Origin of the sequence: Halocatena pleomorpha (genome assembly GCF_003862495.1) — an archaeon.
In the GTDB taxonomy this organism is placed as follows: Archaea; Halobacteriota; Halobacteria; order Halobacteriales; family Haloarculaceae; genus Halocatena; species Halocatena pleomorpha.
In genome coordinates, this window is record NZ_RRCH01000019.1 from 1 (window position 1) to 81,772 (window position 81,772).

Annotated in this window: 77 protein-coding genes and 1 tRNA gene; 41 read left to right on the forward strand and 37 right to left on the reverse strand. The window is 57.3% G+C overall.

Going from position 1 to position 81,772, the window contains the following annotated elements; all coding sequences use genetic code 11:
* A partial coding sequence (locus EIK79_RS08770; RefSeq protein WP_148094139.1) for a ketopantoate reductase family protein occupies positions 1 to 840 on the forward strand: 840 nt, incomplete at its 5' end.
* A 5-nt stretch (positions 841 to 845) separates the two neighbouring features.
* On the opposite strand, the gene EIK79_RS08775 is transcribed toward EIK79_RS08770, so the two are convergent.
* Both EIK79_RS08775 and EIK79_RS08780 read right to left on the reverse strand, forming a co-directional pair.
* A complete protein-coding gene (locus tag EIK79_RS08775; RefSeq protein WP_124954748.1) occupies positions 846 to 1,202 on the reverse strand; it encodes a NifU family protein in 357 nt (118 codons plus the stop codon).
* A gap of 45 nt (positions 1,203 to 1,247) precedes the next feature.
* Positions 1,248 to 1,583 (reverse strand): DUF5783 family protein, encoded by a 336-nt coding sequence (locus tag EIK79_RS08780; RefSeq protein ID WP_124954749.1) that lies wholly within the window; start codon positions 1,581 to 1,583, stop codon positions 1,248 to 1,250.
* Positions 1,584 to 2,079: 496 nt separating this feature from the next.
* Between EIK79_RS08780 and rdfA the strand changes: the two genes are divergently transcribed.
* The 3 genes from rdfA (at position 2,080) to EIK79_RS08795 (ending at position 6,101) form a co-directional block, all read left to right on the forward strand.
* Positions 2,080 to 2,763: a rod-determining factor RdfA gene (gene rdfA, locus EIK79_RS08785; RefSeq protein WP_124954750.1), complete on the forward strand. Its 684-nt coding sequence runs from the start codon at positions 2,080 to 2,082 to the stop codon at positions 2,761 to 2,763.
* A gap of 99 nt (positions 2,764 to 2,862) precedes the next feature.
* Positions 2,863 to 4,818 (forward strand): archaea-specific SMC-related protein, encoded by a 1,956-nt coding sequence (locus EIK79_RS08790; protein WP_124954751.1) that lies wholly within the window; start codon positions 2,863 to 2,865, stop codon positions 4,816 to 4,818.
* Between the two features lie 164 nt (positions 4,819 to 4,982).
* Positions 4,983 to 6,101 carry a hypothetical protein gene (locus tag EIK79_RS08795; RefSeq protein WP_124954752.1) on the forward strand — a complete coding sequence of 373 codons (1,119 nt, stop codon included), beginning with the start codon at positions 4,983 to 4,985 and terminating at the stop codon, positions 6,099 to 6,101.
* A gap of 33 nt (positions 6,102 to 6,134) precedes the next feature.
* On the opposite strand, the gene EIK79_RS08800 is transcribed toward EIK79_RS08795, so the two are convergent.
* Positions 6,135 to 7,586 carry a sulfatase-like hydrolase/transferase gene (locus EIK79_RS08800; protein ID WP_124954753.1) on the reverse strand — a complete coding sequence of 484 codons (1,452 nt, stop codon included), beginning with the start codon at positions 7,584 to 7,586 and terminating at the stop codon, positions 6,135 to 6,137.
* A gap of 311 nt (positions 7,587 to 7,897) precedes the next feature.
* On the opposite strand from EIK79_RS08800, the gene EIK79_RS08805 reads away from it, so the two are divergent.
* Positions 7,898 to 9,613, forward strand: a complete 1,716-nt coding sequence (locus tag EIK79_RS08805) for an alkaline phosphatase D family protein (protein WP_124954754.1) — start codon at positions 7,898 to 7,900, stop codon at positions 9,611 to 9,613.
* Here the strand turns inward: EIK79_RS08805 and EIK79_RS08810 are convergent.
* The 5 genes from EIK79_RS08810 to hemL form a co-directional block, all read right to left on the reverse strand.
* Entirely contained in the window at positions 9,610 to 11,037 is a 1,428-nt protein-coding gene (locus tag EIK79_RS08810) for a DHHA1 domain-containing protein (protein WP_124954755.1), read from the reverse strand. The two genes, EIK79_RS08805 and EIK79_RS08810, sit on opposite strands and share 4 nt — an antisense overlap.
* 79 nt (positions 11,038 to 11,116) lie before the next feature.
* The gene (locus EIK79_RS08815) at positions 11,117 to 11,848 is read right to left on the reverse strand and encodes a uroporphyrinogen-III synthase (RefSeq protein WP_124954756.1); all 732 of its coding nucleotides are present in this window, start codon (positions 11,846 to 11,848) and stop codon (positions 11,117 to 11,119) included.
* Positions 11,845 to 12,666, reverse strand: a complete 822-nt coding sequence (gene cobA, locus EIK79_RS08820) for a uroporphyrinogen-III C-methyltransferase (protein ID WP_124954757.1) — start codon at positions 12,664 to 12,666, stop codon at positions 11,845 to 11,847. The genes EIK79_RS08815 and cobA overlap by 4 nt, the downstream gene beginning before the upstream one ends.
* On the reverse strand, positions 12,666 to 13,751 hold the full coding sequence (gene hemC, locus EIK79_RS08825; RefSeq protein WP_124954758.1) for a hydroxymethylbilane synthase: 1,086 nt from the start codon (positions 13,749 to 13,751) through the stop codon (positions 12,666 to 12,668). Before hemC ends, cobA begins: the two co-directional genes overlap by 1 nt.
* Positions 13,752 to 13,866: 115 nt before the next feature.
* Entirely contained in the window at positions 13,867 to 15,207 is a 1,341-nt protein-coding gene (gene hemL / locus EIK79_RS08830) for a glutamate-1-semialdehyde 2,1-aminomutase (protein ID WP_124954759.1), read from the reverse strand.
* A 501-nt stretch (positions 15,208 to 15,708) separates the two neighbouring features.
* On the opposite strand from hemL, the gene EIK79_RS08835 reads away from it, so the two are divergent.
* Complete coding sequence (locus EIK79_RS08835) at positions 15,709 to 15,984, forward strand: hypothetical protein (RefSeq protein WP_124954760.1); 276 nt, start codon at positions 15,709 to 15,711, stop codon at positions 15,982 to 15,984.
* A 22-nt stretch (positions 15,985 to 16,006) separates the two neighbouring features.
* Here EIK79_RS08835 and EIK79_RS08840 read toward each other — a convergent pair whose 3' ends face one another.
* From EIK79_RS08840 to EIK79_RS08860, 5 genes are all read right to left on the reverse strand, one after another.
* Positions 16,007 to 18,049 (reverse strand): DUF1102 domain-containing protein, encoded by a 2,043-nt coding sequence (locus EIK79_RS08840; RefSeq protein ID WP_124954761.1) that lies wholly within the window; start codon positions 18,047 to 18,049, stop codon positions 16,007 to 16,009.
* A 669-nt stretch (positions 18,050 to 18,718) separates the two neighbouring features.
* Positions 18,719 to 19,702, reverse strand: a complete 984-nt coding sequence (gene hemB / locus EIK79_RS08845; RefSeq protein ID WP_124954762.1) for a porphobilinogen synthase — start codon at positions 19,700 to 19,702, stop codon at positions 18,719 to 18,721.
* 63 nt (positions 19,703 to 19,765) lie between these two features.
* Entirely contained in the window at positions 19,766 to 20,710 is a 945-nt protein-coding gene (locus EIK79_RS08850) for a hydrolase (protein WP_124954763.1), read from the reverse strand.
* Between the two features lie 159 nt (positions 20,711 to 20,869).
* The gene (locus EIK79_RS08855) at positions 20,870 to 21,907 is read right to left on the reverse strand and encodes a lipid II:glycine glycyltransferase FemX (protein ID WP_124954764.1); all 1,038 of its coding nucleotides are present in this window, start codon (positions 21,905 to 21,907) and stop codon (positions 20,870 to 20,872) included.
* A gap of 348 nt (positions 21,908 to 22,255) precedes the next feature.
* Entirely contained in the window at positions 22,256 to 22,936 is a 681-nt protein-coding gene (locus EIK79_RS08860) for a class I SAM-dependent methyltransferase (RefSeq protein ID WP_124954765.1), read from the reverse strand.
* Between the two features lie 74 nt (positions 22,937 to 23,010).
* Between EIK79_RS08860 and EIK79_RS08865 the strand changes: the two genes are divergently transcribed.
* The 4 genes from EIK79_RS08865 (at position 23,011) to pyrE (ending at position 26,502) form a co-directional block, all read left to right on the forward strand.
* Complete coding sequence (locus tag EIK79_RS08865; RefSeq protein ID WP_124954766.1) at positions 23,011 to 23,430, forward strand: DUF2391 domain-containing protein; 420 nt, start codon at positions 23,011 to 23,013, stop codon at positions 23,428 to 23,430.
* A gap of 113 nt (positions 23,431 to 23,543) precedes the next feature.
* Positions 23,544 to 24,281, forward strand: a complete 738-nt coding sequence (locus tag EIK79_RS08870; protein ID WP_124954767.1) for a HEAT repeat domain-containing protein — start codon at positions 23,544 to 23,546, stop codon at positions 24,279 to 24,281.
* Positions 24,282 to 24,961: 680 nt separating this feature from the next.
* The gene (locus EIK79_RS08875; RefSeq protein ID WP_124954768.1) at positions 24,962 to 25,804 is read left to right on the forward strand and encodes a hypothetical protein; all 843 of its coding nucleotides are present in this window, start codon (positions 24,962 to 24,964) and stop codon (positions 25,802 to 25,804) included.
* Between the two features lie 170 nt (positions 25,805 to 25,974).
* Positions 25,975 to 26,502, forward strand: a complete 528-nt coding sequence (gene pyrE, locus EIK79_RS08880) for an orotate phosphoribosyltransferase (RefSeq protein ID WP_124954769.1) — start codon at positions 25,975 to 25,977, stop codon at positions 26,500 to 26,502.
* A gap of 2 nt (positions 26,503 to 26,504) precedes the next feature.
* Here the strand turns inward: pyrE and EIK79_RS08885 are convergent, their stop codons facing one another.
* From EIK79_RS08885 to EIK79_RS19250, 3 genes are all read right to left on the reverse strand, one after another.
* Positions 26,505 to 26,705: a FaeA/PapI family transcriptional regulator gene (locus EIK79_RS08885; RefSeq protein ID WP_124954770.1), complete on the reverse strand. Its 201-nt coding sequence runs from the start codon at positions 26,703 to 26,705 to the stop codon at positions 26,505 to 26,507.
* A 518-nt stretch (positions 26,706 to 27,223) separates the two neighbouring features.
* On the reverse strand, positions 27,224 to 29,074 hold the full coding sequence (locus EIK79_RS08890; RefSeq protein WP_124954771.1) for a DUF262 domain-containing protein: 1,851 nt from the start codon (positions 29,072 to 29,074) through the stop codon (positions 27,224 to 27,226).
* 126 nt (positions 29,075 to 29,200) lie between these two features.
* Positions 29,201 to 29,353, reverse strand: coding sequence for an AbrB/MazE/SpoVT family DNA-binding domain-containing protein (locus EIK79_RS19250; protein ID WP_124954820.1), 153 nt, complete (start codon positions 29,351 to 29,353; stop codon positions 29,201 to 29,203).
* A gap of 176 nt (positions 29,354 to 29,529) precedes the next feature.
* Here EIK79_RS19250 and EIK79_RS08900 point away from each other — a divergent pair, with 176 nt between their 5' ends.
* From EIK79_RS08900 to EIK79_RS08915, 4 genes are all read left to right on the forward strand, one after another.
* Positions 29,530 to 30,243, forward strand: coding sequence for a phosphoribosyltransferase family protein (locus tag EIK79_RS08900; protein ID WP_124954772.1), 714 nt, complete (start codon positions 29,530 to 29,532; stop codon positions 30,241 to 30,243).
* A gap of 87 nt (positions 30,244 to 30,330) precedes the next feature.
* Positions 30,331 to 31,803 (forward strand): NCS2 family permease, encoded by a 1,473-nt coding sequence (locus EIK79_RS08905; protein ID WP_124954773.1) that lies wholly within the window; start codon positions 30,331 to 30,333, stop codon positions 31,801 to 31,803.
* A gap of 66 nt (positions 31,804 to 31,869) precedes the next feature.
* Positions 31,870 to 32,124, forward strand: a complete 255-nt coding sequence (locus EIK79_RS08910; protein ID WP_124954774.1) for a glutathione S-transferase N-terminal domain-containing protein — start codon at positions 31,870 to 31,872, stop codon at positions 32,122 to 32,124.
* 313 nt (positions 32,125 to 32,437) lie between these two features.
* Complete coding sequence (locus EIK79_RS08915) at positions 32,438 to 33,289, forward strand: glycosyltransferase (RefSeq protein WP_124954775.1); 852 nt, start codon at positions 32,438 to 32,440, stop codon at positions 33,287 to 33,289.
* 34 nt (positions 33,290 to 33,323) lie between these two features.
* On the opposite strand, the gene EIK79_RS08920 is transcribed toward EIK79_RS08915, so the two are convergent.
* From EIK79_RS08920 to EIK79_RS08935, 4 genes are all read right to left on the reverse strand, one after another.
* A complete protein-coding gene (locus EIK79_RS08920) occupies positions 33,324 to 34,340 on the reverse strand; it encodes a histone deacetylase family protein (RefSeq protein ID WP_124954776.1) in 1,017 nt (338 codons plus the stop codon).
* Positions 34,337 to 34,609 carry a hypothetical protein gene (locus EIK79_RS08925; protein ID WP_124954777.1) on the reverse strand — a complete coding sequence of 91 codons (273 nt, stop codon included), beginning with the start codon at positions 34,607 to 34,609 and terminating at the stop codon, positions 34,337 to 34,339. Before EIK79_RS08925 ends, EIK79_RS08920 begins: the two co-directional genes overlap by 4 nt.
* Before the next feature lie 2 nt (positions 34,610 to 34,611).
* Complete coding sequence (locus EIK79_RS19115) at positions 34,612 to 35,046, reverse strand: histone (RefSeq protein ID WP_124954778.1); 435 nt, start codon at positions 35,044 to 35,046, stop codon at positions 34,612 to 34,614.
* Positions 35,047 to 35,148: 102 nt separating this feature from the next.
* Entirely contained in the window at positions 35,149 to 36,639 is a 1,491-nt protein-coding gene (locus tag EIK79_RS08935) for a single-stranded DNA binding protein (RefSeq protein ID WP_124954779.1), read from the reverse strand.
* Positions 36,640 to 36,805: 166 nt separating this feature from the next.
* Between EIK79_RS08935 and EIK79_RS08940 the strand changes: the two genes are divergently transcribed.
* From EIK79_RS08940 to ribB, 6 genes are all read left to right on the forward strand, one after another.
* Positions 36,806 to 36,878, forward strand: a tRNA-Arg gene (locus tag EIK79_RS08940).
* A 102-nt stretch (positions 36,879 to 36,980) separates the two neighbouring features.
* A complete protein-coding gene (locus tag EIK79_RS08945) occupies positions 36,981 to 39,065 on the forward strand; it encodes a PH domain-containing protein (RefSeq protein WP_185715572.1) in 2,085 nt (694 codons plus the stop codon).
* A gap of 54 nt (positions 39,066 to 39,119) precedes the next feature.
* Positions 39,120 to 39,962, forward strand: coding sequence for an ATP-grasp domain-containing protein (locus EIK79_RS08950; RefSeq protein WP_124954781.1), 843 nt, complete (start codon positions 39,120 to 39,122; stop codon positions 39,960 to 39,962).
* A gap of 74 nt (positions 39,963 to 40,036) precedes the next feature.
* Complete coding sequence (locus tag EIK79_RS08955) at positions 40,037 to 40,525, forward strand: RNA-binding protein (protein ID WP_124954782.1); 489 nt, start codon at positions 40,037 to 40,039, stop codon at positions 40,523 to 40,525.
* A 118-nt stretch (positions 40,526 to 40,643) separates the two neighbouring features.
* A complete protein-coding gene (locus tag EIK79_RS08960) occupies positions 40,644 to 41,342 on the forward strand; it encodes a DUF120 domain-containing protein (protein ID WP_124954783.1) in 699 nt (232 codons plus the stop codon).
* Complete coding sequence (gene ribB / locus EIK79_RS08965; RefSeq protein ID WP_124954784.1) at positions 41,329 to 41,997, forward strand: 3,4-dihydroxy-2-butanone-4-phosphate synthase; 669 nt, start codon at positions 41,329 to 41,331, stop codon at positions 41,995 to 41,997. Before EIK79_RS08960 ends, ribB begins: the two co-directional genes overlap by 14 nt.
* Before the next feature lie 15 nt (positions 41,998 to 42,012).
* Here ribB and EIK79_RS08970 read toward each other — a convergent pair whose 3' ends face one another.
* Genes EIK79_RS08970 through aroA form a run of 3 tightly spaced genes read right to left on the reverse strand, consistent with a single transcriptional unit; the run spans position 42,013 to position 45,204 of the window.
* Positions 42,013 to 43,260 (reverse strand): alkaline phosphatase family protein, encoded by a 1,248-nt coding sequence (locus EIK79_RS08970; protein WP_124954785.1) that lies wholly within the window; start codon positions 43,258 to 43,260, stop codon positions 42,013 to 42,015.
* A 48-nt stretch (positions 43,261 to 43,308) separates the two neighbouring features.
* Positions 43,309 to 43,902, reverse strand: coding sequence for a VOC family protein (locus EIK79_RS08975; RefSeq protein WP_124954786.1), 594 nt, complete (start codon positions 43,900 to 43,902; stop codon positions 43,309 to 43,311).
* A gap of 18 nt (positions 43,903 to 43,920) precedes the next feature.
* The gene (aroA, locus tag EIK79_RS08980; RefSeq protein ID WP_124954787.1) at positions 43,921 to 45,204 is read right to left on the reverse strand and encodes a 3-phosphoshikimate 1-carboxyvinyltransferase; all 1,284 of its coding nucleotides are present in this window, start codon (positions 45,202 to 45,204) and stop codon (positions 43,921 to 43,923) included.
* 217 nt (positions 45,205 to 45,421) lie between these two features.
* Between aroA and EIK79_RS08985 the strand changes: the two genes are divergently transcribed.
* The 3 genes from EIK79_RS08985 (at position 45,422) to EIK79_RS08995 (ending at position 47,444) form a co-directional block, all read left to right on the forward strand.
* Positions 45,422 to 45,631 (forward strand): hypothetical protein, encoded by a 210-nt coding sequence (locus tag EIK79_RS08985; protein WP_124954788.1) that lies wholly within the window; start codon positions 45,422 to 45,424, stop codon positions 45,629 to 45,631.
* 3 nt (positions 45,632 to 45,634) lie between these two features.
* The gene (locus EIK79_RS08990; RefSeq protein WP_124954789.1) at positions 45,635 to 46,513 is read left to right on the forward strand and encodes a DUF5794 domain-containing protein; all 879 of its coding nucleotides are present in this window, start codon (positions 45,635 to 45,637) and stop codon (positions 46,511 to 46,513) included.
* A gap of 220 nt (positions 46,514 to 46,733) precedes the next feature.
* Positions 46,734 to 47,444: a phenylalanine--tRNA ligase beta subunit-related protein gene (locus tag EIK79_RS08995; RefSeq protein WP_185715573.1), complete on the forward strand. Its 711-nt coding sequence runs from the start codon at positions 46,734 to 46,736 to the stop codon at positions 47,442 to 47,444.
* On the opposite strand, the gene EIK79_RS09000 is transcribed toward EIK79_RS08995, so the two are convergent.
* Positions 47,441 to 48,370 carry a helix-turn-helix domain-containing protein gene (locus EIK79_RS09000; protein ID WP_124954791.1) on the reverse strand — a complete coding sequence of 310 codons (930 nt, stop codon included), beginning with the start codon at positions 48,368 to 48,370 and terminating at the stop codon, positions 47,441 to 47,443. The genes EIK79_RS08995 and EIK79_RS09000 overlap by 4 nt on opposite strands.
* 671 nt (positions 48,371 to 49,041) lie before the next feature.
* On the opposite strand from EIK79_RS09000, the gene EIK79_RS09005 reads away from it, so the two are divergent.
* The 3 genes from EIK79_RS09005 (at position 49,042) to EIK79_RS09015 (ending at position 51,755) form a co-directional block, all read left to right on the forward strand.
* Complete coding sequence (locus EIK79_RS09005; protein ID WP_124954792.1) at positions 49,042 to 49,959, forward strand: transcription initiation factor IIB; 918 nt, start codon at positions 49,042 to 49,044, stop codon at positions 49,957 to 49,959.
* A gap of 109 nt (positions 49,960 to 50,068) precedes the next feature.
* The gene (locus EIK79_RS09010) at positions 50,069 to 50,401 is read left to right on the forward strand and encodes an uS10/mL48 family ribosomal protein (RefSeq protein ID WP_124954793.1); all 333 of its coding nucleotides are present in this window, start codon (positions 50,069 to 50,071) and stop codon (positions 50,399 to 50,401) included.
* Between the two features lie 28 nt (positions 50,402 to 50,429).
* Positions 50,430 to 51,755 (forward strand): amidohydrolase, encoded by a 1,326-nt coding sequence (locus tag EIK79_RS09015; protein ID WP_233738068.1) that lies wholly within the window; start codon positions 50,430 to 50,432, stop codon positions 51,753 to 51,755.
* 55 nt (positions 51,756 to 51,810) lie between these two features.
* Here EIK79_RS09015 and EIK79_RS09020 read toward each other — a convergent pair whose 3' ends face one another.
* Genes EIK79_RS09020 through EIK79_RS18750 form a run of 3 tightly spaced genes read right to left on the reverse strand, consistent with a single transcriptional unit; the run spans position 51,811 to position 54,771 of the window.
* Positions 51,811 to 52,764, reverse strand: a complete 954-nt coding sequence (locus EIK79_RS09020; RefSeq protein WP_124954794.1) for an electron transfer flavoprotein subunit alpha/FixB family protein — start codon at positions 52,762 to 52,764, stop codon at positions 51,811 to 51,813.
* A complete protein-coding gene (locus EIK79_RS09025) occupies positions 52,761 to 53,555 on the reverse strand; it encodes an electron transfer flavoprotein subunit beta/FixA family protein (RefSeq protein WP_124954795.1) in 795 nt (264 codons plus the stop codon). The genes EIK79_RS09020 and EIK79_RS09025 overlap by 4 nt, the downstream gene beginning before the upstream one ends.
* Before the next feature lie 49 nt (positions 53,556 to 53,604).
* A complete protein-coding gene (locus EIK79_RS18750) occupies positions 53,605 to 54,771 on the reverse strand; it encodes a helix-turn-helix transcriptional regulator (protein ID WP_185715574.1) in 1,167 nt (388 codons plus the stop codon).
* A gap of 193 nt (positions 54,772 to 54,964) precedes the next feature.
* On the opposite strand from EIK79_RS18750, the gene EIK79_RS09035 reads away from it, so the two are divergent.
* Together EIK79_RS09035 and EIK79_RS09040 are read left to right on the forward strand one after the other, a co-directional pair.
* Positions 54,965 to 56,203, forward strand: coding sequence for a DUF7096 domain-containing protein (locus EIK79_RS09035; RefSeq protein WP_124954796.1), 1,239 nt, complete (start codon positions 54,965 to 54,967; stop codon positions 56,201 to 56,203).
* Positions 56,204 to 56,289: 86 nt separating this feature from the next.
* The gene (locus EIK79_RS09040) at positions 56,290 to 56,748 is read left to right on the forward strand and encodes a type IV pilin (RefSeq protein WP_124954797.1); all 459 of its coding nucleotides are present in this window, start codon (positions 56,290 to 56,292) and stop codon (positions 56,746 to 56,748) included.
* Between the two features lie 3 nt (positions 56,749 to 56,751).
* Here the strand turns inward: EIK79_RS09040 and EIK79_RS09045 are convergent, their stop codons facing one another.
* On the reverse strand, positions 56,752 to 57,366 hold the full coding sequence (locus EIK79_RS09045) for a methyltransferase domain-containing protein (protein ID WP_124954798.1): 615 nt from the start codon (positions 57,364 to 57,366) through the stop codon (positions 56,752 to 56,754).
* Positions 57,367 to 57,522: 156 nt separating this feature from the next.
* Between EIK79_RS09045 and ahaH the strand changes: the two genes are divergently transcribed.
* The 6 genes from ahaH to EIK79_RS09075 all read left to right on the forward strand — a co-directional run bounded on the left by ahaH (position 57,523) and on the right by EIK79_RS09075 (position 62,582).
* Complete coding sequence (gene ahaH / locus EIK79_RS09050; protein WP_124954799.1) at positions 57,523 to 57,855, forward strand: ATP synthase archaeal subunit H; 333 nt, start codon at positions 57,523 to 57,525, stop codon at positions 57,853 to 57,855.
* On the forward strand, positions 57,842 to 60,064 hold the full coding sequence (locus EIK79_RS09055) for a V-type ATP synthase subunit I (RefSeq protein ID WP_124954800.1): 2,223 nt from the start codon (positions 57,842 to 57,844) through the stop codon (positions 60,062 to 60,064). The genes ahaH and EIK79_RS09055 overlap by 14 nt, the downstream gene beginning before the upstream one ends.
* A gap of 250 nt (positions 60,065 to 60,314) precedes the next feature.
* The gene (locus tag EIK79_RS09060) at positions 60,315 to 60,575 is read left to right on the forward strand and encodes a hypothetical protein (RefSeq protein WP_394337779.1); all 261 of its coding nucleotides are present in this window, start codon (positions 60,315 to 60,317) and stop codon (positions 60,573 to 60,575) included.
* A gap of 27 nt (positions 60,576 to 60,602) precedes the next feature.
* Complete coding sequence (locus EIK79_RS09065; protein ID WP_124954802.1) at positions 60,603 to 61,205, forward strand: V-type ATP synthase subunit E; 603 nt, start codon at positions 60,603 to 60,605, stop codon at positions 61,203 to 61,205.
* Positions 61,189 to 62,244 (forward strand): V-type ATP synthase subunit C, encoded by a 1,056-nt coding sequence (locus tag EIK79_RS09070; RefSeq protein ID WP_124954803.1) that lies wholly within the window; start codon positions 61,189 to 61,191, stop codon positions 62,242 to 62,244. The genes EIK79_RS09065 and EIK79_RS09070 overlap by 17 nt, the downstream gene beginning before the upstream one ends.
* A complete protein-coding gene (locus tag EIK79_RS09075; protein WP_124954804.1) occupies positions 62,241 to 62,582 on the forward strand; it encodes a V-type ATP synthase subunit F in 342 nt (113 codons plus the stop codon). Before EIK79_RS09070 ends, EIK79_RS09075 begins: the two co-directional genes overlap by 4 nt.
* Here the strand turns inward: EIK79_RS09075 and EIK79_RS18990 are convergent.
* On the reverse strand, positions 62,569 to 62,691 hold the full coding sequence (locus EIK79_RS18990) for a hypothetical protein (protein ID WP_267900531.1): 123 nt from the start codon (positions 62,689 to 62,691) through the stop codon (positions 62,569 to 62,571). The genes EIK79_RS09075 and EIK79_RS18990 overlap by 14 nt on opposite strands.
* Positions 62,692 to 62,737: 46 nt before the next feature.
* On the opposite strand from EIK79_RS18990, the gene EIK79_RS09080 reads away from it, so the two are divergent.
* From EIK79_RS09080 to EIK79_RS09090, 3 genes are all read left to right on the forward strand, one after another.
* A complete protein-coding gene (locus tag EIK79_RS09080) occupies positions 62,738 to 64,504 on the forward strand; it encodes an ATP synthase subunit A (RefSeq protein ID WP_124954805.1) in 1,767 nt (588 codons plus the stop codon).
* A gap of 1 nt (position 64,505) precedes the next feature.
* Positions 64,506 to 65,927, forward strand: a complete 1,422-nt coding sequence (locus EIK79_RS09085) for an ATP synthase subunit B (RefSeq protein WP_124954806.1) — start codon at positions 64,506 to 64,508, stop codon at positions 65,925 to 65,927.
* Between the two features lie 69 nt (positions 65,928 to 65,996).
* The gene (locus tag EIK79_RS09090) at positions 65,997 to 67,001 is read left to right on the forward strand and encodes a M48 family metalloprotease (protein WP_124954807.1); all 1,005 of its coding nucleotides are present in this window, start codon (positions 65,997 to 65,999) and stop codon (positions 66,999 to 67,001) included.
* Between the two features lie 35 nt (positions 67,002 to 67,036).
* On the opposite strand, the gene EIK79_RS09095 is transcribed toward EIK79_RS09090, so the two are convergent.
* From EIK79_RS09095 to eif1A, 5 genes are all read right to left on the reverse strand, one after another.
* Positions 67,037 to 67,498 carry a MaoC/PaaZ C-terminal domain-containing protein gene (locus tag EIK79_RS09095; protein ID WP_124954808.1) on the reverse strand — a complete coding sequence of 154 codons (462 nt, stop codon included), beginning with the start codon at positions 67,496 to 67,498 and terminating at the stop codon, positions 67,037 to 67,039.
* Positions 67,499 to 67,562: 64 nt separating this feature from the next.
* Positions 67,563 to 69,611, reverse strand: a complete 2,049-nt coding sequence (locus EIK79_RS09100; RefSeq protein WP_124954809.1) for a right-handed parallel beta-helix repeat-containing protein — start codon at positions 69,609 to 69,611, stop codon at positions 67,563 to 67,565.
* Between the two features lie 306 nt (positions 69,612 to 69,917).
* Positions 69,918 to 70,466 (reverse strand): KH domain-containing protein, encoded by a 549-nt coding sequence (locus EIK79_RS09105; RefSeq protein ID WP_124954810.1) that lies wholly within the window; start codon positions 70,464 to 70,466, stop codon positions 69,918 to 69,920.
* 226 nt (positions 70,467 to 70,692) lie between these two features.
* Positions 70,693 to 71,574: a serine/threonine-protein kinase Rio1 gene (gene rio1 / locus EIK79_RS09110; protein ID WP_124954811.1), complete on the reverse strand. Its 882-nt coding sequence runs from the start codon at positions 71,572 to 71,574 to the stop codon at positions 70,693 to 70,695.
* Between the two features lie 139 nt (positions 71,575 to 71,713).
* Positions 71,714 to 72,004, reverse strand: coding sequence for a translation initiation factor eIF-1A (eif1A, locus tag EIK79_RS09115; protein ID WP_124954812.1), 291 nt, complete (start codon positions 72,002 to 72,004; stop codon positions 71,714 to 71,716).
* 182 nt (positions 72,005 to 72,186) lie between these two features.
* Here eif1A and EIK79_RS09120 point away from each other — a divergent pair, with 182 nt between their 5' ends.
* Both EIK79_RS09120 and EIK79_RS09125 read left to right on the forward strand, forming a co-directional pair.
* The gene (locus tag EIK79_RS09120) at positions 72,187 to 73,254 is read left to right on the forward strand and encodes a zinc-dependent alcohol dehydrogenase family protein (RefSeq protein WP_124954813.1); all 1,068 of its coding nucleotides are present in this window, start codon (positions 72,187 to 72,189) and stop codon (positions 73,252 to 73,254) included.
* Positions 73,255 to 73,314: 60 nt separating this feature from the next.
* Entirely contained in the window at positions 73,315 to 73,503 is a 189-nt protein-coding gene (locus EIK79_RS09125) for a DUF7470 family protein (protein WP_124954814.1), read from the forward strand.
* Between the two features lie 3 nt (positions 73,504 to 73,506).
* On the opposite strand, the gene EIK79_RS09130 is transcribed toward EIK79_RS09125, so the two are convergent.
* The gene (locus EIK79_RS09130; protein WP_124954815.1) at positions 73,507 to 75,501 is read right to left on the reverse strand and encodes a DUF460 domain-containing protein; all 1,995 of its coding nucleotides are present in this window, start codon (positions 75,499 to 75,501) and stop codon (positions 73,507 to 73,509) included.
* Positions 75,502 to 75,821: 320 nt separating this feature from the next.
* Here EIK79_RS09130 and EIK79_RS09135 point away from each other — a divergent pair, with 320 nt between their 5' ends.
* Both EIK79_RS09135 and EIK79_RS09140 read left to right on the forward strand, forming a co-directional pair.
* Positions 75,822 to 77,576, forward strand: coding sequence for a hypothetical protein (locus tag EIK79_RS09135; protein ID WP_124954816.1), 1,755 nt, complete (start codon positions 75,822 to 75,824; stop codon positions 77,574 to 77,576).
* Between the two features lie 8 nt (positions 77,577 to 77,584).
* Positions 77,585 to 78,187, forward strand: a complete 603-nt coding sequence (locus EIK79_RS09140; RefSeq protein ID WP_124954817.1) for a hypothetical protein — start codon at positions 77,585 to 77,587, stop codon at positions 78,185 to 78,187.
* 118 nt (positions 78,188 to 78,305) lie between these two features.
* Here the strand turns inward: EIK79_RS09140 and EIK79_RS09145 are convergent, their stop codons facing one another.
* Entirely contained in the window at positions 78,306 to 80,780 is a 2,475-nt protein-coding gene (locus tag EIK79_RS09145; protein WP_124954818.1) for a heavy metal translocating P-type ATPase, read from the reverse strand.
* A gap of 7 nt (positions 80,781 to 80,787) precedes the next feature.
* Positions 80,788 to 81,627, reverse strand: a complete 840-nt coding sequence (locus EIK79_RS09150; protein WP_233738069.1) for a sulfite exporter TauE/SafE family protein — start codon at positions 81,625 to 81,627, stop codon at positions 80,788 to 80,790.
* Positions 81,628 to 81,772 lie beyond the last annotated feature (145 nt).

Below are 81,772 nucleotides of genomic sequence, written 5' to 3' on the forward strand. Positions count from 1 at the left end.
GGGGGGGTACTCGCCCAGAAGCACGACGTGACGCTAGTCGGCCGGGAGCCACACATGGCAGCGATACGCGACGGCGGCTTGGTCGTGGACGGGGAAATAGAAGCCACCGTAACACCGGAAGCTCGAACGAGCGTGCCTGCGAGCGCGGCCGTCGATCTCGCTATCGTTACCGTCAAATCGTTCGACACGACGACAGCAGCACGAGCACTCACAGCGTGTGAACCACGCGCCGTGTTGTCGCTCCAGAACGGACTCAGCAACGAATCGGTTCTGTCGGAACATCTCGACGGCGTTCTCGCCGGGACGTGTACGTACGGAGCAACGCGTGAACCCGGCCGTGTACGGTGTACTGGTGTGGGGAAGATCGTGCTCGGGGCACCCGCTGGCGGGCGGTCGGAGTGTGCTGAACGGGTTGTCGGTGCGTTCGAAGCGGTCGGACTCGTGGCGACCGCGGCTACTGACATGCCCCGACGGCTCTGGGAGAAACTCGCCGTCAATGCGGGGATCAACGCGACGACCGCGCTCGCGCGCGTCAAAAACGGGGCGTTGGATGACGGCCCAGCGGCCGAGATCGCCAAAGCAGCCGCGAAGGAGACGGTTCACGCCGCCCGGCAGGAAGGAGTCGACCTCGTCGAAACGGAGGCTGTCGACGCCGTTGGGCGCGTTGTTGACGCGACAGCCGATAACACGTCCTCGATGTTTCAGGACGTGCGCTCGGAGCGGCCGACAGAGATCGACGCTATCAATGGATACGTCGCGCAGTACGACGACACACCAGTGAACACGACACTCGCTGGACTACTCCGAGCGTGGGAACACGAACGAGATTTGCGACGGTGATCGGATTAGAACGGAGCCTGTGGGCCTTCGTCGCTGTCGTCCTCGCGGGTCATTTCACCAGGGAACGACGGTGAGGTCGAATGACCGCCACCACCGCCACCCATACCGGTTTCGGCGTTGACCGTCGTGATTTCTGGGATCTCCGAAACCATCCGGCTTTTGATCGCTTGGATCGTCATCGGGGAGATGCCACAGCCACTACACGCGCCACCGAGCGCGACGGTCACCTCACCCGCTTCGGCGTCGAGGTGCTGAATCGCTGCGCTTCCACCGTGCATCTGGATCTGCGGGAAGTTTCGGCGCAGGAAGTTTGTCACTTCCTCTCGGAGTTCGTCGTCCGACCGTTGTGTTTCCGTGCTCATGGAAGGCGATAGCGCCTGAACACGCTTAGGGCTTTCCACGCCGTTTCATTTTTCGTGTCGGTTTTCCGCTGTCTCAAGATCGAACACGGCCGCTAACTCCCGGCGGAGTTCCGTGACGTACCGATCGAGAACGCGGGTGAGTTTCTCGTCAGATACGACGACGCCGCTCACTCGCTCGGTCGGGTTCTCGGGTAGATCAATGGTGAATCCGTCGTCGTAGAACGGTTCAGACTCGTTGAGCACCTGCTGATCGATGGCGTGGATCAGCTGTGAGTCATACGCCTCGTTCATTGTCTCGAACGCGCGCTTGTACGCTTCCTGTAGCTCCGGAAAGTAATGGACGTACTTGTCCTCAAACCGCTCGGGATCGAATTCGGTCATGTATGATCATCGCTCGAAACCGGTAAAAATCGGGCGATCCGTTCGGATGAATCGTATGTTGATATACCGAACTGGACTCTACTGCTCCGGTCGTCGCCGCCGAGTCAAATCTGCAGGCAAGGAGCAATGGACCACCTCGATCCTCGAACCAGTCGGTCATCGATAGCGGTGTACGAACCGTCGATCAGCGAAAAAGTCCATCGGAACAGTGAGGTATGAATACAATCCTACATAAACGAAAAGATAGTACAATATTTTATGTCCACACCCATAGAGTTGTTGACACGTGGCGTGGCGTCGTCTCTTGATCGAGACGCACGGCGGACAGCCATCATAATGTTTTCGACAAGTTAGAGAAGAGTGAAGTATATTTCTCTGCCACAACCCCGAAACAGGAAGTCGGAGAGACACACAGTTCCGTGATCGAATATTCGCGATGGTGACTGACGCTAAGAAATGAACACTTATTCGTATTGAGGACGTTACGGTGACTAGAATGAACGATCAAGGGGATGGGACCGCGTCTGATGATAAAGAATCAGACCAGTCACATACCACCAGTAAAGTCGGCCGCGTTCTGGTCGAGTACGACCTGGACGGTCTCGGACAGACAATGGAGGCGCGATGGACGGGCGACAGCGAGGAGCGATACAGCCTCCGCGAGCTCGCAGACTGGTTGAACAAACACCTCCTCGAAGTAGCGATGACGAGAGCCGGTCGTCAACCGATTGATGGCGAGGTAGACAACGTGTATCGACTGCTCACGGGTGATGATGTCAGCAGTGGTGTCCGGACACAAGCTCGGAACGATCTGAAACGTGATGGAGTATCGATTGATAAACTCGAACGGGATTTCGTCTCCCACCAGGCAGTTCACACGTATCTCACGAAATACCGGGGCGCGCGCCACTCGGCACCGGCAACTGACGACAATGACCGGATCGAAAGCGTTACACAGGCGATTCAGCGCCTCTCCCACCGAACCCTTCGTGTTACCGAGGATAATCTCTCGACGCTCGAAAACACCGACCGCCTTGAGATTGGTGACTTCGATGTTCTCGTTGATGTGACTGTTACCTGCCAAGACTGTGGGACAAGATACGGCGTCGTAGAACTCCTTGAACGGGGTCACTGTGACTGTGTGTCAGCGGATGATAATACTGTTGAATCGCTCGATTGAGCTCGCCGTTACGAAATTACATCTGTAACCCCGAGACAGGCGTTCTCGTTATCTATGAGTCTGAGGAGTTAAATAGGTGGCTCCCTGAAAGATGCGTATATGGGAGCATCGCAGATTGGAACGGAAAAGATGCAACTCTCCGTAGAGAACATCGGCGGTATCGACAGTACGACCGTCGAGTTCACACCGGGAGTCACTGCACTCGCCGGTCGAAACGCAACTAATCGTACATCGTTGTTGCAAGCAATCATGGCTGCCTTCGGGAGTGATCGCGTCTCGTTGAAGGGTGACGCCACCGAAGGAGCGGTCGAGATGACGATCGGTGATGAAACGTACAATCGAACGTTAGAGCGCCACAACGGAACGATCATCACCGGTGGAAACCCGTATCTCGATGACACAGAGTTAGCGGATCTGTTCGCGTTTTTGTTGGAATCGAACGAAGCCAGACAAGCAGTCGCTCGGAGTGAGGATCTTCGAGAACTTATCATGCGGCCTGTGGACACCGAGGCGATTCAGGCCGAGATCAAGCAACTCGAAGCCGAGCAGCGCGAGATCGAAACCGAACTGTCCGACCTCGACACGCTCGCGGATCAGCTCGTCGAATTGGAAGATCGTCGAACGACGCTCACCCAGCAGATCTCGGAGAAACAGAACGCTCTCGAAGTGAAAGAGGAAGAGCTAGCGGAAGCCGACGCGGACGTTGAAGATAGCCGGGCAGACAAACGCGAGCTGGAGGCGGCACTCGATGAGCTTCACGACGCGCGGGCGTCCCTGGACGATACCCGGTTCGAACTGAGCACGCAGCGCGAAAGCCTCGAAGCTCTTCAAGAGGAACGATCGGAGCTTCAAACACAACTCGATGAACTTCCGGGAACGCCGGTCGGGGACATCGAGGAGATCGAAACGGAAATCGGACGGCTGCGTGATCGTCTACGATCGATCGATTCAACGGTCAACGAGCTACAGACGATCATCCAGTTCAACGAAGAGATGCTCGATGGGACGAGCCGGGAGATCGTTGATTCGCTTCGGGGTGAACGTGACACGGAGGCAGAGACCCTAACCGATCAGTTGGTTTCTGACACCGAGAACGTTGTCTGTTGGACATGTGGGAGCGAAGTCCCGAAATCAGAGATCGAGGAGACGCTCGATCAACTCCAACAGTTCCGTTCGGAACGGTTCGAAGAACGAAACTCGCTCCGAGCCGAGATCGACCAGCTACAGGAAGAGAAAAACACGCTCGAAGAGCACCAGCGCGAACGCGACCGGCTCGAACGACGGACCGAACAGATCGACTCCGAACTCGAACGCCGCGAGACCAGAATCGAAGAGTTGCAATCGGAGCGTGATGAACTGGAATCGGAGATCGAGCAGCTAGAGGACGACGTCGAAGATCTCCAAGAAGAGGATTACAGTGAGATCCTCGATCTCCATAAGGAGGCGAACCAACTCGAATTCGAGTTGGGCCGAATACAGAACCAGCGCGAATCCGTCGAATCCGAGATCGACGACATCGAAACGCGGGTCGAACAGCGCGATGAACTCAAACAGCGGCAGGAGACAGTACAGGACGAACTCGCTGATCTCCGAACGCGCATCCAGCAGATCGAAAAACAGGCGATCGAACAGTTCAACGACCACATGGAAACCGTGTTGGACCTGCTCGAATACGCCAACCTCGAACGCATCTGGATCGAACGCACTGAACACGAAGTCACTAGAGGACGGCGAACCGTCTCCGAGCGGACGTTTGATCTCCACGTCATCCGAAGCACCGATTCGGGAACCGCCTACGAAGACACCGTCGATCACCTCTCAGAAAGTGAGCGAGAGGTAACAGGGCTTGTGTTCGCCCTCGCAGGCTATCTCGTCCACGAAGTCCACGAGTCGGTCCCGATCATGCTGTTGGATTCGCTCGAAGCGATCGACTCCGATCGCATCGCCGCACTCATCGAGTACGTCGCTGACTACGCCGGGTTCCTCGTCGTTGCGCTGCTCCCCGAAGACGCGGCTGCTGTCGACGAGGAGTATCAGCGCGTGACCGAGATCTAACGAATGACGATAGAAGTAATCGTACATTTCTAAACGGTCGAGTGTCGTCATGACCGGTTCCTAACGTTTGGGGCGCGATCGAAGGGATCGGAAAAAGGACAGCTTATACGTCGTGGCGAAGGTGGCGTTGGTATGGTGACGGAGAACCTGTGGGGTCGTCGACCGTGAGCCGGACGCGACGGGAGATGCTCGCGGCAGCGGTGGGGATCACTGGCGGCGTGCTCTCCAGCGGCTGTCTTTCGATCGCGGGTGTCAAACAGTCGGAGCCACTGGGCTTCGCCGCTCGGAAAGGGCGAGTCAGACGAGCGGACGCGACCCACGTTGTCGAGTCCGTGGCCGATCTTCGGTCGGCGCTCTCGACGCCGGACGCGACGGTTTGGCTACCGAGCGGAACCGAGCTCCGTTTGGACGATTCGGTGTCGATGCCGATTTCGATCGCAGCGAACGTCACGCTCGCCAGCGACCGCGGGATCAACGGACCGGGGGCACGGATCACAGTGCCGACGACTGTATCGACCGTCTTTCGGTCACCCGGGACAGGAATTAGGGTGACAGGACTGCGGGTAGTCGGTCCCGAAACGGGATATTTCGATCCACGATCGAAGCCACAGCCGGCGTCGTCGTATTACGCGCGTGCGTTCGAATTCACTGGCGATGACATCGAGATCGACCACTGCGAGCTAGCGGGGTGGACACACGCCACTGTCAGCCTCGGCGCAGGGGACGCGCCGACCGGCTCACACGTCCACCACAACGCGATCCATCACAACCAGATGGAGACGCTCGGCTACGGACTCGACCTCCGCAACGGCACCCATCTGATCGAATGGAACTACTTCGATCACAACCGACATGCCGTGGCTGCGTTCGGACACCGTGAGAACGGGTACGAAGCCCGGTTCAACGTGGTCGGTCCTCACGCCGTCAGGCACACCTTCGACATGCACCGACTCAGCGAGAATCTCGATAACTACACCGGACTGTTGGCGGGGGAGTATTTGCGCGTTCACCACACGGTGTTCGAGACGACGAACGCGGCAGCGGTCGTACTCCGAGGGAGATCGAGCGCCGACTCGTGGGTCCGAAACAACTGGTTCGAAGCAGTACCGCTACTCGAACGCCACGGACGCGAGTCGATCGTTCAGCAGAGCCGGGGCGACAGGCGGTTTCAGGTGGAAAACAACGACTTCGGCCCACGAGCAACCGGCCGCGGGCGGGAGTGGCTCCGAGAACACGCGGCCGATCACAAAACGAAACCGTTCTCCGAACCGTTGACGGTGTAGCCGTCGCAGTGTCACTGCACAGCCCGACCCGAATCAGAGATAGCCCAGTTGCTGGAGTTGCTCCTGAACCGATTCGTCGAACGCGAGATCTTGTGCGTCGGCCGCGGCCTGCTGTTTGTACGCCAGTAGTTCCTCCTCGAACAGCGCCGTTGCTCGTTGAGTTGGCGCTGCGTCGTCAGCGAGCTGTCGCTGCCACGACGGACGATCCGGATCGAGTTCGTACTCACAACACTCCTCTAGCGAATTCCATTGGAGTTTCGTGTCCTCGTGATACACACACCGGATCATCCGGTTCCAGTGGGCGTACTCGTCGTCAGTGAATTCCCGGTCCCACGTCGGATTCGTTCCGAGGAGCCCGATCGTTTCGGCGGGGATCCACTCGGCCGTGCGGTCATCGTCGAAGGGATCGTCGTGAGCGAGATCGACAATGAGATCACCCAGTTCGAGATGAGAGAAGTACTCGGAGACGGTGTCGGGATAGCCAGCCGGTGGGTTAACGATCTCACAGGGCGTGTGCATGACACCCTCTGTCATGCTGCCCGTGTGATGAAAGAGCCCGTCATCGGCCTCGTATCCGAGGTTGTGACCGTGGTCGGAGACGATAACGAACGAGGTTTCACGGTCGGTAACGCGCTGGATGTCGTCGATCAGATCGGCCACCACCCGATCCAGATACTCGACGGCAGCGGCGTACAGCTGCCGGTAGTTGCGTGTGTACGCTTCTGTCGTCGATCCGTCCTTGTTCAACTCCCACTTGTCGAACTCGGTCGAACTCCAATCGTTTGGTACGGAGTGGAGGGACTGATCGAACTGGATCAGGTTCCGAAGCGGCGTGTGCGCGTCCATCAGATTCGCAAACAGAAACAACGGCGCTTCGTCCGCCTGAGCATGATTGCGTGCCGTGTGTGCGATGTTTTGCGCGCCGTCATCGACGACCTCCGGAACGGGGAGCTGTTTCACCGCCGGACCGATCTGCGACCAAACGCCGTTCGCGACACTTTTCAGCGGCCGATCGTGGCCGAAACAGGCTCGAAGAAAGTCGAGATACCGTTTGGTTGCGCTCGACTCGTCTGTTTTCGAGAGGTACTCCGTGACCGCCAGCCCCTCCGTGAATAGACTTTCGTGGATGTGTGACCCGATGGAGAAGTCCGAAAACGCATCGAAGTGAGAATCGAACCCGAACGCGCGGTTCATATAGGAGTTCGCGCTCAATCCGACCGTCCGGTACTCCGGCAGATCACCGAGGAACGTCTCCTCACGGGGGATCATTGAGAAGTCAAACGACGAATCGAAGCTTTCGGCGTGAACGCCGTGCGTGTGAGGTAGCTGTCCCGTGAAGATGCTCGTATGACTCGGCACGCTCCACGAGCTCGCGGCACGAGCCTGCTCGAAAGAGGTCCCCGACGCCGCACGGAGCCGGGTCGCATACTCGTCGAACACGTCCTTCCGAACCGTGTCGAGAACGATGAGTACAACGTTGCGCATACGAGTCACCCCACTACCCAATCCCGTCGAGACTGATCAGTTTGGGATTGCTTCTCTAGCACGTCAAACCTGTCCATGGAAGATGTGCAAGGGATGAGATTACTTAGTAGTAAGCGTACGGTCGATACCCGCGAGCGCCCATTCGTATCGTGCTATACGATGTATCAATCAATAAGTTGAGATTTAGATCAGTCGCGTATGAACGAGACAACAAACACAGATATTCCACCGTATCAATTCCTGCATAAACAGTTCCGTACTGAGATATCGTACCACACTATTTTTAGTTACCAAATACATAGTATAAATGAATGGATAGTCAGGATGATAGTGACGATCGTCGTATCGGACGCCGAACGTTTCTGCAAGGAACGACCTTGGTGGCCGCCGTCAGCGGGTTCGCGTCAGTGCTCAGCGATAGCGGGGTCGCAGTGCCTGTCGACACCGTACAACCCACGGATCGGTCGGTGTTCACGGCTGACACAGAACGCACAGACGCGGTGTTTCCCCAATCGGTAGCGAGTGGCGGGCCGACACCCGAGGGAGTGCTGCTGTGGACGCGGATCGCGCCCGAGGAGTATCAGGGTGGGCCGGTCGCCGTTGAGGTCGGATGGGACGACTCCTTTTCCGAGCCGGTCCATCGAGGCGTCGTGGAGTCGCCGGCGATCATGGCCGACCACGACCACACGATAACGGTTGATCTCGACGGCAAACTGTCGCCCGACACCGAGTACGCCTACCGGTTCATCTACAATGGAACGGCCAGTCGAACCGGGCGGTGTCAAACGCTGCCCGATCCCAACGCAACGATCGACAGCATGCGATTGGCAGTGTTGACGTGTCAGGATTACCAGAACGGATACTACGGGGCGTACAGCCACGTTGCCGAGGAGAACGTGGATTTCTTACTCCATCTCGGAGATTTCATCTACGAATCTGCCGACAACCAGTACAGAGCGCCGATAAGCGAGGAATACCCGGATCGGAATCTCGAACTGCCAAGTGGTCACGATCTCGCCCACACGCTTGCAGATTACCGGTATCTGTACAACACGTACCGCTCCGATCCGCACCTCCAGCGCGCACTCGAACGCCACACGCTGATCGCTGGGTGGGACGACCACGAGGTAGCGGACAACCGGTACTGGGATTACGACACCGACAGCCCTCGACTTCCGTCCCATCCTGAGGGTGATGATCCCGACGCAGCGACGCGGATCACCGCCGCAGCCATCAAAGCGTGGGTTGAGCAGTTCCCTGCCCGGATCGACTACGAACCGGCCGAGGTGGGAGCGCCGGGCGACCTTCACGAACGGTTCCGACTCCAGAGACGATTCAGGTTCGGTGATCTCACGACGCTTGTCCTCACTGATGAGCGACTGTTTCGTGATCCACCGCCAGCGTTTGCCAACGGGGACAAACCGGATCGAACGATGCTCGGAACCGACCAGCGACAGTGGTTTTTGGACGCGATCGACGACGCCGAGACGCAATGGACGGTGTGGGGAAATGAGGTGCTGACGATGCCCCTCGAAATGGGAACAGGAGCGATCGGTTCCTACCTCAACCGAGACGCGTGGGATGGGTACCGGGACGAATACCGGACGATCATGCGCCATCTCGCCCGGAATGGCACGTCGAATTTCATCACGCTGACTGGCGATCTCCACACTGCGATGGCCGGCTACCAACGAACGGGATACGACCCGTTCAGTGACGACGAGCGGGTTGGCGTCGAGTTCATGACGCCTGCTGTCACGAGTGTGAATCTGTCAGAAATCGTGCTTGGGATCGACGATATCGATCCGTTCGATGTGACGGAGCAGGCGGTTACCACTCTCAACCCCCACATCGAATTTTTCGACAGCAGCATTTGGGGCTATTCGATCGTGGAATTCACTGGAGACGCGTGTACGTACACGGTGTACAGCGTCGATAAGAGCGTCAAAGAATCACCTCGCAAACAACGACACGAAACGCTCCGCGTTCCGGCAGGAACGACCGAAATCGAGTCGGTTGAGCGCTAACTGTCGAGTTGGTCACTGACGATCCGATCGGCGTGTTTGATGAACGCCGCTTGCTGTCCGATGGGGATCGTCGCTCCGGCTGCGACATCGTGCCCACCGCCGTCACCGCCGACGGCGCTGCTAGCGCGTTGCATAACGACCGAGAGATCGAGTCCTCGGTCAACGAGCGCGTGGCTCCCGCGAGCGGACACTTTCGTCTCCGTCTCGCTTTTCTCGGCAAACGCGACGATCGGCCGGCCACGGTCGACGTTCTCGGCACCGAGCGCCATTCCCGCAACGATTCCCACAATGGTCTCGCGGATCCGCGTCCCGGCGTCGAACCATTGGATGTGAGTCTCAGTAGTGACCCCCTCCGTTTTCACCAACTGCAACCCCTCCGAGATGTTCCGGCGGTGGGTCTCTAACAGCGTGCGTGCCCGGTCAAGCGCTGCGTCACGGTTGCCGAGACAGACGGCAAGCCCGACATCAGCCCGATCGTATCGCGCCGTCGCGTTGAGTAGCGTTGAAAACTCACTGGCGTCGCGGAGTTCGGTGCCAGCGGGTTCGGCCACCAACGTGTACGTCGTGGCGACGAGATCCTCGATCGAGTCCGGTCCGACACCCCGCTTGAGTGCGCACTCGACGAGCGCACTCACCACGGTTTGGCGCTCCTCGCCCGACAGATCGACCCACGTTCGCCACTCACCGTCCTGTTTCAGGTCGATCGCTAATCCCGAGAGCAACTCGACGCTCCCGCGCTGATCGTTGGTGATACCAGGAATATACACCGCGTTCGAGTATTCGAGCAGTTTGGGCAGCGGTCGGGTCTGTCGGCCGTACAGCGCGAGATCGGACTGTTCCTCCAGCACCCCCGCCTCGATCCCCTCTGCAACGATCGCGCGGTTCGCCCCGGTGAGTTCGCCGTCAGTGTCCTGCATATCTCCAACCGCGCCGACGACCGCGAGCGCAGCGAGATCCCGGTTGTCGGTGTCGTTGGTTTCGAGTGCCCGCGCGAGCGTGTAGCTCGCGCCCGCACCCGAGAGTTCGCTCGCCCCGTCGATCCCCACTAACAGCGGGTTCAAATGGTACTCGGTCTCGGCGTCCGCCGGTTGGTGGTGGTCTGCGATCACCGGCGTGAATGTGTTCTTGTGCTCCGTAATGAGATCGAGCTGCCCGCTGCCGAAATCGGTGAATAACACCGTGTCGTGACCGGTTGCCGCGATCGCGGTGATCGCATCGGCGTCGAGTTGGTTTTCGAACGCCGTTTCGAAGGGGATTCCCGCCCGTTCGAGGGCACGCGCAGCGATCGCCGCGCTGGTGAGTCCATCAGCGTCGATGTGAGAAACGAGCAACACCTCCGAGGCGTCACGCAGCCGCGTTGCACACGCGAGCGCGCGGTCTTCGAGTTCCGGGACGGGTACGGGTAGATCGGCCGTGGTTGTCATACCACTGTCTCCCACGGTGTTCCCTGATAAAGCACTGCACGAGGATGCTCGTCCGGACGGAGTGCAGACGCGCGATGGCTCATACGCGTTCGCTCAGCCGGTCGACGACAGTTCTGGCAAGCGCTTCGAAGTCGGCACGGTCGGAAACGACATCGACATCGATTCCGGCGTTCTCGGCGGTCCGTTGGGTCGGCGGGCCGATCGCGCCGATGACCGCATCACCAAGTCCATCGATCGCCGTCTCTCGCAACCCCCGCTCGCTCGCAGCGTCGAGGAAGTGGTCGACGGTGAGCGATGAGGTGAACAACACGGCGTCGATCTCGCCGGTCGCAGCCAACTCGGTCGAGACGCCCGCTCGTGGCGGTCTGGTGAGCCGGTACAGTACCGTTTCATGGACGTACGCACCGGCGTCTTCGAGTCCGTCGGTGAGCACCGGGGAACCGTGATCGCTTCTGGCTACGTCGACGCGCGCGCCATCGACACGGTCCGAAAGCGCAGCGACCAGCCCAGACGACGTGAACTGATCGGGAATGATATCGACCGAGTAGCCGTATGCACGGAGGCTGTCGGCGGTGCTCGATCCGATTGCACAGACGGCCCCCGGCGGCGTCCAGCCGGCGTGGGCAGCGAGTTCGACCCCGGTTTTGCTCGTGAGCACCGTATAATCGGCGTCCGATCGCGGAATCGCGTCGGTCGGCTCGACAGCGAGCATCGGATCGGGAACCGGCTCGGTTCCCAGTTCCTCCAACAGCTCGACAGCCTGCGTCAGACGGGCGTCGTCCGGACGGAACACCCCTACTGAGACCGTCATCGATCATCACCGCTAGACTGTCGGTCGGTCGAATCGTTTCGCAGGAATTCACGCACCTGTTGTCGCGTGCCAGCGACTGTTCCGATGACTGTGATCGCTGGTGGTTCGATCCCGTCCTGATCACGCACGTCGACAGCGGTTTCGAGCGTACCACACGCGATCCGTTGGGTCGGCCACGTGGCACGCTCAACGAGTGCAATCGGCGTATCCGGGTCCATTCCCGCTTCGAGCAGCGCGTCGGTGTACTCCGGAAGCTTGCCAACGCCCATCAACACGACAATCGTTCCGTCGGTAGCAGCGAGCGCTTCCCAGTTGACCGCCGAATCGTCTTTGGTCGGGTCCTCGTGACCGGTCACGAACGAGACCGACGAGGCGTGATCGCGGTGGGTGAGCGGCACGCCAGCCACGCCCGGTCCAGCGACGGCGGAGCTGACACCCGGTACCACCTCGAACGGAACGCTGTGCGACGCGAGATACGTCGCTTCTTCACCGCCGCGTCCGAACACGAACGGATCGCCGCCTTTGAGCCGCACAACTGTCTTGCCCGCTCGGGCGAGTTCGACCATCCGCTGGTTCGTGTACGCTTGGGTGGTGCGATCGCCGCCAGCGCGCTTTCCGACATCTTCACACGCCTCCGCCGGGAGCTGATCGAGGATTTTCGGTCCGGGAAGCTTGTCGTGGAGGATCACGTCCGCTGATTCGACGAGGCGCCTGGCCTTGACGGTCATGAGATCGGGATCGCCCGGGCCGCTCCCGACGAGATACACCCGACCGACCGAGTCGTCCGGATCGGACTCTGTGGGGAGATCAGTGGTCATCATTCCTGTCGAGATGGAGACGGTGATGGTTCCTCTGTGGCCTGTTCGATGAGTTGTGCAGCACCGCACTCACGGAGATCGGCCGCAAACTCCCGTGCAGCCGACGGGTGGTTCTCAACCGGCAGATCTCGCGTTTCCGCGATCTCTTCGGTGCCGTCGCGGCTGAGAACACGAACCACGGTGTTGACGTACTCGCCCCGAAGCCGAGCGTACACGCCGATCGGAGCGACACAGCCACCACCGAGTTCCGCGAGAATCGACCGTTCGACAGTCGATGTGATCCGCGTTTGAGCGTGATCGAGTGTGTCGTGGATCGTCTCGGCGTTCTCTTCAAGGGCGGTGACAGCGATCACCCCTTGGGCTGGTGCCGGGACGAACTCCACTGGTGACAACTGCTGATAGTCGATATGGTGGGCAATACCGGATCGTTGGAGTCCGGCCTCCGCGAGTACGATCGCGTCGTACTCGGTGTCTACCTCGCGTTCGAGCGCGCGGCGCTCGATCGGTGACAACGACTCGAACCACTCCTGTGCGTCATCACCGTCATCACCACCGTTTTCGTTCTCGTCTGCGTCGAGTCGGTGCTCGTGTTCGCGCTGGAGCGCGGGAGCGAGCAGTTTTTCAACGCGCGTGTCGACGTTGCCGCGGAGCGGCGTCACCGTCAGATCGGGACGGTCAGCCAACAGTTGGGCCGTTCGCCGGAGGCTCGACGTGCCGACGACCGCTCCGGACGGAAGTTCCGAAAGCGTTCGGTTATTGGGCGTGAGAAGCACGTCGTTCGGCAGTGCACGCTCGGGCAGCCCAGCGACGACAAGCTCCTCGGGAACCTCCGTCGGCATGTCCTTCATCGAATGGACGGCGCCGTCGAGTTCACCGGCCATCACCTTTTCATCGAGGCTGCGGACGAACGCACCCGTTTGTCCCAGCCGATGAATCAGTTCGTCTCGGATCTGATCCCCCCTCGTCTCAACTTCGACGAGTTCGACCGACCGCCGACGGGTTTCGAGCGCGGATTTCACCGCATTCGCCTGCCGGCGCGCGAGCGACGACCCCCGCGTCGCTAACCGGACCGTGCGTGTGCTCATTGTATACCTACATTCCGATTCCGGGCGTGAAAAGGAGTTCTATCTTTAAACAGCGAGAGAATCCCGCCGTTCACGGCGGGGAGGATGTCACGCTGGATGATATTGGATTCAGTCGTCACTCGAAGAATGCTTTGTACGCTTCGAGGGTGTCTTCGATGTCCGCCTCGGTGTGTGCGTAGCTAACGAACTGGCTTTCGAACTGGTTCGGGGTGAGGAAGACGCCTTGCTCTTTCATCGCCGGCCAGAACAGCCGTTCCCACCGATCGGTCTCGCCACGGCGCACGTCCGCGCCGTTTTTAGGACACTCCGAGAAGCGGGGACACGCCCGATCCTGTTGGCAGCCGTCTACGCACTCTCCACCTTGAACCGGGGAGTCTGCCCGCGTGAAGACGGTTTTGAACATGCTGTCGGTACCGACGACGGTGTACTCCGGGGCGCGGTCGGCAAGGATGTCCCGGATGCCACCCCGGAGTTGTCGACCCAGCGCGTTCACGTGGTCGTACACGTCGTTTTCGGCCACGAATTCGAGGGTCGCTAGTCCTGCGGCCATCGTGACGGGGTGGCCCGAGAACGTGCCGGACTGGAACACGTCGCCAGACGGCGTGAACTGCTCGATGATCTCGGTGCGGCCGCCGATCGCGCCGACCGGGAATCCCCCGCCGACGATCTTGCCGAACGTCGTGATGTCGGGCAATACGCCGAGTTTTCCCTGTGCACACTGAAGCCCGCCTACACGAAAGCCGGTGATGACCTCATCGAAGATGAGCAACGCGCCGATCTCATCGCACAGTTCCCGCACCGTTTGGTGGTAGTCGTCGGTCGGTGCGACGATGCCGGTGTTGCCGAGCATCGGCTCCGTGATGACGGCTGCAACGTCGTCGCCGTGCTCTGAGAGCACTGCACGGAGTCGGTCCTCGTCGTTGAACGGAACGGGTAACGTGTGCTTGGTGAACGACTCGGGGATCCCCGGCGTCGAGGGGGTCGGATCCTCGGCGTCGCCCGCCACCAGCGTTGAGGGCTGTGCGCCGTGGTAGCCGCCCGAAATGACGACGATCTTGTCTCGGCCCGTGTAGCCCCGCGCCAACCGGATCGCTGACACGGTCGCCTCGGTCCCGCTGTTGACGAACCGAACCATCTCGACGCTGGGTACGTTCCGGGTGACGAATTCCGCCAACTCGATTTCGATCTCGGTCGGTGCGCCGTACATCGGACCCTCGCTCGCCGTCGACTGGATCGCTGCCTGCACGGGTTCGGGCAAGGAGTGGCCGAGCAACAACGGCCCATACCCCATCACGTAGTCAACGTACCGGTTGCCGTCCGCGTCGATAACGTGGGCACCGTCGCCGCGCTGGACGAAAAACGGGTAGGGCTGGATCGCACGCACTGAGGAGTTCACGCCTCCCGGAATCACCGAGAGGGCGCGGTCGTACAGCGTCCGAGAACGCTCGTGGTTCATAACCGGGCATTCGCCCGGTTTCCTCAAAGGTGTTACCACCCTGGTTCTACCAGGCGGGTAGTGGGAGATGTATGGATTCCCAGCCTCTGGAGGGTGGGAATACGCCAGTTCCGACTCGTGAAAGCCGCCACTTCAGGACACGACCGAGTAGTCCGTGAAACTGCTACAGCGTTCAGCCAGAACAGCAGCGATCGGTGGCTGCTCAGTTGGAACATCCTTATACATTCTCTCGGTTGACCTAGATCAGATAGTCGATTATGTATATATTCTTAGGAATGATACTATATATCATATATAATTCCTGTGTCATTAGTACATGTTATCGAATAATTACTCATTACCAGTAGTAATTCACAGTGTAGTCAGATTGACTTGCTTCGTTTTTGCTTGGGTTAGATGTCTTTACTAGATAGCTACCGAAACCACACACTATCAGTACATATTTTCCCGAGGTGCTGAGATACCATTACATTTACTTGTTCTGTTATTCTATATCAGACTATGTTCGAAGATTGGAAAGGGAAGATTATATTTGGGGTGGAATCTATAATTCTTGTATTGTTATTTGGGACTGTATTTAATTATATTCTACAGCCATTTTTAGCAAGTATTCATCCAATATTTACTCCTCAGCATGTTCCGATTGAAAATAGATCTTTCCGGGGGCCAGACACTCCTGCTGGAGCAGCAGGGTATCTACTAGCTGGAATATGCTTTTATATTTATTCTACTATAAAATATAAAATATATGACTACATTTCCAGTATTAGAAGATGATCTTATGCATCAGATATTTGTATTATACAATGCATTTTTGCGGTGGTTTGAACGAATGTTCACCTAATTCGATTGTGCGATTCGCTGCTCCATTCGATGCAGAAATATCTCTACATTTCCCGAACAAGAACGTTCTGTATTTCGTCTTTCTTAATTTTTTAATTGTCCGCCTAACTTCTTTTGGAGACCTACTTTTCTTGAGATAGCTAACGAACTTGAGACTGTATCCATTGTCTACGTAGTATCTGATATCATCAGTTGGAATCTCCTGTTTGCGGAGTTTCACAAGTTGCTCAGTGGTGGCTCCCGTTGCAACGGGATTTTGTGCCTTGTAGCCGTCGAGTGGGTTCCGGACGCTGCCCTCGATGGGTCGCTTGATACGGACGGGATACTTGCTGTTCGCGTTTTTGGAGATATGGATGATGTCATCGGCGGAGTAGCCCACATCCTTGAGTGTCTCGGCCTGTGAGACCGTGATTTTTGGGTGAGCCTCCTCACCGTGTTTGGCGAGGTAGGCGAGTTGATCGCCGGAGAACCCTCGACTCGTGAGCTTGTAGGCCACTTTGAGGTTAGCATTGGCTTTGGTGAGGGTATGGATATTCCCTTTTGAGACGCCGCTTTGGCTGAGTCCTTCGACCTTCCTAAGATCGACCCCTCGCTTAGCAAAGTCATCGATATCAGCGGTTATAAATCCATGTTTATTTACAAGCCGTTTTATTCGCTCTTCAGAGTATTTTGTTGTCAGTTCATTCAATCGGCTATCAGAGACACTATCGCTCCGTTTAAACCCTTCGTCGCCATTTTTGGCTGCTGTTCCGGCTTCGTCGCTGCCTTTTCCGAAGGCGCTCAGAACCAGGTGTTTGGCTTCAGTTGGAGCATTTTTGAGGAACGGTCCCGAGACGAGTTTAAACGCCTCATCGGCCGCTGTGGGGAACGCCTTTGCCCATTTTATAGGGGTCCGATAGAGATCCTTCGCATTTTCAAGTGCACCAAGCCCAGGAACGAGACCGACCGCTTCGATTATCATCCCCGCTGGATCGCCTTTCATCGCGGCTGAGACAAAGTCCCGTACGCCCGTTGCGACATCAAGTCCCGGAACGATCGTTCCGGTTATCCAGCCTCCGAGATACGATAGTGTTTCGGCCTGATCCATTGGAAACTTACTGCTGGGCATTGCGAGATCTCCCAACGCAACACCGAGGAAGAAATTCCAGGCCTGTTCTCCTGCCTGATAGATCGTCTGCAAGGGATGGGTCGCAGCATTGCGCAACTTCTGGTAGATATATCCCGGTGCTTTGTTTTTGAACCACTTGAGACTGCCAACAACGAAGTCCGTAATGGCCTCTCCAGCGTCATTGAGGGTCTCTTCGGGGTTATTAACGGCATGAGAAAGCCCATCCAAAAGTCCGCCCCCGTCGTCCTTGTCCGTACTCTTCTGTTTATCCGTTGTTTTTTTACTATGCTGTTGAGACTGTTGCGATTCAGTTGGCGGTGGGGAAGTCTGACCAGCATCACTATTCCCTCCGCCACTGTTCACAGGCGTTCCCGCGACATCGGTGCTGGCGTGCACCGTCATTCCGGGACGCAAAGAGCCGCCAGATTCGAGATTAGTGGTATCGACAACGATGCTGATACTGACTGGATCGCCGGGAGCAAGCCGCACCGCCTGCCCTTTCGTTTCCATCGCTCTCCCGGAAGTCCCGCGTGTGAACGAGACGGCGCCGCTGTCAGTGGCGAGCCAGACTGCCACCGGCTGGGTGCCCTGATTCGTGATCGTGAACACGTTGTTCACCGTCGTTTTCCCGCCAGGATTCACACCGCTGCCGGCCGCATCGGCCATCGAATTGAGCGACACCCGAAGCTTGCCGTTCTGGTAGGTGGCGTAAACACTGTTCTTGCTGTTCTGTGCTGGTTCAAGCGCGAGATAGCCTGACGCGTCACCGGCGACGTTGACGTTCGCCTGACGCGAGGACTGCAGCGAGGAGAATGCCCCCGTCGCGTAGATCGCGCTCGTGATCACCGCAATGGTGAGTACAATGATCGCGTACCGACGTAGTCGATGCATGGATGGATTGAGTGAGATGGGTGGTGTGTGGTGGTAGAGCCGCGTTCAGCCGGGGCAACGATCGGTGAAATGCTTACCGTTCTTCGCGCACGAAGAACCGCAACAGCCACACCGCAGGACCGTCCTGACCAACTGGTTGCAGCTCACCCGCTGTCTCTACCGACGGACTCGGGCCGAAGTTGGAGCGGTTAGGCGTGTCTTCGCCTTCGATTGTGTAGAGTCATCACGACGTCACTGGAACCGCCAGGAACGTCCGTCGTGCTGGTTGTCTCGGCGCCCAGACTCACAGCCGCGACCGCGATCATGCCAAATGATTCCGTATGAGTATACATGGGTTGTCTTGATTGGTAGTTGGAGTCTATATCTGATCCGTATCAGAGCGAGTTTCTATCCATTCCAACGTGATAGTAGTACTTTGTATTGGTGTGCTTGAAGATCTTCAAGCTCAGCTTGAAGCAGTTTTCATTTAGTTCATCACTGTTCAACAATAACTACGCACTAGCTAATTCCTATCTGATTGTGCGATACAGGGAGAATAGTGCTGACCAACTCAAACACTAGTTAAGTTGTCACCAAATTTAAAATACGATGAGAATGTGTTCGTTTGTCCACTGTAACCCAGATACGCCACCACAAGCACCCGCACAGTAAATCGTTTTGGCGTACTACTCAGAGTTGTTCAGCGATCGCTTCAGCGAAATAGGTGACGATCAGATCGGCACCGGCGCGTTTGATCGAGAGCAGCGACTCGTGTGCGACAGCGTCAAGATCGAGCCAGCCGTTCTCGGCAGCGGCGTGGAGCATGGCGTACTCGCCGCTGACGTTGTAGGCCGCCACGGGCTGGTCGAAGTTCTCGCGCACCGTGCTGACAATGTCAAGGTAAGAGAGCGCCGGCTTGATCATCAGCACGTCCGCACCCTGTTCAACGTCGCGGACGACTTCCCGAGTGGCCTCGCGCGCGTTGGCGGGATCCATCTGGTAATGGCGACGGTCGCCAAAGGCGGGTGCACCGTCGGCGGCGTCGCGGAACGGGCCGTAGAACGCGCTTTCGTATTTCGCCGCGTAGCTCATGATCGGCACGGATTCAAAGCCCGTCTCATCCAATGCCTCGCGGATCGCGCCAACCATGCCGTCGGTCATGCTGCTCGGGGCGACCATGTGAGCACCGGCCTCGGCGTGGGACACCGCGATCCGTGCGAGTCGGTCGAGCGTCGCGTCGTTATCAACTGTCAATTCAGGCGATTCACGGGCGTTCTCTTCGAGGATGCCACAGTGGCCGTGGTCGGTGTACTCACACATGCAGACATCAGTGATCACGGTGGCGTCGGTTTCACGGGTGATGTCCCGGACGGCGCGCTGAACGACGCCGTCTTCAGCCCACGCACGCGAGCCGTCGGCGTCTTTCGACGCCGGAATACCGAACAGGATGATCGTCTCGACGCCGGTGTCGAGCACCTCCTCGACGCGATCAACAGCCTGAGCGATGGGGACGCGCTCGTGGCCGGGCATCGACGGGATCGAAGCGCGCTCGTCCGTCGTCGCGTCGACGAAGACGGGCGCGATGAGATCGCTCGGAGAGAGAGAGGTCTCGCTGACGAGCTCTCGAATCCCGTCTCTGCGAAGACGGCGAGGACGACGCGGAAGTGAGTTCATACCAGGACCTTTTCGATCCAACTAAAAGCCAGTGTCGGCTTCGAACGATCATGGGCCTCGCGCTTAGGTGTAACCGAGGGCAGCAAGCCGTTCGTCGACCTGATCGTCGCTGACTGTCTGTGACACCGGCGGTTCGTACGCCGGATCGTACGTGTGCTCATCGGTTGCCGTCAATCTCATCCACGGAACACGTTTTAACACCGGCGCAGGGACCCACGGTGGATGACCGTAAATTCCCCACTCGCCCAGACAGTTCGCGTGATCAGCGGTGATGGCGACATCGGCGTCGAGATTGTCGAGCAACACGGCCACGTCTTCGAGAACGTATTCGAGGTTGTCTCGGTAGGCGCGCCAAATCTCCGTTCGTGAGACCACTCCGTCGCGGTAGAGATTCCAGACGTTCTTGCTACCGCCGGCGTCGACACCGATCTGATCGCTTTCGAACCCCTCTGACCAGTCCGCGTCGATAAACGGGCCGTGGGGTTGGAGATACCAGACGATCATTCGCTCGGCGTCGTCGGTTCGACGCCGCCAATGGTGGATTGCCGAATCAGTGACCGGGCGGGGCAACACCGTGCCCTCCGCGTCGGACCAGGAGTGTTTCCAAATCTCATCGAGTGCAGCCCAGTCCGCAGCGCGGACACAGTCGTCTCGGGTCCAGGCGTTGGCGGCGATCAGCATCGTTTCTGCCATCTCGTCGGCATACCGGGACTGGGTGTGGCGCTGTAGCCACTCGTAGGACGCACTAGCGGCGCTGTAGGTCGGAGTAACCGACGGAAGGCAGTCCCATTCCGGCGCGACCTCCGTCATGAGATCGTACCGACACGCATCGAGGATAACGAGCACTTCCCAATCGCGTTCCCAAACCGGGGTGCCGAAGTTCACCCGCTTGCCGAGCCGACGCCCGCCACCAACGAGAAACTCGATCGAAGAGCGCGTTGTCGCCCGGCGAATGCCGTGCTCGTTATACCGCTGTTTCGTGTTCCGAATCCAGTCGTTGAGGCTCATGACTACAAATGGCAGTTTGACATCCGCCGGTACCGCTCCTGTAGCTCACAGGGGTGTATTTATTTTACTACTACGTAAATAGCACACGTCGTATGAGTGTCTGAGCCGGACAGTGACACCGGCGAATTGATCAATAACCGACACTTCACAGTCCGGTCCTCACCGTGATGAGAGATGAGGGAGTCGATTCGAGAGCAGTCGACGTACGCCGACTGCAGCCTGCATCAAGCGCGTTCGGCGGGTGATCACGTGATACTGCTTCGGTGTGGGGTTGAACTTCGACTTATACCGGCAGAGACGGGGATTGTTGGCTCCTACCAGATCGTACCGAGTGATATTCCGATCTTTTGCGTCACACATGATTCGCCAATCGAGAATATCGTTGGCCGGAAGGGATCCATCGGTTTTCGCCCCGCCCTGCCACCGATAGATGGTGGTGTCGTGTTCAAGTGTGATCAGTCCACCAACGATGTCATCGGCCACTCGAACGGCGTACACCCGCATCATTCCGTCGGGCAACTGGTCGTACAGTTGCTGAACGAACCGAGGCGTGAGTGAATACGACTCGCCCTGTTCCGTGTGCCGGGTTCGAATTCGTTCGATGATCGGCTCAATGCCCGCTGTGCCGGCCTGACCGATCACAGGAGCGTCCCCGGTCACTGCGTCACCATCGCGGATCGTGCTTCGTGCGTCACGGCTGAAGCCCATCAGAATTTCCTCTTTGTCGGGACTGAGGTCCAGAACGTACGTATAGGAGGGAGAAACGTCGTACCCTCGCCAAATGAACGGCCGAGAATCATCGTACTGAACAACGGTTCGGATGTCGATATAATCCGGATCGACTTCGGTACTGATCCAATCTAGACACGATTCCACGAACCGTTTCTGACGGCGTTCTCTTTTCCTCTGTTTGAGCTTCTCGATGTTGAGAAACGCAGGACCGAGGGTGAACACTTCGAGTTCCGGCGGAGAAACCACCAGTCGAAACGGTCCCTTGGTCTGCTCAAACACCGGCAAGACGCCGATCGGCTCCTGACCCTTGAAGCCAACGAGAGTGTGAACCTGAGCGCCGACTTCTGTTGCCAGGAGATCGAGAACACCGTACCGGTGAAACGGCGTCGCTATCGGTGATTGATCAACATACCTGTTCCATTCATCCGCCCGATCATCCTCGAACACGTCGATCTCAATGGTCATAGTTCCGACTACCCGAAAACCCACGCAAACGATCGATCCATAAATCGATATCCCGGTGCCGGTGGCGGCAAGAACAGAATCCGTTTCGCCACCGCATTTGATACGTGATACGATGTTGACTCCTTATTTTTGAACTTCTGCAAATACAATTATTGTATTGATATTTAGAAAAGTCCGTGGCAAATACGGACGAATCAGTGTACGTTCTGCGTCTTTGACTCATCCCCGGCAGCTCTGCGTGCATATCTATTCATATCTGAACGCACCATATATTATAAAACCCTAGCTGTATATTGAATAAACTCCATGTATATCTATATATTACCAGACAGTCGTGGACACAGGGGATTATGGCACCACACCGACGGTGAGCAGCGTGCCGTACTCCCGATAGCGCTCGACCATTGCCTCGCGTGTGTCCCACTCTTCAGTCGGAAATTCACGTTCAGAAGGAATATCAATTTCTCTGTCGGGGATGGTGTCTTGTTCTGCGACGTGAAAGCCCGCGTCTCGAAACGCCGCACGGTACTCTTCACGGGACCACCGCGTCATCTCCACATCGATGAACTCCTGCCACTGGTGGGAGTGGACGTTCTCCTCATAGAAGTTCACCGCACAGTAGAAGGTGCCACCGGGTCGAAGGATACGCCGGATCTCCGAGAGGGTTCGGTGGGGATCGGCGGCGTAGTAGAACGCTTCCATTGACCATACGTGGTCAATGGAGTCGTCAGTGAAGGGGAGAGCGTTGAAATCGCCACCGACGTAGCCGATCGCCGGATCGTCGGTGTACGAACGGGCGTTGCCCACCATTTCGGGGGAGCCATCCAGGCCATAGGCGCGTGCCACCGCCCCCGTTTCGCGGAGTGCGCGCCCGGCGTAGCCACTGCCACAGCCGAGATCGAGCACCACGTCGCCCGACTCGACCGGCATCCGTGCGAGAGCGTGTTTCGCAGTGTGCCAGTGGCGTGCTTCCATCCCTTTATCGCGGCCATCCGCTGCCCACGCGTCGAATTCCTCTCGAACACCCATAGTACGAATTCGAACGCTGTGGACAAAACTCGTTCGACACAGGGTATTTCACCACAGGTGTGATATTGTCACTGATGCGCGCGCCTCGGTTCAAAGCCGCTGACACGGCCCAGCAGGTGATCGGTGGCTTCCTTCTGGCAGGTCCCTTCGTCGTTACTGAAGAGGTGTGGTCGCTCGCTCACGCAATGAGTTGGGTTCAGGGACTTCTCACCGCCGGGATCGTCGGGACGATCGGCTATCTAGCACTGTACGGCGCGGCGACAGAGCGCGATCCCGACCAGGAATCAGATGTCGGTGGCGTTCCGCTCCGATTCGTCTCGCTCATGTTCGTCTCCTTCGGCTCGGTATTGGTGCTTGCACTGCTGTTCGACGCTCCTGACGTGTTTCTCTCCGGTGTCCCGCCCGAACAGCGCGTGCCCACCACGGTAAAGGCGCTCTGCCTCGGTGCGATGTTCAGCGTCGTCGGCGCGGCAACTGCTGACACGGTGTTTTAAGAACATCGAAACTAATATAATCGTATCACTAGATAGGATGGTATGAATCATCCTGCAGTCGGTCGAGGGAACCTCCAAACAGGAACGACCTGCCGATCAGAGGTGAATCATGCATGAGTGATAGTGACAATCTTATTGAGATGATCGAGCGCGATCCAGGGCGGTTCGACGAACACGTCGGGGCGTTCAGGACAATCCTCGAATCGGATGAGACCGATACACGGCGCACGGCCACGCGCCTTATTGGAGACGTTGCGGAGGTGGATCCTGAGATTGGAACGCGTCACCCTGGTCTGCTCGAACTCGCGTTTGGGGACCCGGATAGCGTTGTGCGGGGATTGGCAGTTGGTATCGTCGCAGCCATTACAAAGACGACCCCAGAGATTGGTGCCGACTTTGTCCCTCAGCTTTCTGCTGTACTCACCGACGAGGAACTGACTGGAAGTTCACAAATGGATGGTATTCGTGCACTCGGGAAGATCGATAGGGAAACATCCACGTCAGTTTCCGAGGCCGACGAGGCGCTGGCAACCCTACTCCGTGATACGAATGGGCATGTTCGGGAGACAGTGGCAATAAATCTCGACGACACTGTCAAAGCCGCGCCTCGTGCGTTCCCCGCTATGCTCAAAGCGTTCGTTTCGGTACTTGATGATAGTGAACCAGAAGTTCGCTTACATGCCGCCGAGACGTTGACGATCGTCGCCCACGAAGACGTTGAGGCAATTGAAGATATCGATATGGTGCTGACCGGTCTCAAGGAATTGCGTTCCGATCAGGTCCTCCCAACTGAACGGGTCGAGAAGATGATCAATATCACCGAAGTCGGCGCAGGATACGCCGAGAAGTAACTACGATGGGTTTGCTTGATCGGATCCGGTCACGGTTCCGTACGAACGAGAAATCTCCCACCAACCAGTCAGCTACCCCTGATCGCCAACGACGAGAAGAGCAATTCGGTGATATGCCAGCAGAGATTGAGGAAATGTCTCCCGAGGACGTTGCTGATACCTTGGCACGAATGCGACAAGATGATCGAATTGCATTTATTCGAGAGGGATATATACCTCAAGAAAAATGGAAAGAAACGATGGCCATGATCGAAAATAGTCCCAAGCAACGGGATTTCTGGGGACTCGACGGTCAACAAACGGAATTCAAAGAAGGGGCAAAGGTGTGTAGCACTCATGGAGAAGGGGTGGAGACATGGACAGTAACGAGAGGCTCTCAAGAGACGACTGGCCGAACTAGGGGGTCCTCTTCAGCGTCGAAGACCGAAGTTGGCAGCAAAGTGAGTGGTAGTGGAGGGGTTGGTATCCCAGGGGTAGGAAATATTGATACAACCGGAGAAGTCTCAACTAAGCACGGCCGAACCCGGACTCAGACACATCAGAAGACAGCTCAGGCCACAGATACCACGAGTGGGACAAAAATGATCCATTCGTGTGAGGCCGAGCCAACCGACTGTACCCTCTCCAGACGAGCATTCATGAAAACTGGTGATTTCTATATTGGAAGAGACTACAATAAAATGGAGTCCGAGACACGTCTCATTGACGATTGGGAGATGGATGTTGAACGTACAGCAGAACAGGAGCAGCCTCAGAAAGGGATCGGTGAACTCAGAGAAGAGAGAGGAGCGATCGAAGAGCAAATCGAGGATCTTGGCGATCAAATTGAGATGTATGACAGCAGGATTGGGCAGAATAAAAAATTCATATCTCAATGTGAGAAGGCAATAGAGGAGAGCGAGGGTAATATCGATGAGGAAGATCTCGATAAGAGAGATAGACTATTAGAGAAATACGAAGAGCTACAGGAGAAAAAAGAAGAGATCCGAGCAAAGCAGAAACAGCTTCGAACGGAGAAAAGTGCTCTTCAAGCTCGTATTAAGAACCACGACGAGTACGAACAGGAAGCGACAGACGCATCCGAATCTGCGACACGGGACACTGCGGAGACCGCCACTGAGGACCGAACACAGGGGAGCGAAGATGGGGCGCTGTCCCAAGAGACCACTGCCGAGAACACAACCTCCGAGACGAACACACCTAGCCAGGGTACCGATCCCGACACACCGGCGGGCGACGGCAGTCCGTCCACCGACGGAAGTGACGACCGCGGTGGAGAGCAAGAGACCGATACAGTGGAGGAGTCCCCAACCATTGAACCGAACACCGCGCCCGCAGAGGCGACCGCTGAGGACGCGGCGGACGAGGCTACCCTGTCCGAGTCGGAATCTCCCAACGCGACAGACTCGACCAACGAGTCTGAAATGAACGACGAAGAGCAGTATGCCAACAAAGGCGAGTTGTATCTCGATCGCTACGATCCCGCAAACGGGCAGGCTGGCGGCTTTGACAAATCCAGATGAATACGAATCACCCAGATCCCAGCGCGCAACCCAGATATCGAAGAGATCGGTAGTACCGTCCATGAAGATCGGTAGTACCGTTCACGAGTGTGAGAATCTCACCCGAACCCCCCTGTTTCGACTGGAGCCCACTCGGTCAACTTAACACGTCACCAGTCTCACTCCCCTGTATGGCTGCCGAGAAATCGGAACTCATCACGGCGCTCAAAGCGGCCGACGCAGTACAGTTCGGAACGTTCGAGCTGTCACACGGCGGAACGAGCGATTACTACGTCGACAAATATCTCTTCGAGACCGAGCCGCGCTGTCTGAATCTCATCGCAAGCGGGTTCGCAGAGCGCATCGGAGACGAAAAACCGGCCGGAGTTGCACTCGGTGCGGTGCCACTCGTCGCAGCAACGGCGATGAAAGCCGAGTGTCCGTACGTCATCGTCCGGAAGAAAACCAAAGAGTACGGCACCGGCAACCGTATCGAGGGCCGCCTCACGGAGGGAGAGGAAGTCGTCGTCATCGAAGACATCGCCACCACGGGCCAAAGCGCACTCGACGCGGTCAAGGCGCTCAGAGACGCCGGAGCCGTCGTGAACCGCGTGCTCGTCGTCGTCGACCGCGAGGAAGGCGCGACCGATCGACTCGAAGCAGAGGGAATCGAGCTGGAGGCGCTCGTTACGGCGTCGGAGCTGTTGGACGAATCGTAACGCTACTCAAGAAACCAAATGTGACTCCCACGGATCATTTTCCGCTCTACATCGCCGTTTTCGTGTAGTTTTAGAAGTCTGATTCTCGCGTTCTCTCGGGTACAACCGACGTGACCGGCGACTTCCGGCGTACTCGCCGGTTCGTTCGCTCGAATAGCGTCGATGTATTCGTCGTCACCGAATTTCCGATTTCTCTCGGGCATACAGGTGAGAGATAGGCCAACAAAGTAGTCCTTTCTCCTCTGTGCAAAAGTATAAGTGATGATCATCCGATGAAGTACTCGGAACCGGCCGAATCATCGTGCCGGAATGTCGTTGGAAACCAGAGGGTGCCACAACACCCTCCGAAAGGTCGGTTCCATCGTAGCGACAGAACCATGGTAAATTCTGAACCAAGCGAACTTGAAGGTATCGGCGTGGAAGATGGTGTGGAACAGGCAATTCCACTGCATAGCTGGGCACAAACGGGTAAATGTCCCAAATGTGAGTGTACGTCTTCGCTGCTCATCGGTCCTGAAACGAAATCCGAAGACAGGCTCGTAGAAGTGGTAGACTGCGAAATCTGCAACGCAGTGATGCAAGAAATAGTCGGTCAGATCAACTGGAAGAACACATTCTAATCTCGAAGTAGTTCTCGTAACCATCTTCTCGTTTTGAAATCTGTATAGATGCTATGGGAGAACGTTCTACTAAAATGAATTAGTAGTCGAGAGATATCAGCCTACGAGCTATCGAACAACTCTTCTATTTTGTTAGACATCTCAATAATTTCAGAAACAATCAGTTCTTTGCGCTGGTTGAGAAAATCTTCGAACTGAGCAACAGTATACAGATCTTGATTATCATCTTGAGGAATATAGTGTCGGTTTAGTTGTGATTCATGTCGACTCTGAAGCCACTCATTGTATGGACGATCTGCTTTCTCAGCATTTTCTTCTGGCGTAAGCAATTGGAGATTGAGAATGCTATCTCGGAGTGAATCATACCGTTTTGCTTGGGTAACATTCATATCATAGTCTTCTATCAAATTCCTTTCAGTTAACTCACTTCTAGGAAAGATATGATCGATTTCGAATGTCTCGTGCTCACTAGCTGGATCAGGGAAGTACAGCAGTGAAAGAAATATTTTAGCATGTCTGTCACGATACTTGAGACTCTGAAGCATCTCTCGCGCTTCCTCCTCAAGGAATGTGATTGGTTTCCCCATTGCAAGTAATTCATGATGGAGGCTTTCAAGCGGAAACACACCGCGTGGCGCAGCCTCAATAGCATCTTGTGTAACTGTCATCACCTGATGTCCTGACTGTGTATAACTTCCCTTCAGGAGGGTAGTCGAAAGCCAGTAGAAAATCTTTGCTCTCGTTTTCCGACCTTGTTTAGATTCCCAGCTTAAGTTATAATTTTTATTTAAATAGAAGAAATAAACTATTGGGATAATTGCCACAGTTGAGGAGACAGAACGTCCATCTAATCCATAACTCTTGATTAAATCTAATGCCTTAAAAAATGACCCCTCAAATTCATCCTCTTCGAAGGTAGATTTCATCTCTTGTAGATTATCGGATGAAAATGCCTGCATATCGTATTTACTTCGCAAGCCAGTCGCTACAAGGAGACTACGCAAGACAAAATTGGTGGCAAAATTGAAATTAGAATTGGGATAATAGTTATTGAGTTTATCAACTAACGTAGTAACCTTTTTTCTAGCATCAGTTGGATTATTACTTTTTGACCACTCTGCTGTCGCTACGGACAGCATCATCTCTTCTTTACTTAATTGCGTCCCGCCATCATTCGCTCTAATAAAGATATCGAGTATATCATCATTATGTTTCGTTCCCAATTCATAATAGTTTATTATATTCCGTTCGTGGAAAGTTTGCCAAAGGTCGTTGAGGTTTCGTTGAATATTTGACCTCTCAATTCCATCAATTCCGACCATCTCAAGTTCATTCATGATTTCATCAGTTCTCTCATACGCATCATCTCGCGACTCGATATCTAGAATATCACCAACAAAAAACCAGTATTCAGTCTCTGAGTGAGAGGGCTTGGGTTCTTTGAATTCCAACATATATTTCAATCCGAATTCATTGTCCATGACTGTCGCATTATCAAACAACAAATTCATATACAGCTTTTTACGATCCCAAGAATCAGGCTTTTTCTTGCGTTGGTTATAGCCACGATCTGTAAGACTTCCCTTAAGTCCAATATAGAAAGACGAAAGTCGTTGTTGGCCATCAAGCACTAGTGTCAATTTATTAGGAAGACCTTCGCTGTACTCATCTCGAACTTTTGGATTGCGAAAGTTCCTATCGTCAAATTCAGCAGGATATACACCTTCAGTAATGTAATGTTTGATGAATTCATATTTGATACGTTCTTTTGCAACTTTACCCCTAACGTTCCAAAAGAGGAACGAACCAATCGGGTAGCCCCTAATAACTGAATCGAATAGCTGAATAATTTGATCTGTATTCCAGACAAATTCACGTTGAATACCAGGTAGGAAAAACTGATTATTAATGTCGGGAATAATATTCGCAATTTGCATCGATTGATAGGTCATAGCCTACATCGAGTTATGCCATTTATAAAAATTTTGTCCATTTCTCTATGAGCGTTATTGTTAGAGTATAATCATTTATGGCTCCGAAATCAATATTCATGGCACCGGCTGCTCGGTCCCAACAAATCATACTTTCAAGTCCGAATAACTATTCCCGTGAAACACGAGGCCGGAGTACGACAAAACACCCTCAACATCGATATCAACGTGGTCACCGGCCGTGAGATCCGATCGTTCGCGAACCGATTTCGGGATTGTGATCCGCCCTTTGCTCTCGATCTACTGGGTATCGAAACGGGTGTTCATACCACTACTCGATTCTACTACGGGAGAATCGGGCAAAATCGTCACGACGCCACGGAAACGACCCTTGCACTAATTTACTCACGTTCATGTACATATTCTGGTCAATATTGAATCGAAGTATCCATACCTATGCATTGGAGAATGAGGATATGAACAGGGCGGAGAAAGCGACCCTCCAGTTACGGGCGGTTGCAGTGTTGCGGACGCTCAAAGAGACGCGAACGTACGAGGAGTTGGCTGAAACGACCGGCTTTCCTGCGGGCGATTTGAACCGATACGTCAACGGCCACGTCCTGCCGGGCACAGAACGCGCCCAGCAGCTGCTGGCGGAGACCGGTCCCGAGGCGCTTGCCGACGAACTCGAACGACACATCGCGTTCGACGACGCGGGATACATCGACAACTCGGCGCTCGTGTTCGACCAAACGTTTCTCGACCTCACCGCGCCTGTGGCTGCAGAGGCGTTCGGATTCAACCAGCCGGATGTCGTGTTGACCGCCGCGACCGACGGGATCACGCTCGGAGCGGCGATAGCGCGGTACTTCGACGCCCGCATCGCCTACGCGAAAAAGACCAAAGAAACCGCTGTCGAGGAGTTCATCGAGGCACGCTCCCGACTCGCCAGCGGAATCGAACTCACGTACTACCTGCCCGAACACGCGCTCGAACCGAACCAACGGGTGCTTGTTGTCGACGATCTCATCCGGTCTGGAGAAACCCAAGAACTCCTGTTGGACATCGCATCGATCGCGGAAGCCTCTGTCGTCGGCGTGTTCACTCTCATCGCAGTCGGTGACGATGGGATCGACATCGCCCGCCAACGAACTGATGCACCCGTGGAATCGCTGCTGACACTCGAATAGCATATCTATACACGATCGTGTATACTTCTATCGGAACTCGATAGAAATACTTAATTACGCTGTTTCGATTATGCTCATTCGTGTAAGATGGCACCGATCGATGGGATCAGATCGCTCTTTGAATTCAAGGAGCACGACACCGATCTCCGGACCGAGATCCTTGCCGGGCTGACGACGTTTTTGACGATGTCGTACATCGTCGTGGTGAACCCCCAGATCATGGGACAGGCGATCGATATCGGTACTCGGAGCAACGCGCAGACCGTACAGATGCTCACGGTAGTGACGATCCTGTCGGCGGCGATTGCGACGTTTGTGATGGGGGTGTACGCTAACCGTCCGTTCGCGCTGGCACCGGGACTCGGGCTGAACGCGTTTTTCGCGTTCACAGTGGTCGGGACACTAGGCGTTCCGTGGCAGACGGCGCTGGCAGCGATCGTGGTAGAAGGCGTAATCTTCGGAGTGTTGACCCTGATCGGCGCGCGCAGATACGTGATCGAACTGTTTCCGAAACCGGTGAAACTCGCTGTCGGTGCCGGGATCGGGCTGTATCTCGCCATCATCGGGTTGCAGGCGATGCGGGTTACCGCCGGCGATGCAAGCACGTTCGTGTCGCTCAACCCCGTGTTTGCGACCGATCCAGTTGCGATCATCTCCGTCGTCGGACTGTTCGTGACGTTCGCGTTGCACGCCCGCGGGGTTCGCGGATCGATCATTCTCGGCGTGCTCGGGACAACAGTGATGAGTTACCTCGCGGCAGCACTGGGCTACAACGCCGTGCCCGCAGAAAACGCACCGCAAGGGACGACACTGAGCGGCGACGCGACGCTCGATCCCATCTCGGTGTCGACACTCTCGTCCGATCCCTTTTCAGCGGTCAACTACACCAGCGGTGGCTACGACATCACACCCCTGATCGGTGCGTTTGTCGACGGATTGGCAGACATCGATTCACTCGCGTTCGCGCTGATCGTGTTCACGTTCTTCTTCGTTGATTTCTTCGACACGGCAGGGACGCTAACAGGTGTCTCCCAAGCCGCCGGCTTCCTCGATGAGGACGGCAACGTCCCCGAGATCGACAAGCCGTTGTTGGCCGACGCGATCGGCACGACCGTGGGTGGCATCCTCGGCACGTCGACGGTGACGACGTACATCGAATCAGCGACCGGTGTCGATGAGGGTGGACGGACCGGTCTGACCGCGGTTGTCGTCGCTGGACTGTTTCTCGCGTCGCTGGCGATCGTTCCACTGGCGTCAGCGATCCCAATGCACGCCTCACACATCGCGCTCGTCGTCGTTGCGGTCCTCATGCTCCGGGGCATCGTGGATATCCAGTGGGATGACTTCACGCACGCTGTGCCGGCAGCGCTGACGCTGCTTGTGATGCCCTTTACGTTCTCCATTGCGTATGGTATCGCAGCAGGGATTATCGCCTACCCGGTGGTAAAGGCCGCCAGTGGTGAATGGGCCGATATCAGACCAGGACAGTTGGTACTACTCGTGTGTTTCGTCCTGTATTTCTACGTCCGTACCAGTGGGCTACTCACCCACTTACTGTAGCGGCAGCAACCACTATCACGGCGCATCGGCGGTGTTTTATTATCCGCCACGAACGTAGTCACACCGATGTCATCGATCGAGCTCTATGAACTAGAGGGGTGTCCGTTCTGTGCGACGGTCACGCAAAAACTGGAGGAGCTTGGACTCGATTACGAATCACACATGGTGTCACCGTCCCATGCAGAACGCGACGAAGTTAAGGAGGTGAGCGGCCAGACCGGCGTGCCCGTGCTCGTCGACCACGAGCATGACGTCGAAGGATTGCCGGAGTCGAGCGATATCGTCGCGTATCTCGAAGAAACGTACGGCGGAGAATCGTAGCTCAACGACGAGCGACGATATCGCTGCCTCTGGAAGAGCAACGTAGCACACGCCGACGAAACAACGAATCAGGGCGTTCACCCGCGGCTGTCCATGGAGGCGTGACGGGGTCGATGCTGCACCAAAACCATCAGTCGGATAGAGAACGTTCCTCGTTCGACGGCGATCAATAACCAGACGGTCCGTGTCGCTACGCCGAGACCCATCGATGTGAGAATACTATATCTTTATTGATATTAACGTATTAGTGCGCGGAGAGATTATAACACAAGTTTCATATTTAGCGATCCGTGATAGTTCTCGAAGAGTGCCGATGAGCCGATCATCAAACATAGATATTTCGCCATTTTCCGTTCTCTTACCGGTGTACGCTGGTGACGATCCCAACCATTTCGACACAGCGATCACAAGCATTGCAGAGCAGACGCTCGTTCCGGATGAGATTCTGGTTGTTCGGGACGGGCCAGTGCCTGATCCGCTCGAAGCCGTTATTCAAACGTGGCAAGACGGCTACGAGAAGACGTTCAGGGTTCATGAAATCGAAACCAATCAAGGACTAGGCAATGCTTTGCGAGAGGGAATGAGGGAGTGTTCCCACGAGTACGTCGCCAGAATGGATGCCGATGACGTTAGCGTCCCGGATAGATTTGAGAGTCAGATGAAATTTCTCCAAAACAATCCGGATATCGACGTTGTTGGGGGATATCTCGCTGAATTCGACACCGATCCCGACGAGACACACGCAAAACGGACAGTACCGTGTCGCCACGAAGAGATCGAACAGCGAGCCAAGTTTCGGAGTCCGATGAATCACGCAACGGTGCTGTTCCGCCGAGAATCGGTGATGGAAGCAGGAAACTATCGGGCTGTGACTCGGATGGAAGACTACGATTTATGGGTCCGGATGCTCATGAACGGTGCCCAGTTCTGGAACGTGCCGGAAGTTCTGTTGAAAATGCGAGCCGGCGATGAGCTGTACGACCGTCGAAAAGGCTATGAGTACGCTCGGCGGGAGTTCGAACAGCAGTATCGCTGGTATCGACGAGGGTTCATCAACATAGCCCAGTTCACGTTTAATGTCCTTACCCGCGTCGGAATCAGATTCGCACCAGATTCGATCAGAAAATACGTGTACACTCGTTTCAGGAACCAAGCCAGTAATTGAACAAGAGAGCGACCCACAGGCGTTTCGAAGACGCTCAGTCGTTCCAGTCGGCGGCGTCAAATAACTGCTCGCGTGCCGTGTCGACGACTGTCCGGCCGCTTTCGCTGACGGAGTTGTCCGACTCGACCGGTTCGCGCCCATCACACACGTCATTGATCATGCGGACGCCGTCCGAGATCGATTCGAGTCCGTACCCACCTTCGAGTACGAACGCGAGGGCTGCGTCAAGCCGATCCGAAAGCGACCGGCACCGGGCGGTGAGTGCACCGAACCCTTCGGTCGAAACACGCATCCGGGAGATCGGATCGCGTTCGTGAGCGTCAAAGCCCGCGCTCACGAGAAGGAGTTCCGGATCAAACCGTTCTAAGGCCGGCATGATGGCTTCTTTGAACGCGTACAAGTAGACGGCGTCGTCACTTCCCGGTGGCAGGGGAAGGTTGAGCGTTCGGCCCGTACCCTCGCCGGCACCGGTCTCTTCGACCGCGCCAGTACCAGGATACAGTCCTTCTTCGTGCAACGAGGCATAAAACACGTCGTCGCGTTCGTAGAAGATGTCGTTGGTGCCATTGCCGTGGTGAACGTCCCAGTCGATGATCGCAACCCGATCGACGCGCTCTACTGCCGTCTCGGTTGCGATTGCGGCGTTGTTGAAAAAGCAAAATCCCATCGCGTCGTCGGTGACGGCGTGGTGACCTGGTGGACGGCCGATCGAAAACGGTGTTTCACGCCCCGACGCCCCATCGAGCGCCGCATCGACAGCCCACACAGCACAACCAGCACTTGCAAGTGCGGCGTCCCATGTGTCCGAAACAGCGACTGTATCGGCGTCCCACTGCCCACCGCCGTCGGCACAGAATTCCCGCACTTGTTCGACGTAGTCGGAATCGTGGACCATGGTCACCGTTTCCGGTGACGCCGACGCGGGAGCAACGTACTCAACGCCGTGCTCGTGCGACAAGGCGCGACGGATCGCGCGAAGCCGATCCGGTGACTCGGGATGACGCGGTCCGGTGTCGTGGGCCAGACATTGCTCACGATAGCCAAACATCATGTGTATCTCGACCCAGTTCGTCTGTTCGTAGCGTTGCTGCGGTCGGTACGTCCCACAGACGGTCGAATCATGAAGGTTGTACTGTTCCCTTCGAGCTGTCCGGCGTGTGAGGAGGGCGCGGTCGGCGCGGTGTATAGCCGCGGGGAGCCACCAGTATGGATCACCGAGAGCCGGTCACGGTGGTCCGTCGTATCCTCTGCCTGCGGGTGAGCGAGTCGTGGGCTGAAACCCAACGAGGGAACGCCCACGACTGTGGTCGTGGGAAACATTACTAGAAGTGCTGTTCAACGTCGAAATACAGTTCGATGTCCTCGGATTTGATCGTTCGACGACCGGCGTGACGGGCGAACGCCGCCGCCGCCGCGGCGATCGCGGTCGCATACGATTCGAGGCGTGCTGCCAGCGCGACCCGGGCATCCATCGAAACGCGGTAGCGATCATCGATATCGAGGCGGGCGATACGATCGACAGGCGCGATCGGAAGTTCGACGGCGCTTCGATCGGCTGATTCGACGCCGAAATCCTCCGTCATCAACGTCTTCCGACCGTTTTCGGTCGCTTGTTCGGCAGCATCAGCCGCCAACGCTGCACCGTGTGTCTGGATACGGCGGGCCAGAACCTCGGCTGCGTCGGCACTCACCCTGAGATTCCCAGCGTTCCGACGGATAACAGCGTCTACCGGGGCAAACGGTAGCTCGACGCTCATAGCCACATAGGCGGTTGTCGCAGGCTTAAACGTTCCGCGTTGGCTGACAGGGAGATTCCGGCGCCGACAGCGCATCGATACCGCCACGGTCGGGGGAATACGTCACAGAACATTCTCAGCGTCGAGTGTGCCGTTACTGACCCGGCCGTGAACGGTGATCTCTTCTCCGAGGTGTACGTCGGCGTCAGTCGCAACCGACAGCGTCGTCTGGCCGTCATCGAGAATTACCGGGTCGCCCGTTTGGACAACAGTCCCGGTGAACTCTCGCCGTTCGGCACTCGTCTGGCTATCAGTACTACTGTCGGCGGTCTCGTCGGTGAACGCGACGAGGGAACCGCTTCCGCTTTCAGTTCGATCATCGGCCCCCGATGAAGCGGAGTCCGCTGCCACCGTCGTGTTCGCGTCGTCCACGGCGGACGTGTCGTCATCCAACACCGTGACCGTCGATCGCCACCCGGCTGAGGCCTCAATGGAATCTTTCCAGCCGTCTTCGATCTCGACGCCCGCGAACAACGCCTCATCGCCCGGCGCGATGTCGATGTCGGCCTTTTCACCCCAGAGCGCAACGCGGATATCGTCCGTCTGATCCTGAACACGGACGTTTCGGACCTGTCCTTCGCTCCCATCATCGCGCTCGAACGTCCGCTTCGAATCAGTCGACCGGATGACGCCAGCAATGTCGACCGTCTGTCCGACCGCAAGCGACCCGATCGATGTCGCGTCGAGAGCGTACTGAACCGCCGCGTCGATCAGCTCAATCGTACCGCCGTTTCCGACATGGAGTTCAAGCTGTCCATCGCGTTCGCTCACAGAGCCATCGATGATCTCGATCGACTCCCCTGCCGAGAGATCGTCGACGCTGTCGGCCTGTTCATCCCACAACGCGACGCGCACGTGACCCGTTTCATCACCGATCAGGAGGTTTGAGACGCGTCCATCGCTACCGTCGTCTCGGGTGAACGTACGCATCGGTTCCGTGGCAAGCACGCGTGCCGAAAGCGTCACATCGTACTGGTCCATCGAAAGCCCCTCGATGGTGGTTTCGGAATCGACGGTCACATCGATCTCGGTGTCGGGAGCCGGCTCGACGCGATTCGCGCTCACCTCGATCCCGGAGTAGCCATCCGTCGGTCGCCCTTTGACGCGAAGCACCTGCCCACAGTCGAGTTCCTCCACGGCTGCTATCGCGCGCTCATCCCATAACGAAACGCGAATCCGGCCGGTTTCGTCGGCAACCTCAACGTTCAGCACGTGACCATCCTCTCCGGTGTCGCCGCCGTCGTCGCTGTCGTCGCCGTCAGCACTGCCGCCGCTGTCAGCACTGCCGTCGCTGCCGTCGCTGTCGCGTTCGAACGTCCGGAGTTCACCAACGGAGGTCACCTTACCGACGAACGTCACCTCCGTCGGACCGGGATCGATTGCCGCGATCGAGTTCGGCTGGCCATCGGAAACTTCGTGCGTAACGATTTGGGCAGCGGTTTCCGTGTCGACGAGTCCGGCCATCTCCTCGGTCTTCTCCTCGACAGCTTCTTGAAATGTCTCCCGATCCACACTCGGATCTAACTCCTCGTAAAGATCCTCGATCTGGCTCATTACGCTGGATATGGTAACACGGCCGCTAAGCACTGTCGGTTAGACGATTCCGTCCACATACGCTGTGTGGCTCCTGTTTTCCATTTCAATGTTCGGACCGTACGGATCGTGTGTGACGGCTGCGAATCGCAACGGCTTTAGGGGAATGCGCGAAAAAGGAAGATGAGTCCTGATAGGGTAGTGGACTATCCTCTTGGCTTGCGGAGCCAGGGACCGGAGTTCAAATCTCCGTCAGGACGTGTTTCTTACGGCCACTAGTAGTGAGTATCTCCAAAGTAGATATCTTGTTGCTACGATACTGTCCATAGTGTTAAGTGGAAATGCGACTGTATTTCTATATAATGACCAGTAGGAAAGACATCACAAAATGCAGTGAAGCGGCAGCACACGAGTCCGTGACTGAACACCGGTTGACCGAGCGTAAGTTCGGCGTCCTTATGGGGTATCTGTACACCCAACCACTCATCGAGTACCTCACTGACGGCGAACAACCGCAGTTCATTCTCGATAACGGGGGGAGTTTCTCGTTTTCCGGTCCAGACATCCCATCGAAACCAGAAACGACAGCGGCCGGTACCGTAAAGCATCTCGTCACCGATCGGCGTTGGCTGGTCGTTGCGGGAAATAAGAACGGTGATGAGACGCTCAGTGTGCCACTGCAGGATATCACGGGGCTCTCCGTCGGGACTGACTTGTTGTCACACGACGTTTCATTCACGACTGAACGATTTCGACTGGATGCTCCGATCGCAAAAACGCACGAAAGCGACGTAATTCAAAGCCTACGAGACTGGCTTATTGCGAACACGGCAGCTACAGGGACTGGCTTACAGCGGTTCGTGTCCGATGAAGGACCTGCGACAGTAGCGCAACCAGATGTTAGCGAACGCATCGACAACGCTCTCCACGACTCAGTGACCGAACAACGACTGACCGAACTCGAGTTCGGGTTACTCGCAGGGAAGTTGTACACCAAACCCCTCATCGATTACCTCGGTGAGGACGAACAACCGCACTTCCTCTTTTCGCCGGGACTGTCAGATGGGACAATCGATCTCGTCGGATCGTCAGCTCCGACGCCCCCGAACCAAGCAGGGACGAACACAACGATGCATCTCATCACGGAGCGGCGCTGGCTGGTCGTCGCCGGAAACGAAAACGGCGATGAGACGCTCAGTGTGCCACTGCAGGATATCACTGGTCTCGCCGTACAAACGGAGCCGTGGACCAATACAGTCTCGTTCACGACCGATCGGTTTCGCTTTGAAGCACCGATCAAAATCGACGCGGAAGATCTCGACAGGCTGCATCGATGGTTGATCGTGAACACCGGCGTTGATGGGACCGGACTAAAACCAGTCGACCAGCCGGAAAAAGCCACTGCCGGAGCCGATCCGGACGGAATCACGGCTCTCATCGACGCCGCCACCCACAGCTCCGTGACTGAACCCCGATTGACCAAGCTAAAAACCGGACATCTCACACAGGATTTCTACACGAAGCCGCTCATCGACTATCTCCGAGAGGATGAACAACCGCACTTCATCCTTGATACAGACATGACCAATATCTCACTCGAAGGAGCCTACGCACCACGAGTGCCCGAACGCAACGCGACGGGGACAGTAAGACATCTCATCACGGAGCAGCGCTGGCTGGTCATCGCTGGAAACAAGAACGGGGATCAGACACTGACCGTCTCACTTTCTGCGATAAATGGGGTCGAACGAGAGGACAGAACGATCGAAGTGACGACCGATCAGTTCCTTCTCAAAGCTCCGATTGCGATCCATGCCGAAAACGAGCTGCGATCGATAGAACGGTTTCTTGTCGCGAACACAGCAGCCGATGGCACCGGACTAAAAGAGATCGAACACAGTCTTGAGGTCCACATGGACGCCGAGCCACAAGGATCGTGGGTGACGGAATCACGAATCACGAAGCTGGGAAACGTGTTAGAAGCGGGGGAGACCGTTCACTACATGTTTCGTGGTAGTTCACTCGATATCGAAGGCGACGGCCCCGAGGACGAATCCTCACTGACCGGCGTTTTCACGGCGATTACCGACAAGCGAATCGCTGTCAACGTCTCACAGTTTCTCGGTGACGACGAGCGTTATATTCCGTATTCCTCGATCATCTCGTGCAATCTCGATACAGGGATGACCGTGCGATATGTGACTATTGTTACCAGAGGACCCACGTATAGGATTGACGTGTCACAGCCCAGCGATAGCGAGCTACGCGAGGCACTCCAATTCGTCCAGAACAAAGCAACAGCAGCGAGAGACGCAGCCAACGAGACCAGTCGATCAGCTCAAGATCCAACCGAACAGCTCAAAAACATCAAGGAACTCCACGACGAGGGCGTGCTCACCGACGAGGAGTTCAATGAGAAAAAACGACAGTTGCTAGATCGGATCTGAGAACACTTATTCAGCGGACGGAGGATTTTCCTTGGCGCACCGATGGAATACGGTATGCTCCGCCTCGCGGTCACGACCAACGCCCAGACGTACGAACGCATCCGCGAGCCGCTCGCAGAGCGGGAAATCGCCGTCGATCACGTGCAGGCTGATGAACGGGTGCTAGATCCGAGTGCGCCGCCGTTCGAGTCGTTCGATGTCGGGCTCGTGTATCCGAGCCGTCTGCCAGAGGGCGGTGTCGTTGACGCTCTCCTCGGAGTGCCGTGGGTTAACGATCGGGAAGCGATGCTTCGATCCCGGCACAAGGCCGAAACCATCGCGCGCCTCCAACAAGCAGGGATACCGACGCCGAAGACGGTAGCGGTGTCGAATCCGGTCGACCGATCGACCCTAGCGTCGGTGTTCGATCGATTCGAGCCGCCGGTGGTGATAAAACCGAATTCAGCCACTCGCGGCGCAGGGGTCACGACGGCCGCCGATCTCGACGCGTTTCTCGGCATCGTCGACTACCTTGCTCTCCTCCACGAGCACCGCACCACGGCCGACAAATCCTTTCTCGTACAGGAGTATCTTCCCGAGGCTCGGGATTACCGAGCGATGGTCATCGACGGTGAGTACGCGGGAGCGGTCGAACGCCGCCATCCCGATCGGGACCGGTGGAAGCACAACGTCCATCAAGGCGCGCGAGCAGTGGGTGCCGAACTCCCCGAGGAGTACCGCGACATTGTGGAACGAACGGCGGACACACTCGACATTCCGTATCTCGGGGTGGATCTGCTCGTGAGCGACGGGCGCCCATACGTCACGGAAACCAACGCACGACCGACGGTCGATGAAACAGCAAAATACGAACCGGGGTTTTACGATTCGCTCGCCGGCCTTATTCGAAAACAGTGACACCGCCCACACCGACGATCGTCGCGCCGTCGCGGTAAGCTAAACGTAAAGGTTTCATGCCGTAACAGCCGTATATGGAGGTCAAATCACGCCACCATCTCCGGAGTGATGCGATCGACCGCATCGAACAGAGCCTCGCCGACGCGCTCGGCGTCACCATCGACGGAGAGGCGTTTGAACACGTCGAATTCACCGACAGCGAGACGGAGTTGGTGCTCGTCGACAACGATCCGCTTATCACCTACTTCGATGCGGATGGCTCCGAGCCGTTTCTCACCGTTCGTGGTGCCAACGCCTACCCGCCCCAACGGCGTGCCGTGACCGTCGACGCCGGCGCGGTCTCGTTCGTCTCAGACGGTGCGGACGTAATGCGTCCCGGTATCGCTGACGCCGACGCGGAGATCGACGCCGGGGACCTCGTCGTCATCACCGAACAGTCCCACGGAAAAGCCCTCGCCATCGGTCGCGCACGGGTCGACGGCACCGAGCTACTGGGCGACAGCGGGAAAGTTGTCGATTCACTCCACCACGTTGGCGACGAACTGTACAACGTGACCCTGTGAGACCCATCGGAAGCGTACTCCACTGGCCAACAACGCATCACAACGCGCGTTCCGTTCCAGATATGAGACGCATACCATATTCGGTACGCTTATCAGCGACGGCTACAGACGGTGAGACATGGCAGAATCGACGGGAGTAGCAGTGGGAGCCGACGAACGGGAGGTGTTGAAGCTGCTCGCACTCGATGGTGCGTTGGCCGGTCGTGCACGGGTGACGTGTTCGGAGCTCGGCGACCGGCTCAGTGTGTCGACACAAACGGTGTCGCGCCGGCTCCAGCGGCTCGAAGACGCAACGTTGATCGAGCGACGGATCGTTTCCGATGGGCAGTTAGTGGAAACGACCGAGTCGGGTGAGCGGGTGCTTCGCGGAGAATACGCCGATTACCGTCGGCTGTTCGAACACGGCCAAGAGATCGAACTCACTGGAGCAGTGACAGGAGGAATGGGCGAAGGAAGCCACTACATTTCACTGCCGGGATACATGCGACAGTTCGAATCGAAGCTCGGGTACACGCCGTTCGCGGGAACGCTGAACGTCGAGCTGGACGACGAAAGCGCACACACCCGTGCGGGACTGGAGTCGATCGAGCCGATTCGGATCGACGGCTGGGAAAACGACGATCGGACGTACGGACCGGCGTTCTGTTGGTCTGCGAGCGTCGAAGCCGACGGGCAGATGTACGAGTCAGCCCACGTCATCGCACCGGAACGGACCCACCACGCCGATGACCAGCTCGAAGTCATCGCACCCGACAAACTCCGCGACGTACTGTCGATAGACGACGGCGACACACTCACCACGTATGTCGAAAAGTGAACCAGAGACACCCCACGCTGTCGAGGACGTAGTGAACGCGTTCAGCCGTGGTGAGCCGGTACTAATCCACGACGCGGCTGATCGGGAGGGTGAAACGGATCTCGTGTATCCGGCAGAGGCTGTCACGCCGAGCGCTGTCGCTCGGCTCCGAAACGACGCCGGAGGACTAGTGTGCGTTGCGCTCTCCGACGCGGTTTGTGAGGCGTTCGACTTACCGTTCGCGCAGGATGTCATCGACCATCCTGTGGGGACGGAGCCGGAGCTGGAGTACGATGATCGGTCCTCATTCTCGCTCACGGTGAACCACCGCGAGACGTACACAGGGATCACCGACGCCGACCGGTCGTTGACGATTGCCCAGCTCGCGGCGGCGGCCGCGTCACCCGAGTCGTTTGACTTTGCTCATGAGTTCCACGCGCCGGGCCACGTTCATCTGCTCCGTGCCGCGCCGGAACTGCTGTCAGACAGACAGGGTCACACCGAACTCGGAGTGGCGTTGGCCCAAGCCGCTGGACAGCCCCCCGCAGTCGTCGTCTGTGAGATGCTCGACGACGACACCGGCACCGCACGTTCACCGGCCGGTGCACGGGCGTACGCGCGACACCACAATCTCGTCTACGTCGAGGGCAGCGATCTCATTGATCGGCTCGATTGAACGGCTGCGCTCCAGTCAGTCTCGGAGCGCGGCCAATCCGGTAGCGGCGAATGGTACCAGCTGTTCGCGTGGATTGAGTCCGCCGTGCATACCGGTGTACCGCAGCGGGTCGGGTTCCTCGCCGTGCCAAACGATCTTCTCGCGGGGGATGACGATCACATCGCCACACTGTCGGGCGAACACGTCACTCGGCTCGCCCGGACCGAACAGCCCCTCATCGATCGCCGTCTCGCGTTCGAGGACAAGGGCCTCACGCGTGTCGAGTTCGGCAGTCAGAACGTCCCGAATCTGCTCGGGGGGCGTCCCGTCCGCGTAGAAATGCACGTTCCGTCCGCCGCCGCCGAGAAGCGGCGTGCCGTGCGTATCCCGTTCAATCACGTTCGCAACGCGATCGAACTGCAGCAAGTCGACGTTTTCAGAGGGCGTCGTATCCACGTGGCCGTGGTCGGCGGTCACGGCCACCAGCGTCCGCTCCCCGACTCGCTCGCCAACGCCGTCGACCGCCCGCGCCAACGCAGTAGACACGTCGCTGAGGACTGATCGGTACGCAGTCGCGCTAGTCCCGACGTCGTGTGCGACCGCGTCAACGTGGGGCAAATACGCGTGAACGAACCCGCTATCAGTGGTCTCGATCGCTGTCTGAAGCTGTCGGGAAAATCCGTCGAGATCCTCATACGGGAGCCGGATGAGCGACGAAGCACCGTCGTCTACGATCGATTCGGGAACGACGTGGCGGGTTTCGACGCCCGCCTCCTGAAACTGCTCGGCAATCGGCGTGCCGTCCTGAAGCGCCCCGCGCTCGATGCCGAGCGCCTCACCGGCGTCGGTCCCGTCTTTCGTCTCGAACGGCAGCGACTCGATCACGGTGTTCTCTCTGGGTATGTTCCAGCCGATGAGTCCGTGCTCAATCGGCATACGACCCGTTGTATAGGTGGTCATTGCCGCCGCCGTTTCTGCGGGAAACACGGATGTGATCGGGCACACGGGCGCTCGTTCGGTGAACCGCGCGAAGAACTCGTGCTCAGCGTGGTGACGTGTCCACTGCTCAAAGCCAAAGCCGTCTACAACGACCACCACGACCGTCTCGACGCGTTCGAACGGGACAAGCTCCGACGAAAGCGGCCGCCCATCGATATCGACGCCCAACAGCGACGCAACTGTGGCGGGGATGTTCCCGAACGAGTGACCGTCGTAGGCGGGACGAACGTAGCCGGGGGCGATCGTATCGTCCACCAGTCGGTCGGCGGCGGCTTGGTTAAGCATACATGGCTAATCAATGGCAAACAGATAAAACACGGGGTGGGTGCCGACTCACTCGGACTGCTCGGGGCGGTGCGTCCACGCCGGTGCAGGACCGTACAGTCGATCATCAGCCGCTTCGGCGTAGGGCATCGACGCGGGCGCTTCGAGCAGTTCGAGGTACAGTCCCCACTCCACTCGGCAGTAAACGTAGGTCAACCCCGCTGTCGGGCCGTCCTCATTGGTGTGTGGGCCATCAAGCACCGTAACGTCGGAACGATCGGACAGCGCAGAGACGGCTGCGTCGATATCTTCGACCTGCAGCGCGAGATGCATCCCACCGACATCGGCGTTGTTCGTGGGCGTCTCGTCTCGGTCGGGCGCGTTCCACTCGAACAGTTCGAGGTTCGTCGTTGGTCCACAGCGCAGCATCGCCAGCGACGCTGTGGCGTCGGGATGGACATCCAGCCGTCGCGCCATCGAATCCCCATCGGGATCACCGAACGGTCCCTTCCGGTACAGTTCCTCACAGCCGAGCGCATCTACGAAGAACGCCACAGCCACATCCAGATCCGGAACGGTCAGCCCAACGTGGTGGACGTTTCTCGCCGTCGGGAGGTGTTCCTCGGTCACGTTCCGTCGATCGGGCGGTGCTGAGATAACCATTGGCTTCTGTCGCGCCGCTCACTGCCGAATATCCGCACCGATCCCACCGAGCACGTCGAAGAAATCAGGGAACGAAACGTCGACGTGTTCCGCGCCCTCGATCGTCGTCTCGCCCTCTGCGAGCAGTCCAGCGATCGATAGCGCCATAATGATTCGGTGGTCGTCGTAGCCAGCGACGCGTGCGCCTCGAAGCGTCGAGTCGTCGCCGTGGATGGTGAGTGCGTCGTGTTCCTCAGTGACGCGCGCGCCCAGTTTTTCCAGCTCTGTCGCCATGGCCGCCACACGGTCGGTCTCTTTGTACCGGACGTGCTCGCAGTTCACGATCTTGGTCTCACCCGCTGCAGCTGCGCCGAGAACCGCAATCGTCGGGAGGAGATCCGGCGTGTCTCCCACATCGACCGTGACGCCGGAAAGCGCGGATCGGGAAACGCGCAGACGCCCCTCTGACCGATCCCAGTTGCTGTCTGCACCCATCCGTTCAAGAATGTCCACAATGGCCACGTCGCCTTGTGCGCTCGGAAACAGTCCCTCCACGGTGAGTGACCCATCAGCGGCCACTGCTCCCGCTGCGAGGAGGTACGACGCTGAGGAGAAATCTCCTGGAACGGTGTACTCGCCGTTTTCCGGTCGGTAGGTCTGCCCACCCGGTACCGAAAAGCCCGTATCGGTTCGACTAGTGTCGATACCGAACGCGGCGAGCAGTTCCTGCGTGATGGTGACATAAGGAGCGGATTTGAGTTCGGTTTTCAGGTCAATCGTGATGCCCTCGGAGGTCACCGCACCAGCCATCAACAGCGCGGTGACGTACTGAGAGGACACATCTCCCGGAATCGAAACGGTTCCGCCGTTGATCGGGCCACGGATCACGAGCGGCGCTTGGCCGTTGTTGCGGGTGCTTTCAGCACGTCCACCGAGCTGGTCGATCGCATCGAGGAGCGATCCCTGCGGCCGGGAGCGGAGCGACCGATCGCCGGTGATGACCGTCGTCCCGTCAGCCAGCGCCGCCGTCGCCGTGATCAACCGTGTTGTCGTTCCGCTGTTACCACAGTCGATAACGTCGGTCGGGACAGCCGGGCGACCGTCGAACCCGGTAACGGTCACCGACTCACCGGTTACGTCCACCGCACCACCGTACTGTTCGACGGCCCGCATTGTTGCCCGCGTATCGGCACTCACGAGCGGCCGGTGAACCGTCGCACCGTCAGCGTATCCCGACGCGAGAATCGCGCGGTGAGTGTAGCTCTTCGATGGCGGTGCACGAACGCGACCAGACACCGGAGAGCGTGAGATCGTTATGTCCATGCTCGTCGCTTGTTCCCCTGCGATATACGATTTGGGAGTCGTACACACGATTTCGAGATCACGAACGACGGTATTTACAGATATTTCTGTACGTATAGACAGTAACGATCGAGATGGAGTGAATTACAACACTAATAGACGAGTCTGGTCGAAATGCGTGTGGAATGAGTCCGCTTCTCACACAACGTTTATGATACAAACGGCAATTATTACGCCTATGGACGCTAAACGTCCCATCGCAGACTGCATCGGAAACGACCGTGTGGAACTCAGTATGGTCCGATTTGCGACAGGGATGTTTATTGAGCCACTAGTGACACGAGCCGACACAGGGCGATTCAGCGCGTTTTCCAACGCGACGGCTCGCTTGCGTCCCCGGTATCGTGACGGACACGCCCTAGCCAGTGGTCACGGCTATCGAGCCTGATAAATGAGTACGTCACGTCATCCAATTGCGCTCCGTTTAGAACGCCACGTCGGTCCCGGTACGAAACTGTTGACGACCGTTCTGGCGTTGCCGCTCGTGGATGGAATCTTTCCTGCCCTCATCATCGCTGGTGCAGTCAATACGATCCCCGGTATTCTCGAAGTTGGACTACTGGTGTTCGGGGGGAGTGCGACGCTGTCGGTCGTTCTCGCTGAAATGGACGGCACCCGCCGCGAACAGGTCACGTCGATCCTTCTGGTGGGGACGGGGATCATCATTCTCGCGGCCATCGAAGCCACGCTTGCGCCGACTATCAAATCGCTACTCGTCCTCGAAACGTTCGAGCGGTTTGCGGCGCTAGTGATCCTCGCTATCGCCGCGAAAACGGCCAGCGCCACCGTCGGTGAATACCTCCCGAGTCCAGGCGTCATTATCGGACTTGGACTACTCGCAAGCCTCGATCCAGCGAACGCCGAATTGCTGTTCACGACTGATCGGATGTTGATCGCTCGGAGCGTCGCAGCAGCCGTCGTCGGCGTCGCGTTCACGTTGAGTGTAGCGCTCGCCGGAAACACCCTGCGCAAACACGTCTCGCTCGATTACTTCCGCTTCGGCAGCGCGGTCGCTCTTGGAGTGCTTTCGTTGTCGGTGTTGGGCGTTATCTCCGATCAGATCCCGCTCGCCCTAGCAGTACTCGGCGTTACGGCCCTGTTTTCGCTCGATCCGAACGCAGAACAGGAACCGATCCGAGCCGACGGGAATGGTTCTTCGGAAAACACCGAGCCGACTGACAGCGTAGAACCCAACCACAGAACCGGATCGAAACCGGACACGGAACCCGAACCGGAACGGCCATCCGAACCGGACGCACCGTGGATATAACATCAGGACCGAAAGCCATCTGAATACAGGCGGAAAGCCGAGACTGACGCGACAGAGGGCTGAACAACGGTGTGTGAGACAACTTCCAACACGGGAAGTATATGGGTTTTAGACATGGTAATTTTACTATAATAATGGAAGTAGTAAATACATGCGGATATTATCTAGTAACCTACCAAAATATATAATTGATAGTAAATCAAACAGAGAGATCGAAACGATGGATCGAATTGTTGTCACGGAAGACGTTCAACGGCTCGGAATCAAAAACCCGGTTGGATGCCTCATTAGTGGGCTTGAAGTACGGTCTGGAGCATCCGAGCTAGACGAACATGTTGAAAAACTTGAACGAAAGATAAGCGAGAATTCGGAAGAAATACTTAGTAGAGAAGAAGTTTCAGCATACCATGATGTTTTCGAAGCGGTCGGACATCCAGGACAGGAGCCAGCAGGTGAACAACTCGTCCGGCTCATCCGAGAACAGGGATTGAATCGTCACAACAACGTCGTCGACGCGTACAACATCGCCAGCGCCGAACGGGGGATGGGACTGGGGATGCACGATGTGACGGCGCTGTCAGGGGATGTGTACGTCCATCGGGCCAGTGGCGGCGAGCGCATCCTTCCAATCTTCCACGAACAGCCGGTACAGGCCACCACCGGCGACGTGCTTCACGAAGTCGGCGGACAGATCCTCGGCATCCTCGGCCCAGTTGATCGCGATGCGGGCGCATACCGAGTCACCGAGGCGACCGACCAGGCGCTGCTGCTGTCGTTAGGAAACGAAAAGACCGCAGAAGAAGACAACCGAGCGGTGTGTCGACGCGCCTACGATCTGATCTGTGAAACGTGTCCGGACGCCACACTGACGTTCCTCGATGTCCGCACGCGGGACGCCACCGACGCCGATTCGGCAGTTGCGTCGCCTTAAATCGGATCTGCCTCCTCCCAGAGAGTCTCGAACGACTGCATCGCATTCGTGAGATGATCGTTGTCCATGATCGTGACTCCCTGAACATCGAGCGAGGGGGAGATCACGTATCCGACACGACCGTCTTCATGCACATAATCCTGTTCAGTGAGAAAGTCGTACAGTATGGGATCTTCGTTCTCAAGATCGTCCGCCGCGATATCATACACACCACAGCCGGTGAACAACGGTGAGTCCGTCACGCGAAAGTTACAGTTTGAGCGGACAACGCCCTCACTGTTGGTTTGTTCGATGAGGAGCCGACGAAACTGTTCGATCTTCGAGGGCCAATCTGTCGTTGACGTCTCCGCGAGCAAATACTGATATTCCCGTCCTTTGCTCAGATTATTAACAACGCTTTTAAAGAAGCTACCCGGTGTTTTCGGACAATCGTCTTGAAGGTTGTAATGCAGCGTCTGGAGCATCAACCGTGTCGTTTGGCTGTGTTTTTCGAGGGATGTCAACTCGGTATCCGCGATGATGCCCGCGTAGAGACGCCGACTCGGATTCTCTTCGAGATACTGCTCGATCTCCGAATCCAGCATGTGGGAGAGTCGACGACCTACATGCGCCACGAGAGCCGTGTGCTGAGCCGTCTGGACTTGCATATCCTGTAACGACTGATCCATATACCGAACGACCGGATCGGCGTCCATCTGGTCGGCCTCCTCGTCCTCTCCGAGTACGAGATAATCGAGGCTCACATCCAGCGCCTTAGCGAGCGCGACGAGCTTCTCTAAGCTGGGACGAGTTTCACCTTTCCGATACTGTGTGATCGATGACGACGAAACACCCACTTCATTTGCAATTTCAGCATTATTTTCATCTTTGATGGCTAAAAGCTCAGATAACTTCTCTTCTATCTTGATTTCAAATTGATCTTGCATAGTTGTGCTTAATTACGCATACCCATGAAAACGTTTGGGAATAATAGGAATTATTGTAAATGAATAAAACCAATGCGGGGTAAACAATAGCCGACATATAAGTGGATAGAGAGTGTTCATAGAGAGTATGGTAGCCAATTAAGACAGTAAAATATCATATCAACGTTCATCGATTGTAGTGGTATATCTGCGAGAATACTTGGATACAGGATCCAAAACACCATCCTGTACAATAGATAACGGCCATCGATGATCGTCGACAATAAAAACATCACTCGATCAATGTGACAGTAGAGCTGTCTGGAACGGGTGTGTGTAGCCGCACAGATTCGACCAGTCAGAGAAAACACGATTCGTCTCTCCGGGCGACGCCGGAGCTACGAAAGCAGCGATACCGATCATTCAGGATAGATGAGATTCCACCGACACAGCAATCACAACAACAGTCAACTGAGAAGAGCAGCTCGCAAACAGTGTACGAATCACCCGTTCAGCGTAGGGAACGAATTGACAGACGGTGAGACAATGGTGACCGACCGTTTTAGGGGCAGTTGGGCGACAGCCAGCCGTTGTGTACTAGACACAGTGGTAGACAGCCTCGGGTTCCGGTCGGCGTCGTCACGGGATCAGGCCGCCGGCTGGCGAGCACCGAAACAGACTGTTCTACTAACATGAATCTCGCCACTCCCACCCAGCAATCGTGTCCCCACTGTGGCGCGACGGTCGTCGCCGACCCACGCCGTGGGGAGACCGTGTGTACCGAGTGTGGCACCGTTCTTGAGGAAGAAGCCGTAGACCACGGGCCAGAGTGGACGGCCTACACCTCCCGTGAGTATGCGGAGATCGCTCGCACCGGTGGGCCGACATCGCTGACGATGCACGACAAAGGACTGTCGACGTTCATCAGTGATCAGGATCAGGACGCCTCCGGACGCCGGCTCAGCGCGCGCAAGCGCAACCAGATGCGACGGCTTCGAACGTGGAACGAGCGGTGTCGGACGCGAGACGCGACAGAGCGCAATCTCAAACAGGCGTTTACGGAGATCAATCGGATGGCGAGCGCGCTCGGACTGCCCCAGTCCGTTCGAGAAACCGCGAGCGTCATCTACCGACGAGCACTCGATGAAGGGTTGTTGGTCGGACGATCGATCGAAGGGGTTGCGGCCGCAGGCGTATACGCAGCAGCTCGTCAGGAGAACATTCCCCGCACACTCGACGAAGTGACGACAGTTGCCCGTGTCGACCGCAATCGGATCGCACGGGCGTATCGAACTGTCGGTGGCGAGTTAGGACTCGCTATCGAACCGGCCGATCCAACGGCGTTCCTACCGCGCTTTGCGTCGGGCGTGGACTGTTCCGAAGCGGTCCATCGACAGGCCCACGACCTGCTGGATTCCGTCGCCGGCACCACATACACGAGCGGGAAGAATCCGGCGGGGCTGGCTGCCGCTGCCTTGTACGCCAGTGCGTGTCTCACCGGCGAACGGATCACCCAACAGGAGATCAGCAACGTTGCCGATATTACGAGCATGACGATCCGCACCCACTACCGGGATCTGATCGAGCATGCACAGTGTGAGGAGGCCTGATCGGATCGATGGTTGTCGGACGGTGGAACGACGAATTAGTGGTGACGGAATGATCAGTGGGAAACGATCAATGGGTGTGTTTTTATCGTTCGCGCCGGGAATCACGGCTATGACTTTCGTTACAACGCTCCGATTCACGAGCGGCGACCGCCACGTTCTTGATTCAGTCGTGAACGACATCAAACAAACGGCACGGCGAAAAGGGGTGGAGATGAAAGGGCCACACTCTAAGCCGCCAGAAGATTTCCGGGTTCCGCAGTCGAAATGTCCCGGGCGGGATTCGAAGCAGTTCCGCCCGTGGCGATACACGATTTATACGCGAACGATACACATCCTCGGACACGGAACGTTTGCCCGCGATACAGCGGCCCGCGATTTTCCTGATGACATCTACGTTGAGGCCGATGTCGACCGTATTACGGGCGGTGGAACCGACACGTAGCTACAAGCGCTGTCCACGCGACTGTTTTATGTCTGTTCGAAACGACCGACAGGACGAGATGTCTCACTCTGACACACCGTCTGATTGGCTCGTGTCGCTGCGTCGTGATCTGCACCGTCACCCAGAGCCTGCGTGGCGGGAATTCTACACAACGAGTCGCATTGTGGACGAGCTCGAAACGATCGGAGTAGATGAGTTGCTCGTTGGCTCGGAGTTCATCGATCCCGGGACCCGTATCGGCGTTCCTGAGCAAGCAGAGATCGATCGGTGGGACGAGACGGCCCGACACGCAGGAGCACGCGAGGATGTTCTCGACCGAACGGCGGACGGGGTGACTGGCGTGCTGGCCGTCGTGCGAGCGGGTGATGGCCCGACTATCGGACTGCGGGTCGACATCGACGGTCTCCCACGATCGGAAAGCGAATCAGACGACCACGTTCCCACGGCGGAGGGCTTTCGATCCGAAACCGACGCGATGCACGCGTGTGGCCACGACGCACACGCCACAGTCGGAGTCGGCGTCATCGAGTCCATCGTGAACGAATCGGCGTTTGAGGGAACTCTGAAGGTGGTTTTCCAGCCCGCAGAGGAAGTTATCGGCGGCGGAAAAGCCGTCGCTGAAAGCGGGCAGTTAGACGACTGCGACCACCTGCTTGCCACCCACGTTGGTCTCGATCATCCGACGGGCGAAGTCGTCGCCGGAATCGATGGTTTTCTGGCGGTGCATCATTTTGCGGCGACGTTCACGGGGGAGTCAGCCCACGCTGGCAGCCACCCCAATGAGGGAGCCAACGCTGTCCAAGCGGTGGCGGCCGCCGTGGAGAACCTCTATGCCATTCCGCGCCACGAGGACGGAGCGACGCGCGTCAATGCAGGGGTCATCGAGGGCGGCAGCGCACCGAACATCATTCCAGAAACAGCCCGGTTCGAAGGCGAAGTGCGTGGGGAAACGACGGAGCTCAAAGAGTACATGCGCGAGCACGCAACGCGCGTGGTCAAGAACGCTGCTGCAATGCACGGCTGTGAAGTCGACATCGACGCCGTGGGAGACGCTCCGAGCGCGAGAAGCGACGACGCGATCGTGGATATCGTCGAAGATGTGGCACGCGAGAGCGACGGTGTCGAGACCGTGTTGCGACGCGACGATCTTGGGGGCAGCGAGGACGCAACGTATCTCATGCAACGTGTTCAAGACAACGGCGGCACGGCAGCCTACGTCGGCATCGGTACCGACCACCCTGGCGGCCACCATACGGCCACGTTCGATGTGGACGAAGCGTCGGTAGGGATCGGGGTGGACGTGCTGACCGAATCCATCCGGCGGCTCGCTGTGGGTAGCAATGCTGAGAGATAGATACGAACGAAGGGGATCCACCACGAAGACGGTTGGACCGAGTCGCTACGACACGTTATTCTAACGCGTCGATGAGCTGCGGAACGACATCGAAGAGGTCGTCGACAATGGCGTAGTCGGCCAGATCCATGATCGGCGCGTTCGGGTCGGTGTTGATGGCGACGATCGTGTCCGATCCTTTCATGCCAGCAACGTGCTGGACAGCGCCAGAAATACCGATGGCGAGATACACGTCGGGCGTGACGACCTTCCCGGACTGACCGACCTGTCGGTTTTTCGGCAGCCAGCCGTTGTCCACGATCGGGCGCGAAGACGACAGTGTGGCGTCGGTCGCCTCAACCAGTTCCTCAATGAGCGGGAGGTTGTCCTCCTCCTCGATGCCCCGGCCGATCGAAACGAGGAATTCCGCTTCGGAGATGTCCACGTCGCCGCCGGCGACTTCTTCGAAGCCGGTAACAGTGGACTCGACAGCACTCTCATCGACCTCGGCGTCGAACTCGCGCACTTCGGCGTCGCCCTCGGCGTCGGTCGCCTCCCACTCAGCGGGACGGATCGACACCGCGACGGTGTCGGCGTCCACGGCAACGGTCGTTTCGACCTTCGAACCGTACATCTCGCGGGTGACTTCCGTTTCTCCATCACGAGCAATGTCGACGGCGTCCGTGACCAGCGGAACGTCAAGCCGGGAGGCGACGGCAGGGGCGTAATCCAGCCCGTTGACAGAGTTGGGAAGCACCAACGTCGACGGCTCGATCTCCGCGAACAGCTGTTCAGTCACTTGAGTGTAGATGTCGTGGTTGAACTCCGCACCCGCGTCGACGGTGTGAATAACGGAAACACCATCGAGGTTTAACTCGTCAGCGAACGCGTCGACATCGCCACCGATCACCGCGAGATGCAGTTCGCCACCCTGATCGGCAGCGAGCTGCCGTCCGACGGTAACAAGCTCGAAACTCACGTCCCGAAGCTCACCCTGACGGTGTTCAGTGACAGCAAGCACGTCGCTCATCCCTCAACCACCCCCACGTCTTGGAGAAGCTCAGCAAGCTCATCGGCAGTGTCTTCGGGACTGCCCTCGAAGACGACGGCCTCACCCTCACTTTCGGGTTCGTACATCTCAGTCCGCCGCAGCGGCGATTCGAGCACTCCTGCGTCCAAATCGAGATCAGAGAGCGTGTGTACGTCGAGCGGCTTGCTCTGTGCCTGACGAATCCCGCGCAGACTCGCATACCGTGGCTCGTTGATACCGGTCTGAATCGTCAACACCGAGGGAAGCTGAATCTCGGTGAGTTCTTCGATTCCACCCTCAAGTTCTCGACGGACGTTCGCAACCCCCGCCTCGGCGTCGAGATCGAGCGCGTTGACAACTGCGCCCCACTCGAAGCCGATCGTTTCGGCCAGCGCGACGCCTGTCGCACCGAAACTGTCGTCGCCAGCCTGAACGCCGGTAAAGACGAGATCCGGCTCTTCCTGTTCGACGACCGCCGCGAGAACGTCGGCTTTCGTTGCTGGATCAAGGACATCCGTGGCTGCGATGTCGTCGTCCCAGACGCGGATCGCTCGGTCAACACCCTTTGCAAGCGCCATTCTGATCGTCTCCTCGGCGCGTTCTGGACCGATCGTGACAGAGACGACGTCAATGTCCTCTCCATCCTCTTTGATCTGGACTGCCTCTTCGATGGCGTACTCGTCCCATTCGTTGAGGTCGTATTCCAGATAGCGGTCATTGATGTCGAGACCGTCGATGTCGAAATCATCCTCGGCCTCGGCCACCTCCTTAACGGTGACGAGTATCTTCATAGACACTACACACTCCCCACCGTTTCGTGTTAAACGTTTAGGAACGATTCTAATCGTTCCCCGCGTGGTCAGGATCAGAGTCGGCGTCCAAACCGGGGTCGTGGTTTGGCAGACTGATCAGATTTTCGCGTCCGATCCGCAACTTCTCAATGCGGTCGTTCTCATCCATCGCGGAGAGCAACTGTGAGACTTTGGCGTCCGACCAATCGGTTTCGGTGACGATCGTCGCTTGTCGCATCCGACCACCGTTGTTTTGGAGCAGTCGCTCGACACGCTCCTCATCGCTCAACAGCTCAAGATCGATCTGATTAGCGGCAGAACCGATATCGGAACCGTCTGAAAGCTCTACCACGGGAGCACCATCCTGTTCGGTCCCGTTTTCGTGTTCATTCGTAGACGGAGTATCCGGACTGTCCCACTTCGGGAATCCGATGTCTCCCCCGAATATGCGATCGAACAGCGTTCGACGCCGCGAATACGCGAACACACCGATCGAACCAACCACGGCAATGGCGATGAACGCGAGGGCACTGACAGGAGGATCGACGCCGTCAGGGATCCCCCCACCGCCAGAACCCTGGTAGCTCTGCTTCCGGTAAGAAATGTCGAACTGCTGGAACGTTCGTGGACCGGTGAACACCCATGCGTTTTTCTCGACCCTGTCGACGTTCGTCCCACCCCGTAGCTCGTATCCTCGGGAGTAGCTGATCACGAGCTTATGATTCGCACCGAGCCGTCTGAACCACGGACGACCATCAGCGGTGAACGAGTCGTTCAGGTTGACGACTTCATCGCCTTCCGGTGGAGCGACGAAGTTCGTCCACGTAAAATTCCGGTAGAAGATCCCCGTGTTTCCACGGCGAGCGGTGTCGTTCGTCACATCGACGATCCGCATCGACCGGTTCGATTCATTGCCGACGGCGCGCGCTGCCCGTTTGAATGCCAAAAGAGAATCGAGAGAATTGAAACTACTACCGCCGACCTTTTCGTATGCTTGCGCCGTTTTGTTGAACGCTGTCGAACCGTTTTGTGTCTTTATCTGAACAGTCCGTATCACAGAAAATTTTGCGTCCCCGTTGGGGAGAATCTGGATCACAGTGATGTCGTCCGACTCATTAACCGAAACAGGGACTGAGGTGGCCGAACCCACGGCTGTGTGACCGATAAAACACACCGACACCGCTATGAGGAGGGCAACGATGGCCACAGTCCGCATACAAACCTGTGAACGCTGCGGTAGGAAAACACTTACTGTCGGGGTCTCGTCCTGCGAAAACGATGCCATCGGGACGGTGACGGGGGGATTGGCTGGGTAAGAAGTAACGACGAGACCTAGATACGAAGAAAGAGACACCAAGCCGCAGACGTATCACAGATGTTTTTGTTCATCCCCATTGTATGTGAGTTCGATGCGTTCCTCCCGGATTCCCGTCGTAGGGATGATCGTGCTCCTCACACTCTCAGGGATACCACCATCGGTAACCGCCCCCCTACCGACGAGTGCACAACAGGACGGCACCGGAACGGTCAAGCATACCGCGAACGGCAGCCTGTCGTATCTATCTATTAACGGATCGATCAAGCGCAACGACACCGTGATGCTATCACAGGACGTTGGTAGCGCTGTTTCGTTGGAGACAGTCAAGTTCAAACAAGAATTCGAACACAAACGGATCAAAGCCGCTGACGAAAACGCGTCCAACGAAACGGCGTTTACGATTGCCAAGCTCGAAACGATCGAAACGCGAACCAACGAGCTTCGAGAACGACAGAACAAGAAGATACAGCAGTACAACGAGGGAGAGATAGCCTCGAAAACGTTTCTCCGTGAATTAGCGCTGATTACCTCCGAAGCAGATCGAATACAGGTATTAGCCGGATATCTCACTGAGTATGCAGAAAACGACACACTCGCCCGCCAAGCGAACGACATCAAACAAGAATTGTACATGTTCAAAGGTCCCGTGCGGACTAGAATCCGGTCAGCACTCAACGGCGATCCGACCGCTCCGAACCGGTTTTTCGTTCGAACGTCCACAGCAGGGATAGAGCTCGGGACGATCGACGACAGTGGCGAGGAAAGAACGTACGTGCGGGAAACGTATCTCGACGGGGCACGAAGTCGACCAGACAGTCCCAAAGAGCTCGGCGCGACGTACATGAGAAAGAAAGTGACCGAGCAGTACGGAATCAGTAAGGATTACATACAGGAGGAATTTGGGGTGGCGTCGTTTTATCGGTACAAACTGTTTCCACCGGAGTACGTTTCTTCAGAAGACGGGATTACACACTACGTCGATCGGGGGTCTGGTAATATCGTGTTCGAAAGGCAGAAAGTCCCGATCGAGGAGGAGCGAACGGTCGAACACGAACCCAAAACGAACCGGACCGAGCAGCTCACACTCACACAGCGAACGACGTTCCCGGGAGGATACATGTACGTTCGGCTCACCGATCCAGACGGAGAGCCACTCAACGGGACCGTCTCCGTTGATGGCCGAACGGTCGGCACGACAGCTGAGGACTCACTGCTCATGCTCCAGCCATCGAACGGAAGCACAATCACCGGCACCGTCGGGAGCAAAAACGTCTCGGTCACCGTTGGGAACGCCAGCCGACAGCCACCGGCACCAGCCGGAAACCCGTGACGACGCCGGGAAACAGCACGGTTCACGCCACTCGAATCCCGATCGTTCGCGTAGATTTATCAGTGAAAAGGTGACCAGCGAGCCATGTGTCAGATCGTGGCGTGTCGACCGTCGTTGGGATCATCGTCCTTGTGGGGATCACGATCGTGTTGGCTGGGGCGTTCGGCGCGATGGTACTCACACAGGCACCACCATCAGAGCCTCCGCAAGCGGTGTTCGCGCTCACCGCCGACAGCGCGACCCAAACGATCACGCTCACCCACGAGAGCGGGGCGGATCTCACTCCGGAGACGCTCCGGTTGACGATCGCTGTCGACGGCGAACCGATCGCCCACCAACCGCCGATCCCGTTTTTCGCTGCGAAAGGATTCATCGGTGGCCCGACCGGGCCGTTTAACAGCGCCTACGAGGGCAACTGGACGGCGGGGCAGTCCGCGAGCCTCCGGGTTGCGAGCACCAACACACAGTTTCAGGCGGGCACAATGGTGACTGTTCGACTGTACGCTGCCGACCAGCTAGTAGCGTCGCTCGAAACCCGTGTGTGAGAATCAGGGCGTGGCAACCGTGGTGATGGCGACTTCGGGACTGTGGGACGGTCCCATGAGGTGGTGCTCGAACTCCTCGAACCCCGCGCGTTCGAACATGCGGTCGGCTTCGGATTCGTCGTAAAAGAGCATGATCGCGTCAGCGAGTTTCTGGAACAGCGTCCGAGAAGGGTAGTTCGGACCGACGATGAGCACGCGTCCATCGGGTTTGACGACGCGCCGACACTCCCGGAGCGCTTCGACTGGATGCGGCCAGTACTCGATCGAACCGGACGACCAGACGACATCGAACGTCGAATCATCGAACGGCAGCCGTTCTGCGTCGCCGCGATAGAAGCGAACCGGTCCCTGACTCCCGAACTTCCGTTTCGCCTGTTCGAGTTGGTGGGGACTCTGATCGAGACCGTGGATCTGTTCGGTGTGTTCGAACAGCCCTTCGGTTGCAAACCCCGTTCCACACCCCACATCGAGCACGGTGTCATCCGCGTCGATGTCGAGCAAACCGATGGCCTCGGTGCGCATCTCTTCAGTCCAGATAAATGCGTTCACCTCATCATACACCCTGGAAAGATATTTGTAAAATATCCGTGCGCGAGCCTTGTGTTCGAGGAGTCCCATCGGGTCGACTTGCACGCACATCGCTATAACAGTGCGGATCGAGCACTCACACGAAACCGGTCTTTGCGACAATCAATTGACGACAGTCACTCAGTACACACAGGCTACTTCGCAACGCCCAAATAGCCGCTAATCAAATCTTCTTACGATATAAATATGGCCAGACCCGAGGTTCTGGATCGAATCAAGGAGGCCGAGGACGATGTCGATGATATCGTGGCTGAGGCAGAAACCGACCGCGAGGAGATCATCGCTGAGGCGCACGAACGAGCCGATGAGATACGCTCGGAAGCCGAACGGGAAGCCGACGAGCTGGCCGAACAGCGGCTCAGCGACGCCCAGGCGGAGATCGAACACGAGCGAGAATCGATCCTTGAGCAAGGAGAAGCTGAGCGTGAGGCCCTCGAAGCGAACGCGAGCGAGCGCGAAGCAGAAGTAATTGAGGAAATCCTCACGACGTTCGAAGAGACCGTCCATGCTCAGACCTGAGCGAATGAGCCGGGTGTCGGTGACCGGCTCCACCCAAGTGATGGACGACGTGATCGAAACCATCCACGAGATGCGTTTGCTCCACCTCACCGACTACGATGGGACGTGGGAGGGGTTCGATCCGGGGGACCCGATCCATGGGGCGGACGAGGCGTCCGAGAAACTCGTCACCGTCCGATCGCTCCAGAGTATTCTCGATGTGGATGAGGACACCGACGCGCCCGACCGCGTCGTTACCACTGAGGCGCTGGAGACCGAACTCGAATCCATTAGACAGTCGGTCAACGAACTCGACGACCAACGGAGTGAACTGACTGACCAGCTCCGGTCCGTCGAGGACCGCATCGAGACGATGGAGCCGTTTGCCACGTTGGGCATCGATCTCGATCTGCTTTCGGGATACGATTCGCTCTCGGTTGCGGTCGGTGACGGCGATCCGACGGCGATCGAAACGGCGCTAACGGAGGCAGACATACCGGAGTACGAGCTGTTCGAGGAAAACGGCGTCGTCGCCGTGTTCGCCCGCGTCGAGGACAAAACGCCACAAGATTCCACAAGCAGTACACAGTCCAGCACCCTCGAAGACGTGCTCGTCGGCACTTCGTTTTCTACCCACGAGATCCCCGACGCCGACGGCAATCCCGAAGAGTACATCGAGGAGTTGCACCACGAACGCCAGCAGCTCGAATCAGAGCTCGGGACGATCGAAGAGCAACTCGATGCGCTGCGATCGGAACACAGCGGCTTCCTGCTCGCAGCAGAGGAAACGCTGACCATCGACGTGCAGCGTCAGGAAGCGCCGTTGTCGTTTGCGACGACCGACAACGCGTTCGTTTCGGAGGGATGGATCCCCACTGAGCGGTTCGGAGAATTCGTGGAGACGCTCCACAGCGCCGTCGGTGACCACGTGGAGATCGACGAACTCGAACGCGCGTCGTACAACGGCGACGGCCACCTCATCGACCGCGAGGACGTTGGAGGCACGCCCGACAGAGCCGACCCAGCCACCACCGTCGAGGGGAGCGAGAAGGTCGCTCCCGATGGCGGCAGCATCGAGCAGTCGATGAGCAAAAGCGAGCCGCCGGTGGTACAGGACAACCCCGGCCCGGTTGCGTCGTTCGAGGCGCTCGTCGACGCCTACGCCCGGCCGAAATACTCCGAATTCGATCCGTCGATCATCGTGTTCCTCACGTTCCCGACCCTGTTCGGGTTCATGATCGGTGATCTCGGATACGGACTGCTGTACGCCGCGATCGGGCTAGCCATCGTCTCGAAATCCGACGGCGTCGTTGCGGATCTCGGCAAAATCGCGTTGTGGGCTGGCGGGTTTACGGCGCTGTTCGGCGTTCTGTACGGCGAGTTCTTCGGCTTGCACCAGCTCGGAGACATCGTCTGGGGCGGCCACCCACCGCTTCACAAGGGGTTGATCCCGGCCTACGGCGAGTTCGCTAATCTGTGGCTGGTGTTGAGCCTCCTCATCGGGATGGTTCACATGACGTTTGGCTACGTGTTCGATTTCTATGAGCATCTCAGCCACGGCGCAAGCGACGCCATCCGCGAGAGTGGCTCGTGGCTGTTGATGCTGTTCGGACTGTGGATATGGATCTTCGCCGGTACACCACCGGCCAACGTCGTACCCGGATTCCTCGTCGGATCGGGATCGGTGTTCAACGGGAACCCGATCGGACTCGAATTCACCGGACTCCCTGAAACGGTCGGTCTCATCGGACTCGGTGCCTTCATCGTCGGCGTGGCGTTGACCGCCACCACCGGGATCGCAGAGTTCATCGAAGCGGTGTTCCTGAAGGTGCTGTCCGACGTGCTGTCCTACACCCGGATCACGGCGGTGTTGCTCGCAAAAGCGGGAATGGCGTTTGCCGTCAACCTGCTCGTGTTCGGTGCCTACGAACACCACGGCGAGTACCACTTCCTCTTCTTCAGTGAGAAGGCACCCGGTGAAGTCCCTGCCGAAGAGATGATCTTCGCCGGACTCGTCAACGGCTCTGGCGTCGAGTTACTCCTCGGCGCGGTCGGTGGCGTGCTCATCTTCGTGGCAGGACACCTCCTCGTGCTCGCGCTTGGGGTGACCAGCGCCGGACTCCAGTCTATTCGTCTCGAATGGGTGGAATTCTTCCAGAAATTCTACGAAGGCGGCGGTGAAGAATACTCCCCGTTCGGACGCGTCCGTCGCTTCACAAGCGAGGAGTAAACCACCCCGGTCATCGTTTTGGATCGCTCGGTAGAACCATCACTCTGTTCTTCGCATTGTCCCGACAGAGGAACAAGGGCCCGAAAAATATGACACGCACCCATATTTTTCGCTATAACCTTATGAATTATGGACTCGGTACGTATTACCACGATATCGGAGAAAATCGTTTGAGAAGCTTTATGGGTACAGTATAATTAGACCCAACCGTTCGGATACGAGCGAATCCAAGAGAACCCACTAAACCATGATGGAACTCCAACTCACCGCAGCGTTTCTTAATGCGATGGTACTGCAAGCAGGTCAAGCTGCAATCCCACCCGCAACGGGTGCAGCGATCGGTTTCGGACTCGCAGCGATCGGGGCCGGCTACGCCGAGCGAAGCATCGGATCGGCAGCCGTCGGCGCGATTGCCGAAGACAGAGGCATGCTCGGGTACGGTGTCCTCCTGACGGTCATTCCGGAGACGATCGTCATTTTCGGACTCGTCGTCGTCTTCCTCCTCCAATAACCGCACCCGACTTTCCCTATCGATACTATGAGCCTTGATACGGTCGTAAAGGATATTCGAGAGGAAGCCCGCGCGCGTGCAGACGATATACGCGACGAGGCAGAGGAGGAGGCCCAGTCGATCATCGCAGAGGCCGAGTCGGAGGCTGAAGAGATCGTCGAACAGCGCGAGCGCGAGGTCGAACGAACGATCGAACAAGAACGAGAACAGCGCCTCTCAAGCGCCAAGCTCGAAGCGAAACAAGAGCGCCTCGAAGCGCGTCGCAACATCCTTGAGTCGGTCCGCGGATCGATCGAATCGGAACTCGCAGCGCTCGAAGCGAATCGAGAGGAACTGACCCGCAAGCTGCTTGCGGACGCTGCCGAAGAGTTCGACAGCGACGCAGCGGTTGATGTCTATGGACGCGCAGACGACGCCGAACTGATCGAGTCGATCCTCGAAGACGAAGCGTACGACGGATTCACCGACGCCGGCGAGTACGACTGTCTCGGTGGCGTGGTCGTCGAAAGCGACAGTTCACGGGTCCGTGTGAACAACACGTTTGATTCCGTGTTCGAGGATGTTTGGGACGACAATCTGCGCGAGGTGAGCGAGCGGTTATTCGAAGCAAAGAATGAACACGACGGTTGATACGGCGAACTACGGTTACGTCACGGCACGCGTTCGGGTCCGCCGGGCGGCCCTGTTCGATGAGGACGATTACCGCAAGCTCGTTCGCATGGGCCCGGGAGAGATCGCCCGGTTCATGGAAGAGACCGAATACGAAACCGAGATGAACGCGCTCGGTTCGCGTCACGACGGCGTCGATCTCATCGAGTACGCGCTCAACCGCAACTTAGCGAAGCACTTCGATGATCTGCTCACGTTCGCGGGCGGAGAGCTGTATGAGAACATCGCGCGGTATCTTCGGAAGTTCGACGCGTGGAACGTCAAGACGATCATTCGTGGTGTGTACACCGACGCCGGACAGCAGACGATCGCGGACGATCTGATCCGCGCCGGAGCGTTCTCTGATGAGCTGTTAGATCGGCTCACAGAGTCGACTTCGATCGAGATGGTTGTTGAGCAGCTGTCGAACACCATCTTCGGACCAGCGCTTGAAGCGGCCTACTCGGACTATGAGGAAACGGACGTGCTCGTTCCACTCGAAAACGCGATCGATCGCGCGTTCTACTCGGAGTTACTCGGTGATGTTCCAGAAAACCCCTCCGAGCCGACGAAGCTGTACGTTCAGTTGCTGCGTGCTGAGATCGACTTCCGAAACATCCGGAACGCGCTACGGCTCGCGCGCAGCGGTGCGGACATCGATCCCAGCGAGTATTTCATTTCCGGCGGGCAACTGTTCGAGGAATCGGAGCTAGAACAGCTCACAACCAACGTGGGTCAGCTCACGGAGTACCTCCGTCACAGTTCCTACGGAAGCGATCTGGAGGGCGCGCTGGATGAACTCGAAGAGGCAGACAGCCTCATCGAGTTCGAACGAGCGCTCGATCAGGCGCTGTTAGAGTACACGGACGCGCTAACGAATCGGCATCACCTGTCGATCTGTCCGGTGATTGCGTACATCCGTGCCAAAGAGAGAGAAGTCGACAACATCCGCGCGATCGCCCGCGGCAAGGAGGCAGGACTAACGGGCGAGCAGATCGAAGAAGAACTGGTGATCGTATGAGCCACCAGGACACCAACGCAAGTCAGGAGATCGGCGTCATCGGAAGCCAAGAGTTCACCACCGGATTCAGGTTGGCCGGCGTTCGTCGGTTCGAAACCGTTCCCGAGGAACGGAAATCAGAGGATCTCGACGACGCCGTCGAGACGATGGTGAACGACGACGGGATCGGGATCATCGTGATGCACGATGCGGATCTCTCGTACCTCTCCAGACAGCTACGGAATGAGGTCGAAACGAGTGTCGATCCCGTACTCGTCACGCTGGGTGGCGGAGCCGGAAGCGGTGGACTCCGCGAGCAGATCAAGCGAGCGATCGGTATCGACCTCATGGATGAGTGACGACAAGAGCGGCGATATCGGAGCGGCCGAAGGCGTAGCCGAGACACAACCCGGTCACCGTCGCTCGAAGCGACACCACTAATCCGGTCCGGTCTGAGGCACCGATCATCAACGGAATCGATCACACACAGTCAATCCACGCGAACCAACAAACCATGAGTCAGGCAACACAGGAGCAGACCGTCAGCGATGACGGCGTTATCGAAAGCGTGAGCGGTCCGGTCGTGACCGCCACGGACCTCCAAGCCCGGATGAACGACGTTGTGTACGTCGGTGAGGAAGGGCTAATGGGCGAGGTCATCGAGATCGAAGGCAACATAACGACGATTCAGGTGTACGAGGAGACCTCGGCCGTGTCCCCCGGCGAGCCAGTGACGAACACCGGCGAACCGTTGACGGTGGATCTCGGCCCGGGAATGCTCGACACAATCTACGACGGCGTCCAGCGGCCCCTCGACGTACTCGAATCCCAGATGGGGGCGTTCCTCGACCGCGGTGTCGACGCACCCGGTATCGACCTCGAAAAGGAGTGGGAGTTCACGCCGACGGTCGAAGTCGGTGAGGAAGTCGGTCCCGGCGATGTCGTCGGAACGGTCGATGAGACGATCAGCATCGAGCACAAAGTGCTCGTTCCCCCGGATTTCGAGGGCGGCGCGGTCGAATCGGTCGAAGACGGATCGTTCACCGTCACAGAGGCGGTCGTCACGCTCGATTCGGGCGAGGAGGTCACGATGCACCAAGAGTGGCCGGTGCGCGAGGCCCGTCCGACAGTCGAGAAACAGACGCCCACTACGCCGCTTGTGTCGGGCCAGCGCATCCTCGATGGGCTGTTCCCGCTTGCAAAGGGCGGAACGGCCGCGATTCCGGGACCGTTCGGCTCCGGAAAAACCGTCACTCAGCAGTCACTAGCGAAGTTCGCAGACGCCGACATCGTCGTCTACGTCGGCTGTGGGGAACGGGGCAACGAGATGACCGAAGTCATCGACGACTTCCCCGAACTCCCGGACCCACAGACCGGCAACCCGTTGATGGCCCGGACGTGCCTCATCGCTAACACTTCGAACATGCCCGTCGCGGCCCGAGAGTCGTGTGTGTACACCGGCATCACGATCGCGGAGTACTACCGCGACATGGGGTACGACGTGGCGTTGATGGCTGATTCGACCTCGCGGTGGGCCGAAGCCATGCGAGAGATCAGTTCGCGGCTCGAAGAGATGCCCGGCGAAGAAGGGTATCCCGCGTATCTCGCCGCGCGGCTCTCGGCGTTTTATGAGCGGGCGGGGTATTTCGAGAACGTGAACGGCACCGAAGGTTCCGTTTCGGTGATCGGAGCGGTCTCCCCGCCCGGCGGCGACTTCTCGGAACCAGTAACCCAGAACACGCTGCGCATCGTCAAGACGTTTTGGGCGCTCGATGCCGATCTCGCTGAGCGCCGTCACTTCCCGGCGATCAACTGGGACGAATCCTATTCGTTGTACCGCAGCCAGTTGGATCCGTGGTTCGAAAACGAGATCGCGGCCGACTGGTCGGAGACGCGCCAGTGGGCGATCGACACGCTAGACGAGGAGTCAGAGCTCCAAGAGATCGTCCAGCTCGTCGGGAAAGACGCGCTTCCGGAGGACCAACAGCTCACCCTTGAGGTGGCTCGGTACCTCCGAGAGGCGTGGCTCCAGCAGAACGCGTTCCACGACGTGGACCGGTACTGTCCGCCGGAGAAGACCTACCAGATCCTCACGGCAATCAAGGCGTTCAACGATGAGGCGTTCGAGGCGCTGGACGCGGGCGTGCCGGTCGACGAGATCACCTCGATCGACGCGGCACCGCAACTGAACCGTATCGCAACCACTCCCGACGAGGAGACCGAGGAATTCGTCACCGACCTCACCGAAGAGATCGCAAACCAACTCCAAGAGCAATACTGACATGAAAGAATATCAAACAATCACGGAGATCAGCGGTCCGCTGGTGTTCGTGGAGACGGACGAGCCGATCGGCTACGACGAGATGGTCGAGATCGAGACACCGTCCGGTGAGACGCGCCGCGGGCAGGTGCTTGAAGCGGCGAGCGATCACGTCGCGATTCAGGTGTTCGAGGGAACCGACGGCATCGATCGGGATTCGTCGGTTCGCTTTTTGGGTGAGACGCTCAAGATGCCCGTCACCGAGGATCTCCTCGGTCGAGTGCTCGACGGGTCCGGGCAGCCGATCGACGGCGGGCCGGACATCGTGCCCGACGAGCGTCACGACATCATCGGTGCCGCGATCAATCCGACAGCGAGAGAGTACCCCGAGGAGTTCATCCAGACGGGCGTCTCAGCGATCGACGGCATGAACACGCTCGTTCGCGGCCAGAAGCTGCCGATCTTCTCCGCATCGGGGCTGCCCCACAACGATCTGGCGCTCCAGATCGCCCGACAGGCGACCGTGCCCGAAGAGGCCGCAGACGAAGACGAGGAAGAATCGGAATTCGCTGTGGTGTTCGGCGCGATGGGGATCACCGCTGAGGAGGCAAACGAGTTCATGGACGACTTCGAGCGTACGGGTGCGCTGGAGCGGTCGGTGGTGTTCATGAACCTCGCTGATGACCCGGCTGTCGAGCGGACGATCACGCCGCGGCTGGTGTTGACGACCGCTGAGTACCTCGCCTTTGAGAAGGATTACCACGTGCTCGTCATCCTGACGGACATGACCAACTACTGTGAAGCGCTGCGTGAGATCGGTGCGGCCCGCGAGGAGGTGCCCGGTCGTCGTGGCTATCCGGGATACATGTACACCGACCTGGCGGAGTTGTACGAGCGCGCCGGCCGCATCGACGGTCGGGACGGATCGGTGACCCAGATCCCGATTCTAACGATGCCCGGTGACGACGAGACCCACCCGATTCCGGATCTGACCGGCTACATCACGGAGGGGCAGATCTATATCGATCGGGACCTTCAATCACAGGGCATCAGCCCACCGATCAACGTGTTGCCCAGCCTCTCGCGACTGATGGACGACGGGATCGGTGAGGGTCTCACTCGCGCAGACCACGCGGACGTTTCCGATCAGCTGTATGCAGCCTACGCGGAGGGTGAGGACCTGCGCGATCTCGTGAACATTGTTGGCCGCGAAGCGCTGTCCGAAAGCGACAACAAGTATCTCGACTTCGCTGAGCGGTTCGAGACCGAATTCGTCGATCAAGGATTCACTACCGATCGGGACATTGATGAGACGCTCGACATCGCGTGGGATCTGCTGTCGATGCTCCCCCGGTCCGAGCTCAACCGGATCGGCGAGGATCTCCTCGATGAACATTACACCGGTGACGAAGAACAAGAGCCGGTCGAAGCCACTGCGGACTGACCTGACACAACGTCGTCTTCGATCACCATTTTCCGAGCTACTTTAGTCGATGAGTGATACTATTAGAATATGGAATGGTCTCGTAACCGAGGGCTTGTCCTCCGAATGGCGGTGACGCTCGCGCTGCTCGGCGTTGTGACGTGTGTGTTCTTCGGCGTCGTGTATGGAGTCGTGGTTGGACTCCTCTTATTTCTGGAGTCCCATCCGCTGCTTCCGGCCGGTAACAGCGTCTGGCTCGGCGTCGTCGTAACTGGAATGTTTCTTACAGCGATCGTCTATCGGGAGTACTCCGGCAGACCCCTCGCTCTCAGATTCGTCGATTCACGTCCCACCCAGTCGGCAGCGGAGCGTTCGGAGTCGCTCCAGCGAACCGTCGAACAGTTGGCCCACCAGGCCGATCTCCCCGTCCCGACGGTGGTCGTCGCGGACTCGGAATTCCCGACCTCATACACGAGCGGACTGACACCCAACCGGGCGACGATCGTCGTTACGAGCGCGCTCCTCGACACACTCGACACAGAGGAGGTACGGGCCGTACTCGCTCACGAACTCACACACATCAAACACCGCGACGTGGCCGTCATGACCGTCGCCTCGATCCCCTTGATTATCGCTCGCTCGATCTACGAGTGGGCAGACGAACAGAGAAAAGGAGACAAAGATTTGATCGGAGTGGGTGTGTGTTACATCGTTTCCGGTGTATTCAGGATGCTCGGTCGACTCCTCATCAGATCGCTGTCGCGGTATCGGGAACTAGCGGCTGACCGGGGGGCTGTGGCGCTCACCGGCGCTCCAGTGGCGCTGGTGAGTGCCATCGCGAAACTCGATCGGCAGCTGGATGACGTACCTACCGAAGATCTCCGAGCGGGACAGGTATCGATCGAGGCGTTTTCGATCATCCCAATCGACACCCCAGTCGACGAACCCATTCGCCTCGGACCTAATGGCGACAGAATACCGGAACACCACAAGAACACGTGTCAGTTTCAAAAACTGACAGAGCCGCTGTTCGACACTCACCCATCAATGGATCGCCGCTTGGACCAGCTCCGAGAGATCGAAACGGAGCTGTAGTTTCAACAGCGCGGCAAAGAGTACGTCACGATCGCCTACGACTGTCGTTTGAACAGGAATTTCATATCGCCCGCGAACACTTGTTGGTCGTCTTGGTTTCTGACATCAGAATCGATGACGACCAGCCCGGCGTCGTCCCGGCTCTCCAGTTCGCGCCGATCAGTCACCTCGAACGTCGCTGTGAGCGTGTCACCGATGGTGACTGGGTTCGGAACGTCCATGTAGTTCATGCCCAGAAACGCGATAACGGTCCGTTCCACGAACCCACACCGCTGGACCAGTCCCGTGGCGATGATGAACGTCATTGGACCGTGAGCAATTCGTTCACCGTACGGTCCCTCCTCGGCGTATTCGGCGTTAGTATGGAGTTCGGTCCAATCACCAGTGAGCATCGAATGCGTCACGAAATCCGCTTCAGTGATCGTCCGGCCAGCGCTCTCGAACGTCGTTCCCTCCTCCATCTCCTCGAAGTAGTGCGGTTCGTAACTGTACGGCATAGCTCTATATCAAAACTCGACGATAAGAATGTATCGGACGGGGATCCCCAGCGGTGTGGCCGGGCTACAGTTGCCCACTGCCAGCAGTGACGAAGTAGCCGACGGTTTCAGTAACGTGGGTCGTTTCCGCGTCCTCACGGGTCTCCTCTTCGACTTCGATATCGACGCCCGTAGGGTCAAGCGCCTTATACCGAAGTGTCGCTGGGTCGCCGCCGTTCATCGTCTGGAAATCCGCAACGAACCGAGGAGAGGAAAACTGGCCGTCGAACGCGAGCCGCTGCCAGCCATCTGTCAGTCCCCTCATGTGACCGATTTCGACGGTCTTCGTTCCCATATCTACCGTTCCGGATTCGATCGCAACGTATCCGACCGACTCGTCGACGTGTCCCAACTCGTCTTGGGGGCGGCCGCTCTCCTCTTGGAGACGCACATCGAAACCGTCCGCGCTCACGTGGGTGTTTCGAGTGACGACCGCGTTCGCTCCGTGGTAGGTTTGTGGCTGGGTGAAGACCACGGGTGTCGTAGAAAAGTCCTGTGTGAAGGAGACTGTGCTGAATGTCTCGTCCACGGCCGTGGTTCCAACCTCAATGTCGATTCCGTTCACGGTGTGGGTGCCCTGCTCTGCCACGAGCTGTGAAATCGTTTCCGGCCGGTGGATGCCGTTGAGGTAATCCCACTCCTCGATCTTATACTCACAGCCGCTGGCGGTCACGTTTCTGACCCGCGCGTGACAGGGGTTCGCGCCGTTGAACTGGGAGGCGGGTTTCATGATGACGACCGGATTCGTGTACGAACCAGAAAAGGAGATGGACTGCCAACTGTCGGCGTCCTTCGACACCTGTCCGACCTCGGCGTGTAACGATGATCCATCTCCACCACCGCCAGCGCTCCGAGGGGCACCAATGCCTTCTGGAGGTTCGTCTTTCCCGTAGTGGTTGTTACTGAACTCGAAGCTCCGCCACTCGCTGTTGGTGTTCTTCTGCCGGAACGCCCCACCCTGCTGGTCCATGTTCTCCCCGTCCGGTTTCGACGGGTGGTAGAACCAGTTTTTCCTCACGGTCACTATGTCTCGTGGCTCACCCCGTATCGTGATCGCCTCCTGTTCGGGAGCACTGTACTCTTCGACGTGACTGTCGGTAAAGGTGAACGTGTTGCGGTGGATAGTGATCGTCTCACCGGCATACCCATCTTCTTGGTGGACATCGAAAGCGTGGCTGGTCGCCTCATCGACCAAATTGTACCGGGCCGTGTAACCACAGTTGTCCCCGCCTCTGGCCGCGATCGAGTGGCGATTGCGATCGAAGAAGTTCCATTCGATTGTCGGATGCCCAACGGTCACCCTGACGCCGTACCCGAATCCCTCCATCTGGTTGTTGTGGAAACTGTTGTGATGAATGTGAGGATCGATCGGTCCCTTATTGGTAACGCCGCTCATGACGGCCGTCTGAGACCAGCCGTACAGTTCGCAGTTGTCAATCTCACAGCCCTCATAGAAGAGCATGATGCCCATCGTTATATGAGCCTCCCGGGCGTCGATACACTCTTGATCGTCGTACTCCGGTCCGTCGTGACACGGCGGTTCCGGTCCCGGATTGAAATAGGACGTGTTCGGTCCTCGCAACCGAAGGCCGGTGATACGAACGTTCTTGCTCCGGACTTCGAAAAACGGATCTCCACCCGTGTATTCGTCCGTGTACAACAGCCCGCCAGCCGAGCCATCGATACCGCGACCGCTCGCCAGTGTTACCCCATCTGGAATTGGGATACCGGTTCTTGATCCGAGATCAATCGTCACATCGTTGGGAACGTACACCGTCTCTCCAGCCGAGGCATCGTTTTCGAGCCGCTGAATGAGACCGTCCCGAGTTCTGACCGTATAGTCACCCCCCGAAATCTTCCGACCGTACGCCTGTCCACCGCCGATCGGTGATCCAACCGGCGAGGGCTCACCTGGCGGTACCGACGCCGCGTCAACGGAACCCGCCGCGCTGTGCAACACGGGAACCGTCGCTACAGTCCCGGCAGCCAGCTTCAGATACTCGCGACGACTCGTCCGTCCATCAGTACTACTCTGTCCCGAATTCGCTCGGCCATGGCATAAGTCATCGTCCATGTGAGACGAAGGAATATCTCTAAGTCTATTAAATTATTGACTAATAGTTAGATCAAGATAACGATAGGGTGTGAAACAATACTAATATTTTACATAAGGATATTATAATAGCGTTGTGCGTCGATCGGAGAGACAGCTCTCGCGATGATCTCGGTGGACCGAGAACGGAAACGGATTCGACGAACTCGACCGCGAGACGTCGGTAGACGACTCATAGCCAACTGATCGGCCACGAAACTCTGCGTCGGTCTACCGCACTGACCACGGCAGGCGTGACCGGTCGCCAACTGAAATCACAGTGCGCTGCTATCCGGTGAACTCGTGGTAGCTGAGTTCGTGCTGTTTCATTTCGGTGCGCCGGCGTTCGAGGAACGCGTACACCGAACCGTGCGGTGCCCCCTCAAGGATCATTTCGGCGGCGCGACGGACGGCCTTTACCTCCTTGGGACGGCCGATGATGCCGAGCGTCGTACCGTAGATGACGACCGACGCGCCGGTGAGTTCCTCCATCAGTTCGCGTGTGCGACCGTCCTCACCAATGAGCCGACCCTTCTGTCGGCGGAGATCGTTTTTGTTGCGCGATGCGGCATCGATATCAACGACTTCGAACATCATCACGTCGTTGTCAAGCAATCGCAGGGCTTCCGTGGGTCGGAATCCCCGTCCGATCGCCTTGACGATCTCTGGTCCTTTTAACCCGAGTACCGGGTCTCCAACTGTCTCAACAGCGACCGAACCGGTTTCCGAATCGATGTCGAGCCGAACCTCGGCTTTCGACTCGATCTCCCGCATCGTTTCACCGCCCTCACCGACGAGCACGCCGATGCGGTCCTGCGGAATCGTCACGTGCTGCATACTTGTTGTAATCGGGGATCACGTTTTAACTATTCGGTGGAACGACTAGGGAGGTGTGCCTTTGTGATCGGTTACTTTAGATTGTATATATATATGTATGTATATTATAAGCTCTACACTGTGTTACTGGTGAGTAGAAGAGGTTGTTGACGAGCAGACGATCGAAAACCGATGGAGACAGCTTGCTCTTCGTGCATCGAACAGTTGACGATTCGGTGGGAACAGATCAGTCGTATGCCGTGAACGCGGGATCGACATCGGGAGTTTGTTCGTCTCGGATGACGTGTTCCAACAGTTCGTCACCAGTTACGTTTACGCCGAGTTGTGAGAAAAAGCGTGCAACGTTATGGCAGTCCCGTTCAAGGAATTCCCGGCTGTTTGGGTGGTGAATAGTCACCGCTTGTCCGAGATCGATAACGTACAGTTCGCTGTCGTGGATGACGAGGTTGTACTCGCTCAAATCACCGTGCACCAATCCGGCAGCGTACAACCGTCGAGTGTACTCTCGGACGACTTCGTAGGCGGTCTGTGGGTTCTCGATCTCCACCTCCGCGAGCCGCAACGCTCGCGTGTCGTTGCCAACGTACTCCATCACCAAGACGTTGCGCTCGGTCGTGATCGGCTTTGGGACGCGAACACCGGCCTCATGCGCCCGCTGTAAGTTCGAGAACTCCTTTCTCACCCACGAAAGCACGACTTTTTTCTTGTCATTTCCGATGCCGGAAAACCGAGGGTCACCATCGAGATACGCCCGCATCTGTTGGAAATCGCTCGCGTTGATGCGGTAGATCTTGACCGCGACCGTCTCCGAATCCCCCCGTGCAGTGTACACTGACGCTTCCTTTCCTGTCGAAACCGGCCCGCCAAAGGCGTCAATGTACCCGTCCTGCACGAGCTTGTAGATCGCCGCAAACGTCGCGTCGTCGAACACCGACGCCTCCACTTTGAACTGGTCGGCGTCCTTGATACGCTTGCGAAATGAAAGGAATTCCCGGTCTTGCTGCCGAGCGATACGATCGGACTCCGTGTCAGAGACATCGATCTCTTCCCACTCATCGCCCGGTGTATCGCTCATCTCCGTGTCGAGAAGGCCGTACTCATCGGACATACGTTACTTCACCCCCTGTTTGGCAGCAAACGACAATGGTGGTGAAAACCAGCGAGAACGCAACTCTCCTTCGTAAGCGCAGTTTCGCGATCGGTACTGGTGGACGCCCGATCGCAAAAAAGATGGGTGGAGAGTCATATTACATTTCCTGAATGTGTCCCTCTCGACGGAGTTGGTCTGCGTCCTGCTTCTCGTAGCGCCACGCCACATCGGCCTTTTCGTCTTGCCAATCCCACGGCTCGACAAGGACAACATCGTCCTCTCGGATCCAGATTCGCTTTTGCATTCGACCGGGAATGCGCGCTGTGCGCTCTTTCCCGTCCATACAGCGTACTCGTACGCGGTTCGCCCCCAGCATGTTCGTCACGACCGCAAACACTTCGTCCTCGTCGGGCATTCGCAGACTTTTGTGGCTCTCACTATCGCTCATGTTCCGTCTTTCGGCTGGCGGACGGTTAAGTCTCTCCCATCGCGGGGATCTCCCGCGTCGATGGGATCAACCACGCGACGTATCAGAGCGAGAGACACAGAAAAGGACACACCCGTGAACAGCCGGTGTATGATATACTACACCAATGATTTATACTGATGTAACTGATGAGTACAGTTAGAATGAGAGCAGTGGTCTTTCAAGGCCCGGAAGAACCGATGACGGTCGAAGATATCGATCGTCCAGAGTGTGATGACGACGGCATTGTCGTCGAAACCGAGGCCTGTGGTGTCTGTCGCTCGGATTGGCACGCATGGAAAGGCGATTGGGATTGGCTCGGGTTGATGATGACATCCGGGCTGGTTTTCGGTCACGAACCGTGTGGCACGGTCGTGGAAGTCGGTGACGAAGTCGAAAGCGTCCGAGAAGGGGATCGCATTACCGCCCCGTTCAATATGAGCGATGGCACCTGCCGCCACTGTATGAGTGGCCGAGCGAACATCTGTGAACGGTCTGTTCCGATGGGCTTTCTGGATTTTCAGCCCGGTGCGTACGCGGAGGAGTTCCCGGTCCGTGTCGCTGATCAGAACGCGATCACGGTGCCGGACGGACTCGACCCGGTTGACGTTGCCGGACTCGGCTGTCGGTTTGCGACCGCGTTCCACGGCGTTGCACACCGGGTCGATGTCGAACCCGGTGACACAGTCGCGGTCCACGGTTGCGGCGGCGTCGGTCTGTCAGCCATCATGACCGCGAACGCGCTTGGGGGTCGGGTTATCGCTGTCGATCTCGATGACCGCAGCCTCGAAATGGCCGAAGAGGTCGGTGCAGAAGAGACGATCAACGCCACCGAGGTCAAAGACGTGCCACAGACGGTCAAGTCGTTCACCCCGAGTAGCCGCGGCGTAGAGGTGAGTGTCGACGCGTTGGGCATCACGGAAACGTGTCGGAACTCTGTTAACTCACTCTGTAAGGGCGGGCAGCACCTCCAAATCGGGATGACCACTGCAGATGAAGGAGGGGAAGTACCGTTGCCAGTCGATATGATGGTCCAAGACGAGCGGGAGTTTTACGGGTCATACGGAATGCCGCCGCACGAATACGACGAGATATTCAGCATGATGGAATCCGGGGCGATCGATCCCGGACAGATCGTCAATGAAACGATCTCACTGGATGAAGTCCCAGAGAAAGTCGCCTCGATGGACGAATTCGACACTGTCGGAATCCCCGTCTGTAACGAGTTCTGACACAGGGACTGGCACGGTCATATCTGAGGGTTTATGGCGTGGTCGTCTATTAGCGTGGATATGATCGATCGACTCGGCCGTATCGGAATCGTGGGAGTGGTTGTCGTCATTGCTGGACTGGCACTCACAGCACTGGTCAATCCGTTGGTCGCTGGGGGAATCGCGCTCGTACTGGTGGGAACAGCACTCATTGTTCGCGGTGTAGTTGGTTACGCGTTAGAGGCGATGGGAATGAGTGGAATGGTGTGAGATTTAGCCACTGGTCGGTTCACCGCGTTCCGGTTCGTGGTTCGCGCGGTGTTCGCTGATGAGCTTATCAACGAGTTCCGACTTTTGGGATCGCTTGCGGTCGCGTGCGCGTTTGTGCCATTCCTCGACAGCAGCTGATATCTCCTGTTCGCGCGCGACCGCCAACTCGTCGATCTCTTGGATGGTCACTGTCTCGGCAGGCGCGATCGGGATATCGTGATCGAACAGCACCTCATCAGCGATGTCGCTCAATCCACCTTCTCGGAGGACAAGACGAGGATCACAGTCGGCCAACCGTTGTGCAGTGCTTTTTCCCGCTCCGCTAGCGTCCCGGAGGAGGATCACGTCGTCAGGGATCAGTCCGTACTGCTCGTCTGCGCGCTTGATCGCCCGCATGGTGAACTGATCGACGGTTTTCACCGGGGTGAGACCCTGTTTCTCCTCGGAGACATCCGCGAAATTAGAGTGATCGATCTTCCAGAGCTCTTTGAGCCGTTCGAGTTTGTTATCAAGAGTGTCGATCTCCTCGCTCTGGCGTTCGATCGTCTGTTGGTACTGCTCTGTTTTGCGCTCAAGCCGGGTGACCGCTTCGTTTTTACGGGCTTTCCGCCGTTCAGCGCGCCGGGCATCGCTCAACTTCCGTTCGTATTCCGCGATGCGATCGTCTTTCGAGTCGATTGTCTCTTCAAGCGTTTCGATGTGTGATTCAAGCCGCTCGATGCGTTCGTTCAGCCGTTTGATTTCCTTCTCTTCGGGGGATCGCTCAGGAGAGTCATCGGTCGTGTCCGTCTCCGAAGACTCTTCGTTGTCGGTGAGATCAGCAACGACTGTTTCGACGGATTCCTCACCTGCAACCACCCGCGCGGTAACCGTCCCCCGGTCCAGTTGTGCCGGGATCTTCCGGGCGATCCGTTCGAACTGGTCTTCGTGGTCGTCGAACGCAAACAGCGCTGCGGCCATTGCGTCCCGTTCGTGGTCGTTGTCGTAGCTGTTCTCTCGTGTTCGGTGTTGTTTGCGATCGATGGGGAGATCTCGCTCAGGCGTCCACGCGGCGGCGTCGAAGCTCCGGCGGATCTTTTCGACTGTTTCAGGGATCGGCGTCACATCGGCGGCCACGACGATCGGCTGCCCGCGCTCGATAATCCATTCGATAACATCGGCGGTGTCGCCAGTGCGCGTCGAGGACACGTCCAACACGGTGCCCCCGAGTCCAACGATGGCGATACCAGTCGTCGTGCCGGGATCGATTCCCACGAGAACGTGGTCCCGTCGCTTGGCAAGCGGCTGATACTCGATGCCATCGCGTCGTTCTCGTTCGATTTCGATGCGAACGTCGCCCGATCGCATCCGTGAGACGGGGATCTCTTCGGGACGGCTCTCAACGGTGAACACTGCCCGGGAGAGACCGCCGTACTTCTCGGTCCGTTCCACATCGAAATCAAGCCCGGCGTCTCGCAGTTCGGATTCGACATCCCGAGCAGTGGTTTTGACTGCTCCGTGAATCCGTCGGGTGTACCGGTCCTCACTCCAGCCACCGTTCCCGGTCGATCGGCCGCGGGCGACCTTGACGGTCGTCGTATCCGAAAACGCACGCACTTCTTGGCCGACGTTTGCGGCCGCGAGGCGTGCAGCGGCTTCTGCTTCCTTCATCGGCTTTTTCCCGTAGGGAACGCCGTGTCTGGAGGCGACCCGAGACAGCGGTTCGGGTCGCTGTGCGCCGGTGACCTGCACCAGTTTCGTCTCAGCTGGTAGCTCACGGAGGAGCTGAACGAGGGCGTCTTTGTCTGCCGCCAACTCGTAAGTGTTGTCCGTCGCAACGATGGCTGGCTCCTCGCGGGCAATCAGCCGGCGGAGCTTTCGAAACGACACCACATCACGGTCGATCTGTTCGCCGTCGAACGCGACGACAGCATACGAGGGCGCATCACCCCGCACGTCGCCACTCTGGATGTCGACCCCGAACACGACCGCGTCGAGTGCACTCGCGCGGGTATTCACACCGTTCGCTATGTACACGGCGGATATAAATCCATGGCGTGGTGCGACAGGGCGGCAAAGTCAGGACGTTTTGGCAGCTCACTGGTGTCAGACTACTCAGGTATATTCTTATATTTAAAAACATCGTTCGTTTAAACAGATCAGCAGTGATCCCACCTCTTTCAGATAATTTCTTGTCTTTATCTGTGATCTATACATTAGTTATAAAATATTAAACGGTTGTGAACAGTGTGGATATGGTTTCAAGCTGAGCTTGAAGACGTTTAATCACAACAATATAAAGTTCCCAACAGTCATGGGGTGTGTAGAGAACATCATCTATGCGCCGGGTCCGCCGCCTTGCGATCGTGTTGGTTGCTATCGGTTTAGTGATGAGTGCTATCTATGGGACGGGTGCATTTTCGAATTTAACAGCGTCACGCGACGCGAGCGTGAACGTCGCGGGCGATAAAGCTGGTTATCTGGGACTCACGCCCGGCGAGAACGGGCAGTACACCACGTACCAGAACGGCCAGCTACAACTCCAATTGAACGGCGCACTGGAAGGCGAAGACGCGCCAGTCGGTCAGGGGGTTAACCGTGATGCCACGACGGCCATCAATAGCGTCTTCATCATCACCAATCAAGGAACGCAATCAGTTGGTGTCTGGGTAGCAGACACCAGCGATCACATCGATTTCCAGCAGAATGGTGGTAACTCACTCGAAGGGAAGGGCAACGCTGTTGAACTCACATCGGGCGACACCGTTGCCGTCGGGCTTGCTATCGATACCACCGACACTGATCAACTCAACACGCAGCTCACTATTCACGCCGGCACCGAAATTACGGGCGACGCAGCAGGAACAGTCGGCAACGGTACCACTGGTCAGACAGGGAAACACTTCACACCACCGGGAAGCGATTCCGGACGATCAACTGCCAAAACGCCCACCAACGTTGGTGGTGGACAGGCGAAGACCACCAAGAAATCAGAAGAGCTGGTGACGATCGCGGGAATCACCCTCCACAAATCGGACAAGACAGCGTTCCAGGATGGGGCGATCTACGGCGATCGGGGGATGCCCGACGGGAATAATCCCCGGAGCACGTCCTCCTCACCGTTTTATGCGCTCGGACAGCTGGCGGTCGGGTTCGTCCCGGGAGTGGGGAACCTCGCTGACGCGCGCGATGCTCACCAGCAAGCCGATAATGGAGAGTTCGTGCAGGCAGTAATCTCTGGGGCCGCTGCGATCCCTGGAGCCGGATCGGTAGCTGATCCTCTCAAAGCCACTGGGTTTGCCAAAGACTGGCTGAAATACTTCCCCAGCAAGGGCGACGACATCGCTCCGCTGTTCGCCAAACACGTCGCTCCCCACATGCCTGACTCGCTGTCTGTGAAACTGCTTGATATCTTCACCGACGGGAAAGCCAGCAAACTCAAAGACAGCGGTAAATCCATCGATGAGATCGTCCAACGGGCGAAAAAAGGATCGCTCGATGAGAATCCTAATCAGGGCAAGCGGCTCGTCACTGATGGGGGATCCACGAAGATTCCAGATACTGTTTCGAAGAAAAAACTCAACAGCAAATTGGACCAAGCGGGAAAATTTCAGGGATCAAAGTTAGATAAATCCCTCAAACCAGAAGACATTACTAAATTTGGCAAAGACGATAACGGGAATTCGATTTACTTGACCGATACGGGAAAATGGAAAAAGTCTGAGACACAAATTCCTGGATGGAGACACATTGTTGAGCGCCATGTACATCCAAAATCTAACCATTATAAAGACTTTGAATACAATGATGGATATCCCACAAAACCTGCACAGGCAGCTGATGATACCGCAACCCTATACCCAAAAGCGATGGATAAAGAAGAAATTCAAGATCTCATCATGAAAACAGCAAGAAACGGCGAAGGGAAAAATAAAGACCAATTCACAAGAGTCATAACGCATGATATTCAGAAGAACAGTAAATATAATAAGAAATATGGTATAGAGGAAATGAAAGTTGTTATCCGGCAAAAAAGTGGACTAGTTAAAACTGCATACCCAACTTCAGGAGGAGTTAAATACAAAAACCTGTAAACGGGATTATGAGCTTAGATATATCCGTAGGATTCTTATCGCCTCCCGAAAATCCGGCTGACTTTCCCGGGCTTGAAGGAGGGATACGAATAACTGTCGATAATATTGTACTCACTCGGCGAAAAAATTTCCAATCATACTATGATGAACTATATAATAGTAATGGAAGACAACATGATCATGATCCTGCTGAATATCCTGGTCGATGGCTTAATTGGAATCTCGATGCGTTGAAAGATGCCGTTCTTCGATTTCAACAAGGTGAGTTCGACCGATATGAGGAGGTACCGGCAAAAATGGAAGACGAGCCAGGCTTTAGTACAATTATATTATCATTTTGCGACGGAGAGCATGTACGCATTGCATACCAGCCAGTTAGTGCTGATATTGGATATCATATCCCGGTCAAGTCAACAATTGGCTATTCTATCAATCCGGATGAACTGTGTCATGAACTCGTTGGATGTTATCAAGAATGTATTTGCTACGTCGAAAACGCCTACACAGATTGGGACTATGGTGACTTAAGTGAGGAGATCAATGAAATTCAGAGGTGGGCAGACGAACACATTCAGGAGTTACTCGCCGTCATATCTGATGATAACTGTTAACAGAGAAGTGTGTTGTTTCGCAACAGAGACGAGTCGATAGAAAGCCACGTGTGGACCGAAACGCTTCTCGAAACGGCTTCGAACACCGATCAGTAGATTTTCGCACCACACCCATCCTTCACACCGGCTGTGAATCCACGTCGTACCTCGACACCTCACTGTCGGCCGGAGTCGTTCGCTCCTCACTCCGTTTTGGGATAAGTCGTCGTTTCGAGTTGTAGACAACCACAAGACTGCTCACCGCCATGGCAGCGGCAGCGATCAGCGGCGTGATGAGTCCGGCGATAGCGATCGGGATAGCGACCGCGTTGTACAGTCCGGCCCAAACGAGGTTGTGTTTGATCCGTCGGCGGGTTGCGCTGGCCAGTTCGAAAATCGTCGGAACCGACGTCAATCGGTCGTCCATGATGACCGCGTCAGCGGCGTCAATCGCCAGCTCCGTGCCGCTGGCCACGGCGATTCCCAGATCAGCGCTGGCCAACGCGGGGGCGTCGTTAGTGCCGTCACCAACCATCGTCGTCGTGCCCCGCTCACAGAGCCCGCTAACAATGGCTCGTTTCGATTCCGGACGCACACCAGCAAAGACGTGATCAACCGCATCGTGTGCACCGAAGCGCCGCGCCAGCCGTTCGTCGTCACCCGTCAGCACGACGATCTCCCGGTCGTCTTCTGCCAACTCACTCACAACCGACTCCCACTCATCGCGCGGTGTGTCATGCACCGTGATAACGCCGCGAACGGTGCCATCCCATCCGACCGCGGTTGGATGGACGCCGGACTGATACGCCGTTTCGACGGCGTCCTGTACGGTATCAGGAATCGTCCATTCGTTGGTGTCGAAGGTGTCGGGATGGCCCACAACAACGCGCACGTCGTCGACGAGTGCAGAGACAGCGCGTTCATCGCGCTCGAACGCACTCACCGACCGATCCGGTGTCGGGGGCGCTTTCTCGTCGATCGCCGCGGCGAGTGGATGGCTCGATCGGCGTTCGACAGCAGCTGCCCGGGCGAGGATCTCCGAGGACTGCTCACCGATCACAGCAGCAACACTCATTTCGCCCGTGGTGAGCGTGCCTGTCTTGTCGAACACGACGATGTCCGAATCGTCGATCCGTTCGAGAACAGAGTCGTTGAGGACGAGAACGCTCTCAGAGGAGGCATCACGGCTGCCGGCCGACAGCGCAAGCGGCGTTGCGATCCCAAGCGAACACGGGCAGGAGATCACCAACACCGACACTCCGATCATCACGGCCGTGCTAACGGAAGCACCACTCAGCAACCATCCCACGGTGGTACCGGCCGCCAGCAAGAGAACGAGCGGAACGAACACGACTGCAAACCGATTGACAAGCCGCTGCGTTCCCGAGTCACCGCTTTTCGTGTTCCAGAGGAGTTCAATGAGCCGATCGATCGTGCTGGTTCCGTCCGGACCGACTTCAAGCACCACCGTGCTGTCAGTCAGCACCGACCCACCGAGCACACGGTCACCGACGGTTTTGGTCTGTGGGATCGACTCGCCCGTAATGAGCGATTCGTCGACGGCGGCCGTCCCCTCAACGATCGTCCCATCGATCGGCACGCGTTCACCGGGTTTGACGAGCAACCGATCGCCGGCCGTACACGACTCCACGGAGACCGTCTCGGTGGGTCCATCCTCGGTGAGTCGACGGGCATCAGTCACCCGCGATTCGGTGAGCGACGAGCGGTCACCGAGTGCCGTTCGTTTAATCCGCGATTCGACGTGATTCCCGACGGTCACGACGACGAGCACCATGACCGCAACGTCGAAATACGGATGCCGACCGCCCATCACGTACGTCGCTATCGAGTAGAGATAGGCGGCCACGACCGCGATCGAGACGAGCACGTCCATGTTGGGTTGGCCGACGCGGAGACTCACGTACGCGCCCCGGAAGATCGGATAGCCCAGCCCGAGCACAATGAGCGTGCTCCACACCGCGAGCGGAGCGAACACCATCGACGCCATGGTTCCTCCGTAGAGGAAGCTCTCCTGGTAGATCCCGAGGTTCACCGGATAGATGAACAGCAGATACGGGAACATCACCGGCATAGCAAGTATCACCGAGATGATCGCGCGGTACCGGCCAAACTCGAGTCGATTTCTGAGTGAGCTATCCTCTTCATCGGGAGCACTAGCGTGATAGCCGAGACGACTCACCGCGTCTGACAGCGATGCTTCCTCGATCGTGTCGGGATCGTACACCAGCCGAACCATTTCGGTCGCGTAGCTCGCTTCCGCCTCGTGGATCCCGTCGGTGTCCGTTGCGAGCAGTTCGATGAACCCTTCACAAGTTTTACAGTGCATTCCGTCGACCGAACGGTACGCTGTCTCCGCACCGTCTGTATCGGACGGAACGGACGAGTCGGTCGACTCCGCAGCAACGCGCTCTCTGAGATCGTCGACCGACACTGGAACCGAATCCGCAGCCTCTGCGGTCTCCGCGTCGGTGTCTTCGAGCAGTCGAGCGATCTCCCGACAGCCTCGACAGCAAAACAACTCCGTTCCGTCCGCGGTTTCCTCGGTGATCGGCTGTCCGGTTATTTGTAGCTCGCAGAGTGAACAGGTTGACATAATTGGATCAGTGCATCATCGGATTGAGTGGTTGATAGAACGGAATATCCGGCATTGGGAGTTCGATGCCAAAGCGCATGAGACCCATCGTGAGCAACACGTAGCCCAGCGCCACGAACAACACGCCGAGACCCCGGTGAACGACCTGTCGCTGCCGAGCGCTCACTGATTGAATGAGCGTGCCGTAGAGGAACACGGTGGGGATGGTGCCGAGACCGAGCGCACCGAGCGCGAGCGCGCCGTACACCGGTGAGCCTTGTGCGAAGACGTACAGGAACGCGGGATACAGCAACATACACGGCAACAGTCCGTGGAGCGCGCCGAGACCGACGATACCGACGCCGTTGACCCACCGATCAATTCGGCTGGAGATGAGCGCGTAACTCCGAGCGAACAGCGAGCCGATACCAGCTTTCGAAACGACCGCTTCGGCGGATCCTTGCCGGTAGCCACCCAGTCGTGTTGCTCCCATGATAATGATCATGCCACCGACGAGTACGCCGACACCGCCCTGTACGGGGGTAATCACCCCTGCGAGGCTGACGGTTTCGTACAGCAGCGCGCCAAGTAGTCCGAATACGAAACCCAGCGCCGCATAGCCAATCGTTCGTCCGAGGTTGAACAAGGCGTGTTGGCGGACTTCATACGATGTGAGCGCGCCCTCCCACCGGTCATCGGTCTCCATTCGCTCGGCGTACGTTGTCACGAGCGGGCCACACATGCCGAGACAGTGTGCCCCGCCGAACAACCCGATCGAAAGGAACACGAGCAGATCGTATTCTCCAGCGAACCCACCGCTTGCCGCGGGAAGCACACCGATCCCCGACGCCAGAGGTTGACCGACGATATCACCAGAACCAGACTGCAACGCGTTCTGGGTAGCAGCCAGAAGGTGAAGGCTTCCGGCGGCAGCGAGGGATAGCGGGGTCATCGACTTTGTGGATGTAGTAGCGAGTCGCCATTACGCGTTGTGGTTCAACACCCACTTTTTT

Excerpts from the sequence above, each read along its gene's own strand:
- EIK79_RS08990 (WP_124954789.1), top strand. The coding sequence starts at position 45,635 with ATGAGTACGTCACGTCATCCAATTGCGCTCCGTTTAGAACGCCACGTC.
- EIK79_RS08910 (WP_124954774.1), top strand. The coding sequence starts at position 31,870 with ATGTCATCGATCGAGCTCTATGAACTAGAGGGGTGTCCGTTCTGTGCG.
- EIK79_RS09000 (WP_124954791.1), bottom strand. The coding sequence starts at position 48,370 with ATGCAAGATCAATTTGAAATCAAGATAGAAGAGAAGTTATCTGAGCTT.
- EIK79_RS08975 (WP_124954786.1), bottom strand. The coding sequence starts at position 43,902 with ATGGTTATCTCAGCACCGCCCGATCGACGGAACGTGACCGAGGAACAC.
- EIK79_RS08805 (WP_124954754.1), top strand. The coding sequence starts at position 7,898 with ATGGATAGTCAGGATGATAGTGACGATCGTCGTATCGGACGCCGAACG.
- EIK79_RS19115 (WP_124954778.1), bottom strand. The coding sequence starts at position 35,046 with ATGAGCGTCGAGCTACCGTTTGCCCCGGTAGACGCTGTTATCCGTCGG.
- EIK79_RS09140 (WP_124954817.1), top strand. The coding sequence starts at position 77,585 with ATGAGCTTAGATATATCCGTAGGATTCTTATCGCCTCCCGAAAATCCG.
- hemB (WP_124954762.1), bottom strand. The coding sequence starts at position 19,702 with ATGAACTCACTTCCGCGTCGTCCTCGCCGTCTTCGCAGAGACGGGATT.
- cobA (WP_124954757.1), bottom strand. The coding sequence starts at position 12,666 with ATGACCACTGATCTCCCCACAGAGTCCGATCCGGACGACTCGGTCGGT.
- EIK79_RS09020 (WP_124954794.1), bottom strand. The coding sequence starts at position 52,764 with ATGAGCGACGTGCTTGCTGTCACTGAACACCGTCAGGGTGAGCTTCGG.
- EIK79_RS09120 (WP_124954813.1), top strand. The coding sequence starts at position 72,187 with ATGAGAGCAGTGGTCTTTCAAGGCCCGGAAGAACCGATGACGGTCGAA.
- EIK79_RS08875 (WP_124954768.1), top strand. The coding sequence starts at position 24,962 with ATGGAGTCCGAGACACGTCTCATTGACGATTGGGAGATGGATGTTGAA.
- EIK79_RS08850 (WP_124954763.1), bottom strand. The coding sequence starts at position 20,710 with ATGAGCCTCAACGACTGGATTCGGAACACGAAACAGCGGTATAACGAG.
- EIK79_RS08960 (WP_124954783.1), top strand. The coding sequence starts at position 40,644 with ATGGCAGAATCGACGGGAGTAGCAGTGGGAGCCGACGAACGGGAGGTG.
- EIK79_RS09085 (WP_124954806.1), top strand. The coding sequence starts at position 64,506 with ATGAAAGAATATCAAACAATCACGGAGATCAGCGGTCCGCTGGTGTTC.
- EIK79_RS08995 (WP_185715573.1), top strand. The coding sequence starts at position 46,734 with ATGGATCGAATTGTTGTCACGGAAGACGTTCAACGGCTCGGAATCAAA.
- EIK79_RS08935 (WP_124954779.1), bottom strand. The coding sequence starts at position 36,639 with ATGAGCCAGATCGAGGATCTTTACGAGGAGTTAGATCCGAGTGTGGAT.
- EIK79_RS09055 (WP_124954800.1), top strand. The coding sequence starts at position 57,842 with ATGCTCAGACCTGAGCGAATGAGCCGGGTGTCGGTGACCGGCTCCACC.
- EIK79_RS09145 (WP_124954818.1), bottom strand. The coding sequence starts at position 80,780 with ATGTCAACCTGTTCACTCTGCGAGCTACAAATAACCGGACAGCCGATC.
- EIK79_RS09080 (WP_124954805.1), top strand. The coding sequence starts at position 62,738 with ATGAGTCAGGCAACACAGGAGCAGACCGTCAGCGATGACGGCGTTATC.
- EIK79_RS08955 (WP_124954782.1), top strand. The coding sequence starts at position 40,037 with ATGGAGGTCAAATCACGCCACCATCTCCGGAGTGATGCGATCGACCGC.
- EIK79_RS08780 (WP_124954749.1), bottom strand. The coding sequence starts at position 1,583 with ATGACCGAATTCGATCCCGAGCGGTTTGAGGACAAGTACGTCCATTAC.
- EIK79_RS09095 (WP_124954808.1), bottom strand. The coding sequence starts at position 67,498 with ATGCCGTACAGTTACGAACCGCACTACTTCGAGGAGATGGAGGAGGGA.
- EIK79_RS08790 (WP_124954751.1), top strand. The coding sequence starts at position 2,863 with ATGGGAGCATCGCAGATTGGAACGGAAAAGATGCAACTCTCCGTAGAG.
- EIK79_RS08835 (WP_124954760.1), top strand. The coding sequence starts at position 15,709 with ATGTTCGAAGATTGGAAAGGGAAGATTATATTTGGGGTGGAATCTATA.
- EIK79_RS08840 (WP_124954761.1), bottom strand. The coding sequence starts at position 18,049 with ATGCATCGACTACGTCGGTACGCGATCATTGTACTCACCATTGCGGTG.
- EIK79_RS08815 (WP_124954756.1), bottom strand. The coding sequence starts at position 11,848 with ATGACGGTCTCAGTAGGGGTGTTCCGTCCGGACGACGCCCGTCTGACG.
- EIK79_RS08905 (WP_124954773.1), top strand. The coding sequence starts at position 30,331 with ATGGCACCGATCGATGGGATCAGATCGCTCTTTGAATTCAAGGAGCAC.
- hemL (WP_124954759.1), bottom strand. The coding sequence starts at position 15,207 with ATGAACCACGAGCGTTCTCGGACGCTGTACGACCGCGCCCTCTCGGTG.
- EIK79_RS09015 (WP_233738068.1), top strand. The coding sequence starts at position 50,430 with ATGTCTGTTCGAAACGACCGACAGGACGAGATGTCTCACTCTGACACA.
- EIK79_RS09065 (WP_124954802.1), top strand. The coding sequence starts at position 60,603 with ATGAGCCTTGATACGGTCGTAAAGGATATTCGAGAGGAAGCCCGCGCG.
- EIK79_RS09100 (WP_124954809.1), bottom strand. The coding sequence starts at position 69,611 with ATGGACGATGACTTATGCCATGGCCGAGCGAATTCGGGACAGAGTAGT.
- EIK79_RS08860 (WP_124954765.1), bottom strand. The coding sequence starts at position 22,936 with ATGGGTGTTCGAGAGGAATTCGACGCGTGGGCAGCGGATGGCCGCGAT.
- EIK79_RS09025 (WP_124954795.1), bottom strand. The coding sequence starts at position 53,555 with ATGAAGATACTCGTCACCGTTAAGGAGGTGGCCGAGGCCGAGGATGAT.
- EIK79_RS09125 (WP_124954814.1), top strand. The coding sequence starts at position 73,315 with ATGATCGATCGACTCGGCCGTATCGGAATCGTGGGAGTGGTTGTCGTC.
- EIK79_RS09045 (WP_124954798.1), bottom strand. The coding sequence starts at position 57,366 with ATGGGACTCCTCGAACACAAGGCTCGCGCACGGATATTTTACAAATAT.
- EIK79_RS08885 (WP_124954770.1), bottom strand. The coding sequence starts at position 26,705 with ATGCCCGAGAGAAATCGGAAATTCGGTGACGACGAATACATCGACGCT.
- EIK79_RS09010 (WP_124954793.1), top strand. The coding sequence starts at position 50,069 with ATGACTTTCGTTACAACGCTCCGATTCACGAGCGGCGACCGCCACGTT.
- ribB (WP_124954784.1), top strand. The coding sequence starts at position 41,329 with ATGTCGAAAAGTGAACCAGAGACACCCCACGCTGTCGAGGACGTAGTG.
- ahaH (WP_124954799.1), top strand. The coding sequence starts at position 57,523 with ATGGCCAGACCCGAGGTTCTGGATCGAATCAAGGAGGCCGAGGACGAT.
- EIK79_RS08810 (WP_124954755.1), bottom strand. The coding sequence starts at position 11,037 with ATGACAACCACGGCCGATCTACCCGTACCCGTCCCGGAACTCGAAGAC.
- EIK79_RS08800 (WP_124954753.1), bottom strand. The coding sequence starts at position 7,586 with ATGCGCAACGTTGTACTCATCGTTCTCGACACGGTTCGGAAGGACGTG.
- EIK79_RS08900 (WP_124954772.1), top strand. The coding sequence starts at position 29,530 with ATGAACAGGGCGGAGAAAGCGACCCTCCAGTTACGGGCGGTTGCAGTG.
- EIK79_RS09105 (WP_124954810.1), bottom strand. The coding sequence starts at position 70,466 with ATGCAGCACGTGACGATTCCGCAGGACCGCATCGGCGTGCTCGTCGGT.
- EIK79_RS08855 (WP_124954764.1), bottom strand. The coding sequence starts at position 21,907 with ATGACCATTGAGATCGACGTGTTCGAGGATGATCGGGCGGATGAATGG.
- rio1 (WP_124954811.1), bottom strand. The coding sequence starts at position 71,574 with ATGTCCGATGAGTACGGCCTTCTCGACACGGAGATGAGCGATACACCG.
- rdfA (WP_124954750.1), top strand. The coding sequence starts at position 2,080 with ATGAACGATCAAGGGGATGGGACCGCGTCTGATGATAAAGAATCAGAC.
- EIK79_RS08970 (WP_124954785.1), bottom strand. The coding sequence starts at position 43,260 with ATGCTTAACCAAGCCGCCGCCGACCGACTGGTGGACGATACGATCGCC.
- EIK79_RS08915 (WP_124954775.1), top strand. The coding sequence starts at position 32,438 with ATGAGCCGATCATCAAACATAGATATTTCGCCATTTTCCGTTCTCTTA.
- EIK79_RS18990 (WP_267900531.1), bottom strand. The coding sequence starts at position 62,691 with ATGATCGGTGCCTCAGACCGGACCGGATTAGTGGTGTCGCTTCGAGCG.
- EIK79_RS09075 (WP_124954804.1), top strand. The coding sequence starts at position 62,241 with ATGAGCCACCAGGACACCAACGCAAGTCAGGAGATCGGCGTCATCGGA.
- EIK79_RS18750 (WP_185715574.1), bottom strand. The coding sequence starts at position 54,771 with ATGCGGACTGTGGCCATCGTTGCCCTCCTCATAGCGGTGTCGGTGTGT.
- EIK79_RS08920 (WP_124954776.1), bottom strand. The coding sequence starts at position 34,340 with ATGATGTTTGGCTATCGTGAGCAATGTCTGGCCCACGACACCGGACCG.
- EIK79_RS08950 (WP_124954781.1), top strand. The coding sequence starts at position 39,120 with ATGCTCCGCCTCGCGGTCACGACCAACGCCCAGACGTACGAACGCATC.
- EIK79_RS09135 (WP_124954816.1), top strand. The coding sequence starts at position 75,822 with ATGCGCCGGGTCCGCCGCCTTGCGATCGTGTTGGTTGCTATCGGTTTA.
- aroA (WP_124954787.1), bottom strand. The coding sequence starts at position 45,204 with ATGGACATAACGATCTCACGCTCTCCGGTGTCTGGTCGCGTTCGTGCA.
- EIK79_RS08890 (WP_124954771.1), bottom strand. The coding sequence starts at position 29,074 with ATGACCTATCAATCGATGCAAATTGCGAATATTATTCCCGACATTAAT.
- EIK79_RS09035 (WP_124954796.1), top strand. The coding sequence starts at position 54,965 with ATGCGTTCCTCCCGGATTCCCGTCGTAGGGATGATCGTGCTCCTCACA.
- EIK79_RS09060 (WP_394337779.1), top strand. The coding sequence starts at position 60,315 with ATGGAACTCCAACTCACCGCAGCGTTTCTTAATGCGATGGTACTGCAA.
- EIK79_RS08925 (WP_124954777.1), bottom strand. The coding sequence starts at position 34,609 with ATGTTTCCCACGACCACAGTCGTGGGCGTTCCCTCGTTGGGTTTCAGC.
- hemC (WP_124954758.1), bottom strand. The coding sequence starts at position 13,751 with ATGAGCACACGCACGGTCCGGTTAGCGACGCGGGGGTCGTCGCTCGCG.
- EIK79_RS08985 (WP_124954788.1), top strand. The coding sequence starts at position 45,422 with ATGGACGCTAAACGTCCCATCGCAGACTGCATCGGAAACGACCGTGTG.
- EIK79_RS09070 (WP_124954803.1), top strand. The coding sequence starts at position 61,189 with ATGAACACGACGGTTGATACGGCGAACTACGGTTACGTCACGGCACGC.
- eif1A (WP_124954812.1), bottom strand. The coding sequence starts at position 72,004 with ATGAGCGATAGTGAGAGCCACAAAAGTCTGCGAATGCCCGACGAGGAC.
- EIK79_RS09005 (WP_124954792.1), top strand. The coding sequence starts at position 49,042 with ATGAATCTCGCCACTCCCACCCAGCAATCGTGTCCCCACTGTGGCGCG.
- EIK79_RS08775 (WP_124954748.1), bottom strand. The coding sequence starts at position 1,202 with ATGAGCACGGAAACACAACGGTCGGACGACGAACTCCGAGAGGAAGTG.
- EIK79_RS08870 (WP_124954767.1), top strand. The coding sequence starts at position 23,544 with ATGAGTGATAGTGACAATCTTATTGAGATGATCGAGCGCGATCCAGGG.
- EIK79_RS09090 (WP_124954807.1), top strand. The coding sequence starts at position 65,997 with ATGGAATGGTCTCGTAACCGAGGGCTTGTCCTCCGAATGGCGGTGACG.
- EIK79_RS08865 (WP_124954766.1), top strand. The coding sequence starts at position 23,011 with ATGCGCGCGCCTCGGTTCAAAGCCGCTGACACGGCCCAGCAGGTGATC.
- EIK79_RS08945 (WP_185715572.1), top strand. The coding sequence starts at position 36,981 with ATGACCAGTAGGAAAGACATCACAAAATGCAGTGAAGCGGCAGCACAC.
- pyrE (WP_124954769.1), top strand. The coding sequence starts at position 25,975 with ATGGCTGCCGAGAAATCGGAACTCATCACGGCGCTCAAAGCGGCCGAC.